Source organism: Zoogloea sp. (genome assembly GCF_041908905.1).
Taxonomy (GTDB): Bacteria; Pseudomonadota; Gammaproteobacteria; order Burkholderiales; family Rhodocyclaceae; genus Zoogloea.
In genome coordinates this window covers 1-111,925 of the sequence record NZ_JAYREK010000001.1, presented here as the reverse complement: position 1 = coordinate 111,925, position 111,925 = coordinate 1, and the positions used below count along the sequence as shown (strand labels likewise).

At 68.0% G+C, this 111,925-nt stretch carries 102 protein-coding genes, 1 tRNA gene, 1 other RNA gene, 3 pseudogenes and 1 riboswitch (1 of these 108 cut by a window edge); of the genes and pseudogenes, 63 read left to right on the top strand and 44 right to left on the bottom strand.

Going from position 1 to position 111,925, the window contains the following annotated elements:
* The 3 genes from ACE3OU_RS00535 to ACE3OU_RS00525 form a co-directional block, all read left to right on the top strand.
* A protein-coding gene (locus ACE3OU_RS00535) for an AzlC family ABC transporter permease (protein WP_374239576.1) crosses the window boundary here: on the top strand, positions 1-151 show its final stretch. 554 nt of this gene lie to the left of the window's left edge; 151 of the gene's 705 nt are visible here — the last part of the coding sequence; the start codon falls outside the window, past its left edge; the stop codon is at positions 149-151.
* On the top strand, positions 148-459 hold the full coding sequence (locus ACE3OU_RS00530; RefSeq protein WP_374239575.1) for an AzlD domain-containing protein: 312 nt from the start codon (positions 148-150) through the stop codon (positions 457-459). Before ACE3OU_RS00535 ends, ACE3OU_RS00530 begins: the two co-directional genes overlap by 4 nt.
* 458 nt (positions 460-917) lie before the next feature.
* Positions 918-1,099, top strand: a riboswitch (yybP-ykoY riboswitch).
* The gene (locus ACE3OU_RS00525; protein WP_374239574.1) at positions 1,092-1,667 is read left to right on the top strand and encodes a TMEM165/GDT1 family protein; all 576 of its coding nucleotides are present in this window, start codon (positions 1,092-1,094) and stop codon (positions 1,665-1,667) included. It overlaps the preceding riboswitch by 8 nt.
* Positions 1,668-1,674: 7 nt before the next feature.
* Here ACE3OU_RS00525 and ACE3OU_RS00520 read toward each other — a convergent pair whose 3' ends face one another.
* From ACE3OU_RS00520 to uvrA, 8 genes and pseudogenes are all read right to left on the bottom strand, one after another.
* Positions 1,675-1,863 carry a hypothetical protein gene (locus tag ACE3OU_RS00520; protein WP_374239573.1) on the bottom strand — a complete coding sequence of 63 codons (189 nt, stop codon included), beginning with the start codon at positions 1,861-1,863 and terminating at the stop codon, positions 1,675-1,677.
* A 128-nt stretch (positions 1,864-1,991) separates the two neighbouring features.
* A complete protein-coding gene (locus ACE3OU_RS00515; protein ID WP_374239572.1) occupies positions 1,992-2,600 on the bottom strand; it encodes a hypothetical protein in 609 nt (202 codons plus the stop codon).
* A 104-nt stretch (positions 2,601-2,704) separates the two neighbouring features.
* Positions 2,705-3,772, bottom strand: a complete 1,068-nt coding sequence (locus ACE3OU_RS00510; RefSeq protein WP_374239571.1) for an alkene reductase — start codon at positions 3,770-3,772, stop codon at positions 2,705-2,707.
* Between the two features lie 33 nt (positions 3,773-3,805).
* On the bottom strand, positions 3,806-4,588 hold the full coding sequence (gene lgt, locus ACE3OU_RS00505; protein ID WP_374239570.1) for a prolipoprotein diacylglyceryl transferase: 783 nt from the start codon (positions 4,586-4,588) through the stop codon (positions 3,806-3,808).
* Positions 4,589-4,656: 68 nt separating this feature from the next.
* Positions 4,657-5,343 (bottom strand): YceH family protein, encoded by a 687-nt coding sequence (locus ACE3OU_RS00500; RefSeq protein WP_374239569.1) that lies wholly within the window; start codon positions 5,341-5,343, stop codon positions 4,657-4,659.
* A 68-nt stretch (positions 5,344-5,411) separates the two neighbouring features.
* A pseudogene (locus ACE3OU_RS00495) lies at positions 5,412-5,510 on the bottom strand (SEC-C metal-binding domain-containing protein); the annotation flags it as partial.
* A 60-nt stretch (positions 5,511-5,570) separates the two neighbouring features.
* Positions 5,571-6,320, bottom strand: a pseudogene (locus ACE3OU_RS00490) (DUF1186 domain-containing protein); the annotation flags it as partial.
* A 21-nt stretch (positions 6,321-6,341) separates the two neighbouring features.
* Positions 6,342-9,164, bottom strand: a complete 2,823-nt coding sequence (gene uvrA / locus ACE3OU_RS00485; RefSeq protein WP_374239568.1) for an excinuclease ABC subunit UvrA — start codon at positions 9,162-9,164, stop codon at positions 6,342-6,344.
* A 92-nt stretch (positions 9,165-9,256) separates the two neighbouring features.
* Between uvrA and ACE3OU_RS00480 the strand changes: the two genes are divergently transcribed.
* From ACE3OU_RS00480 to gstA, 4 genes are all read left to right on the top strand, one after another.
* Positions 9,257-10,423: an MFS transporter gene (locus ACE3OU_RS00480; RefSeq protein WP_374239824.1), complete on the top strand. Its 1,167-nt coding sequence runs from the start codon at positions 9,257-9,259 to the stop codon at positions 10,421-10,423.
* Between the two features lie 30 nt (positions 10,424-10,453).
* Entirely contained in the window at positions 10,454-11,023 is a 570-nt protein-coding gene (gene ssb / locus ACE3OU_RS00475; protein WP_374239567.1) for a single-stranded DNA-binding protein, read from the top strand.
* Between the two features lie 215 nt (positions 11,024-11,238).
* Positions 11,239-11,538, top strand: coding sequence for a hypothetical protein (locus tag ACE3OU_RS00470; protein ID WP_374239823.1), 300 nt, complete (start codon positions 11,239-11,241; stop codon positions 11,536-11,538).
* A 47-nt stretch (positions 11,539-11,585) separates the two neighbouring features.
* Positions 11,586-12,191: a glutathione transferase GstA gene (gene gstA / locus ACE3OU_RS00465; RefSeq protein WP_374239566.1), complete on the top strand. Its 606-nt coding sequence runs from the start codon at positions 11,586-11,588 to the stop codon at positions 12,189-12,191.
* Positions 12,192-12,478: 287 nt separating this feature from the next.
* Here the strand turns inward: gstA and ACE3OU_RS00460 are convergent, their stop codons facing one another.
* The 4 genes from ACE3OU_RS00460 to ACE3OU_RS00445 all read right to left on the bottom strand — a co-directional run bounded on the left by ACE3OU_RS00460 (position 12,479) and on the right by ACE3OU_RS00445 (position 14,753).
* Positions 12,479-13,048: a hypothetical protein gene (locus tag ACE3OU_RS00460; protein WP_374239565.1), complete on the bottom strand. Its 570-nt coding sequence runs from the start codon at positions 13,046-13,048 to the stop codon at positions 12,479-12,481.
* Between the two features lie 167 nt (positions 13,049-13,215).
* Positions 13,216-14,163 carry an ankyrin repeat domain-containing protein gene (locus ACE3OU_RS00455; protein WP_374239564.1) on the bottom strand — a complete coding sequence of 316 codons (948 nt, stop codon included), beginning with the start codon at positions 14,161-14,163 and terminating at the stop codon, positions 13,216-13,218.
* Between the two features lie 32 nt (positions 14,164-14,195).
* The gene (locus ACE3OU_RS00450; protein WP_374239563.1) at positions 14,196-14,516 is read right to left on the bottom strand and encodes a hypothetical protein; all 321 of its coding nucleotides are present in this window, start codon (positions 14,514-14,516) and stop codon (positions 14,196-14,198) included.
* 18 nt (positions 14,517-14,534) lie between these two features.
* Positions 14,535-14,753 carry a hypothetical protein gene (locus ACE3OU_RS00445; RefSeq protein ID WP_374239562.1) on the bottom strand — a complete coding sequence of 73 codons (219 nt, stop codon included), beginning with the start codon at positions 14,751-14,753 and terminating at the stop codon, positions 14,535-14,537.
* A 167-nt stretch (positions 14,754-14,920) separates the two neighbouring features.
* On the opposite strand from ACE3OU_RS00445, the gene ACE3OU_RS00440 reads away from it, so the two are divergent.
* The 3 genes from ACE3OU_RS00440 (at position 14,921) to ACE3OU_RS00430 (ending at position 18,197) form a co-directional block, all read left to right on the top strand.
* The gene (locus ACE3OU_RS00440) at positions 14,921-16,090 is read left to right on the top strand and encodes a glycerate kinase (RefSeq protein WP_374239561.1); all 1,170 of its coding nucleotides are present in this window, start codon (positions 14,921-14,923) and stop codon (positions 16,088-16,090) included.
* 320 nt (positions 16,091-16,410) lie between these two features.
* Positions 16,411-17,037, top strand: coding sequence for a response regulator (locus ACE3OU_RS00435; protein WP_374239560.1), 627 nt, complete (start codon positions 16,411-16,413; stop codon positions 17,035-17,037).
* A gap of 665 nt (positions 17,038-17,702) precedes the next feature.
* Positions 17,703-18,197, top strand: coding sequence for a hypothetical protein (locus ACE3OU_RS00430; RefSeq protein ID WP_374239559.1), 495 nt, complete (start codon positions 17,703-17,705; stop codon positions 18,195-18,197).
* Here the strand turns inward: ACE3OU_RS00430 and ACE3OU_RS00425 are convergent.
* The 12 genes from ACE3OU_RS00425 to ACE3OU_RS00370 all read right to left on the bottom strand — a co-directional run bounded on the left by ACE3OU_RS00425 (position 18,187) and on the right by ACE3OU_RS00370 (position 31,082).
* Positions 18,187-18,678: a hydrogenase maturation protease gene (locus ACE3OU_RS00425; protein ID WP_374239558.1), complete on the bottom strand. Its 492-nt coding sequence runs from the start codon at positions 18,676-18,678 to the stop codon at positions 18,187-18,189. The two genes, ACE3OU_RS00430 and ACE3OU_RS00425, sit on opposite strands and share 11 nt — an antisense overlap.
* Positions 18,679-18,681: 3 nt before the next feature.
* Entirely contained in the window at positions 18,682-20,148 is a 1,467-nt protein-coding gene (locus ACE3OU_RS00420; protein WP_374239557.1) for a Ni/Fe hydrogenase subunit alpha, read from the bottom strand.
* A gap of 131 nt (positions 20,149-20,279) precedes the next feature.
* Positions 20,280-20,831 carry an NADP oxidoreductase gene (locus tag ACE3OU_RS00415; RefSeq protein WP_374239556.1) on the bottom strand — a complete coding sequence of 184 codons (552 nt, stop codon included), beginning with the start codon at positions 20,829-20,831 and terminating at the stop codon, positions 20,280-20,282.
* Positions 20,828-21,532, bottom strand: a complete 705-nt coding sequence (locus tag ACE3OU_RS00410) for a 2Fe-2S iron-sulfur cluster-binding protein (protein ID WP_374239555.1) — start codon at positions 21,530-21,532, stop codon at positions 20,828-20,830. The genes ACE3OU_RS00415 and ACE3OU_RS00410 overlap by 4 nt, the downstream gene beginning before the upstream one ends.
* 73 nt (positions 21,533-21,605) lie before the next feature.
* Positions 21,606-23,411 (bottom strand): NAD(P)H-dependent oxidoreductase subunit E, encoded by a 1,806-nt coding sequence (locus ACE3OU_RS00405; protein ID WP_374239822.1) that lies wholly within the window; start codon positions 23,409-23,411, stop codon positions 21,606-21,608.
* 94 nt (positions 23,412-23,505) lie between these two features.
* Entirely contained in the window at positions 23,506-24,915 is a 1,410-nt protein-coding gene (locus ACE3OU_RS00400; protein ID WP_374239554.1) for a DUF4832 domain-containing protein, read from the bottom strand.
* 33 nt (positions 24,916-24,948) lie between these two features.
* Positions 24,949-26,109 carry a MalY/PatB family protein gene (locus ACE3OU_RS00395; RefSeq protein ID WP_374239553.1) on the bottom strand — a complete coding sequence of 387 codons (1,161 nt, stop codon included), beginning with the start codon at positions 26,107-26,109 and terminating at the stop codon, positions 24,949-24,951.
* A gap of 1 nt (position 26,110) precedes the next feature.
* On the bottom strand, positions 26,111-27,043 hold the full coding sequence (cysK, locus tag ACE3OU_RS00390) for a cysteine synthase A (protein WP_374239552.1): 933 nt from the start codon (positions 27,041-27,043) through the stop codon (positions 26,111-26,113).
* Positions 27,044-27,153: 110 nt separating this feature from the next.
* Positions 27,154-27,639, bottom strand: a complete 486-nt coding sequence (gene rfaE2 / locus ACE3OU_RS00385) for a D-glycero-beta-D-manno-heptose 1-phosphate adenylyltransferase (RefSeq protein ID WP_374239551.1) — start codon at positions 27,637-27,639, stop codon at positions 27,154-27,156.
* 51 nt (positions 27,640-27,690) lie between these two features.
* On the bottom strand, positions 27,691-28,851 hold the full coding sequence (gene clsB / locus ACE3OU_RS00380; RefSeq protein ID WP_374239550.1) for a cardiolipin synthase ClsB: 1,161 nt from the start codon (positions 28,849-28,851) through the stop codon (positions 27,691-27,693).
* 4 nt (positions 28,852-28,855) lie between these two features.
* Positions 28,856-29,605 (bottom strand): endonuclease/exonuclease/phosphatase family protein, encoded by a 750-nt coding sequence (locus ACE3OU_RS00375; protein WP_374239549.1) that lies wholly within the window; start codon positions 29,603-29,605, stop codon positions 28,856-28,858.
* Between the two features lie 1,009 nt (positions 29,606-30,614).
* Complete coding sequence (locus ACE3OU_RS00370) at positions 30,615-31,082, bottom strand: hypothetical protein (protein WP_141353329.1); 468 nt, start codon at positions 31,080-31,082, stop codon at positions 30,615-30,617.
* A 529-nt stretch (positions 31,083-31,611) separates the two neighbouring features.
* Here ACE3OU_RS00370 and ACE3OU_RS00365 point away from each other — a divergent pair.
* Positions 31,612-34,455 carry an MIT C-terminal domain-containing protein gene (locus ACE3OU_RS00365; protein ID WP_374239548.1) on the top strand — a complete coding sequence of 948 codons (2,844 nt, stop codon included), beginning with the start codon at positions 31,612-31,614 and terminating at the stop codon, positions 34,453-34,455.
* A gap of 350 nt (positions 34,456-34,805) precedes the next feature.
* Here ACE3OU_RS00365 and nadA read toward each other — a convergent pair whose 3' ends face one another.
* Both nadA and ACE3OU_RS00355 read right to left on the bottom strand, forming a co-directional pair.
* Positions 34,806-35,906 carry a quinolinate synthase NadA gene (gene nadA / locus ACE3OU_RS00360; RefSeq protein ID WP_374239547.1) on the bottom strand — a complete coding sequence of 367 codons (1,101 nt, stop codon included), beginning with the start codon at positions 35,904-35,906 and terminating at the stop codon, positions 34,806-34,808.
* Positions 35,907-35,929: 23 nt separating this feature from the next.
* Complete coding sequence (locus ACE3OU_RS00355) at positions 35,930-36,382, bottom strand: rhodanese-like domain-containing protein (RefSeq protein ID WP_374239546.1); 453 nt, start codon at positions 36,380-36,382, stop codon at positions 35,930-35,932.
* Positions 36,383-36,445: 63 nt separating this feature from the next.
* Here ACE3OU_RS00355 and ACE3OU_RS00350 point away from each other — a divergent pair, with 63 nt between their 5' ends.
* From ACE3OU_RS00350 to ACE3OU_RS00300, 11 genes are all read left to right on the top strand, one after another.
* Positions 36,446-37,621 carry a cation diffusion facilitator family transporter gene (locus tag ACE3OU_RS00350; RefSeq protein WP_374239545.1) on the top strand — a complete coding sequence of 392 codons (1,176 nt, stop codon included), beginning with the start codon at positions 36,446-36,448 and terminating at the stop codon, positions 37,619-37,621.
* A 199-nt stretch (positions 37,622-37,820) separates the two neighbouring features.
* Positions 37,821-39,230 (top strand): type I glutamate--ammonia ligase, encoded by a 1,410-nt coding sequence (gene glnA, locus ACE3OU_RS00345; protein ID WP_374239544.1) that lies wholly within the window; start codon positions 37,821-37,823, stop codon positions 39,228-39,230.
* Between the two features lie 163 nt (positions 39,231-39,393).
* Complete coding sequence (locus ACE3OU_RS00340) at positions 39,394-39,882, top strand: DUF4124 domain-containing protein (RefSeq protein ID WP_374239543.1); 489 nt, start codon at positions 39,394-39,396, stop codon at positions 39,880-39,882.
* Positions 39,883-39,947: 65 nt separating this feature from the next.
* On the top strand, positions 39,948-41,021 hold the full coding sequence (glnL, locus tag ACE3OU_RS00335) for a nitrogen regulation protein NR(II) (RefSeq protein WP_374239542.1): 1,074 nt from the start codon (positions 39,948-39,950) through the stop codon (positions 41,019-41,021).
* A 78-nt stretch (positions 41,022-41,099) separates the two neighbouring features.
* The gene (gene ntrC / locus ACE3OU_RS00330; protein ID WP_374239541.1) at positions 41,100-42,503 is read left to right on the top strand and encodes a nitrogen regulation protein NR(I); all 1,404 of its coding nucleotides are present in this window, start codon (positions 41,100-41,102) and stop codon (positions 42,501-42,503) included.
* Between the two features lie 134 nt (positions 42,504-42,637).
* Positions 42,638-43,441, top strand: a complete 804-nt coding sequence (locus ACE3OU_RS00325) for a biotin--[acetyl-CoA-carboxylase] ligase (RefSeq protein WP_374239540.1) — start codon at positions 42,638-42,640, stop codon at positions 43,439-43,441.
* The gene (locus ACE3OU_RS00320) at positions 43,441-44,160 is read left to right on the top strand and encodes a type III pantothenate kinase (protein ID WP_374239539.1); all 720 of its coding nucleotides are present in this window, start codon (positions 43,441-43,443) and stop codon (positions 44,158-44,160) included. Before ACE3OU_RS00325 ends, ACE3OU_RS00320 begins: the two co-directional genes overlap by 1 nt.
* Before the next feature lie 74 nt (positions 44,161-44,234).
* Positions 44,235-44,960, top strand: coding sequence for an SPOR domain-containing protein (locus tag ACE3OU_RS00315; RefSeq protein ID WP_374239538.1), 726 nt, complete (start codon positions 44,235-44,237; stop codon positions 44,958-44,960).
* On the top strand, positions 44,957-45,580 hold the full coding sequence (coaE, locus tag ACE3OU_RS00310) for a dephospho-CoA kinase (RefSeq protein WP_374239537.1): 624 nt from the start codon (positions 44,957-44,959) through the stop codon (positions 45,578-45,580). Before ACE3OU_RS00315 ends, coaE begins: the two co-directional genes overlap by 4 nt.
* 66 nt (positions 45,581-45,646) lie before the next feature.
* Positions 45,647-46,402 (top strand): cell division protein ZapD, encoded by a 756-nt coding sequence (gene zapD, locus ACE3OU_RS00305; RefSeq protein ID WP_374239536.1) that lies wholly within the window; start codon positions 45,647-45,649, stop codon positions 46,400-46,402.
* A complete protein-coding gene (locus ACE3OU_RS00300; protein ID WP_374239535.1) occupies positions 46,399-46,608 on the top strand; it encodes a DNA gyrase inhibitor YacG in 210 nt (69 codons plus the stop codon). Before zapD ends, ACE3OU_RS00300 begins: the two co-directional genes overlap by 4 nt.
* Before the next feature lie 108 nt (positions 46,609-46,716).
* Here the strand turns inward: ACE3OU_RS00300 and ACE3OU_RS00295 are convergent, their stop codons facing one another.
* Positions 46,717-47,655, bottom strand: coding sequence for a Nudix family hydrolase (locus ACE3OU_RS00295; protein ID WP_374239534.1), 939 nt, complete (start codon positions 47,653-47,655; stop codon positions 46,717-46,719).
* Entirely contained in the window at positions 47,652-48,515 is an 864-nt protein-coding gene (locus ACE3OU_RS00290; RefSeq protein WP_374239533.1) for an ATP-binding protein, read from the bottom strand. Before ACE3OU_RS00290 ends, ACE3OU_RS00295 begins: the two co-directional genes overlap by 4 nt.
* Before the next feature lie 190 nt (positions 48,516-48,705).
* Between ACE3OU_RS00290 and ACE3OU_RS00285 the strand changes: the two genes are divergently transcribed.
* Positions 48,706-49,941, top strand: a complete 1,236-nt coding sequence (locus ACE3OU_RS00285; protein ID WP_374239532.1) for a murein transglycosylase A — start codon at positions 48,706-48,708, stop codon at positions 49,939-49,941.
* 131 nt (positions 49,942-50,072) lie between these two features.
* Positions 50,073-50,921: an EAL domain-containing protein gene (locus tag ACE3OU_RS00280; RefSeq protein ID WP_374239531.1), complete on the top strand. Its 849-nt coding sequence runs from the start codon at positions 50,073-50,075 to the stop codon at positions 50,919-50,921.
* A 251-nt stretch (positions 50,922-51,172) separates the two neighbouring features.
* Here the strand turns inward: ACE3OU_RS00280 and ACE3OU_RS00275 are convergent.
* The 5 genes and pseudogenes from ACE3OU_RS00275 to ACE3OU_RS00255 form a co-directional block, all read right to left on the bottom strand.
* Positions 51,173-51,417 (bottom strand): annotated as a pseudogene (locus tag ACE3OU_RS00275) (IS110 family transposase); the annotation flags it as partial.
* 119 nt (positions 51,418-51,536) lie between these two features.
* Positions 51,537-52,262 (bottom strand): DsbC family protein, encoded by a 726-nt coding sequence (locus ACE3OU_RS00270; protein WP_374239530.1) that lies wholly within the window; start codon positions 52,260-52,262, stop codon positions 51,537-51,539.
* 41 nt (positions 52,263-52,303) lie between these two features.
* Positions 52,304-53,467 carry a UbiH/UbiF family hydroxylase gene (locus ACE3OU_RS00265; RefSeq protein WP_374239529.1) on the bottom strand — a complete coding sequence of 388 codons (1,164 nt, stop codon included), beginning with the start codon at positions 53,465-53,467 and terminating at the stop codon, positions 52,304-52,306.
* 69 nt (positions 53,468-53,536) lie between these two features.
* Positions 53,537-54,037 carry a YMGG-like glycine zipper-containing protein gene (locus ACE3OU_RS00260; RefSeq protein ID WP_374239528.1) on the bottom strand — a complete coding sequence of 167 codons (501 nt, stop codon included), beginning with the start codon at positions 54,035-54,037 and terminating at the stop codon, positions 53,537-53,539.
* Positions 54,034-54,621, bottom strand: a complete 588-nt coding sequence (locus tag ACE3OU_RS00255) for a hypothetical protein (RefSeq protein ID WP_374239527.1) — start codon at positions 54,619-54,621, stop codon at positions 54,034-54,036. Before ACE3OU_RS00255 ends, ACE3OU_RS00260 begins: the two co-directional genes overlap by 4 nt.
* Before the next feature lie 207 nt (positions 54,622-54,828).
* Here ACE3OU_RS00255 and rnpB point away from each other — a divergent pair.
* The 18 genes from rnpB (at position 54,829) to ACE3OU_RS00165 (ending at position 73,759) form a co-directional block, all read left to right on the top strand.
* Positions 54,829-55,215: RNase P RNA component class A (gene rnpB, locus ACE3OU_RS00250), an RNA gene on the top strand.
* A gap of 360 nt (positions 55,216-55,575) precedes the next feature.
* Complete coding sequence (gene mraZ / locus ACE3OU_RS00245; protein ID WP_374239526.1) at positions 55,576-56,022, top strand: division/cell wall cluster transcriptional repressor MraZ; 447 nt, start codon at positions 55,576-55,578, stop codon at positions 56,020-56,022.
* 5 nt (positions 56,023-56,027) lie between these two features.
* Complete coding sequence (rsmH, locus tag ACE3OU_RS00240) at positions 56,028-56,948, top strand: 16S rRNA (cytosine(1402)-N(4))-methyltransferase RsmH (RefSeq protein WP_374239821.1); 921 nt, start codon at positions 56,028-56,030, stop codon at positions 56,946-56,948.
* A 1-nt stretch (position 56,949) separates the two neighbouring features.
* Entirely contained in the window at positions 56,950-57,216 is a 267-nt protein-coding gene (ftsL, locus tag ACE3OU_RS00235; RefSeq protein WP_374239525.1) for a cell division protein FtsL, read from the top strand.
* Positions 57,213-58,967 carry a peptidoglycan D,D-transpeptidase FtsI family protein gene (locus ACE3OU_RS00230; protein ID WP_374239524.1) on the top strand — a complete coding sequence of 585 codons (1,755 nt, stop codon included), beginning with the start codon at positions 57,213-57,215 and terminating at the stop codon, positions 58,965-58,967. The genes ftsL and ACE3OU_RS00230 overlap by 4 nt, the downstream gene beginning before the upstream one ends.
* The gene (locus ACE3OU_RS00225; protein WP_374239523.1) at positions 58,964-60,481 is read left to right on the top strand and encodes a UDP-N-acetylmuramoyl-L-alanyl-D-glutamate--2,6-diaminopimelate ligase; all 1,518 of its coding nucleotides are present in this window, start codon (positions 58,964-58,966) and stop codon (positions 60,479-60,481) included. The genes ACE3OU_RS00230 and ACE3OU_RS00225 overlap by 4 nt, the downstream gene beginning before the upstream one ends.
* A complete protein-coding gene (gene murF, locus ACE3OU_RS00220) occupies positions 60,478-61,854 on the top strand; it encodes a UDP-N-acetylmuramoyl-tripeptide--D-alanyl-D-alanine ligase (protein ID WP_374239522.1) in 1,377 nt (458 codons plus the stop codon). The genes ACE3OU_RS00225 and murF overlap by 4 nt, the downstream gene beginning before the upstream one ends.
* Before the next feature lie 60 nt (positions 61,855-61,914).
* Positions 61,915-63,003 carry a phospho-N-acetylmuramoyl-pentapeptide-transferase gene (gene mraY, locus ACE3OU_RS00215; RefSeq protein WP_374239521.1) on the top strand — a complete coding sequence of 363 codons (1,089 nt, stop codon included), beginning with the start codon at positions 61,915-61,917 and terminating at the stop codon, positions 63,001-63,003.
* A 6-nt stretch (positions 63,004-63,009) separates the two neighbouring features.
* Entirely contained in the window at positions 63,010-64,401 is a 1,392-nt protein-coding gene (gene murD, locus ACE3OU_RS00210; protein ID WP_374239520.1) for a UDP-N-acetylmuramoyl-L-alanine--D-glutamate ligase, read from the top strand.
* Complete coding sequence (gene ftsW / locus ACE3OU_RS00205; RefSeq protein ID WP_374239519.1) at positions 64,398-65,633, top strand: putative lipid II flippase FtsW; 1,236 nt, start codon at positions 64,398-64,400, stop codon at positions 65,631-65,633. Before murD ends, ftsW begins: the two co-directional genes overlap by 4 nt.
* 40 nt (positions 65,634-65,673) lie before the next feature.
* The gene (murG, locus tag ACE3OU_RS00200; RefSeq protein WP_374239518.1) at positions 65,674-66,732 is read left to right on the top strand and encodes an undecaprenyldiphospho-muramoylpentapeptide beta-N-acetylglucosaminyltransferase; all 1,059 of its coding nucleotides are present in this window, start codon (positions 65,674-65,676) and stop codon (positions 66,730-66,732) included.
* A 20-nt stretch (positions 66,733-66,752) separates the two neighbouring features.
* Positions 66,753-68,147, top strand: a complete 1,395-nt coding sequence (murC, locus tag ACE3OU_RS00195) for a UDP-N-acetylmuramate--L-alanine ligase (protein ID WP_374239517.1) — start codon at positions 66,753-66,755, stop codon at positions 68,145-68,147.
* A gap of 22 nt (positions 68,148-68,169) precedes the next feature.
* The gene (locus tag ACE3OU_RS00190) at positions 68,170-69,084 is read left to right on the top strand and encodes a D-alanine--D-alanine ligase (RefSeq protein WP_374239820.1); all 915 of its coding nucleotides are present in this window, start codon (positions 68,170-68,172) and stop codon (positions 69,082-69,084) included.
* On the top strand, positions 69,077-69,961 hold the full coding sequence (locus tag ACE3OU_RS00185; protein ID WP_374239516.1) for a cell division protein FtsQ/DivIB: 885 nt from the start codon (positions 69,077-69,079) through the stop codon (positions 69,959-69,961). Before ACE3OU_RS00190 ends, ACE3OU_RS00185 begins: the two co-directional genes overlap by 8 nt.
* Positions 69,958-71,187 (top strand): cell division protein FtsA, encoded by a 1,230-nt coding sequence (gene ftsA, locus ACE3OU_RS00180; protein ID WP_374239515.1) that lies wholly within the window; start codon positions 69,958-69,960, stop codon positions 71,185-71,187. The genes ACE3OU_RS00185 and ftsA overlap by 4 nt, the downstream gene beginning before the upstream one ends.
* A gap of 151 nt (positions 71,188-71,338) precedes the next feature.
* Positions 71,339-72,481, top strand: a complete 1,143-nt coding sequence (gene ftsZ, locus ACE3OU_RS00175) for a cell division protein FtsZ (protein WP_374239514.1) — start codon at positions 71,339-71,341, stop codon at positions 72,479-72,481.
* Positions 72,482-72,645: 164 nt separating this feature from the next.
* Positions 72,646-73,563, top strand: coding sequence for a UDP-3-O-acyl-N-acetylglucosamine deacetylase (gene lpxC, locus ACE3OU_RS00170; protein WP_374239513.1), 918 nt, complete (start codon positions 72,646-72,648; stop codon positions 73,561-73,563).
* 7 nt (positions 73,564-73,570) lie between these two features.
* Positions 73,571-73,759 carry a hypothetical protein gene (locus ACE3OU_RS00165; protein ID WP_374239512.1) on the top strand — a complete coding sequence of 63 codons (189 nt, stop codon included), beginning with the start codon at positions 73,571-73,573 and terminating at the stop codon, positions 73,757-73,759.
* A gap of 14 nt (positions 73,760-73,773) precedes the next feature.
* On the opposite strand, the gene ACE3OU_RS00160 is transcribed toward ACE3OU_RS00165, so the two are convergent.
* Positions 73,774-74,208 (bottom strand): DciA family protein, encoded by a 435-nt coding sequence (locus ACE3OU_RS00160; RefSeq protein ID WP_374239511.1) that lies wholly within the window; start codon positions 74,206-74,208, stop codon positions 73,774-73,776.
* Between the two features lie 146 nt (positions 74,209-74,354).
* Here ACE3OU_RS00160 and secA point away from each other — a divergent pair, with 146 nt between their 5' ends.
* The 7 genes from secA to ACE3OU_RS00125 all read left to right on the top strand — a co-directional run bounded on the left by secA (position 74,355) and on the right by ACE3OU_RS00125 (position 84,724).
* Entirely contained in the window at positions 74,355-77,081 is a 2,727-nt protein-coding gene (gene secA / locus ACE3OU_RS00155) for a preprotein translocase subunit SecA (RefSeq protein ID WP_374239510.1), read from the top strand.
* A gap of 223 nt (positions 77,082-77,304) precedes the next feature.
* Positions 77,305-78,768: an HDOD domain-containing protein gene (locus ACE3OU_RS00150; protein WP_374239509.1), complete on the top strand. Its 1,464-nt coding sequence runs from the start codon at positions 77,305-77,307 to the stop codon at positions 78,766-78,768.
* A 157-nt stretch (positions 78,769-78,925) separates the two neighbouring features.
* Complete coding sequence (gene argJ / locus ACE3OU_RS00145; RefSeq protein WP_374239508.1) at positions 78,926-80,164, top strand: bifunctional glutamate N-acetyltransferase/amino-acid acetyltransferase ArgJ; 1,239 nt, start codon at positions 78,926-78,928, stop codon at positions 80,162-80,164.
* 279 nt (positions 80,165-80,443) lie between these two features.
* On the top strand, positions 80,444-81,316 hold the full coding sequence (pepA, locus tag ACE3OU_RS00140) for a flocculation-associated PEP-CTERM protein PepA (protein ID WP_374239507.1): 873 nt from the start codon (positions 80,444-80,446) through the stop codon (positions 81,314-81,316).
* 663 nt (positions 81,317-81,979) lie between these two features.
* Complete coding sequence (locus ACE3OU_RS00135; RefSeq protein ID WP_374239506.1) at positions 81,980-82,669, top strand: DapH/DapD/GlmU-related protein; 690 nt, start codon at positions 81,980-81,982, stop codon at positions 82,667-82,669.
* A gap of 39 nt (positions 82,670-82,708) precedes the next feature.
* Positions 82,709-83,950 carry an ABC transporter permease gene (locus ACE3OU_RS00130; RefSeq protein WP_374239505.1) on the top strand — a complete coding sequence of 414 codons (1,242 nt, stop codon included), beginning with the start codon at positions 82,709-82,711 and terminating at the stop codon, positions 83,948-83,950.
* A gap of 84 nt (positions 83,951-84,034) precedes the next feature.
* Positions 84,035-84,724 (top strand): hypothetical protein, encoded by a 690-nt coding sequence (locus ACE3OU_RS00125; RefSeq protein ID WP_374239504.1) that lies wholly within the window; start codon positions 84,035-84,037, stop codon positions 84,722-84,724.
* Between the two features lie 106 nt (positions 84,725-84,830).
* On the opposite strand, the gene ACE3OU_RS00120 is transcribed toward ACE3OU_RS00125, so the two are convergent.
* From ACE3OU_RS00120 to mshL, 9 genes are all read right to left on the bottom strand, one after another.
* Positions 84,831-85,634: an SDR family NAD(P)-dependent oxidoreductase gene (locus ACE3OU_RS00120; protein WP_374239503.1), complete on the bottom strand. Its 804-nt coding sequence runs from the start codon at positions 85,632-85,634 to the stop codon at positions 84,831-84,833.
* Positions 85,631-87,247 carry a GMC oxidoreductase gene (locus ACE3OU_RS00115; RefSeq protein ID WP_374239502.1) on the bottom strand — a complete coding sequence of 539 codons (1,617 nt, stop codon included), beginning with the start codon at positions 87,245-87,247 and terminating at the stop codon, positions 85,631-85,633. Before ACE3OU_RS00115 ends, ACE3OU_RS00120 begins: the two co-directional genes overlap by 4 nt.
* Positions 87,248-87,329: 82 nt before the next feature.
* Positions 87,330-88,568, bottom strand: a complete 1,239-nt coding sequence (locus tag ACE3OU_RS00110; protein WP_374239501.1) for a glycosyltransferase — start codon at positions 88,566-88,568, stop codon at positions 87,330-87,332.
* Between the two features lie 20 nt (positions 88,569-88,588).
* Positions 88,589-89,233, bottom strand: a complete 645-nt coding sequence (locus ACE3OU_RS00105) for a hypothetical protein (RefSeq protein WP_374239500.1) — start codon at positions 89,231-89,233, stop codon at positions 88,589-88,591.
* Positions 89,230-90,690, bottom strand: coding sequence for a hypothetical protein (locus ACE3OU_RS00100; RefSeq protein WP_374239499.1), 1,461 nt, complete (start codon positions 90,688-90,690; stop codon positions 89,230-89,232). The genes ACE3OU_RS00105 and ACE3OU_RS00100 overlap by 4 nt, the downstream gene beginning before the upstream one ends.
* A 2-nt stretch (positions 90,691-90,692) precedes the next feature.
* Complete coding sequence (locus tag ACE3OU_RS00095; RefSeq protein WP_374239498.1) at positions 90,693-91,895, bottom strand: type II secretion system F family protein; 1,203 nt, start codon at positions 91,893-91,895, stop codon at positions 90,693-90,695.
* The gene (locus ACE3OU_RS00090; protein WP_374239497.1) at positions 91,892-93,595 is read right to left on the bottom strand and encodes a GspE/PulE family protein; all 1,704 of its coding nucleotides are present in this window, start codon (positions 93,593-93,595) and stop codon (positions 91,892-91,894) included. The genes ACE3OU_RS00095 and ACE3OU_RS00090 overlap by 4 nt, the downstream gene beginning before the upstream one ends.
* The gene (locus ACE3OU_RS00085) at positions 93,592-94,167 is read right to left on the bottom strand and encodes a tetratricopeptide repeat protein (RefSeq protein WP_374239496.1); all 576 of its coding nucleotides are present in this window, start codon (positions 94,165-94,167) and stop codon (positions 93,592-93,594) included. Before ACE3OU_RS00085 ends, ACE3OU_RS00090 begins: the two co-directional genes overlap by 4 nt.
* A 506-nt stretch (positions 94,168-94,673) precedes the next feature.
* Positions 94,674-96,497, bottom strand: coding sequence for a pilus (MSHA type) biogenesis protein MshL (mshL, locus tag ACE3OU_RS00080; RefSeq protein ID WP_374239495.1), 1,824 nt, complete (start codon positions 96,495-96,497; stop codon positions 94,674-94,676).
* A gap of 327 nt (positions 96,498-96,824) precedes the next feature.
* Here mshL and acs point away from each other — a divergent pair, with 327 nt between their 5' ends.
* The 14 genes from acs to dnaB all read left to right on the top strand — a co-directional run bounded on the left by acs (position 96,825) and on the right by dnaB (position 111,753).
* Entirely contained in the window at positions 96,825-98,783 is a 1,959-nt protein-coding gene (acs, locus tag ACE3OU_RS00075; protein WP_374239494.1) for an acetate--CoA ligase, read from the top strand.
* A gap of 302 nt (positions 98,784-99,085) precedes the next feature.
* On the top strand, positions 99,086-99,277 hold the full coding sequence (locus ACE3OU_RS00070) for a hypothetical protein (RefSeq protein ID WP_374239493.1): 192 nt from the start codon (positions 99,086-99,088) through the stop codon (positions 99,275-99,277).
* Positions 99,278-99,290: 13 nt separating this feature from the next.
* Complete coding sequence (locus tag ACE3OU_RS00065) at positions 99,291-102,041, top strand: ATP-binding protein (RefSeq protein WP_374239492.1); 2,751 nt, start codon at positions 99,291-99,293, stop codon at positions 102,039-102,041.
* A 73-nt stretch (positions 102,042-102,114) separates the two neighbouring features.
* Entirely contained in the window at positions 102,115-102,489 is a 375-nt protein-coding gene (locus ACE3OU_RS00060; RefSeq protein ID WP_374239491.1) for a response regulator transcription factor, read from the top strand.
* The gene (locus ACE3OU_RS00055) at positions 102,486-104,651 is read left to right on the top strand and encodes an exonuclease domain-containing protein (protein WP_374239490.1); all 2,166 of its coding nucleotides are present in this window, start codon (positions 102,486-102,488) and stop codon (positions 104,649-104,651) included. Before ACE3OU_RS00060 ends, ACE3OU_RS00055 begins: the two co-directional genes overlap by 4 nt.
* A gap of 9 nt (positions 104,652-104,660) precedes the next feature.
* Positions 104,661-106,082, top strand: a complete 1,422-nt coding sequence (locus ACE3OU_RS00050; protein ID WP_374239489.1) for a DUF294 nucleotidyltransferase-like domain-containing protein — start codon at positions 104,661-104,663, stop codon at positions 106,080-106,082.
* A 55-nt stretch (positions 106,083-106,137) separates the two neighbouring features.
* Complete coding sequence (locus ACE3OU_RS00045; protein ID WP_374239488.1) at positions 106,138-106,401, top strand: DUF4212 domain-containing protein; 264 nt, start codon at positions 106,138-106,140, stop codon at positions 106,399-106,401.
* A 12-nt stretch (positions 106,402-106,413) separates the two neighbouring features.
* Positions 106,414-108,450: a sodium:solute symporter family protein gene (locus ACE3OU_RS00040; protein WP_374239819.1), complete on the top strand. Its 2,037-nt coding sequence runs from the start codon at positions 106,414-106,416 to the stop codon at positions 108,448-108,450.
* 56 nt (positions 108,451-108,506) lie between these two features.
* Positions 108,507-108,597 (top strand) — tRNA-Ser (locus tag ACE3OU_RS00035).
* Between the two features lie 230 nt (positions 108,598-108,827).
* Positions 108,828-109,208 carry a 30S ribosomal protein S6 gene (gene rpsF / locus ACE3OU_RS00030; protein WP_141352736.1) on the top strand — a complete coding sequence of 127 codons (381 nt, stop codon included), beginning with the start codon at positions 108,828-108,830 and terminating at the stop codon, positions 109,206-109,208.
* Between the two features lies 1 nt (position 109,209).
* Positions 109,210-109,554: a primosomal replication protein N gene (gene priB / locus ACE3OU_RS00025; RefSeq protein ID WP_374239487.1), complete on the top strand. Its 345-nt coding sequence runs from the start codon at positions 109,210-109,212 to the stop codon at positions 109,552-109,554.
* A complete protein-coding gene (gene rpsR, locus ACE3OU_RS00020; RefSeq protein ID WP_334170127.1) occupies positions 109,526-109,795 on the top strand; it encodes a 30S ribosomal protein S18 in 270 nt (89 codons plus the stop codon). Before priB ends, rpsR begins: the two co-directional genes overlap by 29 nt.
* Before the next feature lie 15 nt (positions 109,796-109,810).
* Positions 109,811-110,260 carry a 50S ribosomal protein L9 gene (gene rplI, locus ACE3OU_RS00015; protein WP_374239486.1) on the top strand — a complete coding sequence of 150 codons (450 nt, stop codon included), beginning with the start codon at positions 109,811-109,813 and terminating at the stop codon, positions 110,258-110,260.
* Positions 110,261-110,349: 89 nt separating this feature from the next.
* Entirely contained in the window at positions 110,350-111,753 is a 1,404-nt protein-coding gene (gene dnaB, locus ACE3OU_RS00010; protein ID WP_374239485.1) for a replicative DNA helicase, read from the top strand.
* Here the strand turns inward: dnaB and ACE3OU_RS00005 are convergent.
* A partial coding sequence (locus ACE3OU_RS00005; RefSeq protein WP_374239484.1) for a hypothetical protein occupies positions 111,723-111,925 on the bottom strand: 203 nt, incomplete at its 5' end. The two genes, dnaB and ACE3OU_RS00005, sit on opposite strands and share 31 nt — an antisense overlap.

Below are 111,925 nucleotides of genomic sequence, written 5' to 3'. Positions count from 1 at the left end.
CCCGATGCTGGTCGCCATGCTCACCGGCGGTGCGCTGTCGGTGCTGCTGCGCGGCCTGCCCCTGCGTCTCGGCGTGATGGTGGCGATCGTGGGTGGCATCGCGGCCGGCTTCGCCACCGAACATCTCCAGAAAAAGCCGGAGGCGCGATGAACTACGACTGGACCCTGTGGCTCGTCTTCATCCTGATCGGCCTAGCCACGCTGCTGCCCCGCGCCAGCTTCATCGTGCTCGGCCAGCGCGCCAGCCTGCCCGACGGCGTGCAGAAGGCCCTCCGCTACGCCCCCGCCGCCGCACTGGCCGCCATCGTGGTGCCCGACGTGGTGCTGGTGAACGGCGCGCCGGAGCTGTTCAACCCCAAGCTCGGCGGCGCCATCGCCGCGGTGCTCGCCACCCAGCTCTCGCGCAACCCCTGGCTGCCCTTCGTTGCCGGCATGGCGGCGCTGTGGGGGCTGCGCTGACGCGGGCCCGCGCCGCCGTGATCGCATCCCATCGCCGTGCATCAAGAGCACACCGCCGCGTACCCGTCGTTCGCCCCCGCGTGATGCGGGCCCACCGCCGTGAATTGCCATCTCGCGCCCGTGTTTGCCGATCACATGGCGGCGTGATGCCAGAACAAGGCCGCGAACCCTTGATGCACGGCCGTGTGATACGAGAACGATAGCCAAAGCTCGAATCACGCGCTGGTGAGATTCGAGCTTTGGTTATAGTGATCGTGAAACGAGAGCGCTAACCACGATCACACGGCCGTGTATTGATGTCACAAGCCCTCAAGCTACGATCACACGGGCGTGTGATCGTGCAACACGGTGTCTTGGTGCAAGCTCGGCCGGCGAAAGGGGGCTCCGCCCACGATCTTCGGTTTCAGCTGGAGGTGCTGCGGCAAGGGTGGCCGGCGTGCGCGGTGTCTGGTACGATCCGCGGCATCATTGGGGAGTAGCCTCTCTTCGCCTCGAAGAGGCTTGCGTCAACACACTTGCCGGCCACGGCATGGCGCAAGCGGTTCCCATGCTTGGCAAGACCATTGACCACCCAACCTTCCGGGGCCGGAGAGGTTGCGTGGTCAATCGGAAATTCCGGCCAGGTGTGTGTAATGGAATCCTTCCTCGTCTCGACGGGCATCGTCGCCCTCGCCGAAATCGGCGACAAGACCCAGCTGCTCGCCTTCATCCTCGCGGCCAAGTTCCGCCGGCCCGTTCCCATCATCGTCGGCATCCTGCTTGCCACCATCGCCAACCATGGCTTTGCCGGCGCGCTCGGCGCCTGGATCACCTCCCTGGTCGCCCCCGGAACGCTGCGCTGGGTGCTCGGCCTCTCGTTCGTCGGCATGGCGGTGTGGACCCTTATCCCCGACAAGTTCGACGAAGAGGAGGCGAAGCTGGCCAGGTTCGGCGTCTTCGGCACGACCCTGGTCGCCTTCTTCCTGGCCGAGATGGGTGACAAGACCCAGGTGGCCACCGTGGCGCTGGCGGCCCAGTATCACGCCTTTGTGCCGGTCGTCCTGGGCACCACGCTCGGGATGATGATCGCCAACGTCCCCGCGGTGCTTTTGGGCGACCGGATCGCCGACAGGATGCCGGTTCGCCTGGTGCACATGATCGCCGCGGCGATCTTTGCGGTGCTGGGGGCTGCGACCTTGCTCGGCGCGGGGGAATCCCTCGGGCTGTAGGTGCCGCTCACAGACTGGCCGCGATCGCGAGCATCCCGCCCAGGTTGATCGCCACGCCGAGGGCCAGCCTGAGCGGGTTTTTCCCGAGTGAGTGGGCAAGTGCGCGTGTCATGATCGTCTCCCTGGTCGTTGAATCCCGTGCTTCCATTGTGACCAGGCGGCTGTCGGACGGCCAATTGGGAATGCCGATCTTCATGATGCGGCCGGGCTATTTCGCGGGGCCGCCGCCCGGGCGGGGGCTCGGGGAGGACTGGGCGCCAGCCGGCTGCCCGCTTCGGGGCAGGGCCCGCGCCGGTGGTGTCGGGGGGCGCGCCCGCCGCCGGCTCACGGCATTCCCCGCACCGACTCCCCCACCCCCTGCAGCGGCCCGAGGGGGTTGTGGCGGACTTCGGTCTCCTCGATCTTCGGGCGGCCGCTCCATTGCTTGTAGACGACCTTGTCGTGGATCACCACGATCAGCGCGCCGAACTTCCAGCCGGTGGTGAGGGTGTCGCGCTTGAAGTTGAGGAAGTCGAGCATGAAGTTGCCCACCCGCTTGCGGTCGATGTGGCTGGGCTCCATGAAGTAGCCGACGCAGGCCTCCTGGGCCTTCATGCAGTCGATGATGCCCTTGGGGATGGTGCCGAGCTCCTGCAGCGGTGAGGGCAGCACCGCACGCACCACCTGGGAGTGGTTGAGGATCTGCACGTTGGGGGTCCGGGCGGGGTCGAAGCCGAGTTCGCGCACCGTGTCCAGGGTGGTGCGGTAGGGGACGATCTGGTCGAAGCTCTGCTTGGCGGCGTCGAAGTCCTGCCACTGGTTGCTCACCGTCTGCCTGGAGGTGGGCAGCATGCCGGAGCAGGCGCCCAGCAGGCCGCAGGCGAGCAGGGCAGCGAGCCGGTACCGGCCTTGCGGCGCTGCGCCGTGGAGGGTGTGGTGGGGCGAACTGGGCATGGAAGCGGATTCCTCGGGCTTCCATTGCAGCCTAGTCGCCGCCCGGGCGGGCGGCAAGGCGGGCGTGGCGGCCGGGGCCGGCAAGGGCCGGCCCGCTGCCGGGCTTACTGCATGAAGGGGTAGTCGGTGTAGCCCGCCGCGCCGGGGGTGTAGAAGGTGCCGGGGTCGGCGGGGTTGAGCTGGGCGCCGGCCTTGATGCGGGCGGGGAGGTCGGGGTTGGCGATGAAGGGTACGCCGAAGGCCACGGCGTCGAGCAGGCCGCCCTCGACCGCGCTGGCGGCTTCGGCCGGGCTGTAGCCCATGTTGCCGACCAGCACGCCTTCGTACGCCTCGCGGGCGGGGGTGAGCACGTCGCCCTGCTGCTGGCCGAGGAAATCGGTGCGCATCACGTGCAGGTAGGCGAGCTGGTAGGTGTTGAGGCGCCGGGCGAGGCCGCGCACGAGGCCGACCGGGTCGCTGTCGATCATGCTGTTGAAGCTGTTGAGGGGCGAGATGCGCAGGCCGACGCGGTCGCCGCCCAGCTCGCCCACGACGGCGTCGAGCACTTCGAGGAGCAGGCGGGCGCGGTTCTCGAGGGGGCCGCCGTAGGGGCCGCTGCGGCGGTTGGCCCCGTCGCGCAGGAATTCGTCGAGCAGGTAGCCGTTGGCGCCGTGCACTTCGACACCGTCGAAGCCGGCGGCCCGGGCGTTGGCGGCAGCCTTGCCGAAGCCGGCGACGATGGCGGGGATCTCGTCGTCACGCAGCTCGCGGGGGGTGACGTAGGGTTGCTTGCCGTCGGGGGTGCGCAGCTCGTTGTTGGTGATGGCGAGGGCGCTCGGGCCGACGGGCTGGGCGCCGCCGTTGTAGTAGGGGTGGCAGGCGCGCCCGCCGTGCCAGATCTGCAGGAAGATGCGCCCGCCGGCGGCGTGCACCTCGTCGGTGACCTGCTTCCAGGCGGCGATCTGGGCGTCGGAGTAGATGCCCGGCTCGTTGCCGAAGGCGGCGTTGCCCGCGATGGCCATGGTGGCCTCGGCGATGAGCAGGCCGGCGCTGGCGCGCTGGGCGTAGTGGGTGGCCATCAGCGGGGTCGGGACGTGGTCGGCGGTGGCGCGGCAGCGGGTGAGCGGCGCCATCAGGATGCGGTTGGGCAGCAGCAGGGCGCCGGCTTGCAGGGGCTGGAACAGGGCGGACATCGTGCTCTCCGGGGTGGGTTGCGGGGGAAGGGGTCAGGCCTGGCGTTTGACGGCCCAGGCGGCCATCAGCAGGCCGGCCAGGATCATCGGCAGCGACAGCCACTGGCCCATCGACAGGCCGAAGGTGAGCAGGCCGAGGAAGTCGTCGGGCTCGCGGCCGAACTCGGCGATGAAGCGGAAGGCGCCGTAGCCGATCAGGAACACCGCCGACACCAGGCCGCGCGGCCGCGCCTTGGCCGAGAACCACCACAGGATGAGGAACAGGCTGAGCCCCTCGAGCCCGAACTGGTAGAGCTGGGACGGGTGGCGCGGGAGGCCGTCCACCTGCGGGAAGACCATCGCCCAGGGCACGTCGGTGACGCGGCCGACGAGTTCGCCGTTGATGAAGTTGCCCATCCGCCCGGCGGCGAGGCCGAGGGGCACCAGCGGGGCGATGAAGTCGGTGACAGCCAGCCAGGGGCGCCGGGTGCGCCGGCCGAACAGCCACATCGCCACCAGCACGCCGAGGAAGCCGCCGTGGAAGGCCATGCCGCCCTGCCATACGGCGAGGATCTCGGCCGGGTGGGCGAGGTAGTAGGCGGGCTTGTAGAACAGCACGTAGCCCAGGCGGCCGCCGAGGATCACGCCGAGCACGCCGTAGAAGAGCAGGTCGTCGATCTGCTGGGCGTCCCAGCCGAGCTCGGCGCGGCGGCGGGCGTGCACGCGGCCGAGCACGACGAAGAGGATGAAGGCGACGAGGTACATCAGCCCGTACCAGCGGATGGACAGCGGGCCGATGGCGAGGGCGACGGGGTCGAATTGGGGATGGACGAACATGGCTGAGGCGGGGGCGGCCTGCGTGGCCCGGCCCAGGAGGGCCCGGCCCGGCGGCGCCGTCGATGGGTTTACTGGAACTGTTTGCGGAAGGCTTCGAATTCGGCGGTGAGCCATTCGAGCTGCTGGCGCAGGCGGCGGACTTCTTCTTCGAGCTCGCCGACGCGGCTGCCGCGGGGGGCGGCGGCTTCGCCGGTGGTCTCGAAGGCGTGGGCCGCGGCTTCGCCGCTCATCAGGTGGGTGTAGCGGGCCTCCTTGGTGCCGGGGGCCTTGGGCAGCTGGGTGACCATCGGCGGGTATTTGTCGGACAGCTTTTCGAGGATCTCCTCGACCTCGGCCGGGCTGCCGAAGGCGTGCATGCGCTCGCAGCGGGCGCGGATCTCGCCGAGGGTCTGCGGGCCGCGCAGCATGAGGATGGCCAGCACGGCCTGCATCGGCTCGTTGAGGGAATGGCGCAGGCGGATCTGGTGCTCCCACTTGGCGACCCGGGCGCCGGCCTGGTGGCGCTGGCTGACGAGGCCGCGCTCGGCGAGGCGGTCGAGGGTGGCCAGCACGGTGGCCTCGGAGAGGCTCATCACCGGCTCGCGGCCGGTGAGCTGGTTGCAGCCGCTGACCAGGCTGTTCACCGACAGGGGGTAGCTGTCGGGGGTGACGAAGGCTTTCTCGATGAGCACCGCGAGGACGCGCACCTCGAAGTCGTCGAGGTCGAAACCCGGGCTGGTTTCGGGCGCGTCGGCGGGGGGCGTTGTGTCGGTCATGGCGGGCTTCCGGTTGCGTGCGAGGTGTTCATGATAGCCGAGGCCCCGTGACAGGGCCGCGGCCGGCCTCAATGGGCGCCGTGGCACTTCTTGTACTTGCGGCCGCTGCCGCAGGGGCAGGGGTCGTTGCGACCGACCTTGGCCTCGTCGCGCCGGACGGGCTCGCGCAGGCTGCCCAGCGGGATCGGTGGCAGCCGCACCGGCGGGAGCTCGTGGAAGGCGGGCCACAGGGCGGCCTCGTGGGCGACGTCGTCGATCAGGCCGCGGCCGTCCTCCCGCAGCGAGGCGAGGCATTCGGCGGGGCTGCGGCGGATGTCGGCCTCGACGTCGGCGAGGGTGACGTAGCTGTCGTCCACCAGCCCGGCGGCGAACCACTCGCGGATCGTCGGCAGCAGCTCGGCGGCGCCGAGGTCGGCAAGACAGACCACCAGCAGGTCGAGGAGTTCGAGCTCGGCGCCGGCGTCGGGCTTGTCCTTCAGCAGCAGGGCCTCGCGGGCACCGAAGTCGGCGAGGAAGTCCACCACCGGCCCGCGGGAGGCGCGCCCGGCGAGGGTCGCGAGGGTGAGGGCCTCGAGGGCCGCGGCGCGGGCCCACAGGCTGGCGCCGTCGTCGTCGGCGAGGCGGGTGAGGGGGGCGATGCCGCCGTTGCAGCAGGAGGCCAGCGCGCGGCCGTAGCTGTCATGGACGAGCTGGCCGAAGACCTGGTCGACGCTGGCGGGGTCGAGGTGGCCGAGCTCGGCGAGGGGCTCGTAGGCGTCGATGTTGCGCCAGCTGGCGAGGAGCAGCATGGCGTAGAGGTGCAGCACGTAGCCGTCGGCCTTGGCCGGCGCGGGGTCGGCGGCGAGGGCTTCGAGCAGCGCGACGAGCGGGGGGGCGACCTCGGCCCGGTGGGCGTCGGCGAGGGCGAGGGCCTCGCGGGGCAGGGTCGGGGCGAGGTGTTCGAGCTGGGGGCGGAGGGTGGTCCAGAGGTCGGTCATGGTGTCGGGCGGGGTGCGGGTTCAGGTGGGCAGCAGCCGGGCCAGGTAGCGGCCGGTGTGGCTGGCCGGATTGGCGGCGAGGGTTTCGGGCGTGCCGGTGCCGACGACGGTGCCGCCGCCGTTGCCACCTTCGGGGCCCATGTCGATCAGCCAGTCGGCGGTCTTGATGACGTCGAGGTTGTGCTCGATGACGACCACGGTGTTGCCGTGGTCGCGCAGGCGGTGCAGCACGCTGAGCAGCATCTCGATGTCGGCGAAGTGCAGGCCGGTGGTGGGTTCGTCGAGGATGTAGAGGGTGCGGCCGGTGTCGCGCTTGGACAGCTCGAGGGCCAGCTTGACCCGCTGGGCCTCGCCGCCGGAGAGGGTGGTGGCGCTCTGCCCGAGGCGGATGTAGCCGAGGCCGACCTGCATCAGGGTGTCGAGCTTGCGGGCCACCAGCGGCACGGCGCTGAAGAAGGCCAGGGCCTGCTCGACGGTCATCTCGAGCACCTCGAAGATGCTCTTGCCCTTGTAGCGGATCTCCAGCGTCTCGCGGTTGTAGCGCTTGCCGTGGCAGATGTCGCAGGGCACGTACATGTCGGGCAGGAAGTGCATCTCGACCTTGATCAGGCCGTCGCCCTGGCAGGCCTCGCAGCGCCCGCCCTTGACGTTGAAGCTGAAGCGCCCCGGCCCGTAGCCGCGGGCCTTGGCCTCGGGTACCCCGGCGAAGAGGTCGCGGATGGGGGTGAGCAGGCCGGTGTAGGTGGCCGGGTTGGAGCGCGGGGTGCGGCCGATCGGGCTCTGGTCGACGTTGATGACCTTGTCGAAGTGGTCGAGGCCGTGGATCGCGGTGCAGGGCGCGGCCTCGATGCTGCTGCCGTTGAGGTGGCGGGCGGCGAGGGCGTGCAGGGTGTCGTTGATGAGGGTGCTCTTGCCGCTGCCCGACACGCCGGTGACGCAGGTGAACAGGCCCACCGGCACGTCCACGTTGACCTGCTTGAGGTTGTTGCCGCTGGCGCCCTCGATGCGCAGCTGGCGCTCCGGGTCGGCGGCGGTGCGCCTGGCCGGCACGGCGATCTGGCGGCGGCCCGACAGGTAGGCACCGGTGAGGGAGTCGGGGTGGGCGGCGATCTCGTCGGGGCGGCCCTCGGCGATCACCCGGCCGCCGTGCTCGCCGGCGCCGGGGCCCATGTCGACCACGTAGTCGGCCATCCGGATGGCGTCCTCGTCGTGCTCGACGACGATCACTGTGTTGCCCATGTCGCGCAGGCGGCGCAGGGTGTCGAGCAGGCGGTCGTTGTCGCGCTGGTGGAGCCCGATGGAGGGCTCGTCGAGCACGTACATGACGCCGGTGAGGCCGGAGCCGATCTGGCTGGCGAGCCGGATGCGCTGGGATTCGCCGCCCGACAGGGTGTCGGCGGAGCGGTCGAGGGAGAGGTAGTCGAGCCCCACGTTGATCAGGAACTGCAGCCGCGCCGAGATCTCGGAGACCAGCTTGTCGGCCACCTGGCCGCGCTGGCCGGTGAGCCGGAGGCCGTCGAAGAAGTCGCGGCAGCGGGCCAGCGGCAGGCGGCTGACCTCGGACAGGTTGCGTCCGCCGATCAGCACGAAGCGCGCCTCGGTACGCAGGCGGGCGCCCTGGCAGGCCGGGCAGGCGCAGTTGGCGCGGTATTTGGCGAGCTCCTCGCGCACGGCCACCGAGTCGGTCTCGCGGTAGCGGCGTTCGAGGTTGGGGATGATGCCCTCGAAGGTGTGCTCCTTGAGCACCTGGCGGCCGCCGTCGGAGAGGTAGCGGAAGGCGATCTTGTCGCGCCCGGAGCCGTTCAGCACGATGTCGCGGACCTTCTCGGGCAGCGCCTCGAAGGGCGTCTCGATGTCGAACGCGTAGTGGTCGGCGAGGCTGGCGAGGAGCTGGAAGTAGAACTGGTTGCGGCGGTCCCAGCCGCGGATGGCGCCGGAGGCGAGCGACAGGTCGGGGTGGGCGACGACCCGCTCGGGGTCGAAGAAATCCACGTTGCCGAGGCCGTCGCACTTGGGGCAGGCGCCCACCGGGTTGTTGAACGAGAACAGCCGCGGCTCGAGCTCGGCCAGCGCGAAGCTGCACACCGGGCAGGCGAACTTGGCCGAGAAGAGGTGCTCGGCGCCGCTGTCCATCTCGACGGCGATGGCGCGGCCTTCGGCGTGGGTGAGGGCGGTCTCGAAGGATTCGGCGATGCGGCCGCGCAGGTCCTGGCGCACCTTGAAGCGGTCGACCACCACCTCGATGACGTGGCGGCGGTTCTTGTCGAGCACCGGCATGTTGTCGAGCTCATGCACCACGCCGTCGACGCGCACCCGCACGAAGCCCTGGGCGCGCAGTTCGGCGAGCAGGTCGGCCTGCTCGCCCTTGCGGCCCGACACCACCGGGGCGACGATCATCAGCCGGGTGTCCTCGGGCAGCGCCAGCACCGCGTCGACCATCTGCGAGACGCTCTGGGCCTCGAGGGCGTGCTCGGGGTGGTCGGGGCAGTGGGGCGTGCCGGCCCGGGCGTAGAGCAGGCGCAGGTAGTCGTGGATCTCGGTGACGGTGCCCACCGTGGAGCGCGGGTTGTGGCTGGTGGCCTTCTGCTCGATGGAGATTGCCGGCGACAGGCCCTCGATGAGGTCCACGTCGGGCTTCTCCATCAGCTGCAAAAACTGCCGGGCGTAGGCCGACAGGGACTCCACGTAGCGGCGCTGGCCCTCGGCGTAGAGGGTGTCGAAGGCCAGCGAGCTCTTGCCGGAGCCGGACAGGCCGGTGATCACCGTGAGCTGGTCGCGGGGGAGGTCGAGGGCGATGTTCTTGAGGTTGTGGGTGCGGGCACCGCGGATTCGTATCGCGTCCATGGAGCGTTCGGGGCTGAGAGGCAACCTGTTAATATACGCCCCTTGCCCCTCACCTCGCAGCACGTTTAATGGCTTCTTCCGACATCGACAAGATGAGCCCGGCCGAGCGCCGCGCCGGTGCCTCGCTGGCGGCGATCTTTGCCCTGCGCATGCTCGGGCTCTTCCTCATCCTGCCGGTCTTCGCGGTGCACGCCCACGGCATGCCCGGCGGCGACAACGTGGCCCTGGTCGGCATGGCGATCGGCGCCTACGGCCTCACCCAGGCCTTCCTGCAGATCCCCTTCGGCGCGGCCTCCGACCGCTTCGGCCGCAAGCCGGTGATCGTCTTCGGGCTGCTGCTGTTCATTATCGGCAGCGCCGTCGCGGCGATGGCCGCCGACGTGCAGACGGTGGTGATCGGCCGCGTGCTGCAGGGCGCCGGGGCGATCTCGGCGGCGGTCACCGCGCTGGCCGCCGACCTCACCCGCGACCAGCACCGCACCAAGGTGATGGCCATGATCGGCTCGTCGATCGGCCTGGTGTTCGCGCTGTCGATGGTGGCGGCGCCGCTGCTCTACGCGGCGATCGGCATGGGCGGGCTGTTCTGGCTCACCGCCGCGCTGGCGGCCGCGGCGGTGTTCGCCGTGATCTTCGTGGTGCCGGCCGCGCCGCCGGTGCCCCGCGCCACCGGGCGCTTCGCCGAGGTGCTCGGCAACGGCCAGCTGATGCGGCTCAACTTCGGCGTGTTCGCGCTGCACCTGATGCAGACCGCCATGTGGGTGCTGGTGCCGGCCGGTCTGGTCGCCGCCGGCCTGCCGATGGCCGAGCACTGGAAGGTGTATCTGCCGGCGGTGCTGCTGTCCTTCACGGTGATGGTGCCGGCGGTGATCGTGGCCGAGAAGAAGGGCGCCTTCAAGCAGGTCTTCAACGCCGCCATCGGGCTGCTGCTGGTCGTGCAGGCCGGCCTCTACGCCACCGGCAGCAGCGGGCTGTGGCCGCTGGCCGTGCTGCTCACGCTGTTCTTCGTGGCCTTCAACGTGCTGGAGGCCACCCAGCCGTCCTGGATTTCCAAGATCGCGCCGCCCCACGCCAAGGGCACGGCGCTCGGCATCTACAACACGCTGCAGTCCATCGGGCTGTTCCTCGGCGGCGCGCTGGGCGGCTGGCTGGCCCAGCACATGGGCCCCGGCTCGGTGTCGCTGCTGTGCGCCGGGCTGGCGCTGGCCTGGCTGGTCCTCGCGGCGGGCATGACGCCGCCGCCCCAGCGCCGCACGGCCTGACCCCGCCCCAGAATTTTTCAGGAGAGACATATGGCTTCGGTCAATAAAGTGATTCTTGTCGGCAACCTCGGCAAAGACCCGGAAACCCGCTACGCCCCCAGCGGTGACGCGATCTGCAACATCACCCTCGCCACCACCGACACCTGGCGCGACAAGGCCAGCGGCGAGAAGCGCGAAGCCACCGAGTGGCACCGGGTGGTGTTCTTCGGCAAGCTCGCCGAGATCGCCGGCCAGTACCTGCGCAAGGGCAGCCAGGTGTATGTGGAGGGCTCCCTGCGCACCCGCAAGTGGCAGGACAAGGACGGCCAGGACCGCTACACCACCGAGATCCGCGCCGACGAGATGAAGATGCTCGGCAGTCGTCAGGGCATGGGCGGCGGCGAAGGCGCGCCGGCCCGCAGCGAAGGCGGCTATGGCGGCGGTCGGGATGCCGGCGGCTACGGCGGTGGCAGCGGTGGTGGTGGTGGTGGCAACTACGGCGGCGGCGGTGGTGGTGGTTTCGGCGGCGGCGCCCCGGCCCCCAGCGCGCCCGCGGCCCCCAAGAAGCCGGCCGGTGGCGCTGGCGGCTTCGGCGACTTCGACGACGACATCCCGTTCTGAGCGCGACCCGCGGAGGCCCCGGCCTCCGGCGCTGCCCGGCTTTCCCGACCCCCGCTCCGCGGGGGTTTTCGTTGTGATGGCCGCCCGGTTCGACGGATCGTAAATGTACCGATTGATGCTTTTCTGCAGAGGGCAGGGCCAGGGGGTCGCCCGCCTCGCCTCACGTCCGAGGGGGGCATCCCACGAAGACCGAGACCGAAGCCCGGCGCCAGGCCATCCTGGCGAAGGCCGCCGAGGTGTTCCGCGAGCATGGCGTCGACAAAGCCTCGATGTCCCGGATCTGTGCCCGGGCCAGGGGCTCGAAGGCGACCCCGCGCCTCGTTGCGCGCTTGGAATCCGAGCGCATCGACCGCTTCCTCTTCAAGCTCGACGACCACAGTGAAGAGGCCGAGATCAAGGCCGTCACCGGCCGGGCCAGGGTCCAGCGCCCGCGTGCAGGCGGGCATCACCACCGGAAACATCCGCGCTATGCTTCCGCCGGGGCTCGCGTGCCATGCGCCCGCCCCCGCCAATAAAGAAACCCTCAACAACCCCGCCATCCCTGCGGATCGAAGGAGATTTCATGAAACTGTTCATCAAGCCCGGCGCCTGTTCCCTCTCTCCCCACATCGCCCTCGAAGAGGCCGGCCTCCGCTACGAGACCGAGAGCGTCGATCTCGCCACCAAGCAAACCGCGAGCGGCGGCAACTTCTTCGAGGTGAACCCCAAGGGCTACGTCCCGGCCCTCCTGCTCGACTCCGGCGAGCTCCTCACCGAAGGCCCGGCCATCGTCCAGTACATCGCCGACCAGGCCCCCGACAAGAAGCTCGCCCCGCCCAACGGCAGCATCGAACGCTATCGCCTGCAGAGCTGGCTCAACTTCATCGGCACCGAGATCCACAAGTCCTGCACACCGTTCTTCAGCCCCCTCGCCAAGGACGACTGGAAGGGCGCCGCGCGGATCAACCTCGACCGCCGCCTCGGCCTCGTCAACGAGCATCTCGCCGACAAGCCCTACCTGCTCGGCGACGCATTCAGCGTGGCCGACGGCTACCTGTTCACCACCCTCAGCTGGATGAAATACATCGGCATCGACCTCGCCACCCTCCCCAATCTCGCCGCCTTCCAGGCCCGCGTCGCCGCCCGCCCGGCGGTGCAGAAGGTGCTGAAGGACGAAGGCCTGGCCTGATCCGAGGCTTTGCCCGCCGGGGTTCCTGCGAAGGAATCCCGACACCGGAGCCGGCACGGGATGTGCCGGCTTTTTTTATGTTGGGTGTGGAGGGGCTGCGGGGGGAAGTGCTGCCGGAGCTGGCGGACGAGAGCAGGTTGATCAACGACAGCTCCTGACCCAATGTCACGGTTAAGCGTTGAGGAAGGCTGTCGTTCAACGTTCGAGCCGAGCGAGAGGTTAGGCGCTACATTGTCCTGTTCAAGCTGAGAGCGATCGTCGATGCTGAGTTTGCCCATATCGCTATCTCATAAGAACATGCGTATGACTCTCGCGACAAAATAGCCCGCGGTAGAAGAAATCCCAAAGTACGTAATTGCTATGAGAGTCAGCGGGTGTGGCCATGATTTCAGAATGTGAGATCCGGCTATATAGATGACGGCGACCACTAAGACGAGGCCCCAAAACGGTATGGCCGACAGGTTTAGGAGTTGCAGGCCAAGGGACGAGAGACATGCCGCGATGGCCCCGAATGTGTTCCAGCGACCTGAGCGCAGGGCTGCATCAGACTTGGCGTTGCGTTCGAGGCCCTCGCCAAGAAGTTTCCGTTTGTAGGCTGTTGCCGATCCTGCTGCAAGCATAACGTCCCGCCAGTCCTCATTTGCCATTCGGATAGCGTCGTGCAACTTGTCGATATTTCCGCCGGAGAGCTTCAAGACTTGGAACCTCCGGTCTTCGAGGCCATATTCGTCTTGGTCTTTGCAGTTGGGTAGGTTGTCGGCGCACTTCTCGGTGAGCAAGCGAACAACTTCTTGTCTTTGCTCCGCGAAAAAGAGCTTCTCAACCGCCTTTGCCGCATTTGGACTCAATGGCAACATGATGACATCTCCTCAGTTCCGCAGGTGGGGCAGTGCAGCGTGACAGCCATCCGGCAGGCGTTTCCGCCGGCATTGCTGTCCAGCGCTATCTGCACCAGAAACGACGGGTGCGCGCGCCTCGTGCCCTGCATCGGGTTGCGTGAGGCAGTTTGCGTGCGTCGAGCCCCTCAGTCCGGTTGTGATCTCGATTTTCTGCGAGAAGCCTGCACCGGCGGCGTGAGCAGCCGTTCCAGACGGCTGCAGGCGGCTTGCCGGGCGGGGGCGCGGCAGCTCGGTTCGATCGAGCGGGTCGTCTCGGGGGTGAGGCGAGGTTCAGCCAGCCGCGGCAGGATCTTTTCGAGGATGGCGAAGTGGGCTTCCTGGTCCCAGGGGGAGCCGTCGATGATCTGGCGGGCGCGATAGTCGAGCAGCCGGGGGGCTTTCCAGTCGGGTTCGGTCTGGTGGTTGATGACGTGCGAGGCGTCAGGGCTCCGGCGGATGAACAGTTCGACGACGGCCGGGTCGTTGCACAGGTGCAGGGCGGTGAGCCCGTGCTGGTTGCGCTGGGCGATCGAGGCGCCGTGGTCGAGCAGCAGCGCATGGATGGCGAGCGCCTTGTCGAGGGCGTCCGGGCTGCGCGACCGGGGCGCCGAATGGGTGAAGATCTGCGGGTTGCCGGGCTCCAGGTGCGGGCAGCGCATCAGCAGCGTGGTGCCCTGGGCGTCCGGGGCGTTGGGATCGACGCCCAGGGCCAGCAGATAGCGCACGTTGGCGAGGTTCTGCCCGGCGACGGCGGCGTCGAGCAGCCGGATGCCCCGGCAGCCGCTCCACCAGCGGGCAAAGGTCTGGCGCTTTGCTTCGCGGCCGCTGCGCCTCACTTCGCGGTTCAGCCACACGCGGGAGGTGTCGGGGTAGAGCCGGGCGATGTCGCCGCTCCATTGGTCCACCACCTTCTCGATGTTTTGCACGCCCTTGTCGAGGGCTTGCTCGAGTTCAAGCGGAGTGCCCCGTAGCGCGGCCGCCTCGAGGGCCGAGTTGCCGCATTCGCCGCCGGCCCCGCTGTAGGCCTGGGCCAGCAGCGGCAGCAGGCCCGCCACCAGGATGAGGGCCCGCAGGCCGGCATGCAGTCCTGTCATGGTGAGCCGTCCCGATGTCGTGGGGGCCGTTCTCAGTGGCCCGAACTCTGCCACCCCAGCAGCAGCCGGAACTCCGCGAGGCCGTAGATGAAGGGGAAGGGGATGGCCGGCAGCATGTAGCCGATGCAGGTGTCGCCGCTGCAGCGCTGCAGCAACTCGACGTTCACGAAGCCCCACACCAGCGCCAGCCAGAAGGGAAAGGCCCAGTAGAACAGGCGCCCGGCCTTGGCGACGGCGGGGCCGGTGATGCCGCGCCGGCGACCGAGGCTGCCGTTGAGGGTCTGGTAGACCCGCAGGGGCTCCATCGCCGAACCGACGATGAGCAGGAGCATGATGAGGAGCTTGAGGGTCATGGCGCTTGGCGGGTCGGGTCAGCCGCGTTTTTCGGGCAGCAGGGTGGCGGGCCAGCCGTCGGGCGGGAGGTCCTTGTAGCGCACGGGCCACTGCTCGATCAGCGCGGCCACGTCGGGGGCTTCGTCCATCAGGCCTTCCTGGGCCCACTGGCGCAGGGATTCGCGGCCCCACTGGTTGTCGTGGGCGTAGCGCTTGAGGCCTTCGACGCGCATTTTCCAGATCGGATCGTCGTTCATGGTGATGTTTTCCGTTGTGTCGGCGGGCCGCGCGTTGGCGGCACGCGGGCACAATGATAGCGGGCTGGCGGTGTGCTGGGGGAGGTGCCGCCCGCGATCCGGCGGCGGGGCGTTGCGAGGCGCCGGGAGCTGCCTACAATAGCGTTCCAGCCCCCGGAAGCGCCGCCATGAAGATCGTGATTGCCCCTGACTCCTACAAAGAGAGCCTGTCGGCCGCCGAGGTGGCGCTGGCCATCGAGGCCGGCTTCCGGGAGGTCTTTCCGGGGGCGCGCTTCTGCCGCCTGCCGGTGGCTGATGGGGGCGAGGGCACCGTCGATGCGATGGTCGCCGCCCTCGGCGGGCGCCGGGTGCCGGTGCGGGTGACGGGGCCCCTCGGTGAGCCGGTGGAGGCTTTCTATGGCCTCTGCGGCGACGGGGCGACAGCGGTCATCGAGATGGCGGCCGCCAGCGGCCTGGCCCTGGTGCCGCCGGCGCAGCGCAACCCCCTGCTCACCACCAGCTTCGGCACCGGCGAGCTGATCCGCGCGGCGCTGGATGAGGGGGCCCGGCATCTCATCATCGGCATCGGCGGCAGCGCCACCAACGATGCGGGGGCCGGCATGCTGCAGGCACTGGGGGCGGCCTTGCTCGACGGGGCGGGGCGAGCCCTGGCCCGGGGCGGCGGCGCGCTGGGCGACCTCGCGCGGATCGCCGTCGACGGGCTGGATCCGCGGCTCGCCGCCTGCCGCATCGAAGTGGCCTGCGACGTGGACAACCCGCTCACCGGCGCGCGGGGCGCCTCGGCGGTGTTCGGGCCGCAGAAGGGGGCCACGCCGGCGATGGTGCAGCGCCTTGATGCCAATCTCGCGCATTTTGCCGCGCTGCTGCAGCGCGACCTGGGCGTGGCGGTGGCCGACGTGCCGGGGGCTGGCGCGGCGGGCGGCATGGGGGCGGCCCTGCGCGGGCTGCTGGGGGCCCGGCTGCGCCCGGGCATCGAGATCGTCACCGCCGCGTTGGGCCTGGAGGCGGCGGTGGCCGACGCCGATCTGGTGATCACCGGTGAAGGGCGGCTCGACGCCCAGAGCCTGCGCGGCAAGGCGCCGCTGGGGGTGGCCCGCATCGCGCAGCGTCACGGCAAGCCGGTGATCGCCATCGCCGGCAGCCTGGGTGACGACCTGGACGCGCTGCACGCCGAGGGCTTCGACGCGGCCTTCAGCGTGCTCCGTCACCCCTGCCTGCTGCAAGAGGCGCTGGCTGAGGCGGCCCTCAACCTGCGCCTCGCCTCACGCAATATTGCTGCCGCGCTGCGCCTCGGGGGTACCCTGCCGGTGGCGGGGGCGCTCCGGTGTGTTGAGTAACCGTGTCACAAGTGGGGGAAATGTCAAAGTCCGTCGTGCGTCCAGCTGTTACACTCTCGACCGCAAAGCCGCGTGGGCACAGGCTTTCGGCCGATATCGGGGGCAATACTCCATGGGGTGCCGAAGGCTGTTTCGGGGCCTTTACGGGTTTTTCTATCCGGCTCACGGTGTTTTTGGTACTTTTGAATCTTTGTTGGGTTCAGGTGTTTATTGAATTTAACAAATTCAAGGCTATGCTAAAACAATGGTTTGACTTGGCGGTAACGCCGATGAAACTGTTACCATTATAAAAATCACGTTATTCAGCGTTCGAACGATCCATGGCCGTCCCGCACGAATCACCCGAGAAGGAATATTGCAGCACCTCCGAAGCGGCCCAGCGTCTGGGCCTGTCGCTGGGTACTGTCCAACAGATGGTCGAGAATGGCCAGTTGGACGGTTGGAAAACCGCCGGCGGCCACCGGCGCATCCGGGTCAGCTCCATCGAGGAGTTCCGTGCCCGTTCCATCGCGGGCAACGGCGCCCAGACCCAGTCCCGCGCGCCCTCCAGCACGCTCCAGGTGCTGGTGGCCGAGGATGACCGGATCCTCCAGAAGCTCTACGAACACACCTTTTCCTCGTGGGGGCTGCCGCTCCAGGTGCGCATGGTGTCCAGCGGCATCGACGGTCTCCTCGAGATCGGCCGCACCGCGCCCGACCTGCTGATCACCGACCTGCGCATGCCCGGCATCGACGGCTTCGAGATGATCCGCCGTCTGCGGGCCGACCCGCAGCTGCAGGAGCTCGACATCGTGGTGGTCAGCGGCCTCGCCGACGACGAGATCCTCGAGAACGGCGGGCTGCCGGCCGACGTGATCCTCTACAGCAAGCCGGTGCCGTTCCGGGAGCTGAAGGGGTACGTGCAGGCCAAGATCATGGCGATGCAGCGCCGCGGCCGGGCCCTCTGAGGTCAGGCGCCTCCAGGCGCTCCAGTCCCTTCCCCGTTACAGCCTTTCCCGAGACCCGGCAGCAACCCTGCCGGGTCTCTGCCGTTGACGACCCCCGTTCGGCCTCTGCCAACCTGCGCCACGGCTGGTTGCGGGCGTCTTTGCGCACACCTTTGTCATGATTCTGGGCGAATCTTGTCAGGCGGGGTGCTTGCAGGGGGCGATGGGGCGGTGGCGGTGGTGCGCATCCGCCGATTTCGCCGACCAGGGGTGGTGGTGGGAGCCGGGGGGGCTCTCCCTGTTGCCTCTTTATGCAGCGAAGTGTGATTTTTTTACCGTTGTCCTGTATCGCCAGGCGGTCTGACGATACTCTCCAAGTTGTCTTTTTCATAAAATTTCATCAAATTCGACAGGTGCGTAAACATTTTTTACCCGAGGGTAAATTGACGCTTTTATTTTTTTGTTGATTTTGATGTTGATGTGAAATATTTGGCTGCGCAGATCTTGCCGACGGCGCAGGTGGCAATTTTGACGATTGGAGTCATGCGGAGTGTGGAAGATGCAGGCAGAGCACCCGCGTGGCCGGCGCGAAGGGGAAAGGCGTGACGGTGCTGCACGAAAAGCAGGGGATGGATTGCCGGGGCGTGGGGCGCGGCTTCATGTTGCGTTGTGCGCCGGAGGCTGCGATGCGTGAGCTGGTTTCGGATGCCGCCCTCACCGGCGCGGCCCTCGTCCGGCATCTGGACGACGTGCGTTTCGCCTGCCTGCGGGCCCTGCGTCAGCTCCTGCGCGCCCTCGACGCGGAGCGGATCGTCATCGGCTTCATCAGCCCGGACGGCACGCTGCTGCACGAGGATCTGGTGTGGGCCCAGGGCCTGGCGCCGTGTGGCGAATCGGAGCGGGTGATGTCCTGTGCGCCTTTCCTGCAGGCCTTGCAGCGCTGGCTCGAGGGGAGCCTTCCTGCGGCCTGCATTCCCATCGACCCCGATTCGGCGGCCCGCCACGAAATGCCCTGCGATCACCTGCTGATCGTCAGGAGCGACAGCATCGAGGGGCCCCGCGGGAGGGCGGTGATCGCGGCCCAACTGCGTCACCCAGTTTCCCTGTCGCCCGCCGAGGCGCTGGCCATTTCGCTGCTGATCACCGCCTACTACCGGCGCAGCAGCCGGGTCAGCTGTTGAGCTTCTGCGCCGGAGCGGGGATCAGCTGACGCCAGCGGGCGGCGTCGGCATCATCGAGGCATTCCACTAGCCGGGCCCGGGCGGCGGCGAGGTTGCGTTCGGCCGCCGGGCTGAGGCCTTCGCCGAGGCGGAAGTCGTTGCCGCGAATGCACAGCACGAAGGCCGGCGGCGGAGGCCGGCGCTGGACGCTCGCATAGACCTGCAGCACTGCCTCCGGCGCGAGGGCGTGGCTGCTCACCGGCCGGGTGGCGGCCGGCCCGGTCTCGCGAAACTCGAACGGCGCCGGGGTGCCGGTGCCGGCATCGATGAAGAGGGCCAGCTGGTGGCCTTCGAGGTCGAGGGCGTGTTCGATCTGCAGCTGGAAGTCGCTCACCAGGTGGACGCCCGGCCGGGCCTGCTCCGCCAGCCAGTCCATCAGCAGGGGCCCGAGGGCGTCGTCGCCCCGGGATGGGTTACCCACCGCAAAAACCACCACCGACATGGCTCAGCCTCCGCTCGTGGCGCGGTCCATCAGATTGCCGCCGGCATCGACGAGCTCCACTGCCAGCGGCATCTTGCCGAGGGCGTGGGTGGCGCAGGAGAGGCAGGGGTCGAAGGCGCGGATGGCCACCTCGATGTGGTTGAGCAGGCCTTCGGTGAGCTGACGTCCGTCGAGGTAGCGGCGGGCCACCTGGCGCACGGCCTCGTTCATGGCCTGGTTGTTGTGGGTGGTGGAGACGATCAGGTTGCAGTAGCTCACCAGGTCGTCGTCGCCGACGCGGTAGTGGTGGATCAGGGTGCCGCGCGGGGCCTCGATGATGCCGACCCCTTCGCGCTGGCGCGGGCCCTCGGCGAGGCGGTTGTCGGAGAGCAGGTCGGGGTCGTCGAGCAGGCCACGGATCACCTCGGCCGCGTGGAGCATCTCGATCATGCGTGCCCAGTGGTAGGCCAGCGGGGCGTGGATGGGTTCGCCCTCGCCGTGGGAGACGAAGGCCTGGCGTTCGAGCTCGGCCAGGGGGCTGGGGATGAAGTCGCAGTTCTGCACCCGCGCCAGCGGGCCCACCTTGTACCAGCCCCTGGCGGCGCCGAGTTCGGTGATGAAGGGGAACTTCATGTAGCTCCAGGGCTTCACCTCTTCGGTGATGTGCGTGGCGTAGTCGGCGCAGGGGATGTGGTCGAGGACGATCTGGCCGCGGGCGTCGCGCAGGCGCAGGTTGCCGTCGTAGAGGTCGAGGGCGCCATCGGCGCGCACGATGCTGAACAGGTGGCTGCGGAACAGCCCGAACTCGTCGTACAGCGAGCCGTTGGTCTCGTGGAGGCGGCGGGCGAGGTGCACCGCGTCGCGGCTCCAGAGCACCATCTGGTCGGCGTCCCGCAGTAGCTCGTCGCGCTCGGCGGCGCTGAGGGACTTGTTGACGCCGCCGGGGATCGCCCCGGTGCCATGCACCCGCTTGCCTGCGGTGATGCGGATGACCTCCTGGCCGAACTTGCGCAGCAGCACGCCCTGCCGGGCAACCTCGGGGTAGGCGCCGGCGACGCCGACGATGTTGCGCTGCTGCACCGGCGACTCGAAGCCGAACAGCAGGTCGGGCGACGACAGGTGGAAGAAGTGCAGCGCGTGGGACTGGAGGACCTGCCCGTAGTGCATCAACCGGCGGATCTTCTCGGCGGTCGGGGTGATCGCCATGGCGCCGACCACCGGGTCGAGGGCCTTAGCGGCGGCCAGGTGGTGGCTCACCGGGCAGATGCCGCACAGGCGCTGCACCATCACCGGCACTTCCCAGTAGGGGCGGCCCTGGATGAATTTTTCGAAGCCGCGGAATTCGACGATGTGCAGCCGGGCCTCGCGCACGTGGCCGGCCTCGTCGAGGAGCAGCGTGACCTTGCCGTGTCCCTCGACGCGGGAGACGGGGTCGATGGCGACCCGGCGCAGGTTTTCGCGGTTGGCGGCGGTTTCCAGTTCGAAGCTCATGGGGGCTCCTTTGGCGCAGGGGAGTGAGTGAGGACTGAGGGGGCTTGTTCCAAACCGCTTGCGCCGAGGGGCGCGGGCGCAGTGTGTTTCAGCGGGGCCTCTGCGGTCCGGTCACCTTGCTCTTCCCCGCCTCAATCATAGTGCAGCAGGCTGCCCGACAGCCGGGGCGTGCGCCCGGCCAGCAGGTCGGTGAGGAATTTCCAGATCGCCGGCCCGGAGGGCGGGCAGCCGGGGATGAAGTAATCGACCCGCACCACCTCGTGGATCGGCCGCACCTTGTCGAGGGGCAGCGGCAGCTCGGGGTCGTTGGGGATCTGGCCGTTGGCGACGCCGTCGCGGAACTGATAGACCTCGCGCAGGCATTCGGCGAGCGGGATGTGGTTGCGCTGGGCCGGCAGGCCGCCATTGACGGCGCAGGCGCCCAGCGCGATGAGCGTCTTGCAGTTGCGCCGGAACTCGCGCAGCACATGCACGTTCTCGGCGTTGCACACGCCGCCTTCGATGAGGCCGATGTCGCAGGGGCCGACGTCCTTGATATCGGTGATCGGCGAGCGGTCGAACTCGACGAGATCGACCAGCTCGAAGAGGTGCTCGTCGATGTCGAGAAAGGACATGTGGCAGCCGAAGCAGCCGGCCAGCGATGCCGTGGCGACGCGCAGTTTGCGGGGCACGGGGCTGTTCATGACGACTCCTTGAGGGTCTTGCTGCGGATCGTCGCGACGTCGAAGGTGCGCTCGCCGATCGGCACCGCGAAGCCCTGGCCCTTGGGCAGGATCACCCCCACCGGGCAGATGCGGGCGGCGGCGTCGGTGGCGGAGAAATCGGTGTCGCCGAGCCGGCCGGATTCGGCATTGACCACCAGGTGCTTGCCGATGCCCCGGCCGGTGAGGGCGAACACCGCTTTGCCGTCGATCTCGCGGCTGGCCCGCACGCACAGTTCGCAGAAGATGCAGCGGTTGAAGTCGAGGAGCACATCGGGGTGGCTGGCGTCCACCGGGCGGTCGGGGAAGAAGTGGCGGAAGCGCGGGGTGAGCACTTCGTATTCGTAGGCCAGGGCCTGCAGCTCGCAGTTGCCGCTCTTTTCGCAGGAGGGGCAGAAGTGGTTGCCCTCGACGAACAGCATCTGCAGCAGGCCGCGGCGCTCGCCGTTGATCTCGGGGGTGTTGCTCTCGACCTCCCAGCCCTCCCTGGCGGGGGTCGCGCAGGCCGAGACGTGGCGCCCGGCCGCCTTCACGACGCACAGCTTGCAGCTGCCGTGGGGTGGGAAATCCTTGTGCCAGCACAGGCTGGGGATGTAGTGGCCGGCCTGGCGGGCGGCCTCGAGGATGGTCTGGCCGTCGTCGAAGGGGACGGGCTGGCCGTCGAGGAGAAACTGCTTGGTCATGATCGGGCACCTTTCGCGCAACTACCTGTTCCGCCGGGCGGAAGCCCTGGCCCCCGGGGGCAGCCCCGCGGGCTCATTTCTCTTCCTCCTCGTGGGTCTGGAGGTGGGCGCCCCGGTCGTCGCGGCCGGTGAGCTGGCGGGCTTCGGCCAGGGCCGCGTCGAGGTCGAAGGCGGGCTCGAAGTCCAGCGACACCAGGCGCCGCTCGTAGGCGGGGCGGAATTTTTGAAGGGTGTCGATCACCGGGTTCGGCGCGGCGCTGCCGAGGCCGCAGTGGCTGGCGTTCTTGAGCAGGCGGTCGAGCCAGTCGATGTCGGCCAGGTCGGCCTGGGCGCCGTGGCCGTCGGCGAGCTTGTCCATGAAGCCCTTGAGCAGCGCGGTGCCGACCCGGCACGGGGTGCAGAAGCCGCAGCTCTCGTGGGCGAAGAAATGCACGAAGGCGCGGGCCACCTCGAAGAGGTCGCGGGTGCCGTCGAAGATCATGAAGGCGCCGGCGGTGGGGACATCCTCGTAGGCGATGCGGCGGTGGAATTCGTAGCCGGCCAGGCAGATGCCCGCCGCGCCGCCCACCTGCACGGCCTGGGTGTCGCTGGCGCCGCAGTCTTCGAGGATGCGCGAGATCGGCACGCCGAAGGGGTATTCGTAGATGCCGGGGAAGGCACAGTCGCCGGAGATGGAGAGCAGCTTGGTGCCGGCCGACTGGGCGGTGCCGGTGGCGGCGAAGGCCTCGCCGCCACCGAGGGCGATCAGGCAGGTCTTGGCCAGGGTCTCGACGTTGTTTACTACCGTCGGCCGCTGCAGGTAGCCCCTGGTGACCGGGAAGGGCGGACGGATGCGCGGGGTGCCCCGCTTGCCCTCGAGGGATTCGATGAGGGCGGATTCTTCGCCGCACACGTAGGCGCCGGCGCCCAGGTGGATGGCGATGTCGAAGTCGAAGCCCGCCTGGCCGAGGATGGACTGGCCGAGCAGGCCGGCGGCGCGGCGGCGGGCGAGCACGGCTTCGAGCTGCGGCAGCAGGTAGCGGTATTCACCCCGCAGGTACAGGAAGCCCTGGGCGGCGCCCACGGCCCAGGCGGCGAGGCTCATGCCCTCGAAGACGAGGTCGGCGAAGCTGTTGAGGAGCACGCGGTCTTTGAAGGTGCCCGGCTCGCCCTCGTCGGCGTTGCAGACGATGACCTTGGCTTCGCCCGGGGCCGCTTTCGCGCTGGCCCACTTGACTGCGGTGGCGAAGCCGGCGCCGCCCCGGCCGCGCAGGTTGGAGGCCTGCATCTCGGCCAGCCAGCCGTCACGGCCGCGGGCCACGGCGGCCTGCAGCGCGGCGCCGGGGGGCATGTCGAGGTTGAGCAGGGCGTCGCGGCGGCGGATGTTGTCGTCGATCTGGAAGTATTCGGCGGGCCACAGGTCGAGGGCGCGCTGCTGGCGGATCAGCTCGGCGATCTCGTTGATGCGCCGGTGGCTGAGCTGGCCGATCGCCCGGCCGTTGACGAGCATCGCCGGGCCCTGGTCGCACAGGCCAGTGCATGAAGTGGTGGTGACGCTGACCAGGCCGTCCTCGGACACATGGCCCGGCTCGATCCACAGCTTGCGGCACAGGGCGTCGAGCAGCTCGGCGTTGCCGAGCATGCGGTCGGTGATGTTGTCGGAGAACAGCACCCGGTAGCGGCCGACCGGCTGCGTGTACAGGAAGCTGTAGAAGCCGGCGACGCCTTCGACCCGCGCCCGCGGCAGGCCGAGGGCCGCGGCGATGTGGGTGAGGGTGGTGGCGGGCAGCCAGCCTTCGATCTGCTGGGCCTGGATGAGGATCTGCAGCAGCTCGGTGGCCTGGTGGCGGTGACGCAGAAGGATGTCGTCCAGGGAGGCGACGACCGACGACGGGAGCACACTCACGACGACCTCCGGCGGAAGCTGGGGATGCGTCCATTATGCCCCCGGGGCAGGGGGAAATCTTGCGCTGGATCAGAGAATCAGGCGGGCTTCAGCGCAGGGTGATCCGGCTCCCCAGGGCGAAGGCGCCGAGCGCGGCGTCCCAGCCCTGGCCGCCCTGGTCGGCGTTGGCGGGGCGGATGGCGTAGCGGGGGTCGTCGGCCAGGCGCGGGTCTTCGTCGGGGAGGGCCAGCAGCAGGGCGTGGCGGCCGCTGGCCAGCCCGGCCGGCAGGGTGACCCGCAGCTTGATCAGGATGGCCTGGCCGGGTGTCCATTGGCGGGGATCCACGCCCGCCAGCGGAATCCGGACGATTTGCCCGCTTTCTTCGTGGCGGAGCAGCAGCTGGACGGGGCGGGCGTTGTGGAGCCGGGCCCAGCCCCGATTGACCAGCTCCAGGCGCAGCCCGATGGTCTCGCCGGGGGCGGCGCTCGCGGTGTGGGCCAGGCGGGTCAGCTCGAAGCGGTAGCCCAGCCGGGTGCGCACGGTGCCGAGGCAGCCCTGGGCCGCCCAGGTGTCGTGGAAGGTGGGGGTGTAGTAGTCCTCGCCGAGGTAGCTCACGTGGTATTCAGCCCCCTCGCGCAGGATGTCGGCGCAGCTGTTGCGGGCCCGGGCCGGGTCGGGCGGCGCGCAGGTCTCGCCGCCGAAGGGGGTGATCGCGGTCAGCTGGCGGATGTAGCTGCGCTGGGGCTCGCCGTCCGGGTAGGTGCCCACATCCGTGTCGTCGGCCAGGAAGCAGTCGTTGTGAAGGCCGATCCGGGCCTGGGCGCCGGTGGTCGAGGCGTCTGCCGGGGTGGGGTACCAGCGCTGCAGGTCGGCGGGCTGGCGGAACTGCAGGCTGCGCCCGGGCGGCAGCGCGGCGATCAGTGCGTCCCGCACGGCGAGGCGGGCGTCGGGGGCGTCCAGGCCGTTGGTGGAGTCGTGCCATTCGCCCCAGGCGCCGATGAAGCCGGCCTGCCAGTAGGCGATCACGTCGGCATTGCTGGCGAGGGTGGGGGCGAGGCGGGCGATGTGCTCGCGGATGCGGGCGAGGCTGGCGTCCCGGAGGTCGCCGCCCGGTACGGCGGGGTCGTTGTAGCTGACCCGCAGCACCAGCTTGAGGCCGGCCTGACGCACCCGCACGAAGGCGTCGTCGAGCTGGGTCAGCAGGTTGTCGGGCAGGCTGGCGTCGCGCCAGGGGTCGAGGCGCAGGGGGGCGTAGGCGAGGCGCACGCCGTCGGCCGAGAGGGCTGCCAGCTGGTTGTCGGAGACGCTGGCGAGGGGGCCCAGGCCGCGGGTCATGCCCCGTTCCGGGTTGGGAAAGTCCAGGTCGGTCGCCGCAAAGGCGACGCTGGCGTCGAGGGGCGGGGTGTCGGACGAGGCGCCCCCGCCGCCGCAGGCGGCCAGCAGCGCAGCACACAGGCTCAGGCTGCGGCGTAGCAGCAGGCAGCCGGGGAGGCGGGCGAGATGATGGTACTGGGGCATGGCGCTGGCGTAAGACTCCGGAGGTCCCGGAGTTTAGCCAGTTGCCATGACCGCGTGGCGGATTCGTTCGAGGGCTGCTTCGAGGCGCTGCGGCGGGCAGCCGAAGTTGAGCCGCACGAAGCCCGGCAGGCCGAAGTCCTTGCCGTCGGAGAGACCGACGCCGGCGGCTTCGAAGAACGCCGCGGCGTTGGTGATGCCCCGGGCGGCGAGGAGGCCGCGGCAGTCGATCCAGGCCAGGTAGGTGGCCTCGACCGGCGTGGTGACGAGGCCCGGCAGGCCGTTGATCACGCGGGCGACGCGGGCCGCGTTGCCGCGCAGGGTGTCGAGCAGCGCCTGCCGCCAGGGGTCGCAGTCCCGGTAGGCGACCTCGGTGGCGACGAGGCCGAGCACGTTGACGTGGGGCACGATGCCGGCCATCGCCCGTTTGTAGCGGGCCCGCAGCGCGGCGTCGGGGATGATCGCGAAGGCGCAGTAGAGGGCCGGGATGTTCCAGGTTTTGGAGGGCGCCATCAGTGTGATGGTGCGGCGGGCGACGGCGTCGCCCAGGGCGGCGATGGGCGTGTGGGGCGTGGCCGGGTCGAGGACCAGTCCGCAGTGGATCTCGTCGGAGCAGATGACGAGGTCGTGGCGCTCGGCGAGCGCCGCGATGCGGCCGAGCTCGTCGCGGTCGAAGACCCGCCCGACCGGGTTGTGCGGGTTGCACAGCATGAAGAGCCGCACGCCGTCGGCGAGGGCGGCCTCGGTGGCGGGCCAGTCCCAGCCCCAGCGCCGGCCGTCGTGGACCAGCGGGGCGGTGACCAGGCGTTGCCCGAAGTTGGCCGGCGCGTGCAGGAAGGGGGGATACACCGGGGTGGCGGTGAACACGCCGTCGCCGGGCTGGCCGACCGCCCGCACCGCCACGTTGAAGCCGGTGACGACCCCCGGCAGCCACACCAGCCAGTCGGGCTCGATGTGCCAGCCGTGGTCGCGGGCGATGCCGGCCTGCACCGACTCGACGAGGGGCGGCCAGGGGTCGGCGTAGCCGAACACCCCGTGGGCGACGCGCGCCTGCAGGGCTTCGAGCACCGGCGGCGGGGCGGCGAAATCCATGTCGGCCACCCACATCGGGATCACGTCGCGGCCGGCGTAGCGGCGCCACTTGATGCTGTCGCTGCCGGCGCGCTCGGGGCCGGTGCCGAAGTCGAAGGCGCTCAAATCAGACTTCCAGGTGCTGGAACAGCGCCGTGGACAGGTAGCGCTCGCCGAAGGACGGGATGATCACGACGATCAGCTTGCCGGCGTTCTCGGGGCGCTCGGCCACCTGCAGGGCCGACCACACGGCCGCGCCGGAGGAGATCCCGACCAGCAGGCCTTCCTCACGGGCCAGGCGGCGGGCGGTGTCGAGGGCCGCGTCGTTGGGCACCTGGACGATCTCGTCATAAACACCCGTGTTGAGGACGCCCGGCACGAAGCCCGCGCCGATGCCCTGGATCGGGTGGGGGCCGCGGTTGCCGCCGGACAGCACGGGGCTCGCGGCGGGCTCGACGGCGATCACCTTGACGCCCGGCTTCTTCGCCTTGAGGGCCTCGCCGACGCCGGTGACGGTGCCGCCGGTGCCCACGCCGGCCACGAAGATATCCACCTGGCCGTCGGTGTCGGCCCAGATCTCCTCGGCGGTGGTGGCCCGGTGGATGGCCGGGTTGGCGGGGTTCTCGAACTGCTGCGGGATGAAGTAGCGCGGGTCGTCGGCGGCGAGCTCCTCGGCCTTCCTGACCGCGCCGGGCATGCCCTCGGGGCCGGGGGTGAGGATGAGGTCGGCGCCGTAGGCCTTGAGCAGCAGCTTGCGTTCGCGGCTCATGGTTTCGGGCATCACGAAGGCGCACTTGTAGCCGCGGGCGGCGCACACCATCGCCAGGCCGATGCCGGTGTTGCCGGAGGTGGGCTCGAGCACGACGGTGTCGGGCGTGATCTTGCCGGCGGCCTCGGCGGCGTCGAGCATGGCCACCGCGATGCGGTCCTTGACGCTGTGGGCCGGGTTGAAGAACTCCAGCTTGAGGGCAACGGTGGCGCCGTTGGCCGGGGCCAGGCGGTTGAGCTTGACGAGGGGGGTGTTGCCGACGAGTTCGGCTACGTTGTTGGCGATGCGCATGGGGTCTCCTCTGTTATCGGGCGGCTCAAATATATTTTATTGCTAAAAAACCGCTGCCTTTAGTCAAAAACTGAATAACAAAATAACACCATATTGGGTTTGGAGGGCCTTCAGAGCCGGCGGATCTTGTCGAGCAGCGCCGTCGTCGAGCGCTGGTGCTCGAAGGGGATCGAATGCACCGCGCCGCCGCGGGCGAGGGTCTCGGGCGCGCCGACGATGCGCTCCACCGGCCAGTCGCCGCCCTTGACCAGCACGTCGGGCGTGCATTCGAGGATGCGGGCGATGGGGGTGTCCTCGTCGAACCAGGTGACGAGGTCGACGCAGCCGAGGGCGGCCATCACCGCCAGGCGGTCGGCCAGGGCGTTGATCGGGCGGTCGTCGCCCTTGCCCTGGCGGCGCACCGAGGCGTCGCTGTTGAGGGCCACCACCAGCGCGGCGCCGAGGGCGCGGGCCTGGCCGAGGTAGGTGACGTGGCCCCGGTGCAGGATGTCGAAACAGCCGTTGGTGAACACCAGCGGGCGGGGCAGGGTGGCCACGCGCTGGCGCAGCTGGTCGGGCGGGCAGATCTTGGCTTCGAAGGCGGGAGGTGGATACATGGGGCGGGACGTCGTTGGGGGCAGGGGTGAGGGCGGGATTGTCCCACTCCCTCAGTGGCGGTTGCCATAACCGGCGATGCCTATCATCAGGCGCACCAGGCCGTAGGCGGCCCAGTTGAGGAGGCGGCGCAGGGGCGAGCCGCGCTGCCAGGCGTCGGGGGAGATCTCGCGGGCGCCGGCCCGCATGGCGCGCGCCAGGTGCGCCTGCAGGTGGCCGGCGAAGCCCGCGTCGCGCACGAAGACGTTGGCCTCGCGGGCCAGCAGCAGGCTGAAGGGGTCGATGTTGGAGGAGCCCACGGTGGCCCAGTATCCATCGACGACGGCCACCTTGGCGTGCAGGTGGCTGCGGTGGTATTCGAAGATCCGCACGCCGCCGGCCAGGAACTGGCCGTAGAGGGCGCGGGTGGCGTACTGCTGCAGGGGGTGGTCGGTCCAGCCCTGGGTCAGCAGGGTGACCCGCACGCCGCGCCGGCCGGCCTCCAGCAGGGCCTGGCGGAAGCGCCGCCCGGGCAGGAAGTAGGCGTTGGCCAGCAGGATCTCGCTGCGCGCTCCGGCGATGGCGGCGAGGTAGGCGTCCTCGATGTCGCGGCGGTGACGCAGGTTGTCGCGGATCAGGAAGCCGGCCTCGATGCCGCCGGGCGCGCCCGGTGGCGGCAGCGGCGCGAAGGCCAGCGGCCAGCGGCGCCGGAAGGAGGCCCAGGCGACCAGCTGCCAGACGTGGGTCACGGTGCGGTGGATGGGTGCCAGCAGCGGCCCTTCGATGCGCACCGAATAGTCGAGGCGTGGGCCGGCGAAGCTCGGCTCGTCGAGGTCGCTGTGGATGTTGATGCCGCCGACGAAGGCGATCCGCCCGTCGACCAGCGCGATCTTGCGGTGCAGCCGGCGCAGCCGGTGGCGGCGCAGCGACAGGCGGGCCACCTCGCGGCGGTAGATCTGCACATGGACCCGGGCCGCCACGAGGGGATCGAGCAGGTGTTCGACGAAGTCGCGGCCGCCGAAGCCGTCCACCAGCAGGCGCACGTGGACGCCGCGGGCGGCGGCGCGGCGCAGGGCGGCGGCGATCCGGTGGCCGGCCTCGTCGTTGGCGAAGATGTAGGTCTCGACGAAGACCTCGCGGGTGGCGCCGTCGATGGCCGTCTCGAGGGCCGGGAAGAACTCGGTGCCGTTCTCGAGCAGCCGGAGGGCGTTGCCGGGCAGCCAGGTGATGCCCATCGGCTCAGGCGCTGCGCAGGTGGGCGGTGAGGGCGGCGTGGTCGGAGATGCGGCTCCACGGCGGGCCGTAGTGCACCTCGGCCTTGTCGATCGCAAAGCCGCGCACGTAGATGCGGTCGAGGCGCAGCACCGGCAGGGTGCTCGGGAAGCTCCGCGCGGGGCGGCCGCGCAGGGTGGTGAACACCTCGCTGAGGCTCAGCGGCCCGAGGAGGTGCTCGTCGGCGTGGTTGCGCCAGTCGTTGAAGTCGCCGGCGATGATCAGCGGCGCGCCGTCGGGGGCGAGCTGGTCGAGGCGGGCCACGATGGCGGCCATCTGGCGACGCCGGCTGCCGGCGGTGAGCCCCAGGTGCACGCATACGCAATGCACCGCGCGCTCGATGCCGGGGATGCGGACTTCGCAGTGCAGCAGGCCGCGGCTCTCGAAGCGGTGGTCGGAGACGTCCTGGTTGGCCTGGGACAGGATGGCGTGGCGCGACAGGATGGCGTTGCCGTGGTGGCCGTGGTCGTAGATGGCATTGCCGCCGTAGGCCGTCTGCTGCCACACGTCGCGGGCCAGGAACTCGTGCTGGGGCTGGCCCGGCCAGTCGGCGTGGCGCTGGGCATGGCGCAGGTGCATGCCCTGGACCTCCTGCAGGAACACCACGTCGGCCCCCAGCAGGCGCAGCCGGTCGCGCAGGTCGTGGATGGCGAGCCGCCGGTTGAACTGGGAGAAGCCCTTGTGGATGTTGTAGGTGCAGATGCGCAGGGTGGTCATGGGGGGCTCCTTCTTCTACGTGCGTCATTCTGCACGTTTCGGCACGGGCGGGGACAGGCTGAAGCTTTCCGGAGGCGTTCCTGCTTATCGGCGCTGGCGCATGCAGGGCCGGCCCGGCGGTGGTCTACACCACCCCGCCCGATCCCGGTGGCGGCAGGCGGGGCGGGCGCTGGGGGCGTCGTGGCGGTCCCGATGCGTGTCCTGACGCCGGCGGGGATGTTCGCGCCGGTCTTTGCGGGGCTCGCGGCCATCGCCGGGCGTGTCGCGCCATGCCCGGAAGTGCTCCGCCGGGCTGGGCGGAGTGGTGCCTCCTGTCGGCGAAGTGCTCGCGAGCAGCGCGCGGACAGGGGCTGCCTATCCGGTGGTCAGGAAGGGCCTATCGGTTGGACAGGACGGCTCTATTGGAGAGACAGGGCTGGCCTATCCGTGGGACAGGGCAGCGCTATCGGCGAGACAGGATGAGCCTGTCCGTTGGATAGGGCCGTCCTATACGAGATATAGGCCCGTCCTGTCGCAGGGATAGGCTGGAGCATCATTTTTGTGCTCGCGAGGGCTTCGCGGCATGGGGCATACCCCGCCGATGCCGCTCCACAGGATCGCCGGCAGGGGCGGCCGGGCAAAGGGGGGCATCGGCTGCACTTCCGGTAGAGCCGGTTGGGTGTATGGGGTGGTCGGCTGAGCCTCCGAGGGCGACGGCCGGGTGACACGGCGAGGTGCGTCGGCCGCGCTGCGGGTCGGGCGGGCTTCCGGCCAGGGGCTGAGGACGGCGGCGACTGGCGGAGGTGCCGCTCGGAAGGTAGGTCGGGTTAGCGCAGCGTAACCCGACAGTCCGGGCGGGAATGGCCTCCCGCCCGGGGGGTATGGTGTTGCGGCGTCTGGACTCGCCCTGTACCCGGTAAAGGCGTGGGCTTGGTGGCAAAGCTTGTTGTCGCTGGCGGCTTGCCCGGCCGGGCAAGCCCGCCCACGTGAACCGCCCGGCCCCCTTGCGGGGCGGGCCGTGGGCGGACGCTCAGGCGGCGGGATCGGCGGGTTTGCGTGACTTGCGGGCGAGGCGGGTCTTCATCGCCGCCTTGAGGGTGTCCAGGCCGGTGCCCTGGCCGATCACCTTGGTCAGCGCATAACCGTCGAGGGACGCGCTCAGGATGTCGCTGCCCAGGGCCAGCTCGGTGTCGTCAGCGCGGTCGGTGAGGGAACGCAGGCGCTGCAGGCGCGGCCGCAGCGTATCGAGGGTAGCGATGTCCTGCTGCAGCTCGGCCAGCTCGAAGTCCGGCGGCACCAGGCCGGCATTCTGGCGCAACACCAGCTCGGTCTGCCGGCAGAACACCTCGGAGCCGTCCCCCATCTTCAGCGCCTTGCGCCGCTGCACGGCGGTCAACGTGACCAGCTCGGCCAGGTTCTCCTCCAGCACCGCCAGCGCAGCATCCACAGCCTCGAGCTGGGCCGCACTGAATTCGAGAGAGACGAGATTCTGTTTCATGGGAAGGCTCCTGAGTGGTTTGGGGAAGGTCGAGGCATGCCGACAGGCTGTTCGGTTGATGACGATGGCGACTGGGGGATGGTACAGGAGATGGGATGCTGTGCAAATAAAATGTGGTGGGGTGGGAGGCTGGGGAGCTCAAGTTGGTTGGTTGTGGTGTGTTGCCAGTTGTTGGAAGCGTGTCGTGGGTGCTCTTCGTGCCCAGGCCAGCGCGGGTGGATCCCGACGTGATTTTTATGATTTAAGACATATTTTCAACTTAATCACATAGAGATAAACTCATAGCGTCCAAGCCGTCGTGTCGTCTCGAAAACCTACGACTTTGCCAATCGAGGTATCTGGCGCACGCAATCGGCTGGCTCGCTGCGGTCCGGGGCAAAACCAGGAAAAAACGGAGCGACTCCACCGCGAAAAGTGGTGTATTGCTGAAAAAATTGAATCGAATTCGGTCGCGATTATCGCTGTGCGGCAGGGTTCAGTGGAAACCTCGGGTTGTTCGAGGTGCCCCGAACAACATCAAGGAATGTCAATGAAGTCGCCGAAGAGATTACGTTCCGATATTCAAACGCTCACGATGCATCTTGGTCAGGTCCGAGATGCATTGGTGCGACGTTCCGGCGAGCCGCTGGCTCAGATTGGCAAGGAGTGCCAGCGAGCGTCCGAGGCGCTCGGCGAAATTCTGAAGACACAGGACCTCCCTGAGGACTACAGGGTTGCGGTTGTTGGGCGGTTCAAAGCTGGCAAGTCGTCATTCGTGAATGAGTTGCTCGGTGCGCGTTTGGCAGGCGAGGACACCAGCCCTGAAACGGCGGCAATCACAACCTTCAAGCATGGGGAGCGGGTCAAGGCCACCGTTAACTTCGTGCCCAAGGAGTCCTGGGTTGGACTACAGAAGCTCTATGACGACGACCCCAAGCATATCGATGCGCACCGGGTGAAGATGTGGAAGAACTTTGCCAAACCTCGCAAGACTGCTGATAGCCAGGCTGCTGAGCCGTTCGACCTCAAACTCCTGGAAGCCCAATTCGTCAAGCCGGGTGGGTTCAGTCTTACGGTCGAGATGGCTGCAGAGGGGGGAAAGAAGGCAGAGTCCGAGTTTCGGAAGCGACTGAAGGAGTTCACCTCTGGTTCAAGGCCGCACCACTGCTTGGTCGAGAGAATCGAAATCACCTCACCCGCGGAAATCCTCGACCAAGGCGTGCTGCTCATCGATACCCCGGGACTAGATGACACCGAGCGGTTCCGTGTTTCCCTCACCGAAAAGGCAGTCGAAGACGTCGACGCGGTTCTATTTCTGACTAAATCCGGGGCTGCCTATGGTCAGTCCGAGAAGGACTTTTTGCTGACCCTGCTGCGCAAAGGCACTGTCAAGCAACTCATCGTGGTCATTACGCAGGTCGACCACACCTACGACCAGTACGTGAAGGCTTGCCTCGACGAAGATGAGGATCCCGATTCGATTTCCCTGCGAATCGAGAAGGAGCGGGCCCGGATTACCACCGAGATTGCGGCAACTCTTAACGACCTCAGCACCGACGATTCACCGGCTATGCGCCGCTATCGAGAGCAGTTGGGTGAGGTGGGCCTAGCATTTACATCAGCCCAGATGCACCGTGATTGGAAGGCGGGACGTCAGGTGCAATGTGCAATAGATGATGATGACCCCGGTGGCGTCGAGCGTCTGAAGCACCAGTTATTGCATCTGCTGTCGACGGAATCGCGTCTGGCGCTGGCGGCCCAAAGCATCAGTGTGAGCGCAAAGGGGGTATTGCTCGACCTTCAGGAAGTTCTGCACAAAAAGCTACTTGCCATTCGGGGTATCAAGGACAAGGAGGTAGCTGAGAAAAAGCTCAATACCTTTCGTGTTCAATTTGGGGAAGGCTGCGACAGGTTTAAGGGGGCTGTTGAGCAGCAGGTAGAACTGCTCCGTGACCGCTTGGGATACAAGGCGAAGCAGCAGGAACTGTTCATCGAGAACATCGGTTTGCTGGCTGAGCAGCAGCTTGGCAGCTTCGAGCTGGACGATGTGGGCCGGCACTGGCGCACTCGTCGTTCGGGCTACTGGGGTTACATGAGTGGGCTGCAAAAGCGCGTAGCAAACCGCATTTTTCCCAAAGTTCAGGAACTCTTGGCAGATCAGACCGAGTCGTTCGCTATATTCACCAGGGACTTCGAGGTCTTCCTGAATCGCCTCTCTGCAGACGGTGCATCTATTTCGGCAGAGCTCGAACTCGGCGCTGCCATGCCTTTCGATGTCACCGCCAAGCTCAAGGATTCGCTGAGGCGTTCGATTGAGCGTGCTGCCGAGCTTATCGCTAACGAAGAATTGCAGGTTATGTCGCTATTAGACAACTTCGTGACCGATGAGGTGTCCGAAAAAATCAGCGAACGTCGCGAGCGTGTCAGCAGTATCTTTGGCCAAGGTACCACGGTCGCTCAGTCGCAAGAAATCCGTGCGTTCTATCGGGATGTAAAGACATTGCTTCAAGAAGCACTGGCCAATCACCTACGTGCCCGGTGTAAGGCCTTTGGAGATTTCTTGATGAATGAGGCCGCGGACGCCCCACGCGATGCATTGAACGAAGTTCATATCCTGCTTGAACAAGCGGCCGACAACATTCGGGCAGCCGCAGCGGCGGTCGTTGTGGGGCAGAAGGATGCTGCAGAATCGCTAACGCATAGTATAGACGACGAGCTGAAGCCGGTGCTGCTGGCTTGCGACACGCTGTTTGAAGCCACCCAGGACGCTGAGTTCAGCGCAGTCTCTGATGCGTCACAACCACAAAGTCAGCCTACGCAAACCACGCAGGTCCGACGGATCGAATTGCCTGAAGAACTCGATTCGAGTTCTTGGTTTGTTGAACTGCAGCAATCCGCGACCCAAGTTGTTCGGCGCCACCGCCTGCGTGATGGTGAAACCGGCTGGCCCTTCGAGCGCATTTTTGAGGCAGCTCTGCTGAAGGGATGTACCAAGGTCGTCATCATCGACCCCTATCTCGCAGCTCATCACCAGCTTCGAAATCTCAATGAACTTCTGCTTCTGATTGCCGAGGTCGCCAGGCCCAAGGAAATCAGCGTTCTTACTGCCTTCGCGCCGCCGGAGTCTGCGGGATATCAGGAACGTGCGTTCGACAATAGTGCGACCGACATTTTCAAGAGTTTCGGCGTAATGCTCACGGTTGAACGGAAAACCGGTCTTCACGACCGCTACGTCATGTTCGACCACGGGGTACTTTTCAAACTCGGGCGAGGTTTAGACATCTACAAGCCGGCAACCGGTCTGGCTGCTCACCGCCCTGCGAGTCGCCGAGTTCGCCAAACCGAGGTTGACGTTTTCGTGCCTGACCAGCACGTTGTGCTGGAAGACTCATAGAGCGCATAACGCACTTTTATCTGATAGTGCGCTTGAACAAGCTCACCGTGTCATCGGTTTCGTGGATTGTCGTAGGTTTTTTGTCTTGGCGAGCACGTCGTTGGATCTGGACGATTCGGTGCTCGCTCACTCCGCTTGGCTCCGCGGCACGAATGCTGTCGCATCTTCACTGGCCTTCGCCATCGAGGCCAGTGTCTCGGCGATAAAGCTCGGTTTGGCCGGCGATAGTCCGATGGTTGGACTCAGCGTCGGCCTTCGCCTGCTCGTGGATGGGGGCAATTCAGCTCAAGGTGCTGCGCATCGCAGGCACTCGCAAGCTTCCGACCGATCGTAATTGGAGTCGATGCCGCTCACGACACCGCCAGCATCCGCTCCAGCGCCACCTTGGCCAGCGCGGCTTCGTGTTCGGGCACGCTGATGCGGTTGACGACCTTGCCGTCGGCGAGGTTTTCGAGGGTCCAGGCGAGGTGTTGCGGGTCGATGCGCTGCATCGTCGAGCACATGCACACGGTGGGGGCCATGAACTGGACGATCTTGCCTTCGTGCTTCACCTCTTCGGCGAGGCGGTTCACCAGGTTGAGCTCGGTGCCCACCAGCCAGCGGGTGTTGGGGGCGGCCTTCTTGATGATGTTGATGATGTACTCGGTGGAGCCCACGTAGTCGGACTGGCGGCACACCTCGAGGGCGCTCTCGGGGTGGGAGATCACGAAGCCGTCGGGGTACTGGTTGCGGAACTTGATGATGTGCGCCGGCTGGAACATCTGGTGCACCGAGCAGTGGCCCTTCCACAGCAGGATCTTGGCCTTTTTGATTTGCTCGGGGGTGAGGCCGCCGTATTCGAGGTCCGGGTCCCATACCACCATCTCGTCGAGCGGAATGCCCTTGTTGAAGCCGGTCCAGCGGCCCAGGTGCTGGTCGGGGAAGAACAGCACCTTCTCGCGCTGGGCGAAGGCCCAGTCGAGGATGGTGGGGGCGTTGGTGGAGGTGCACACGATGCCGCCGTGCTCGCCGCAGAAGGCCTTGAGATCAGCGGCGGAGTTGATGTAGGTGACCGGCGTGATCAGCGCGTCGGGGGTTTCGAGCACTTCGGTGAGCTCGCGCCAGCAGCGCTCGACCTTGGCGAGGTTGGCCATGTCCGCCATGGAGCAGCCGGCGGCGAGGTCGGGCAGGATGGCCTGCTGGTGGGGCTTGGACATGATGTCCGCCACTTCGGCCATGAAATGCACGCCGCAGAACACGATGTATTCGGCGTCGGTCTCGGCGGCGAGGCGGGACAGCTTCAGGGAGTCGCCGGTGAGATCGGCGTACTGGTACACGTCGGCGCGCTGGTAGTGGTGGCACAGCAGCACGGCCTTGTCGCCGAGGCGGGCGCGGGCGGCGCGGATGCGCTCGTGGGCGTCGCCGTCGGAGAGGGTGTTGAAGCGGTCGAAACTGATGGGTACGGCTTGCATCGCTGGGGGGTGTCCTGTTGTTGTCAGCCCTGGATCCACGGCAGGCCGGCATGGCGCCAGCCGCCGACCTTGTTGCGGTGCCCGTTGGCGTCCTTGTCGCCCTCGAAGCCTTCCAGGATGTTGTAGGCGTTGGTGTAGCCGGACGCGGCGGCCAGGTTGGCGGCCGAATTGGAGCGGGCGCCACTGCGGCACAGGAACATCACCAGCACCTCGGGATCGACCTGGCGCTTGAGCTGGGCCAGGAAGTGGGCGTTGGGTTCGTTGCCGGGGTAGAGCATCCATTCGATCTCGACGGCGTCGGGCACGCGGCCGACCCAGTCCCATTCGGCGCGGGTGCGCACGTCCACGAGCCGGGCTCCCGGGGCGAGCTGCAGCACGTCCCAGGCTTCGCGGGGCGTCAGGGCGCCGGCGTAGGGGAGATTCAGGCTCCGCGCACGCTCCTGCGCGAGGGCTAGGGTTTCGCTCAATTTTCCCATGGCGGACATCCGGCTAAAATGGCGGGCCTGCGAGTATACCGCCGCCCCCGAGGGCCGCAAGTCATGTCTTTCGAAGCTTCCTCCGCCTCTTCCGGGGCCCCCCTCGACGCCGATCGGGCGCGCCAGGCCCAGCGGGCCACCTGGGTCAGCATCGCGATCAACGTGGTGCTCACCATCTTCCAGATCGCGGTGGGCCTGTTCGCCCATGCCCAGAGTCTGGTGGCCGACGGCATGCATACCCTGTCCGACCTGCTGGGCGATTTCATGGTCATGTTCGCCAGCCGCCACGGCGCCAACCCGGCCGACGAGAAGCACCCCTACGGCCATGGCCGCTACGAGACGGCGGCCTCGATGGCCCTCGGGCTGATCCTGGCCGGGGTCGGGGCCGGTTTCCTGCTCACCGCCGCCGCACGGCTGCAGAGCCTGGAGGCGCTGCCCGAGCTGCATCCGGCGGCGTTCTGGATGGCGCTCGTCACCCTGGCCGGCAAGGAGGGCCTGTTCCGCTACATGCTCGCCGTGGCCCAGCGCCTGCGTTCGCCGATGCTGGTGGCCAATGCCTGGCACGCCCGCGCCGACGCGGCCTCGTCGCTGGTGGTGGCGGTGGGTATCGGCGGGAGCCTGCTCGGTTATCGCTTCCTCGAGCCGCTGGCGGCGGCCCTGGTGGGCTTCATGATCCTGCGGATGGGCGTGATGCTGGCCTACGAGGCGCTGCGCGAGCTGGTCGATACCGGCGTCGATGCCGAGGAGGTGGGGCGCATCCGCGAGACCATCGTCGGCACCTGCGGGGTGCTCGACGTGCACGAGCTGCGCACCCGCCGCATGGCCCACCGGGTGCTGGTCGATGCCCACGTGCGGGTCGACGCGCGGATCAGCGTCTCCGAGGGGCACCGCATCGCCGAGCTCGTCCGCCAGCGGGTGCGGAAGGGGCACCCGGAGGTGCTGGAGGTGCTGGTCCATGTGGACACCGAGGAGGATGAGAGCGCGGTCGCCGACCACCGCCTGCCCGGGCGTGCCGCGCTGCAGGCCGAGCTCGACGACATCCTCGGCGCCGGCGTGCCCCAGGTGGCGCCGGCGGTGTTCCATTACGTGGGGGGCAAGGTCGAGGCGGAGGTCTTCCTGCCCTTCGACTGGTGTGCCGACCGGGCCCGGCTCGAGGTCTTGAGCGCCCGGATCTCCGCCGGGGCGTCGTCGTCGTCCCATTGGGGGCGGATCGCCCTGTTGTGCCGCGTTGCACCGTAATGGTGCGGCATCTGGGGTTTTGCACGGTTTTGGTGCGGAGTATTTTCCAGACCGCCTCGCAAGCGCCTTGTGGCACAATGAATCGTTTGCTTTTGCGCGCTGGCATGGTATGTGCTTGCTGGTTGCGCAGGCTTTGTTGTAATCGGCTTTTAAATTTTTTCCACTGCGCAGCAGCTTCAACCCGTTAGGAGTGAGTTATATGACCCCGCAAGACGTCATGAAGATCGTCCAGGAAAACGAAGTCAAGTTCATCGACTTCCGTTTTACCGACACCAAGGGCAAGGAACACCACGTCGGCGTGCCGGTCTCGGCGTTTGACGAAGACAAGTTCGAAAGCGGTCATGCCTTCGACGGCTCCTCCATCGCTGGCTGGAAGGGTATCCAGGCCTCCGACATGCTGCTGATGCCGGACCCCAACACCGCCTACATCGACCCGTTCTTCGACGAGACCACCCTGGTCCTGTCCTGCGACGTGATCGACCCGGCCGACGGCAAGGGCTACGACCGTGACCCGCGTTCCATCGCCAACCGCGCCGAGGCCTACCTGAAGTCCTCCGGCATCGGCGACACCGCCTTCTTCGGCCCCGAGCCCGAATTCTTCATCTTCGACTCCGTCGAGTGGAAGGTGAACATGTCCGGCGCCTACCACAAGATCTTCTCCGAAGAAGGCGCCTGGGCCTCCGACGAGAAGTTCGAAGGCGGCAACACCGGCTACCGTCCGGCCGTCAAGGGTGGCTACTTCCCGGTTCCGCCGGTCGATTCCTTCAACGACATGCGTGCCGCCATGTGTCTGGCCCTCGAGGCCTGCGGCGTGCCGGTTGAAGTGCATCACCACGAAGTGGCGACCGCCGGCCAGAACGAGATCGGCACCAAGTTCGACACCCTGGTGCGTCGCGCCGACCAGACCCAGATCACCAAGTACATCGTCCAGAACGTCGCCCACCAGTACGGCAAGACCGCGACCTTCATGCCGAAGCCCATCGTCGGCGACAACGGTTCCGGCATGCACGTGCACCAGTCGATCTGGAAGGACGGCAAGAACCTGTTCGCCGGCAACGGCTACGCCGGCCTGTCCGAGACCGCCCTGTACTACATCGGCGGCATCATCAAGCACGCCCGCGCCCTGAACGCCATCACCAACCCGCTGACCAACTCCTACAAGCGTCTGGTGCCGCACTACGAAGCTCCGGTCAAGCTGGCCTACTCCGCCAAGAACCGCTCCGCTTCCATCCGCATCCCGTTTGTGAACAGCGAGAAGGCCCGCCGCATCGAGACCCGCTTCCCGGATCCGGGCGCGAACCCCTACCTGTGCTTCGCCGCGCTGATGATGGCCGGCCTCGACGGCATCCAGAACAAGATCCACCCGGGCGACCCGGCCGACAAGAACCTCTACGACCTGCCGCCGGAAGAAGACGCGCTCATCCCGACCGTCTGCTCCAGCCTCGAGCAGGCCCTCGAGGCCCTCGACAAGGATCGCGAGTTCCTGACCCGCGGCGGTGTGTTCAGCAACGACTTCATCGACTCCTTCATCGCCCTGAAGCAGGAAGAAGTGAACCGTCTGCGCATCGAGGTACACCCGGTCGAGTTCGAGATGTACTACGCCATCTGATCTCCCGATCAGGCGCCGGTCAGCCTGCTGGCCGGTGCGCGCGTTACGGAAGGACGGGCTTTGGCCCGTCCTTTTTTATTTCACGAACGGTGTGCCGAACGGCCTTGGCCATCCTGGGCTGCAGCCCCTAAACTAATCGCGCCCCTGATCATCCGTGCCGACAATGAATTCACGACTTCTGCTGCTGCTGGCCGCCCTGTCCTGCTCCCCTGTCGCGAGGGCGGACATCTTCAAGTGTGTCGACGAGGCCGGTCATGTCACCTACACCAACAGCCGGGCCCCCGGAAAGGGCTGCACCACCCTGTCCCGCGACCAGGCCGTGTCGTCGGTGCCCGGTGGCAGCGGGCTGCCGCGCCCGGCTGCGGCGCCGTCTCCAATGCACCAAGGTGGTGCATCGGCCGGGGCGGCGGGTTTTCCGCGCATCGATTCGGGCACCCAGCGGGCGCGCGACACCGATCGCCGGCGTATCCTCGAGCAGGAGCTGACCACCGAGCAGCAGGGGCTCGACGCGGCCCGGCGCGAACTGGACGAGCAGGCCGCGCGCAATGGCGGCGACCGCAATTCCGTGCGCGCCCAGCCCCTGCGCGACAAGGTGCAGCTCCACGAGCGCAACGTCGAGGCCCTGCGGCGCGAGATCTCGAACCTCCGCTGACGGCCGCGGCGGGGCCGTTCCGGGCCCGGGGTTGAAGTGGCCTGCTTCTTGCAACGGCCTGCATCATGCAAAACCACCCGCCCGCCATCGCGCCCTCCGCTTTCTCCGGCCTTGAGCTGCTGTCCTCGGCTGTGGTGCTGATCGACGAGCAGCTCGCGGTGCGTTACCTCAATCCGGGGGCCGAGAACCTGTTTGCGACGAGCAGCCGCAAGATCGTCGGCCAGCCCCTGCGCCGCCTGCTCGGCGAGCCGGTCGGGCTCGAAAGTGCGCTGGACCGTGTGCTGCGGGACAACTGGAGCTACACCGGGCACAACCTCAACGTGCTGCGCCCCGGCATGGAGGCCCTGCACCTCGATTGCACGGTGACGCCGGTGGAAGTGGCGGGGGCGCGCCTGTTGCTGGAGTTCCGCCCCATGGACGCCCAGCTCAAGGTGGCGCGGGAGGAGCAGCTCGCCCACCAGCAGCAGGCCAACCGCGAACTGGTGCGCAACCTGGCCCACGAGATCAAGAACCCCCTCGGCGGCATCCGCGGCTCGGCGCAACTGCTCGAGCGGGAGCTGGACGACCCCCAGCTGCGCGAATACACCCAGGTCATCATCGCCGAGGCCGACCGCCTGCAGGACCTGATGATCCGGCTGCTCACCTCCCACCGGATGATGCAGCCCACCCAGCTCAACCTGCACGACGTGGTGGAGCGGGTGCGTCGCCTGATCCTGGCCGAGTTTCCCGGCGTCGCGGTGCGGCGCGACTACGACACCAGCCTGCCCCTGGTCACCGGCGATCGCGAGCAGCTGATCCAGGCCATCCTCAACATCGCCCGCAATGCCGCCCAGGCCATGCAGAGCAGCGGTGAGATCGTGATGCGGACCCGCGCCGCGCGCCAGGTCACCCTGGCCAAGCGCCGCTTCAAGCTGGCTGTCCAGCTGCAGGTGATCGACAACGGCCCGGGCATCCCCGATGACATCCGCGACCGGATCTTCTACCCGCTGGTCTCCGGCCGCGAAAACGGCAGCGGGCTGGGGCTGTCCCTGGCGCAGAGCTTCGTCGAGCAGCACCATGGCGCGATCGAGGTGGAGTCCCGCCCCGGCCGTACCTGCTTCACGATTTTTCTTCCGATCTCGAGGGACGCGGATGCCTGAGCGGCCCGGAGGTGGCACCATGATGGTGCATTCGAGCCGCCCGCTCCGATCGTCCCCTTTTACTTTGGCGCAACCGACATGAACGCAGTCTGGATAGTTGACGATGATCGCTCGATCCGCTGGGTCCTCGAAAAGGCCCTGACCCGGGAGGAGATCCCCTGCCGCAGCTTCAGCTCCGCCGCCGACGTGCTCGCGGCGCTGGAAGAGGCCGGCCCGCCGCCCCGGGTGCTGGTGTCCGACATCCGCATGCCCGGCGAGTCGGGGCTGTCGCTGCTCTCGAAGATCAAGGCCCGTTTTCCGCACATCCCGGTCATCATCATGACCGCCTACTCGGATCTCGACAGCGCGGTGGCGGCCTTCCAGGGCGGCGCCTTCGAATACCTGCCCAAGCCCTTCGACGTCGATCAGGCCGTGGAGCTGGTGCGCCGGGCCATCGAGGAGAGCGCCCACCAGGCGGGCGCCGTCGAGGTGCTGAGCCCGGTGCCCGAGATCCTCGGCCAGGCGCCGGCGATGCAGGAAGTCTTCCGGGCCATCGGGCGGCTGTCCCAGTCCCACGCCACGGTGCTCATCAACGGCGAGTCCGGCTCCGGCAAGGAGCTCGTGGCGCGGGCGCTGCACCGGCACAGCCCGCGGCGGGACGCCCCCTTCATCGCCATCAATACCGCGGCGATCCCCCGCGACCTGCTCGAATCCGAGCTGTTCGGCCACGAGCGTGGCGCCTTCACCGGCGCCCAGGCCATGCGCCGGGGGCGCTTCGAGCAGGCCGAGGGCGGCACCCTGTTCCTCGACGAGATCGGCGACATGCCGGCCGAGCTGCAGACCCGCCTGCTGCGCGTGCTGTCCGACAACAACTTCTACCGGGTCGGGGGACACCAGCCGATCCGGGCCAACGTGCGGGTCATCGCGGCCACCCACCAGAACCTGGAGGAGCGGGTGCGCCAGGGGCTGTTCCGGGAAGACCTCTTCCATCGCCTCAACGTGATCCGGCTGCGCCTGCCGCCGCTCCGGGAGCGCCGCGAGGACATCCCGGCGCTGGCCCGGCACTTCATCTCGCGGTCGGCCCAGGAGCTCGGCGTCGAGGCCAAGCGCCTCTCCGACGCGACCCTCAAGTACCTGCAGAGCCTGGATTTTCCGGGCAACGTGCGGCAGCTCGAGAACCTCTGCCACTGGCTCACGGTGATGGCGCCGGGGCAGACCGTCGAGGTGGCCGACCTGCCCCCCGAGCTCAAGGACCAGCCGCCGCGCGACCAGGCCGCCAGCTGGGGCGAGGCCCTGGCGGCCGAGGCCGACCGGGCGCTGGCCCAGCACCCCGGCGAGGTCTTCGACCTGCTCAACCGTGACTTCGAGCGCATCCTGATCCGCCGCGCCCTCAACGTCACCGGCGGGCGGCGCATCGAGGCGGCCCAGCTGCTCGGCATCGGGCGCAACACCATCACCCGCAAGATCCAGGAACTCGGCCTCGAGGATCCCGAGGCGGCCTGAGCTGGGGGGGCTGCGCGCGTCCGCCAGGCGACGGCGGGGCGGGCCGGCTCGTGGTTTTGGGCACACGCCGCTCCCCAGGCTGGCCGCCATCCTCCATAATCAGCCCCTCGTTTGACTGTGCCGGGTCGTGAACCTTGGATCATCCCAACTTTGAACCCCTGAGCCGGGCCGAAGTGGCCGCCGCGCTGGGCAGCCTGGCGGATGCGTTTTCCGTCGAGCTGCTGCCGGAGTGCGACTCCACCAACAGTTGCCTGCTGGCCGACCCGCCCCCCGACGACGGCCGGATCCCCGTCCTCGCCGCCGACCGTCAGACCGCCGGGCGCGGGCGCCGTGGCCGGGTGTGGCAATCCTGGCCGGGGGCCGGGCTGACCTTCTCGCTGCAGTGGCGCTTCGCGCCCGGCGGGACGGTGCCGCCCGGCCTGTCGCTGGTCGTCGGGCTGGCGGTGGCGCGGACCCTCGAAGCGCTCGGCGTCGAGGGCGTCCAGCTCAAGTGGCCCAACGACGTGCTCGTCCATGGCCACAAGATCGCCGGCATCCTGATCGAGCTCGTCTCGGGCCGCGGCCGGCCGTCGGCGGCGGTGATCGGGGTGGGCATCAACCTGCGCCTGCCCCCGGAGGCGGCCATCGAGTCGGCCCTCGGGGTCACCGATCTCGCCCGCTGTCTCGATGCGCCGCCGGCCGGCAGCCGGCTTCTGGGCCTGGTGCTGGCCCAGCTGCACCGGCTGCTCGGGATCTGCGCCGAGGCCGGCTTCGAGCCGCTCCGTGGCGCCTGGCAGCAGCGCAACGCCTTTGCCGAGCTGCCGGTGCAGATCCTTGGCGAGGCGGAGCCCCTCGCCGGCACCTGCGTCGGCGTGGATTCGGACGGCGCGCTGCTCCTGCAGACCTCCGAGGGCCTGCGCCGCGTGCTCTCTGGCGACGTGTCCCTGAGGCTGGCCTGATGGATCTGCTGCTCGACGCGGGCAACACGCGGCTCAAGTGGGGTCTTTGGGGGGCGGCCGGCTGGCATGGCCAGGGTGCCATCGCCCTGGCGGCGCTCGATGAGCTGGCCGGGGTGCTCGCCGCCGCCGGGCCGGTCCGGCGGGTGCTGGGCGCCAACGTGGCCGGCGCTGAGGTGGCAGCGCGGCTGGCCGGGCTGCTGGCGGCCCGCTCCCTGGAGCCGGAGTGGATCCGGCCGGTGGAGTCGGCCTTCGGGGTGCATAACCGTTATCTCGACCCGTCCCGCCTCGGTGCGGACCGCTGGGCGGCGCTGATCGGTGCCCGTGCCCTGCACGGCGCGGCGGCGCTGGTGGTCACCTCCGGCACCGCCACCACCGCCGATGTGCTCGACGGGGCGGGCGTCTTCCAAGGGGGCGTGATCCTCCCGGGGCTCGACCTGATGCGCAGCTCGCTGGCCCGCGACACGGCCCAGCTGCCCCTCGCCGACGGGCGCTTCGAGCCCCTGCCGCGGCGCACCGTCGATGCCATCGTGAGCGGCTGTCTGCACGCCCAGCTCGGCGCCATCGAACGCATGTTCCGCCTGGTCGAGGCCGAAACCGGCGCGGTGTGCCTGCTCAACGGCGGGGCGGCGGGCAGCCTGGCGCCGCTGCTCGACATCCCGCTGCGGCAGGTGGATAACCTCGTCCTCGAGGGCCTGGCGCGCATGCTGCCTGAATTGTGATTCCGTGTAACGGCCTGCCTGCAGGCCTTTGGGGTGCCTTTTCGAGCTGACCGTGATGGGTTAGTCTTGCGTTCATGGCTCAATTACGTGTAGTCGTCATCGCCCTGGCATTTGCCAACCTGCTGGCCCTGGCCGTCTGGAAGGGCTGGCTGGGTGGCGGGTCTTATCCCGGCGAGCCGGAGCGCCTGAGCAACCAGCTCAATCCCGAACGGATGCGCCTCGTTGCCGAGGCGCCCCTGGCCGTCCCGACGCCGGCGCCTGCCCCGGTGGCTGCCGCGCCGGCACCGGCCGAGGCTCCTCCGCCGCAGCCGGCGGAGCCGCCCGCCGTGCCCGAGCGGCCCGCCCCGCCGGGCTGCGTGGCCTTCAGTGGCCTCACCACCCCGCAGCGCGACGAGCTGGGGGCCCGCATCGCCAGCGCCGGCCCCGGCTTCAAGCTCACCGAGAGCCGCACCGGCGCCGTGACCTCGTGGTGGGTGCATGTCCCGCCCCAGGGCAGCAAGGAGGCCGCCGAGCGCAAGGCGGCCGAGCTTCGCAAGCTCGGCGTGAACGATCTCTTCATCGTCAATGATCCGGGCCCCGCCCAGTTCGCGATCTCCCTGGGCTTGTACAAGAACGAAACCCAGGCCAACCGGCTCCTCGAGAGCCTGCGCGAGAAGGGTGTCCGCTCCGCCCAGGTGGCCGGCCGCGGGGCGACCGCCCTGCGGGTCGAGGTGCGCGGGCCGAGCGACGGCCTGGCCACGCTGGCCAGCGATCTCTCCGAGCGCCTGCGGGGCGCGAACCGACTCGAGTGCAATCCATGAGCGAGACCCCTTTCGTCGTCGGCCTGACCGGCGGCATCGGCAGCGGCAAGAGCGCCGCCGCCGATCTCTTTGCCGCCCGCGGTGCCGAGGTGGTGGACACCGACCAGATCGCCCACCGGCTCACCGCCCCCGGCGGCGCGGCGATGGAGGCCATCCGGGAGGCCTTCGGCGCCGGTGTGGTGGCGGCCGACGGTGCCCTCAACCGTCCGGCGATGCGTGCCCTGGCCTTTGAAGACCCCGAGGCCCGCAAACGCCTGGAGGCCATCCTGCACCCCATGATCCGCGCCGAGAGCGACCGGCTGTGCCGCGCCGCCCGCGCGCCCTACGTGATGCTGGTGGTGCCGCTGCTGATCGAGTCGGGCACCTACCGGCAGCGGGTGCGGCGCCTGTGTGTGGTCGATTGCCCCGAGGCCGTCCAGATCGCCCGGGTAATGCAGCGCAGCGGGCTCGAAGAGAGCCAGGTGCGGGCCATCATGGCCGCCCAGGCGAGCCGCGCCGAACGCCTGGCGGCGGCCGACGACGTGGTCGACAATGGCGGCACTCCTGCGCAGCTCGTCGAGCAGGTGGAGCGCCTGCATGGCGTCTATCTGCGGCTCGCGGCGAGGGGCGGAGCCGTATGATATGATCTGCGCCGATCGGGCGGCATTGGCCGTCCAAATCCACTCAATCCTCATTCAGGCGCGCGCGTGATCACCTACGAATATCCGCTCAACGAGAGGATCCGCACGCTCCTCCGCCTGGAGGATCTGTTCGAGAAGGTTGCCCACTTCGTCCGCGCGGAAGGCTCCCTCGAACACCATGTAGCCCTCATCACGCTGTTCGAGGTGCTCGAAGTGGCCAGTCGTGCCGATCTCAAGGTCGACCTGGTTCAGGAGCTCGAACGCCAGCGCCAGATCCTGCTGTCGTTCCGCAACAACCCCGAGATCTCCGAAGAGGCCCTCTCCGGCGCCCTCTACGAGATCGAGCAGGCCTCCGCGTCCCTGCTGGCGATGGCCGGCAAGACCGGGCAGTACCTGCGCGAAAACGAGTGGCTGATGAACATCCGCAGCCGGGCGGCGATCCCCGGCGGCGCCTGCGAGTTCGACCTGCCGTCCTACCACCACTGGCTCAACCGCAACGTCGAAGCCCGCCGCCACGACCTGACGGCCTGGATCCAGCCGCTGCTGCCGATCCGCGACGGCCTGGTCATCGTGCTGCGCCTGCTGCGCGCCAGCGGCAGCCCCGAGGCCCTGGTGGCACGGCGGGGCGCGTTCCAGCAGACCATGGGGGGGCGCACGGTGCAGATGATCCGCATCCGCCTGCGCGGCAGCGCCATGTGTGTGCCCGAGACCAGCGCCAACAAGTACGCCCTCAACGTCCGCTTCATGCACGCCGAAACCGTGACCCGGCCCGGCCAGGTGGACGTGGACGTGCCCTTCGAGCTCACGTTCTGCAATCTATGACCGACCAGCCCGCCAAGCCGCGCAAGGTGCGCTGCCCGACCTGCGGCGCCGATGTGGTGTGGGGCCCCGACAGCCCCTACCGCCCGTTCTGTTCCGAACGCTGCCGCCTGATCGACCTGGGCGCCTGGGCGTCCGACAAATACCGCGTCGAAGGCGAGACGACGCCCCTCGACGACGAAGCCGATCCGCTGCGCCGGCCCCACTGAGGCTTCCGCCGCGGCAGTGCCAAGATAAAAACGCCTCGCAGGTTTCGCGAGGCGTTTTTCATGTGGGCCGGCCGTGGATCCTTGCCCCGTCGGCCCGGGCCGCGTCCTTTACGCCTGCCAGATGCCCCGGATGCCTGCGACGCCGTGGGCGCCGGCCGCCTTGGCCGTCTCCAGGTCGCCGGCGGAGAGGCCGCCCAGGGCGAATACCGGCAGCGGAAGCCGGGCGATCAGCTCGCCGAAGGCCGGCCAGCCGAGGGGCGCGCGTTCCGGATGGCTCTGGGTCGGCCGGACGGCGCCGAGGAGGGCGTAGTCGAGTTCGAGGGCCGCCGCCTGTTCGAGCTCGGCCCGGCTGTGACAGGACGCGCCGACCCACTCGAAGTCCGGCCGGCGGTCGGCGGCCATCAGGCTGCGGGCCGGCAGGTGCAGGCCGTCGGCGCCGATGCGCCGGGCCAGCGCCGCGTCGCCGTTCACCACCGCCAGGGCGCCGGCCGCGTGGCAGCGCTCCACGACGGCGCGGGCGAAGCGCTCGCAGTCGGCGTCGGGCAGGGCCGGTTCGCGGATCTGCACGAGGCGCAGGCCGCCGGCGAGGGCCGCCTCGAGGCGGGCCAGCTGGGTGTCGATGCCGATCTCGCCGGCGTGGGTGATGCCGCAGACGCGCGGCAGGCGCAGGGCCTTCAGGATGGGGCCGTTGGCCGGCAGCATCGGGCCGACGTCCATTGCGCCGGCCTGCTGCCAGCTGAGAGCGGAATGCACCCGGTCGTGGATCTCGCCGCGCCAGGCGGTGACCTCGAAAAAGTGCAGGCTGACGTGGGCGTGTTCATACACGTGCTCGCGGGTGATCCACGGGTAGGCCGCGTCCACCCGCATGCCGAGCTCCTCGTCGAGTTCGCGGATCAGGGCGTCCCGCGGGGTCTCGCCGGGTTCGACCTTGCCGCCGGGGAACTCCCAGTAGCCGGGGTAGAAGGTGTCGGGGGCGCGCTGGCCGAGGAGGACGCTGCCGTCGGGGCGGGTGATCACCGCGGCGGCCACATGGACGATCTTCTTCATGCCGCGTGGTGCCCCGCGTAGTCCCGGGCGAACTGCCAGGCCACCCGGCCGCTGCGCGAGCCGCGCAGCAGGGCCCACTGCAGGGCCTCGCCGCGGGCGCCGGCGATGGCCTCGGCCGGCACGCCGAACTCGCCGAGCCAGTGGTTCACGACCTTCAGGTACTCGTCCTGGCTGAAGGGGTAGAACGAGATCCACAGCCCGAAGCGTTCGGACAGGGAGATCTTCTCCTCGACCGCCTCGGCCGGATGGACTTCGTCGCCGACGTGTTTGGTGGCGGCATTTTCGGCGAAGTATTCCGGCATCAGGTGGCGCCGGTTGGAGGTGGCGTAGATCAGCACGTTGTCGGGCACCGCCGCCAGCGAGCCGTCGAGGACGCTCTTGAGGGCCTTGTAGGCGGGCTCGCCGTCCTCGAAGGAGAGGTCGTCGGTGAACAGGATGAAGCGCTCCGGCCGGCCGTGGAGGAGCTCGACGATGTCGGGCAGGTCGATGAGATCGTCCTTGTCCACCTCGATCAGGCGCAGCCCTTCGGCGGCGAACTCGGTGAGCAGGGCCTTCACCAGCGAGGACTTGCCGGTGCCGCGGGCGCCGGTGAGGAGCACATTGTTGGCGCGCTTGCCGGCCAGGAACTGGCGGGTGTTGGCGACGATGCGGGCCTTCTTGTCGTCGATGTCCTGCAGGTCGTCCAGGCGGATCTGATGGGGGCGGGGCACCGGCAGCAGGGCCGCCGAGTTGTGCCGGCGGCGCCAGCGGAAGGCGGTGGAGGCGTTCCAGTCGGGGGCGGCCGGCTCGGCCGGCAGCAGGCCTTCGAGGCGTTCGAGCAGGCGCTCGGCGCGGGCCAGGAATTGGTTGAGGTCAGTCATGGGGCGGGGCGTCCGTGTCCTTGTTCTTGGGCGCGCGCAGGGCCAGGGCCACGATGGCGAGCAGCAGGGCGGCGATGCCGAGTTCGAGGCCGATCAACCACATGGTGCACTCCTTTGGTGGGCCCGGGCCGGGGTGGCGCTGGGTATACTCGGGCGGCTAACGATTGCAAGCCGCGAGTGTACCCCATCCATGTTTTCCGCTTCTCGTCCTGCCCGCGCCCTGGGCCTGATTCCCCTGCTTGCCGCGCTGCTGCTTGCCGCCTGTGGCACGGCGCCGCGTCCACCCGTCGAGCATCGCCCGTCCCCCGCGCCGGCTCCGGCACCGTCGGCTCCGCCCGCCTCGCCGGCCGGCGGGGCTCCGGCGCCCCAGGCCCTGGCCCGTCCGCTGCAGGCGGCGAGCTGGGCCGAGCTGCCCGGCTGGAGCGCCGACCGCCACGACGAGGCCTGGCCGGCCTTCCTGGCCTCGTGCCGGGCCCTGGCGCGTCAGCCGGTGTGGCAGCCTACCTGCGAGGCGGCCCGCGGGCTGGGCGAGCGGCCGGGCGCCGCGGCGGCGCGGGGCTTCTTCGAGGCGCGCCTCACGCCGTGGCGGGTGAGCAACCCGGACGGCAGTCGCGAGGGCCTCATCACCGGCTACTACGAGCCCCTCATCAAGGGCAGCCGCAGCCGCTCCAAAACCTACGCCTGGCCGGTGCTGGGGGTGCCCGACGACCTGCTCAACCTCGACATCTCCGAGGTCTACCCGGAACTGAAGGGGCTGCGGGTGCGCGGCCGGCTGGTCGGCAACAAGGTGCTGCCCTATTATTCCCGCGCCGACATCGACCGGCTGAAGGAGCGCTTCGCCGGCAAGACCCTGCTGTACGCCGAGGACGCGGTGGAGCTGTTCTTCCTGCAGGTGCAGGGCTCCGGCCGGGTGCAGCTGCCCGACGGCAGCATCGTGCGCCTGGCCTACGCCGACACCAACGGCCACCCCTACCAGTCGATTGGCCGCTGGCTGGCCGACAAGGGCGAGCTGCGCGTCGAGCAGGCGTCGATGGAGGGCATCAAGAACTGGGCGCGGGCCAACCCGGGGCGTCTGCAGGAGATGCTCAACGCCAACCCGAGCTACATCTTTTTCCGCGAGGCGCCGGCCGGCAACGGCGGGCCGGTCGGGGCGCTCGGCCAGCCGCTCACCGAGGGGCGCAGCATGGCGGTGGACCCGCGCAGCATCCCCCTCGGGGCGCCGGTGTTCCTGGCCACCACCCACCCGCGCAGCACCCAGCCGCTGCAGCGCCTGATGCTGGCCCAGGACACCGGCAGTGCGATCAAGGGCGGCGTGCGGGGCGATTTCTACTGGGGCTTCGGTGCCGAGGCCGGGGCCCTGGCCGGCAGGATGCGCCAGAAGGGCGAGATGTGGGTGCTGTGGCCGCGGGACCAGGTGCCGCGCTAGCCAGGGCGCGCTAAATCGTAGTTTTGTAATAAGTTTTTCGTAAATTCATGGTTTGCCGGTGCGCCCCCGGGGCGTACCGTGCGAAGCTGGTGTCATTGCTGTTGGCATCATTCAATTTACGGAGAACCATCGTGCCGCTCACCGAACTCGTCCATTACTTCAACAAGCGCAGGCGTCTGGCCCGACCGGGCGCCGGCGGGGAAGGCTTCGAGATCGTCGATGGGCGGGTGCGGCTGCGTTTTGCCGGCCGTGTGCTGGGGACCCTGTTCCAGCCGGTCGTGGGGCAGGGCGAGGCAGGGGTGATCGGCCACGAGGCGCATCTGCAGGTCGTCGCCGGAGACGCCGGGGGCGTGCCGGCCCAGGCGGTCTTTCTCGAGGCCCGCGACGACGACGAGCTGGTGCACCTCGACCGCTCGGTGCGCACGCTCCACGCCCTCAACTTCCTCCTCGAGCGGGAGCAGCGCGGGGGTTTCCTGTCCCTCAACGTGCATCCCCAGCTGATCCGTTCGGTGTCCGATCACCACGGGCATGTGTTCGAGGGCGTGCTGGCCCGCTGCGGGCTGACGCCGGACCGCATCGTGCTGGAACTCGCCGACGACGGCTTCGGTGATCCGGCGCGGCTGGCGGTGGCGATCGCCGAATACCGGGAGCGGGGCTACCGCATCGCGATCGACAATTTCGGGCGCCACTCGGCCGACCTGGAGCGTCTCGAGCGCCTGGCGCCGGACGTCGTCAAGCTGGACCGCTGCCTGATCGGCCACTTCGGGCACCTCAGCCTGGCCAAGCGGGTGATGACCGAGCTGGCGGCGGAGGCGCGCCGGCTGGGCCTGCAGCTGGCCATCCAGTGCATCGAGAACCCGCTGCAGCTGCAGGTGGCCCGGGAGGCTGGGGCGGACTGGCTGCAGGGCCATCTGCTGGGCCGTCCGGCGGTCGGCTGCCTGCCCGTCGTCCGGCCCCGCCGGCCGCGTCGGGCGGCCTGAGCCTGCGGCACCATGCAATCTATGGTCAGCCCGATTTTTGCAAGGCAGATTTGCGTAACCTAGGGTGGGCTTGCTTGAATCTATCCGGGGTCGTGGCAGGCAGGCGTCTGCCCGCCCCATGATGAGAGCCGCGCCTGGCAAACCTCAAAAAGCCTCGGCGTTGTCCGCTGTCTTGCATGTCAGGTCTCTTGCCGGGTCGTTGAGCCGTTCAGGTCATCACACTTTCTACCGTCGCAAAACCAGATGGGCTACTTCACGAACTGCGGCGAGATCAGCCGCGGAGTGTGATCGAGCGCCGCAAGCCGACGCGCGACCCCGTGGGCGCCGGCGCAGGCTTCCATCGCCACCGTGCAGGCGGGGACGTTCGCCAGTTGGGCCCGCAACTGGCTGCGTGTGAGTTTCTTGTGAAACACCATTCTGCCCGCCGCATTCTGCGCATGAAGCTGGAAGCGGTGTGTTTGCCCGGATCGATCCCGATCCGCGTCACGACATTCATGATGGCCTCCCAGAAAAGCAAAATCCCTACTCGGCGTAGTCCGCTGGGCAGGGATCGGGCTGACCATCTCATGAACGCCCGCACGGGGCGGGCGTTCGAGGTGTGGCGTGGGGCCGGGCTTACTTGCCGGCCTGGTTCATCGCCTGTTCGAGCTGGGCCAGCGGCACGGCGCCGGGCAGGCGGTTGCCGTCGGCGGTGAAGATCGTCGGGGTGCCGGTGACCTTCAGCTTCTGGCCGAGGGCCACGTTCTTGTCGATCGCGCCGGTGTCGCAGCCGGCGGCCGCGGCGGCCGGGGCCTTGGCGTTGATCATCCAGTCGTTCCAGGCGGCGGCCTTGTCCTTGGCGCACCAGATGTTCTTGGACTTCTCGGTCGAGTCGGGGCTCAGGATCGGGTACAGGAAGGTATAAACCGTGGCGTCCTTGAGGTTCTGCAGGTCTTTGGCGAGCCGCTTGCAGTAGCCGCAGTTGGGGTCTTCGAAGCTGGCGATCACCCGCTTGCCGTTGCCGCGCACCTGCTTGATGGCCTGGTCGAGGGGCAGGGTGGCGAAGTCGATCTTCATCAGCTGGGCCATGCGCGCCTGGGTGATGTTCTTGCGGCTCTTCGCGTCGATGATGCTGCCGTCGATGATGAAGCTCACGTTGCCGTCGGTGTACAGCAGTTCGCCGGACTTTAGCACGACCTCGAACAGGCCGCCGTAGGGGGTCTTCTTGACGCTCTCGACGGCGGGGGCATTGATGAAAGCCTCAAGGTTCTTCTTGACCTTGGCCTCGTCGTCGGCGGCGTGGGCGACGCCCGCTGCGAGGAGGAGGGTGGCGAGCAGCGAGCGCACGAAGGGAAATTTCATCCGGTTCTCCAGGGAACTACAGGGTTCAAAAACGGCGGGGCTCAGAAGCGCCCCGCGATCGCGTAGCGGATCAGCGCGTTGCGTAGGACCGGCAGGCGGTTGGTGAGGTTCAGCCCGAGGTTGCGGAGGCCCGACAGCAGCGGGTCGGCGGGCTTGAACAGACGGTTGAGACCGTGGGTGGTGTATTGCAGCAGCGCGGTTTCCTCGGCGCGGGCGCGGGCGTAGCCGCGCAGCACCGCCAGTTCGCCCGGGTCGCGCCAGGCGGGCAGCGCCGCCAGCTGGCCGGCCAGCACGCGGGCGTCCTGATAGCCGAGGTTGATGCCGTGGCCGGAGAGTGGGTGGATGGCGTGGGCAGCATCGCCGATCAGCGCAAGGCGGGGCCGGACGACGGCCTCGACGCGCATCAGGCGCAGCGCGAAGGCCGCCGCCGGGGTGACGAGCTCGAGCTGGCCCAGGCGGTGCCCGCCAGCTTCGGCAACCCGGGCGCAGAGGGCTTCGGGCGGCAGGGCGACCAGCTCGTCGGCGAGGGCGTCAGGGGCTGACCAGACCATCGACATCTGCTGGTCGGGCAGCGGCAGGTAGGCCAGCACGCCGTCGTTGCGGAACCACTGGAAGGCGGTGTTGCGGTGGGGCTTCTCGCAGCGGAAGTTGGCGACCACGCCCTTCTCGCCGTAGGGCGTGTTGCGGGCGCCGATGCCGGCGGCCTGGCGCACCCAGGAGTCGCGCCCGTCGGCGGCCACCACCAGGCGCGCTTCGAGGCGGCGGCCGTCGGTGAGGGTGAGCCGGGCGGCGTGGTCGTCGATGGCGAGGGCGGCGGGGCTGGCCGGGCAGACCAGGGTCACGTTGTGCTGGCGCTTCACCGTCTCCCACAGCTCGTGCTGCATCAGGCTGGATTCGACGATCCAGGCCAGCTCGCGCAGGCCGCTGTCGTAGGCCGAGAAATCCAGCCGGCCGCCGGCGTCGCCGTGAATCTCCATGTCGTGGACCGGCGCCATGCGGGCCGGGTCGAGGTGCTGCCAGATGCCGATGCCGTCGAGGAATTCGACGTTGGCCGGGCTGATGGCGTAGATGCGCGCGTCCCAGCCGGCAGGCCGGGCGGGGGGGCGGGCTTCCACGATGCCGACCTTCAGGTTGCTGCCGCGCAAGGCCGCAGCCAGCGCCGCGCCGGCGAGCCCGGCGCCGACGACGAGTACATCGAATTTCATGGCTTGATCTCCTGCGTCCGGATTGTGCCCCAGGGCGCAGGGGAAGTCACCCGCAATGCCCAGCGGGGCTCAGCGCCGGGGCGGCGGAGGCGGTGGCGGATAGTAATAGGGGCTGGCGGGCGGCGCCGGCTGCCGGTAGCCGCCGTAGGGGCTGCCCGGGAGCTGGTTGCCCTTGGCGTACATGCACTGCTGGTAGGCGATGTCGTAGCGGCGCTGGGCCTCGGCGCCGGCGTAGGCGGCGTTGGAGGTGCCCGTGGCGGTGCCGGCGACCATGCCCACCGCCGCGCCGGTCGCCGCGCCCCGGTTGCCGCCGGCGAGGGCCCCGGCTGCCGCACCGATGGCGGTGCCGACCGCGGCGCTGCCGACGACGTTCTCGGCACCGCGGTCGGTCGGGTTCATGCCGATGGATTGCTCGGCGAAGGCGCGGCACTGGCGGTCTTCCTGCATGAAGACTTCGAAGGGCTTGCCCGGGGTGGGCATCACGGCCACCCGCGGCCCGCTCGGCAGGCTGGCGCAGCCGGCGAGCAGGGCGAGGGGGAGGAGCAGTCTGGCTTTGCGGAGCGTTTTCATGGCTGCCGCGCTCCGGGGGGAGTCGGGCTGGCTTCCGGCGGGCTGGCCGGCACGGCCTTCCAGCCTTCTGGGCAGCTCTGCACGTAGGGATAGTAGCCCCCCGCGCTGTCGCAGTAGTGCCAGCCCGGCTGCCCGGAGTCGTCGTTGCGGAGCTTGCCCGGCGGCTGGGCGGGAACCTGGCGCCAGCCTTCGGGGCAGCTTGGCGCGTAGGGATAGTAGGCGCGGGCGCTGTCGCAGTAATACCAGTTGTCGGTGCCGGTCTGCGGGGCCGGCTGGACGATCACGGGTTCGGGGGGCGCCGGCTGCACGACGACCGGCTGGGGGTAGAACAGCCAGCTGGTGCCCGCCACCCACCACCAGCCCCACATCCCGTCGTGGTGGCCGTGGTACCAGTAGCCCGGGCCCGCGCCGGGGCCGCGAAAGCGCACGGCGGGGCCCGGAGCGTGGACCAGCGGGCCGCGGTAGGGCTGTACATGATAGCCGCGGGGCGGGCCCGGGCGGTCGGCCCGGGCCGGTAGGGCCGCGAGGGTGCTGACCGCCGCCAGCGCGGCCAGCAGGGCAGGGCGGGCAGATGGGAGGTCCATGGTTGGCTCCTTTGGATGATGCTTCGATTGCAGCACTCCGCCGCCCGGGGTGCATGGCGCGGCGCCTTGCACACGTAAGCGGATGTGTCCGAGCGGGGGCCTTGAAGGATTTGCTTACCACTTTGCGCCCGCCGGGCCGGCTCCGCAATCGCGGCGCCGCGCGATGGTCAGGCGCGCCGTCGCTCAAGCCGCTATACTGCGCGCCGGGAAGTTCGCCAGGCAATCGCGTTGCGTCCGCGCAGCGAGGAAAGTCCGGGCCCCATAGAGCAGGATGCCGGCTAACGGCCGGGCGCCATAGCCTTCGGGTGAAAGCGACGGAAAGTGCAACAGAGAGCAGACCGCCGATGGCTCTTCGGAGATCAGGCAAGGGTGAAACGGTGGGGTAAGAGCCCACCGCGGCACTGGTGACAGTGACGGCACGGTAAACCCCATCCGGGGCAAGGCCAAATAGGGGGACGTCGACGCTGCTCGCGGAGTCCCCGGGTAGGCTGCTTGAGCGGCGTGGCAACACGTCGTCCAGAGGAATGATTGCCCGGCGGGCCGGTCTTCGACCGGTCCGCTCGACAGAACCCGGCTTATCGGCGAGCTTCCCTTCTCCATTCCCCCTCCCTTCAGTTATGCCAGCGCCCCTCGCCGGGGCTGGGTGGCCCCCTTTTGAACTGTAAAAAATACCTTTTTTGACATTTTCATGCCTTGCAAGGTAATGCGCTCTTTTTGTGCGGTGCGGGAGGGTTGCGAATTGAGCCTCAACTTTCGCAATCTTCTGTATCGCCATTGATTTATAAGCGGATTTCCGCTGCCGCCCTGTTCGCCCCTAAGTGCTTGTGCGTAAAAGAGATTTGGCTCTGGGCCAGCTTGACCGGCTATTCCTTTTGTTCTAAAGTGGGACGAAGTGGACGAAAGTGGGAAAAAGTGAGTTTTTCTGGCTCGTTCGGGTGATGAAGTGGGGGACGCATGTTTCAAGGCGCAGCTGCGCTCAGTCTCGACGCGAAGGGGCGCCTGGCGATACCCGCGCGGCACCGGGACGCGCTCGCGAAGCTGGCCGGCAACGCGCTGGTTCTGACCGCCCATCCTCATCGCTGCCTCCTCCTCTACCCTGCCCCGGCCTGGGGACCGATCCGTGACAAGGTGCTCGCCGGCTCCAGCCTCGAGCAGCACTCGGCGCTGCTGAAGCGTCTTCTCGTGGGCTTCGCCCGCGATGAAGAGATGGACGCCGCCGGTCGTGTGCTGATCGCGCCCGAGCTGCGCAGCTTTGCCCAGCTCGAGAAGCAGGTGCATCTGGTGGGGCAGGGGGATCACTTCGAGCTCTGGTCGGATGCCGGCTGGCAGAAACAGCAGGAGGCGATCTTTGCCCTGGGTTCCGAACTTCTGCCTGCAGGCTGGGAAAACCTTCCGCTTTGAACACGATGTCGCATATCACGGTGCTGCTCAACGAAGCCGTCGAGGCGCTGGCCATCAAGCCGGCGGGTATTTACGTGGACGGCACCTTCGGGCGCGGCGGCCATAGCCGGGCGGTCCTGGCGCAGCTGGGGCCGGAGGGCCGGCTGATCGCCTTCGACCGCGATCCGGTGGCCATCGCGGCCGGCAGCAGGATCGAAGATCCGCGCTTCGAGCTGGTGCATGCGCCGTTCTCGGCGTTTGCCGAGGCGCTGGCCGAGCGCGGGGTGGACAAGGTCGACGGCGTCCTGCTGGACCTGGGGGTTTCTTCCCCCCAGCTGGACGAGGCGGAGCGGGGCATGAGCTTCCGCTTCGACGCGCCGCTCGACATGAGAATGGATACGACCCGCGGTCTGACTGCGGCGGAGTGGCTGGCGGAAGCGCCAGTCGCAGAGATAACCCGGGTGTTGAGGGAATACGGTGAAGAACGGTTTGCTTATGAGATTGCAAAGGCGATTGCTGCTGCTCGGACAGGGGGGCATGTTGCAACCACTGGACAGCTTGCCGCACTCGTGGAAAAGACGGTCCGCACACGCGAGCCGGGGCAGCACCCAGCGACGCGCACCTTCCAGGCTCTACGGATTTGCGTCAATCAAGAGCTTGAGGAGCTGTCGCTAGTCCTGCCGCAGGTCGTGGCAGCGCTGGCGCCGGGAGGCCGTCTGGTGGTGATCAGCTTTCATTCCCTCGAAGACCGCATCGTCAAGCGCTTCATGCGCGACGCGTCGCGGCCGCCGCAGCTGCCGGCGCGCCTGCCGGTGCGCGCGGCCGACCTGCCAAAGCCCAAGCTGGCCCTGGTGGGCAAGCCGGTGTGGCCGTCGGACGACGAGGTGGCGGCCAACCCGCGCTCCCGCAGCGCGGTGATGCGGGTCGCCGAGCGGGCGGCTGACTGACATGGCGCGACTGACCGGATTCCTCGTGATGCTGGTGGTGGCGAGCAGCCTCGGCGTCGTCGCGTCCCAGCACCAGGCCCGCAAGCTGTATGCGGCCGTCGAGCGCGAGCAGCAGCGTTCCCGCCAGCTCGAGGTCGAGTGGGGCCAGCTGCAGCTCGAACAAAGTACCTGGGCGGCCCACGCCCGCATCGAAAAACTCGCTCGCGAGAAACTCGCGATGCGCCCACCTCTGCCAGGGCAGATCATCGCCATCGAGGAGCGGCCATGACCAAGGCCAAGAAGGGCGTCACCTTCAACCACAATCCCCTGCTGCGCTCCGAGCTGCCGGCCTGGCGGCCGCGCTTCGTGCTGCTGTGCCTGCTCGGCGGCTCCCTTGCGCTGGTGGGCCGGGCGGCCTATCTGCAGGGCGTCAATGATCAGTTCCTGCAGGCCAAGGGCGAATCGCGCTACGCCCGCGTGCTCGAGGTGCCCGCCACCCGCGGCAAGATCACCGATCGTCAGGGCGACGTGCTGGCCGTGTCTTCGCCGGTCAAGTCGGTGTGGGCGATCCCCGACGACGCCAGGAAGCTGAACCCCGGCCAGATCCGCCAGCTGGCGGCCCTGCTCGAGATGCCGGTCCTGGAGGTCAATCAGAAGCTGTCCGTCGACAAGGATTTCGTCTTCCTCAAGCGGCAGGTTTCGCCCGAGCTGGCCGACCGCATCGCGGCGCTCAAGCTCCCCGGCATCCATGATCAGCGGGAGTATCGCCGCTTCTACCCGGGGGGCGACGTGATGGCCCACGTGGTCGGCTTCACCGGCGTCGACGACAAGGGGCAGGAGGGCATCGAGCTCGCCTTCGAGTCGGCCCTGGCCGGCAAGCCCGGCTCCCGGCGGGTCGTCAAGGACCGGCGCGGCAACGTGGTCGAGGATGTGCAGTCCATCCGCCTGCCCCAGGATGGCCGTGAGGTCGCCCTCGCCATCGACAACAAGATCCAGTACCTGGCCCACGCCGCCCTCAAGCAGGCGATGATCGACCACAAGGCCAAGGCCGGCGGGGTGGTGGTGATCGACGCCAAGACCGGCGAGATCCTCGCCCTCGCCAACGCGCCCACCTACAACCCCAACAACCGGGTCAAGCTCACCGGCGACCAGCTGCGCAACCGGGCCCTGACCGACACCTTCGAGCCCGGCTCGACGATGAAGCCCTTCACTGCCGCTCTGGCGCTCGAGAAGGGCAAGGTCACCGCCAACACCATCATCAACTGCGCGCCGGGCCGCATGACCATCGGCAGCGCGACGATCTCCGACGCGCACCCCCACGGCGCCCTGTCCGTCGCCCAGGTGATCCAGAAATCGTCCAACATCGGCGCCGCCAAGATGGCGCTGAGCTTCCCGCCGGAAACCATGTGGAAGATGCTCGACGATCTCGGTTTCGGCTCTCCCCTGAAGCTCGGCTTCCCCGGCGAGGTGGGCGGTCGCCTGCGGCCGGCCAAGAACTGGCGGCCCATCGAGCAGGCCACCATGTCCTACGGCCACGGCATGTCGGTCAACCTCATGCAGATGGCCAACGCCTATCAGGTCTTCGCCCGCGACGGCGACATCGTGCCCCTGTCCCTGTCCCGCGTGGATACGCCGCCGGTGCATGGCACGCGGGTGTTCTCGCCGCAGACCGCCCGGGAGGTCCGCCAGATGCTCGAGATGGTCGTGCAGCCGGGTGGCACCGCCCAGCAGGCCAACGTGCCGGGCTACCGCGTCGGCGGCAAGACGGGCACCGCGATGAAGCTGGTCGGCGGGCACTACGCCAACCGCTACGTGGCGTCCTTCGTGGGCATCGCGCCGATCTCCGATCCGCGCCTGATCGTCGCCGTGATGATCGACGAGCCGAGCAACGGCAAGCATTACGGCGGCGACGTGGCGGCGCCGATCTTCGCCCAGGTCACGGGCGGGGCCCTGCGTACCCTCGGGGTGCCGCCGGACGCACCGCTCAAGCCGCTCCAGGTGGCCCGCGGCGCCGCCGCACCGGTTCGGGAGGCCATGTGAGCGCCACGCCACCGCAGCAAGTCCAGGAGATCCTGGCGCACCTCGCCGCCGAAGGCGTGGAAGTCCGTCGTCTGTGCGTCGATTCCCGCCAGGTGCTGGCGGGCGACGTGTTTCTGGCCTGCCCCGGCCATCGGGTCGACGGGCGGCGCTTCATCGTCGATGCCGTCCATGCCGGCGCCGCCGCCGTGCTGTGGGAGCGCTCCGGGCACGTCTGGGACGACAGCCTGCAGGTGCCCAACATCCCCATCGACGGCCTCGCGTCCCTGGCGGGCTACCTGGCCCACGAGGTTTACGGGCGCCCCTCCGAGGCCCTCTGGCTGGTGGGCGTGACGGGCACCAACGGCAAGACCTCGGTCACCCAGTGGCTGTCCCGCGCCTTCATGGCCCTGGGGCGCAAGTGTGGCGTCATCGGCACCCTCGGCAACGGGTTCCCGGGCGCCCTGTCGTCCAGCCTCAACACCACCCCCGACAGCCTCACCCTGCACCGCACGCTGGCCGAGTTCCGCGCGGCGAAGGCCGACGTGGCGGCGATGGAGGTCTCGTCCATCGGCCTCGACCAGGAGCGCCTCAACGGCGCCCACTTCGACGTGGCGGTGCTGACCAACCTCACCCGCGACCACCTCGACTACCACGGCAGCATGGAGCTCTACGGGGCGGCCAAGGCCCGCCTCTTCGACATGCCCGGCCTGCGCGCCGCGGTGCTCAACCTCGACGACCACTTCGGCGTCGAGCAGGCCCGCCGCCTCGCCGGCCGGGGCCTGCAGGTGATCGGCTACACGCTCAACCCCACCAACGCCGAGGTGGCGCCGGTCAATCGCCTGATCGTCGCCGAGCGCCTCACCACGACGGCCGCCGGCATCCGCTTCACGGCCCGCAGCGGCAACGAGTCGGCCGATCTCTATCCCAACCTCGTCGGGCAGTTCAACGTCTCCAACCTGCTGGCGGTGATCGGCACCCTGCTGGCCTCCGGCTTCTCCCTCGAGGACGCGGCCACCGTGGCCGAAGACCTGACCCCGCCCCAGGGCCGCATGCAGACCCTCGGCGGCGTCGGCGACCCGCTGGTGGTGGTCGACTATGCTCACTCGCCCGACGCCCTCGAGCAGGTGCTCACCGCCGTCCGCCCGACCGCCAGGGCCCGCAACGGGCGCCTGGTCTGCGTGTTCGGCTGCGGCGGCGACCGCGACCCGGGCAAGCGCCCGCTGATGGGCGAGGTGGCCCGCCGTCTGGCCGACAAGGTCGTGCTCACCAGCGACAACCCGCGGGGCGAAGACCCGGGCCTGATCCTGCAGGCCATCGCCGCCGGGGTGGGGGAGGGCGCCGAGATCATCCCCGACCGGGCCGAGGCCATCCGCAGCGCGATCCTGGCGGCTGCCGCCGACGACGTGATCGTGATCGCCGGCAAGGGCCACGAGGCCTACCAGGAGATCCAGGGCATCCGCCACCCCTTCTCCGATGTGGACCAGACCCGCGCGGCGCTCGAAACCTGGAACGAAGCCCAGGGGGAACTCTCATGATGGATCTCCAGGACGCTGCCCTGGCCACCGGCGGTACCGCCGTCGGCGGGCAGGTGCTCTTTTCGTCGGTGAGCACCGACTCCCGGGCGATCAGACCCGGCCAGCTGTTCGTGGCGCTGCGGGGCGACCGCTTCGACGGCCACGACTACGTCGCCGCGGTGGCCGCCCAGGGCGCGGTGGCCGCGATGGTGGACAAGGCGTGGGCCGCCGCCAACCCGGTGCCGCTGCCGCTGCTGATCGTCGACGACACCCGCCTCGGCCTGGGCCGGCTGGCGGCCGGCTGGCGCAACCGCTTCGAGCTGCCGCTGATCGGCGTCACCGGCAGCAATGGCAAGACCTCGGTCAAGGAGATGTGCGCCGCGATCCTGCGCGCCCAGGCCCGCTTCGACGGGCTCGACCCCGACCTCGCGGTGCTGGCCACCCAGGGTAACCTCAACAACGACATCGGCCTGCCGCTGATGTTGCTGCGCCTGTCGGGCAACCACCGGGCGGCGGTCATCGAGATGGGCATGAACCACCCGGGCGAGATCGGCTACCTCACCCGCCTCGCCGCGCCCACCGTGGCGCTCGTCAACAATGCCCAGCGGGCCCACTTGCAGGGCATGGGCAGCGTCAACGAGGTGGCCCGCGAGAAGGGCGCGATCTACGAGGGCCTGTCCGCCGACGGCGTGGCGGTGATCAACGCCGACGACGCCTTTGCCGGTTACTGGAAGGCACTCAACGCCGGCCGCGAGATCCTGACCTTCGGCCTGTCCGCCGGCGCCGACGTGACCGCCCGCTGCACCTCCCACGGTTTTGCCAGCGACCTGGTGCTCACCACGCCCCAGGGCGAGGCCCGCTTCCGCCTGCAGGTGCCCGGCCTGCACAACGTCCGCAACGCCCTCGCCGCGTCGGCGGCCTGCCTGGCCGCGGGGGCGAGCCTGGACGCCGTCGCGGACGGCCTCGGCACCTACACGGGCACGCCGGGCCGCCTGCACCTGCGCAAGGGCGCCCATGGCGCGGTCGTCATCGACGACAGCTACAACGCCAACCCCGATTCGATGCGCGCCGGCATCGCAGTGCTCGCTGCCACGCCGGGCCGCAAGATCCTCGTGATCGGCGACATGGGCGAGATCGGCGAGCAGAGTTTCCAGTACCACGACGAGATCGGCGGCTACGCCAAGAGCGAAGGCGTCGACTTCCTGTTCGGTCTGGGTGAGATGAGCGAGGTTGCGGCGCGCAACTTCGGCGAAGGCGGGTTCCACTTCAGCAAGGTCGACGACCTCGTCGCGGCGCTGAAGGCGGAGCTCAATGAAGATACGGTGGTGCTCGTCAAGGGCTCGCGTTTCATGAAGATGGAACGGGTCGTCGACGCCATCGCGGAGAAGGTTTGATGAGTTTTTGTTGTACGGCTGTTGCCACGGTGTCCTGCCCAATGATTTCGGGAGGCCGCCATGCTGCTTGAACTGGCCCTGTGGCTCGGCAAGGATGCGCGTTTTTTCAACGTCTTCGGCTACATCACGCTGCGGACCATGCTGGCCGCGGGCACCGCGTTGCTGCTCTCGCTGGTCTTCGGGCCGCCGGTCATCCGCTGGCTGGCCGCCAAGAAGATCGGCCAGGCGGTGCGCGACGACGGCCCCAAGTCGCACCTCACCAAGGCCGGCACGCCGACCATGGGGGGCGCGCTGATCCTCATCGCGATCGCCCTCACGACCCTGCTGTGGGGTGACCTCAGCAACAAGTACGTGTGGGTGGTGCTGCTGGTGACCCTCGGCTTCGGCGCCGTGGGCTGGGTCGACGACTGGCGCAAGGTGGTCTACCGCGACCCGAAGGGCCTGGCGAGCCGCTGGAAGTACTTCTGGACCTCGGCCATCGCCCTCGGCGCGGCGAGCTTCCTCGGCCTCACCGCCACGCTGCCGGCCCAGCTCGAGCTGATCGTGCCCTTCTTCAAGGCGGTGAGCTACCCGCTGGGGGTGATCGGCTTCATCGTCCTCACCTATTTCGTGATCAACGGCACCAGCCATTCGGTGAACCTCACCGACGGCCTCGACGGGCTGGCGATCATGCCCACCGTGATGGTCAGCGCCGCGCTGGCGATCTTCGCCTACGTGGCCGGCCACATGGGCTTCTCCAAGTACCTCGGGGTGCCCTACATCCCCGGCGCGGGCGAGCTGGCCGTGATCTGCGGCGCGATCGCCGGCGCCGGTCTCGGCTTCCTGTGGTTCAACGCCTACCCGGCCGAGGTCTTCATGGGCGACGTGGGCGCGCTGGCGCTGGGCGCCGCGATGGGCACCATCGCCGTGATCGTGCGCCAGGAGATCGTGCTCTTCATCATGGGCGGCCTCTTCGTGGCCGAGGCCCTGTCGGTGATGGTGCAGGTGCTCTACTTCAAGTACACCGGCGGCAAACGCATCTTCCGGATGGCGCCGCTGCATCACCACTACGAGCTGGGCGGCTGGAAGGAGACCCAGGTCGTCGTGCGCTTCTGGATCATCACCATCATGCTCGTGCTGTTCGGGCTGTCCACCCTCAAACTGCGGTAAGCAGCCATGGCCCGTTCTGAGCTCACTCTCGTCCTCGGCCTCGGCGAATCCGGCCTGGCGATGGCCCGCTGGCTGGCCCGGCAGGGTGTCGCCCTGCGGGTCGCCGATTCCCGTGACACGCCCCCCGGCGTCGAGCGCCTGCGCGCCGAGGCTCCGGCCGCCGAGATCGTCACCGGCCCGTTTGCCGAGACGCTGCTCGACGGCGTCGGCCGCCTCGCCATCAGCCCCGGCCTCGACCCGCGCCAGCCGCTGGTGCAGGCCGCCCGCGCCCGGGGCATCCCGGTGGTCGGCGAGATGGATCTCTTCGTGCAGGCCCTGACCGACCTCGGGGTGCGCGACACCACCCGCCTCATCGCGATCACCGGCACCAACGGCAAGACCACCACCACCACCCTGGTCGGCGAGATGCTGCGCGGCGTCGGGCTGGACGGCGTGGTGGCCGGCAACATCAGCCCGGCCGCCCTCGACGTGATCATGGAGCGCCAGGACGCAGGCCGCCCGCTGCCCCAGGCCTGGGCGCTGGAGCTCTCCAGCTTCCAGCTCGAGACCGGGCCGGCCCTCGATGCCGCGTCGGCCACCGTGCTCAACGTCACCGACGACCACCTCGACCGCTACGCCGGCCTCGACGACTACGCCGCCACCAAGGCCGCGGTGTTCGCCGGTGGCGGCGTGCAGGTGCTCAACCGCGACGATGCGCGGGTCAAGGCGATGGCCCTGGCCGGGCGCCGGGTGTTCACCTTCGGCCTCGACGCGCCCGCCGGGCCCGACGACTTCGGCGTCGGCGTCGAAGCCGGCACCGAATGGCTGGCCCGTGGCGGCGAGCGGCTGCTGCAGCGTTCCGAACTACAGTTGACCGGCAACCACAACGTCGCCAACGCCCTCGCGGCGCTGGCCCTCTGCGAGGCCGCCGGCCTGCCCCGGGACGGGCTGGTTGCCACCCTCAAGGCCTTCCGCGGCCTGCCGCACCGGGTCGAGAAGGTGGCCGAGCGGGCCGACGGCGTCAGCTATTACGACGACTCCAAGGGCACTAACGTGGGCGCCACCGTCGCCGCCCTCGAGGGGCTGCGCTGCAAGGTCGTGCTGATCGCCGGCGGCGACGGCAAGGGCCAGGATTTCTCGCCTCTCAAGGATGCCTTCGCCCGCTATGCCCGCGCCGTGGTGCTGATCGGCCGCGACGCCGGGGCCATCGAGGCGGCCGTTGCCGGCTGCGGCGTCGAGCTGCTGCATGCGGCCGACATGGACGCCGCCGTGCTGCTCGCCGACGCCCGCGCCCAGGCCGGCGACGTGGTGCTGCTGTCACCGGCCTGCGCCAGCCTCGACATGTTCCGCAACTACGCCCATCGCGCCCAGGTGTTCATCGATGCGGTGCTGCGTCTGCCCGGAGTCCGCCCCGCATGAAGCTCGCCGACAACCTCTCCGGCCTGTTCTCCCGCTCCGCCCCGGACGCCGCCGGGCCGGTGACCAGCCGCGCGGTCAATCGCCTGCTGCAGCCCGTCGGCCAGCCGCGGGAGCTCGACCCCTGGCTGATCTGGTCCGCCGCGGCGCTGCTGCTGCTGGGGCTGATCATGGTCTTCTCGGCCTCCATCGCTACCGCCGAGGGCAGCCGCATGTTCGGCCACCAGCCGGCCTACTTCCTGGTGCGCCACGCGGTGTTCCTGGCCGTCGGGGTGATCGCCGGGGTGGTGGTGTTCCAGATCCCGATGCGGGCGTGGCAGGAGATGGCGCCATGGCTGTTCATCGCCGGGGTCGTGCTGCTGCTGGTGGTGCTGATCCCCGGCATCGGCCGCGATGTCAACGGCGCCCGCCGCTGGCTGCCGCTGGGGGTCGTCAACCTGCAGCCGTCCGAGCTGATGAAGCTCTTTGCAGCCCTCTACGCCGCCGACTACACCACCCGCAAGCTGCCGCTGATGGGCAGCTTCAAGCAGGGCTTCGCGCCGATGGCCGGGGTGATCCTGTTCGTCGGCTTCCTGCTGCTCAAGGAGCCCGACTTCGGCGCCTTCGTGGTGATCACCGCGATCGCCTTCGGCGTGCTCTTCCTGGGCGGCATCAACGTGCGCCTGTTCGTGCTGCTGGCGGTCGTCGCGACCATCGGCTTCGTGCTGCTGATCACCTTCTCGGAATACCGTCGCCAGCGCATCCTGGGCTTCATGGACCCGTGGCAGGACGCCTACGGCAAGGGCTACCAGCTTTCCCACGCGCTCATCGCCTTCGGCCGCGGCGAATGGTTCGGCGTCGGGCTGGGGGGCAGCATCGAGAAGCTCTTCTACCTGCCCGAGGCCCACACCGACTTCCTGCTCGCCGTGATCGCCGAGGAGCTCGGCTTTGCCGGGGTGTTCATGGTCGTGCTGCTTTTCGCGGTGCTGATCCAGCGCGCCTTCGCGATCGGCAAGCAGGCCGTCACCCTCGAGCGCACTTACGCGGCGCTGGTGGCCCAGGGCATCGGCATCTGGATCGGCGTGCAGTCCTTCATCAACATGGGTGTGAACATGGGCCTGCTGCCCACCAAGGGCCTGACCCTGCCGCTGATGAGCTTCGGCGGCTCCGGCATCCTCGCCAACTGCGTGGCCCTGGCGATCCTGCTGCGCATCGACTGGGAGAATCGCCAGATCATGAGGGGAGCCGGCGCATGACCCGCCTCCCCGACGCCTTCTCGTTCCGGGAGTCCGTCTGATGCCTACGCTGATGGTCATGGCCGGGGGCACCGGCGGTCACATCTATCCCGGCCTCGCGGTCGCCGACGCGCTGCGCGAGCGGGGCTGGAAGGTGGTCTGGATGGGCAACCCCGACGGCATGGAAGCGCGCATCGTGCCCGCCAGCGGCTACGAAGTGGCCTGGGTCCGCTTCACCGCGCTGCGGGGCAAGGGGCTGCTGCGCAAGCTGCTGCTGCCGTTCAACCTGCTGCGCGGCTTCGCCCAGGCCCTCGCCCAGATCCGCCGCGTCCGTCCCGACGTGGTGCTCGGCATGGGCGGCTACGTCACCTTCCCGGGCGGCATGATGGCGGCCTTGCTCGGGCGGCCGGTGGTCGTGCATGAACAGAACTCCGTGGCCGGCCTCGCCAACCGGGTGCTGGCCGGTGTGGCCGACAAGGTCGTCACCGGCTTCCCCGACGTCCTCAAGAAGGGCGAATGGCTGGGCAACCCGGTGCGCGCCGACATCGCCGCGGTGGCGCCGCCCGCCGAGCGCTTCGCCGGCCGAACCGGCCCGCTGAAGGTGCTGGTGGTCGGCGGCAGCCTGGGCGCTGCGGCCCTCAACGACGCAATGCCGAAGGCCCTCGCGCTGCTCGCACCGGAGGCCCGCCCGCAGGTCACCCACCAGGCCGGCACCCGGCAGATCGAGGCGCTGAGGGCCGGCTATCAGGCCGCCGGGGTCACCGGTGAGCTGCTGCCCTTCATCGATGACATGGCCGCCCGCTACGCTGGCGCCGACCTGGTGATCTGCCGGGCGGGCGCCCTCACGGTGGCCGAGCTCGCCGCGGCGGGTGTCGCCAGCGTGCTGGTGCCCTTTCCCCATGCGGTGGACGATCACCAGACCGGCAACGCCCGCTTCCTCGCCGATGCCGGCGCGGCAGTCCTGCTGCCCCAGACCGAACTGACGCCGCAGCGCCTCGCCGCGCTGCTGCAGGAAATGACCCGCGAGCGCCTGCTGGCGATGGCCGAGAAGGCCCGCCACTGCGCCCGGCCGGATGCCACCCGCCGTGTCGCCGAGCTGTGCGCGGGCCTCGCCCGCTGATTGAAGAAACGGAAATCGACGTGAAACACAAAGTCAAAAGCATTCACTTCGTCGGCATCGGCGGCGCCGGCATGAGCGGCATCGCCGAGGTGCTGCTCAACCTCGGCTACGAGGTCAGCGGCTCCGACCTGGGCGACAACGCCGCCACCCGCCGCCTGAAGGCCCTCGGGGCCCGGGTGATCCAGGGCCACGCAGCCGACAACGTGCTCGACGCCGACGCGGTGGTCACCTCCACCGCCGTCAAGGGCGACAACCCGGAAGTCCTCGCCGCCCGCGCCCGCCACATCCCGGTGGTGCCCCGCGCCCAGATGCTCGCCGAGCTGATGCGCCTCAAGCAGGGCATCGCCATCGCCGGCACCCACGGCAAGACCACCACCACCTCGCTGGTGGCGAGCATCCTCGCCGAGGGCGGCCTCGACCCGACCTTCGTGATCGGCGGCAAGCTCAACGCGGCCGGCGCCAACGCGCGCCTGGGCAAGGGCGATTTCCTGGTCGCCGAGGCGGACGAATCCGACGCCTCCTTCCTGCTGCTGACGCCGGTGATCTCGGTGGTCACCAACATCGACGCCGACCACATGGAGACCTACGGGCACGATTTCGCCCGGCTCAAGCAATCCTTTGTCGATTTCCTGCAGCACCTGCCCTTTTATGGTGTGGCGGTGCTGTGCGAGGACGACCGGCACGTGGGCTCGATCATGCCGCTGGTCTCCAAGCAGATCGTCCGCTACGGTTTCTCCGAGTCGGCCAACGTGCGCGCCGAGAACGTCCGCGCCGAGGAGGGCCGGATGTGCTTCGACGTGGTGCGCGTCAATGGCACCACCAGCCGCCTGTCCGTCACCCTCAACCTGCCGGGCCGCCACAACGTGCTCAACGCCCTGGCGGCGATCGCCGTGGCCACCGAGGTCGGCGTCTCCGACGAGGCCATCGTCAAGGCGCTGGCCGAGTTCAAGGGCGTCGGCCGGCGCTTCCAGCGCTACGGCGAGGTGGCCCTGCCCGGTGGCGGCAGCGCGACGGTGATCGACGACTACGGCCACCACCCGGTCGAGATGGCGGCCACCATCGCCGCGGCCCGCGGGGCCTTCCCCGACAAGCGTCTGGTGCTGGCCTTCCAGCCCCACCGCTACACGCGCACCCGGGATTGTTTCGAGGATTTCGTGAAGGTCCTGTCCACCGTCGACGCGCTGCTCCTCGGCGAGGTGTACGCCGCCGGCGAGACGCCCATCGTGGCCGCCGACGGCCGTTCGCTGGCGCGGGCGCTGCGGGTGGCGGGCAAGATCGAGCCGGTGTTCGTGGAGAGCATCGAAGACATGCCGGGGGCGATCCTGTCCGCGGCGCAGGATGGCGACGTGGTGATCACCATGGGTGCCGGCAGTATCGGCGGTGTGCCGGGCAAATTGGTGAATGGCGAGGCGTGACGTGACGGAAGTGAAGACGGCGGTGGCCGGAAAATTCGGAAAGGTGGCGGTGCTGCTGGGCGGCAATTCGGCCGAGCGCGAGATCTCGCTGATGTCGGGCGCCGCGGTGCTGGCGGCCCTGCAGGCGGCAGGCGTGGATGCCCACGCCTTCGACCCCGCCGAGCGGGACCTGCACATCCTCAAGGAAGAGGGCTTCGACCGGGCCTTCATCGCGCTGCATGGCCGCGGTGGCGAGGACGGCACGGTGCAGGGCGCCCTCGAGCTGATGCAGATCCCCTACACCGGCAGCGGCGTGATGGCTTCGGCGATCGCCATGGACAAGTGGCGCACCAAGCTGGTGTGGCTGGCCGCCGGCCTGCCGACGCCGCGCTTCGCGATCCTCGACGCCGACACCGACTGGGACGCCGTGGTGGCCGACCTGGGCCTGCCGATCTTCGTGAAGCCGGTGCATGAAGGCTCCAGCATGGGCGCCACCAAGGTCACCGAGGCCGGCCAGCTCAAGGCCGCCTGGGAACTCGCCGCCCGCTTCGATTCGCTGGTGCTGGCCGAGGAGTTCGTCACCGGCCAGGAGCTCACCGCGCCCTTCCTGGGTGAGCGGGCGCTGCCGCTGGTGCGCATCGTCGCGCCGGGGGGCAACTACGACTACCAGAACAAGTACTTCACCGACGACACCCAGTATTACTGCCCGAGCGGCCTGCCGGAAGCCGTCGAGACCGCGATCCAGGCCGCCATCGTGCGCTGCGCCAAGGTGCTCGGCTGCCGCGGCTGGGGGCGCGCCGACCTGATCCTGCGGGACGACGGCAGCTTCACCCTGCTCGAGATCAACACCGCGCCGGGCATGACCAACCACTCGCTGGTGCCCATGTCGGCGCGGGTGGCCGGGCTGTCGTTCGAGGCCCTGTGCCTCGAGATCCTCTCCGGAGCGCGCCTTGGCTGACGAGCGCAGCACCTCCAACGTCCCGCCCGAGCCCGGCGCCAAGCCCGGCCTGGCCAAGCGCGTCCGTGCCGCCCGACCGGCGCGGCCCGCGCGGGCGGTGGAGGGCAACCGCCTGTGGGACAGGCCGCAGCTGCTCAACCTGATCTCCGACGTGCTGATCGTCGTCGGCGCCGCCGGCCTGGGCTACGCGGCGGTGACGGCCCTGTCGCGTCTGCCGGCCTTCCCGCTGCGGGAGGTGGTGGTGATGACGCCGCTGGCCCAGGTCACCACGGCCCAGCTCGAATACGTGGCGCGCTCGTCGCTGCGCGGCAACTTCTTCACCGTCGACCTCGACGACGTCCGCGGCGCCTTCGAGAAGCTGCCGTGGGTGCGCCGGGCCGACGTGCGCCGACGCTGGCCGGGCGGGGTCGAGGTGCGCCTCGAGGAGCACGTGGCGTCCGCCTACTGGCGGGTCGGCGAAACCGGCGACATGCGCCTGGTAAACCGCTACGGCGAGGTCTTCAGCGCCGCCAGCAACGCCAGGATGCCGGTCTTCAGCGGGCCCGAAGGTTCGTCCGGCATGCTGCTCGCCAAGTTCGACGAGTTCGCCGGCAAGCTCGGCCCGCTGGGCAAGCAGCTGGTGGGGGTCTCGCTGTCGGCGCGGGAGGCGTGGCAGCTCAAGCTGGAAGACGGCCTCACCATCGAGCTGGGCCACGACCAGGTCAAGGCGCCGATCGACGAGCGGCTGGCCCGCTTCGTGCGCAACTACCCGAAGGCCCGGACCGAACTGAACATGAACGTGGCGGTGGTGGACCTCCGCTACCCCAGTGGATTTGCCCTCCGTCCCATCGTCCCCGAGGCGCCGGCGGGCAAGCAAGACAAAAAAGGTAAGCGATGAGTAAAGAATACAAAGAGCTGATCGTCGGCCTCGATATCGGCACCTCCAAGATCACCTGCGTGGTCGCCGAGCTCAAGCCGGACGGGCGCATGGAGGTGGTCGGCCTGAGCTCGCAGCCCTCGTCGGGCCTCAAGAAGGGGGTCGTCGTCAACATCGAGGCCACCGTGGATGCGATCAGCCGGGTCATCCAGGAGGTCGAGCAGATGGCCGACTGCAAGATCCGCGACGTCTACACCGGCATCGCCGGCAGCCACATCCGCAGCTTCAACTCCAACGGGATGGTGGCGATCAAGGACAAGGAAGTCTCGCCCCTCGACGTGGAGCGGGTCATCGAGACCGCCCGGGCGATGCCCCTGCCGGCCGACCAGCAGATCCTGCACATCCTGACCCAGGAGTTCGTCATCGACGGCCAGGATGGCGTGCGCGAGCCGATCGGCATGAGTGGTGTGCGCCTCGAGGTCAAGGTGCACATCGTCACCGGCGCTGTGTCGGCGGCCCAGAACATCGTCAAGTGCGTGCGCCGCTGCGGTCTCGAGGTGCTCGACCTGGTTCTCCAGCCGCTCGCCTCCAGCTACGCCACCCTCTCCGAAGACGAGAAGGAGCTGGGCGTCTGCCTGGTGGAAGTCGGCGGCGGCACCACCGACCTCGCCGTCTTCACCCAGGGCGCGATCCGCCACACCGCGGTGATCCCCATCGCCGGCGACCAGGTCACCAACGACATCGCCGTCGCGCTGCGCACCCCCACCGCCGACGCCGAGCAGATCAAGATCCGCCACGGCGTGGCGATGCATACCCTGGCCGACGCCTCCGAGATGATCGAGGTGCCCGGCGTGGGCGACCGTCCGCCGCGCAAGCTGTCCCGCCAGGCCCTGGCCGACGTGATCGAGCCGCGGGTGTGCGAACTCTACGAGCTGGTCCAGGCCGAGCTGCGTCGCAGCGGCTACGAGGAGCTGCTGTCGTCGGGCATCGTGCTGTCCGGCGGCGCGGCGGTGATGCAGGGCATGGTCGAGCTCGGCGAAGAGGTGTTCCACATGCCGGTGCGCATCGGCTACCCGCGCTACGACGGCCCGCTCTCCGAGGTGGTCTGTGAGCCGCGCTATGCCAATGCAATGGGATTGGTGATGGAAGGGGCCGCCCAGAAGCGCCGTGGCATGCAGGCCCGCCAGACGCGCAACGTGGGGCAGGTGTTCTCGAGGATGCGCTCCTGGTTCGAGCGCAATTTCTGACCGGGGTTTCGCCCACCATTTTGGGGTGAACCCCCAAGAATCACGCTCTGTGCAGGCTTTATTTAGTTGTAAAATATTGGGCCCGATACTAAATAACCCAGCCTTGTGCGGATCGGCAGTGTAATGGCAGTCAATTTTGGAGGCGCGTTAAATGTTTGAAATTGTTGAAAAGGCATCGGGCGGCACCAGCATCAAGGTGATCGGTGTCGGTGGCGCCGGCGGCAACGCCGTCGACCACATGATCCGCGAAGGTGTGCAGGGCGTCGATTTCATCACCGCCAACACGGACGCTCAGGCGCTGTCCCGCTGCCTGGCTCCGACCAAGGTCCAGCTCGGCAAGACCGGCCTGGGCGCCGGCTCCAAGCCGGAGGCCGGCCGTGCCGCGGCGCAGGAATCCCGCGACGCCATCGCGGCGGCCCTCGAGGGCGCCCACATGTGCTTCATCACCGCCGGCATGGGCGGCGGCACCGGTACCGGCGCCGCTCCCGTGGTGGCCGAGATCGCCAAGGAGATGGGCATCCTCACCGTTGCGGTGGTGACCAAGCCCTTCGACTTCGAAAACCGCATCCGCGTCGCCGAGAGCGGTGTCGAGGAGCTCTCCAAGCAGGTCGACTCGCTGATCGTCGTCCTCAACGACAAGCTGCTCGAAGTCTACGGCGACGACGCCGGCTTCGAGGATTGCTTCCGTTCCGCCGACAACGTGCTGACCAGCGCCGTCGGTGGCATCGCCGAGATCATCAACGTGCCGGGCCTGGTGAACGTCGACTTCCAGGACGTGCGCACCGCGATGGCCGAGATGGGCCGCGCGATGATGGGTTCCGCCCAGGCGTCCGGCCTCGACCGCGCCCGCATCGCCGCCGAGCAGGCCGCCGTGTCGCCGCTGCTCGAAGGCACCGAGCTGTCCGGCGCCCGCTGCGTGCTGATCAACATCACCGCCAGCCGCTCGCTGAAGATGTCCGAGGTGCGTGACGCCGTGAAGACCGTCCAGGCCTTCGCCGCCTCCGAAGCCTTCGTCAAGTACGGCACCGTCTTCGACGAGAACATGGAAGACCGCATCCGCGTCACCGTGGTCGCCACCGGCCTCGGCGCCGTGCGTGCCGCGAGCGTCGCCCGCAAGCCCGAGATGCAGGTCATCCGGACGGGTACCGACAACGTGAGCATGGAAGTCGACTACGGCAACCTCGAACTGCCGGCGGTGATCCGCCGCACCTCGCGCACCACGGTCGAGGCGATGAGCGCCAACGGCATGTCCACCCTGGACATCCCGGCCTTCCTGCGCAAGCAGGCGGACTGAGCCGCCTCCGAGGCCGCTCCGGCGGCCCCGGGCCCGCGCGCAGCGTGACGTCGCCTCCGTCCGCTGCGCGTTTGCTTTTGTGGGCCCTGGAGGCCGGCGTTGTCTGCTGCAGTGCAGCAAGGGCGCTGTGTTAAAATTGGATTACCAGAACGTGGGGCTCCATCATGCTCAAGCAACGCACCCTGAAGACGATCGTCAGCGCCACCGGTGTGGGGCTCCACAGCGGTAACAAGGTCACCCTCACGTTGCGTCCGGCGGCGCCGGACACCGGCATCGTGTTCCATCGGGTCGATCTCGACCCGGTCGTCGACCTGCCGGCCGACCCGTACGCCGTCTGCGACACGCGCATGTGCTCGGGCCTGCAGCAGGGCGGGGCGAAGGTCAATACCGTCGAGCACCTGATGTCGGCCCTCGCCGGGCTCGGCGTCGACAACGTGCACATCGACGTGGACGCGGCCGAGATTCCCATCCTCGACGGCAGCGCCGGGCCCTTCGTGTTCCTGATCCAGTCGGCCGGCATCGAGGAGCAGAAGGCGCCGAAACGCTTCCTGCGGGTGCTGAAGCCGGTCGAGTACGTCGAAGGCGACAAGTGGGTGCGCCTCGAGCCTTACGACGGCTTCAAGCTCAGCTTTTCCATCCTGTTCAACCATCCGGCCATCGACAGCACGGGCACCTCGGTGACCATCGATTTCGCCCAGAATTCCTACGTGCGCGAGGTGTCGCGGGCGCGCACCTTCGGCTTCATGCAGGACGTCGAGTTCATGCGCGCCAACGGCCTCGGTCTCGGCGGCAGCCTCGACAACGCCATCGTGATGGACGAATACCGGGTGCTCAACGCCGACGGCCTGCGCTACGCCGACGAATTCGTGAAGCACAAGGTGCTCGATGCCATCGGCGATCTCTATCTTGCGGGTCACCCGCTGCTGGCCGCCTACAGCGCCTACAAGTCGGGCCACGCCCTCAACAACCAGATCCTGCGCGTGCTCCTTGAAGACCGCACGGCGTGGGACATCGTCACCTTCGAGGAAGACGCGCGGACGCCGCCGGCGGTCGCCCGGCTCTTCGAGCTGGCCCCGGCCTGAGTCGGTCATGCTGCTGCTGCGTCTCCTGGCGGTGCTGGCCGGGATCGGCATCTGCGGCTCGGTGTTTGCCTACTTTTTCACCCGCGACGCGCGCTATTTGGCGCTGGCGTGGCGGCTGTTCCGCTGGGTGCTGATCGTCGCGCTGGTGTTCTTTGCGCTGTTGATCGTCGAGCGGGTTTTCGTGACGGTGGCCTGAGCGCGCCGGCGCGCTCAGCCCGCGCTCTTCACGAAACGCTTGAGGGCCCGCGCCAGCGGCGAGTCGGCCGGCAGGCTCGCCGCCAGGTCGCCGAGGCCGCTGCGGGTCGATTCGCTCACGTGGCGCTGGGGCACCGGCGGCGCCGGTGGGCGGTATTCGCGCACCGCCACCTTCACCTTGATGTCCCGCAGGATCACCCCCGCCCGGGCGAAGTCGGCGAGCAGGCTGGGCACCGCCTGGCGCAGCTTGACGGCGAGGCCGGCGCTGTCCACGTGGATGACCAGATCCTCGCCCTTCAGGTTGGCCACCTTGCAGGCGGCGGCCATGTAGTCGGGGAGCAGCGCCTCCAGCTGCCGCTGCAGGCGCATCAGGCGGCCGGCGTGGGCCTGCAGGCGGGCGAGGGTGTCGCCGCTGCCGAGGAAGTTGTCGATCGGGCTGGTGGAGGACATCGGGGCTTGGAATCGGGAAAAGCGCCCCCATCGTATGGGGATCGTCTTCGGCGGGCAAGAGTGGGCGGCGACTTGTCCTGCGTCACGGCCGTGTCCGGACGGCATGATAGAATCCGACCTTTGCCGCGTTTTCCCTTCCAAATCAAATGATCGCAGGCCTTCTCAAGAAAATTTTCGGCAGCCGCAACGACCGGCTGATTCGCCAGTACAGTCAGAAAGTGCGTGCAATCAACGCACTGGAGCCGAAAATCCAGGGCCTCAGCGATGTGGAACTGCGCGGCAAGACCGACGAATTCCGTCGCCGCGTGGCGGAGGGCGAGAGCCTCGATGCGCTGCTGCCGGAAGCCTTTGCGGTGGTCCGCGAGGCCGGCAAGCGGGTGCACGGCATGCGCCACTTCGACATGCAGCTGGTCGGCGGCATGGTGCTCCACGACGGCAAGATCGCCGAGATGCGCACCGGCGAAGGCAAGACCCTCACCGCCACGCTGCCGGTGTACCTCAACGCGCTGTCCGGCAAGGGCGTGCATGTCATCACCGTCAACGACTACCTCGCCAGCCGCGACTCCGACTGGATGGGCCGCATCTACCGCTTCCTGGGCCTCAGCGTGGGCTGCAACCTGTCGCAGATGCCCCACGACCAGAAAAAGGCTGCCTACGCGGCGGACATCACCTACGGCACCAACAACGAGTTCGGCTTCGATTACCTGCGCGACAACATGGTGTACGAGCTGGGCGAGCGGGTGCAGCGCGGCCTCAACTACGCCATCGTCGACGAAGTCGACTCCATCCTCATCGACGAGGCCCGCACCCCGCTGATCATCTCGGGCCAGGCCGAGGACCACACCGAGCTCTACCTGCGCATGAACGCGGTGCCGCCGATGCTGACCCGCCAGGAAGGCGAGGGCGACAACATCACCCAGCCCGGTGACTACACCGTCGACCTCAAGGCCCACTCGGTGCTGCTCACCGAGCAGGGCCATGAGCACGCCGAGGAGATCCTCGCACGGCTGGGCCTGCTGGCCGAGGGCGCCAGCCTCTACGACCCGGGCAACATCCTGCTGATCCACCACCTCTACGCCGCCCTGCGTGCCCACGCGCTGTACCACAAGGATCAGCACTACGTGGTGCAGAATGGCGAGGTGGTGATCGTCGACGAATTCACCGGTCGCCTGATGGCCGGCCGCCGCTGGTCCGAGGGCCTGCACCAGGCCGTCGAGGCCAAGGAGGGCGTGAAGATCCAGGCCGAGAACCAGACCCTCGCCTCGATCACCTTCCAGAACTACTTCCGCATGTACGGCAAGCTGTCGGGCATGACCGGCACCGCGGACACCGAAGCCTACGAGTTCCACCAGATCTACGGCCTCGAGACCGTCGTCGTGCCGACCTCCCGTCCGATGATCCGCAAGGACCAGAACGACAAGGTCTACCGCACGATGAAGGAGAAGCACGACGCCATCGTCGCCGACATCAAGGACTGCGTCTCGCGCGGCCAGCCGGTGCTGGTGGGCACCACCTCCATCGAGAACTCCGAGCTGCTCTCCGATCTGCTCAACCGTGCCAAGCTGCCCCACAACGTGCTCAACGCCAAGCAGCACGCCCGCGAGGCCGAGATCGTCGCCGAGGCCGGGCGGCCGGGCGTCATCACTATCGCCACCAACATGGCCGGCCGCGGCACCGACATCGTGCTGGGCGGCAACGTCGAGAAGCCGATTGCGCTGATCCGCGAGGACGAAACCCTCTCCGACGCCGACAAGGAAGCCCGCATCACCGCGCTGCGCGAGGAGTGGAAGGTTCGCCACGAGCAGGTGCTGCAGGCCGGCGGCCTCAAGATCATCGGCACCGAGCGCCACGAATCCCGCCGCATCGACAACCAGCTGCGCGGCCGTGCCGGCCGGCAGGGTGACCCGGGTGAGAGCCGTTTTTATCTCTCCCTCGAAGATCCGCTGATGAAGATCTTCGCCGGCGAGCGCCTCAACGCGATCATGGTCCGCCTCAAGATGCCCGAGGGTGAGGCCATCGAGGCCGGCATGGTGACCCGCTCCCTCGAAACCGCCCAGCGCAAGGTCGAGCAGCGCAACTTCGACATCCGCAAGCAGCTCCTCGAATACGACGACGTCTCCAACGACCAGCGCAAGGTGATCTACCAGCAGCGCAACGAGCTGCTCGAGACCGCCGACATCACCGAGACCATCACCGCGATGCGCGAGGGCGTGCTCCACGACCTGTTCCGCGTCTATGTGCCGGTCGACTCCGTCGAGGAGCAATGGGACATCCCGGCCCTCGAACTCGCCCTCGAGGCCGAGTTCCAGCTCAAGCTCCCGGTGGGCGAGTGGATCAAGGCCGAGCCGAGCATCGGCGACGACGACATCCTGCAACGCGTCCTCGAGGCCGGCGCCCGCGCCTACGCCGACAAGGTCGCGCTGGTCGATACCGCTGCCTGGCAGGGCTTCGAGCGCAACGTGATGCTGCAGAGCCTCGACACCCACTGGCGTGAGCATCTGGCGGCTCTCGACCACCTGCGCCAGGGCATTCACCTGCGCGGCTACGCCCAGAAGAACCCCAAGCAGGAGTACAAGCGCGAGGCCTTCGAACTCTTCGAGAACCTCCTCAGCGTCGTCCGCACCGAGGTCACCAAGCTGTTGATGACCGTGCAGGTCCGCTCCGAAGCCCAGCTGGAAGAGGCCGAGGCCCCGCCCGAGCTCGAAAACGTCCAGTACCACCACGCCGACTACGACGAGGCCCTGGCCGCGGCCAACCCCGATCGCGACGCGGCCCAGCCGGATCAGCGGCTGGCGCCCAAGGTCGGCCGCAACGACCCCTGCCCCTGCGGCTCGGGCAAGAAGTACAAGCACTGCCACGGCAAGCTGTCGTAAAAGGCCGCGACAGGGCCGTCGCGCCCGTTGAACTCGCGATGCCGGTGCCCGGCGTACTCACGTACGCTCCCGCTCCGCATCGCGACCCCGGCGGCGGCGCGGCGTTTTGTCCTGCCCCCCGCACAGGCAGTGTGGATCATCGAAGCCCGCCCAGCGGGCTTCGTTGCGTCTGGGGGGCCTCAAGCTGCAAGGCCGGGTGCCGTTATGGGGCAGAGGCGAGCCGATGAGTCATTCCCCCAATTCCCCCGACCTGGCGGTCTGGATCGAACGTATCCGCGGGCGCGAGATGCCGGTCTTCGCGCGCACGGTGGCAGCCCTGCGGCACATCATCGGTGACGACCGGGCCTCGGCCTCGGCGTTGGCCCAGGTGATCCTGAAGGACGCCCCGATGACCGCCAAGGTGCTGCGTCTGGCCAACAGCGCCTATTTCAACCACTCCAACCAGGCCGTCAGCACCGTCTCACGGGCCATCGTGGTGCTGGGGTTCGACCCGGTTGCCGAACTGGCGCTGTCGGTGGCGCTGATCGACTCCCTGCTGGCCGGTGGTTTGCGGGGGCGCATCCACGTGGAGATGGCGCGCAGCTTCCATGCCGCGGTGCAGGCCCGCTGGGCCGTCCGCCGACGCGGGGAGTCGCAGGCCGAAGAGGTGTTCATCGCGGCGCTGCTGTCGCGGGTGGGCGAGATGGCCTTCTGGTGCTTTGGCGGCGAGCAGGCGCGGGTGCTGGAGCGCTGCATGAGCCAGGCGCACCTGAGCGAAGAAGAGGCCCAGCAGGTCGTGCTCGGCTTTTCCCTGCGCCATCTGTCGGCAGGGCTGGTGCGGGAGTGGCGGCTGGGGGCCCTTGCCGCCGCGGCCCTCGACGGCGACACCCGCAGCCGGGGGCCGGAGCGGGCGGTGCGCCTCGGCCAGCGCCTGGCCCTGGCCGCCGAGGGGGGCTGGAGCGCTCCGGTGGCCCGTCAGGTGTTGCGGGAAACGTCAGATTACGTCGGTGTCCCCATCGACACCGTGCGCGAAGAGGTGGTCGCCAACGCGGCCCAGGCGGCCCGCATCGCCGCTTCGTTCGGGGCCGCCGAAGCGGGGCAGATCATCGCCCGGAGCAGCCAGGAGGCGCCGAGCCCGCCGGAGGTCGGGCCGGTTGCCCCTGCCGCGGTCCGGGAGGCGCCCGACGCCGAACTCCAGTTGCGCATCCTGCATGATCTGGCGGCCATGACGCTGGCCCGTGCGCCGCTGCCGGAGATCCTGCTGCGGGTGGCCGACGGCGTGTTGCGAGGCGTCGCCTGCGAGCGCGTCGTGCTGGCGCTGCTGACCCGCGACCGGGCCCGGCTGCAGGGGCGGGTCGCCCTGGGGCAGGGGGCCGAGGCCCTGTGCAGCCGCTTCGATTTTTCGATGGAAGGCGACCCGGACGACGTGCTGGATGCGGCCATCGACAGCGCGCAGGCGTGCCGGATCGACGCGGCAGGCCTCGAGCGCTCCGCCGCCGCCCGGCTGCGCCAGGTGACCGGCTGCGACGAGGCGGTGCTGGTGCCCTTTGGCCCGGTGGGGCGGCAGATCGGCGTGTTGTACGCCGATCGCCAGGGCCGGCCCTTCGATGACGAGGCCTGGCGCGCCGTCCAGCATTTTGCGCTGCAGGCGGGGCTCGCCGCGGCGCTCGGGGCGCTGGAGCCCGTGGGGAGCCGGGCGGGGTCGTGAGGCCGGTTGGGGTGGCATGACCCGCATCCGGCCGGAGATGCCGGCATCTTGCCGGGTTCCAGGGCAGGGGCGTCCCGGTGACCCGGGACGGCCGATGGCACATTCTGGGATTATCATTCCCGACTTTGCCATCCGGCGTCTGTCCCAGGAGTCACTCATGCCCGTTCTGCTTTCTCCCCCTGAGGCCGCAGCCCTGCTGCCCGTTCCCGGTGTCCGTCTTGGTGTTGCCGAAGCCGGCATCCGCAAGGCCAACCGCAAGGATCTCACGCTGATCGAGCTCGCGCCGGGCGCCCGCGTAGCCGGCGTGTTCACCCAGAACCGCTTCTGCGCGGCGCCGGTGCAGGTCTGCAAGGCCCATCTGCCGGCCGGCGGCATCCGCGCGCTGGTGATCAACACCGGCGTCGCCAACGCGGGCACCGGCGAGCCGGGCCTCGCCGCGGCCAGGGCCACCTGCGAGGCGGTGGCGGCCCAGCTCGGCCTCGACGCCGCCCAGGTGCTGCCGTTCTCGACCGGGGTGATCCTCGAGCCGCTGCCGGTGGATCGCCTGGTGGCCGGCCTGCCGGCGGCGAAGGCTGCGCTGAAGGCCGACGGCTGGTTCGACGCCGCCCACGGCATCATGACCACCGACACGGTGCCCAAGGCCAGCTCCCGCCAGGTGCTGGTCGGCGGCAAGACCGTCACCCTGACCGGCATCTCGAAGGGCGCCGGCATGATCAAACCCAACATGGCCACCATGCTCGGCTTTCTGGCCACCGACGCCGACGTCGCTCAGCCGGTGCTCGATGCGCTGCTCAAGGAGGTGGCCGACCTCTCCTTCAACAGCATCACCGTCGATGGCGACACCTCGACCAACGACAGCTTCATGCTGATCGCCACCGGCCGGGCCGGCAACGCCACCATCACGGATACCGCCTCGGCCGACTACGCGGCTTTCCGCGCCGCGGTGCTGGAGCTGGCGATCTGGCTGGCCCAGGCCATCGTGCGCGACGGCGAAGGCGCCACCAAGTTCATGACCCTGCAGATCGAAGGGGGCCAGGACCGCGCCGAGTGCCGCAAGGTGGGCTACGCGATCGGCCACTCGCCGCTGGTCAAGACCGCCTTCTTCGCGTCCGACCCCAACCTGGGGCGCATCCTGGCGGCCATCGGCTACGCGGGCATCGACGACCTGGACGTGGCCGGGATCAAGGTCTGGCTGGGCAGCCGGGGCGAGGAGGTGCTGGTTGCCGAGCTGGGCGGGCGGGCCGCGGAATACCGCGAGGAAGCCGGTGCGCGGATCATGGAGGCGGCGGAAATCACCATCCGGGTCGACCTCGGGCGCGGTCAGGCGGCCGCCACCCTGTGGACCTGCGATTTTTCGTATGACTACGTAAAGATCAACGCCGATTACCGTTCCTGAGGCTGCCGCCCGTGTCCTGCCGTGCACCTTCCTAGACCAGTCGCGATGTTTTGTCCGTGATATTCATAACGGGCAAAAATTTTTTTGAGCAGTAGGCTTTTGGCAAGTTTTGACGAGGCTTGTCGGTTTTTTTTACACAAGAAACAAAGCGTGTCCTCGCCGAGCTTGAATGCTTGAAAAAAGATGTTGATTTATAAAGAAGATTTAAATCTGGCACGCTAGGTGCTTATGTTTGGCAGGCAGTACTCCTGAAATAATCGAACACCCGAAAGGAACAACATGCGCAAAAACCTCCTGAAAACCCTGGTTGCCGCGGCCGCCGTGATGGCTGCCAGCAGCGCTGCTCAGGCCTATCAGATCTCCCTCGATGGTCACACCTACACCTTCGACTCGATCGACTGGTCTTCCGGTGGTTCCGCCTGGATTTACAACTACAGCGGCGTCCAGGACTCCCAGTTTGACCTGGCCTTCATGTCCAAGGCCGTTGCCCTGCAGCTCGGCAATACCAAGGTCTACGAGTTCACCGGCAACACCGAAATGACGGTTTATGCCCAGCTCAACGAGACCATCGTTAGCGATGACGGGTTTGGCGGGCAGCGTTTTTCGCTGAACAACGGCTCCTGGTCCATCTACGTCGATGCTGCCAACAACGGTGACCTCACCACCGGCTACGGCATCACCGATGGCACCAAGATCCTCTCCGGCAGCTTCAAGCAGGGTGCGAGCGGCACCTTCGCGATCGACGGCCTGCCCGGTCAGAACAACATGTTCAACGAGCCGTCCGGTGGTACCGGCAGCCAGTCCCTGCCCGGCAATGTGCTGTTCGCCGCGGGCTGGGTCCTCCCGCAGCCGACGGGTGCCAGCACCTCCAGCCAGCTCAACGTTGGCGGCGCTGTGAGCGGCTGGGTCAAGCCGACCGGCTTTGCGGCTGCTAGCGGCGGTGGCATCGACCCCAACTACAAGGTCTGTGGCGACTGGAACGACCCGGCCGCTGATCTGGCTTGTGGTATCTATCTGAGCAATGGCCAGCAGGTCATGCAGGCCGACGGCAGCTCCTTCTTCCGCGGTGCCGTGCCGGAACCCGCTTCCATGGCTCTGGTTGGTCTGGGCCTGGGTCTGGCCGCGCTGCGTCGTCGCACCGCCAAAGCCTGATTTGGAGTTTTTTGGGGTTTGGCAGCCTGATCGCAGGTTGCTGGATCTCTGAAAATTTCACGAGCCACAACTGCCTGCGGGTGGTTGTGGCTTTTTTGTCTGGCGGTCTGTCTGCCTTGACCCCCGGAAAGTCGCCCGATAGTCCGTGCGCCTGGCCCTGGTGCCGGTTGCATGATTGACGGACCGGGCATAGCTCGTGATTTTTGGGGGCAACCAGCGGTGGTGCAGTACGTTGGGGGCTGCGAGGCGGTCCGGGGGGTAGCCTGCCCACGACTCGCCGATTGGCAGATGTTCTCCGTCGGAGCCCGGTGGCGGACGTCTTCAAAATGGTGGGCCGCTATTGCTGTGGCAGCGGACGGTATCGGGATGCTACGCGTCATGCTCGCGCTGGATACCTGCAGGCCTCGTAATGGCCGTCAATACGAAACGCGCCTGGGGAGTCGGGGTGCGCTCGCCAGCGGCGGTCGAGACGAATAATGTGCGGAGGCTTCTACCGGACTGCAGACAGGATGTGGTAACTTCCTTGGCATGGACAGGTGGCCTTTTTGCCAGGTTTTCTGGTGAGGAAGCTTGATCCGGCGCCCCGGGCGCTTCGGATTCTTGCCGCGGGCTCTACCTCAGTACCCGCAAAAAAACACCTTCGGGCCCCGTGGAAGGAACCCCATGAAACAAGTTACTGCGCTTCCCATTTTCTTGTTTCTGCTGCTGATGTCAATTCCGACAGCTGCCGCGGTGGCTTTCGCCATGGCGTTGTATTCGTTCTTTGCGGGGTTTCCATTCGGAGAGGTCGTCCTTTTCCTGCTGACGATATTTGTTTTTCTGGCCGTGTGCACCGTGGTTTATCGGATATTCATAGGTGCTTTTCCCCTTCCCCATGGGGAGCTGACTGCCAGCCGGCGAGACGAGGTGGTCTACACCACATACGTGCTTTTCTGGTTGATGATTTACACGCCCCTGACCCGGCTTCAGCTCGCACCCACGCCGCTATCCCCCCTGGTGTTGCGGGCGTTGGGTGCCAGGGTCGGGCGGGGGTCGTATTCTGCCGGTCTGGTCTTCGATCCGCAGCTGTTCAGCATTGGTGACAACTCGCAGCTCGGCTTCGATTGCATGATCGTGCCGCACGCTTCGGAAGGTGCGCGTCTGTCTCATTGGCCTGTCCGCATCGGGAACAATGTGACAATCGGCGGGCGGGCCGTGCTTCTGGCCGGTGTCACGGTCGACGATGGCGCTGTCGTGGCGATCGGCGCCGTCGTATCGAAGGGAACGCACATCGGGCCCGGTGAAGTGTGGGGAGGGATCCCTGCCAAGCGGCTCCTGCCCAAGGGGAGCAATGCTCTCCCCGAAAGGGGCTGATATGTACCGTACCGTCAGTTTGCCGGATACCTTGTTGCCATGAGAGCCTTGCTTTTTTCGCTGTACGGCGAATTCGTGCTGGCGATGCGCAATGTTCTGCGTCAGCGTCGTCGTGCGGCGTTCGCCCTGACGATCATTGTTGGCGGGGTCATCTCCCTTCTTCTTGCTGGGGGCTTCATAAAGTGGGTCCTGGATACGATGCGGGACTCGACGATTTACTCCCAACTCGGACACATTCAGGTTGTCCGGCCTGATTATTTCAGACTCGGCCTGTCCGACCCTTACCGTTACCTCTTGCCGAAGGCTGGAGCCGAGCAGGAAAGTATCAGGAAGAACCCTTCTGTGGTTGCCTTGACTCCGCGGCTGTCTTTTGCCGGCCTGATAAGTCTGGGTGACGCGACGCTCTCTTTTGCCGGGGACGGCGTCGACCCCAAGGGGGAGGAGCAATTCGCGGAGTATTTTTATATTGAAAAGGGAGAGCGCCTCTCTTCGGACGATCCTACTGGGATTGTAATAGGGCAGGGGCTCGCATCCAACCTGGGCGCCAAGGTTGGCGACCGGTTGGTGCTGATGACCTCGACCGCCAAGGGGGGAATGAATGCCCATGATGTCCATATTCGTGGGATATTTTTTACCGCTGAAAAGAGTTATGACGATTCGGCGATACAGGTGCCCATCGATCTCGCGCGAAAACTGGTGCGTGTCGAGGGTGCCACGTCATGGCTCGTTGTTCTGGACGATACCTCCAAGACCGACAAGGTCAGGCAGGAACTCGCCAGGCTCGTTGATCCGGCAAAGTTCGAGCTCGTACCGTGGTATGACTTGGCCGATTTCTACATGAAAACCGTGACGCTCTTTGTCAGGCAGGTTGCGATGGTGAAGCTCTTGATCGGTGTCGTCATCGTATTGAGCATTTTCAATACGCTCTCGATGGCCGTCGTTGAAAGAACCAGCGAGATCGGCACGGTGATGGCTTTGGGGGTCAGACGAAAGGGCGTGCTGCGCATGTTCCTGTTTGAGGGCCTGGCGCTCGGTCTGATCGGCGGCACGATCGGCGCGGTGGTGGGTTGGGTGCTGTCCGTGGTGATTTCCGCAATCGGGATCCCCATGCCTCCGCCGCCGGGCATGGAGAGCGACTTTACCGGCCAGATTACCGTGACCTTCGGGATGGCTGTCGAGGCGGTGTCGATCGCGTTGATCACGACCCTGATCGCTGGAATCATCCCGGCTTGGCAGGCATCGAGATTGAACATTGTCGACGCCCTGCGGCACCAGCGCTGAGCCCCTTGGCGCTCCGCTCGGGTGTCATGGGGCACAGGGGGCGGCGGTGGGGCAATAAACTGATTGGGTGGGAGGAGGTGTGGAATGAAGGCGAAGCTGTCGGATTTTTTCTATTCTGCGGTGGCCCTCGCGGTGATTTTCCTTACTGCCCTGGCAGTGGTGGGGTGGGGACTGTCTCCTTGGGTGAAGGTGTTGGTGGGGGATTATTTTGTAGTCGTCAATCCATTGCTCTTTCTGCTCGTATATGGAGTGGTTTCCGGGGTCATGATGCAGATCCTGCTGAAGTTCAAGCCCCTTGAGCTTGGCGAGTTCTCCATGGACTCCCCCGTTTTTTCATACTGGATGCTCCTGACGGTCATCCATAAGCTTGCCCAGGGCGCTTTGCGGCCCTTCACCTCCGTATTCACGGAGCCGCTCTTCATCCGTCTGTTCGGCGCCAGGGTAGGGGGTAATGTCGCCTTGGGGGGGGTCATCGGCGAACCTTTTCTTGTTCAGATCGATGATGACGTGGTGCTCGGTTACGGCTCTCTGATTGCCGGCAGCATCATCGCCGACGGAAAGATCATTCTTGGTCGGGTCCATGTGCGCAAGGGGGCGACCGTCGGTGTGTATGCGGTGGCGATGGGGAGCATCGATATCGGCGAGAACGCCAAACTGGTTGGCGGAGCTACGTTGCTGCCCGGCTCGAAGATCCCGGCGGGCGAGGTGTGGCGTGGCAGCCCCGCGCGCAAGTGGATCAGTCCGGCCGCTGCCACGCCCAAGCCGGAAAGCTGATCCATCCGGGGGGCCTTGGGCGTTTTGTGAGAGTGTTCGAACGCCCCAATAGCCGGAGGCAGCAGGCGGGCGCCAAAATCTCCTGTTGATGGCGCCCCACGCTGGATCAGCCCGGCTTTGGTCTGAACATCTCGGCAACCTTTTTGACGACAAAGGCCGGGGGAAACAGGGCTCCGAAGATACGCTGCCCCATGGTTCCCTTCGCGACGCAAACCATGATTTTTCCGCTGGGTATGGCATTGATCGATGCCCGCACCACATCGGCGGGTTTGTCGCGTCGCGTACCCAGCCCGCTTTCATAGGCGCCTGCCCGTGCATCGAATTCGCTTTCCGTGGGGCCAGGGACCAGGGTTTGCAACTGCACGCCGAATTGTTTCCATTCTTCGCTCAAGGCCAGGCTGAAACTGTGGAGGGCGGCCTTGGAGGCGGCATACCCGGCCATGAAGGGAACCGGCTGGAACACCGCCGGTGAGCTGACATTGATGACCAGCGATGACGGAAAGCTCGACAGGTCATTGAAGAAAGCGTGCGCCAGCGCCATCGGCGCGGCGACGTTCAGGGTCACCATCGATTCATAGAAGCCCTCGGGCGCTTTCTCAAAGGTACCCCAGTGACCCGATCCGGCGTTATTGACGAGGATCCGGATCTTGATGTTTTGGATTGCGAGTTGTTTTGCGATGTCACCGCTGGCGCCCTTGTTGCTGAGGTCGATCGGGAGGGCAAGGCAGTGAATGCCATGACGGTTGATCAGTTCCGTTGCCAGCGTCTGCAGCCGTTGTTCGCGGCGGGCAACGAGAACGATATTGATGCCTTCTGCGGCGAGTTGTTGGGCAAACTCCCTGCCTATTCCGGACGATGCGCCAGTCACCAGGGCCCAGGTGCCTTTGAAATCAGAGATCTTGAGCTTCATCGGGATGTCTTGCCTCCTGTGAGATGGTCCGCCACCCGGAGGGCGTTCGCGATGATGGTTAGCGCGGGGTTGGTTCCGCCGCTGGACGGAAAGAACGAGGCGTCGATGACGTAAAGGTTCTCTAGTTCGTGGGCCCGATTGTTCCGGTTCAGGACGCTTGTGCCGGGATCGTCGCCAAAACGACAGGTGCCGCAGGCGTGGGCGATCCGCTGATTGTTTTCGGCCTGCTTGATTAGAAGCATCCGGTACGGCGAGAAGGTTTCTTTGAGAAGTTTCCTGAAGGCCTTGATTCTCGCTTTTTCGTATGGAGAAAGCGTGTAATGGATGCGCAGCGGATCCTGGGGCGTTTCGACGACAATTCGGTTGCTCCGGTAAGGGAGGTCTTCCATCATCGACGCCAGCACCGTTGTCTGGCCGAACAGCATGCCCAGTGCCCGTGTCATGATGGGGCGCTGGAGTTCAAGGAGCGGGGCAAGAGGGGAGAAGGGCGTGTGCTGCAGGTCGTCCTTGATGCTGTCCACCAGGACGCTAGGCGGTGGGAGGTCGCCAAAGGATTGCACCGTGCCGAATTTGTCGCCGTCCCGGTTGTAAAAATTGTTGAACGCTAGCTGTTTGAGTCCATTGCTGGCGCGCGAAGACTTGACGAAGATTGCGTACAGGTCGACATAGTGGCGCATCAGGTAGCGCCCGACGAGCCCCGATCCGTTTGCAACGCCTTGTGGCCAATCGTGGTTTCGGGAGCGGAGAAGCAGATGTGGGCTGGAAAGCGCACCGGCAGCCAGGATGAATGTTTCCGCTTCGATCTGGACACTTTCACCCTTGTGAATGCAGCGGATTCTTCTGACCGAATTCGGCCCGGCGTCGATGGAGACGACTTCGCAATCGTCCCATAGCGTTGCCCCGTGCTGGGTCAGGGCGACGGACAGACAGACTTTTGCGCTGTCGTTCTTGCAGCCCTTGGCGCAAATGTAGCTTTGACACCCATTGCAGCCGGGGATTTGGTCGCAGGCGAGTGGCAGTCGGTAGGGATCAAGGCCCTTGCCGGCCAGGAAGGTGTGGAGTTCCTGGTTGGGTGGGGAGAGCGCGGTGCCCTGTGCGGCATAAGACGGCGGATTGAGGCTCTTCAGCGGATCGGGTGTGCCCTGGACGCCGTAAAGTGCTTCGGCTTCCCGATAGTATGGTTGCAGTTCATCGAAGGTGACCGGCCAGGCTTCCGGCAAGTCGGCGCCATGAGCGCCGGAGAAGTTTTCGGCCGGCCGGAAGTCTTCGGGGAACAGACGCTCCAGGGCCGCGCCATAAATTGCGGTGGAGCCGCCGGTGCCTGAGCCGATGAAGGGGACGAAAGCCCGTGCCTTGTCTGCGGACTCGTCGTTCAGCGTGTTCCACCAGCGCCCCGCCTTTTCAAACACAACCCGGTCTTCGGGGGCCGGAGCGCCAACGCGTGAGCGGAAGGTTTCGGCGTATTGCCCGGTGAGAGACTTGCCTGCGACGGCTGCTCGCCCTTTTTCGCAGAACAGGACGCGTTTTCCTGCCTTGGCCAGGGCGTAGCCGATTGTTGCGCCGCCTGCGCCGGTGCCAACAATGACGACATCCCATTTTTTAGTGAGGCTCATTTTCTTCGACTCGAAGGAGAGGAAACCAGGGGGCGGATTGGTCGGAGGAGGATTGCCCGCAGCGCCGGGGTTGAAGGCTACGTCACCCGGTGCCGGCTGTACCGGGTGCATGGCTGATGATCCCGAATCGGCGAAGGGCGTCCCGGAGACGGCTTGCGTTGTCGTAGCCTTCAATCACCTTGGCGAATCCGAGGGCGGACTGTCGGAATGCTGTTTCGTGGAGCACACGTGCCGCCTTGGCGGCAACCTGCTTGGCCGTGGGTGGCGTACCGCGCAGGCTCAGGCCCAGACGGTTTTTTTCAAGATAATACATATTGAGAAACTGGTCCAGATTCCCGGGGAGCCCCAGAACGGGCACCCCTTTTGCCAGTGCCTGATAGGACGTTGGGCTGCCTCCGTTGCAGACGACCATGTCGGTGATGGCGGCCGCCGCAGCTCCGGGAAGGTATTCGGCGCAGAAAACCCTGCTGTCGGAGAGCGCCGGCAGCGGGGCGCCGGCGGTCGAGACGATCAATTGCGCATCGAGCCGGCCGAGGCCCTCGAGCAGCGGGGGTAGCAGCTCGCTGGCGCCGGAGCTGCCGAGGGTTACGTAGATGGTCGGCCGTTGCGCGTCGAGCTCGCTCCACCAGCCGGGCAGTGGTATGTCGGGCGACCAGTCGATGGGGCCCAGGAAAACCCCGCCCTGTTCGCTGTCCGGCGGTAGGCCGTAGATTTCCGGTATGTCGCTGAACAGCGCCAGGTCGGCGTCGGTGTAGATGCGCCGCAGGTCCGAGCCCAGGCTGGGGAGGCCGTAATGGCGGCGCAGCCGGTTCATCGGGCGGGCATGGACGGCGAAGGCAAGGGGGCGGACCAGATCGAAGATGGCCTGGGAGACGCCGACGCCGAGGATGGGCACCATCGGCAGGTTGGGCACCACGAAGCGCGGCGTGAAGGCCGGGCTCCAGTAGGCGTTGGTGATGGTCGCATACGGAACGCCGGCCCGTCGGGCCGACACCGACAGGGTGATCCGGAAATCGCCGATCACCAGGTCGGGGCGCAGGGTGGCGAGCAGGGCTTCGTCTTCTTCGCAGAAGCGCCTGAGGGTCTCGAAATCGAACACCGGCCGGCCCTTGGCCAGGTTGTCGATGAAGCGCGCCTTGCCGGTGGGGGCCAGGGTGCGCACCTCGCCGGGGAAGTCTTTCAGGAAGCGGGCCGACTCGGCCGAGGCGGCGAGGGTCACGGCGTGGCCGTCGGCGATCAGGCCTTCGGCGAGGCGGAGCGGGCGGCCCAGGTGCGCCAGGGTGACGTCGTGGGCCATCAGCAGGATTTTCTTGGGCGTCATCGCCACACTCCCTAGGGGACTCAGCCTGGATTCTGCAGAGCCTGGCGCGGCCTGTCCATGCCGGTGGCGTCTTCGGTGGCCGCCGGTAGCTGCAGGAAGAGCCAGTCGATCTCGCAATCGATGCTGAGGGCCGGCCCCTCGGTGGCGGGGGTGCGGCGGGCGAGCCGGCAGTGGCGTGGCAGGAACAGCCCTCCGCCGAGACCGGCGGGCCGGTCGAGCAGTGGGAGCAGCCGCCCCTCGTGGGCGAGCTCTCCCTGCAGGTGCAGGCTGGCGACGCGCAGGGCCGAAGGGGAGGCAGGCGTTTCAGGCTCGCCACCGCTGACGGGCTGAACGGGGCTCAGCATCCATTCGAGCCCGTCCAGCTGGAGCCGTCCTTGCAGCCCGAGCAGATGCCGTTGCCAGGCCTGGCGATCGGGCGTTTCGAGCAAACCGGCGCCGTGCAGCGCCTCGAGCTGACGGAGGCCGAGGCGGGTTGCGGCATCGGCGTCGCGGGCGGCCTGATGCGCGGCCCGGGCCTGGGCGAGGCGGTTGTCGTTCAGCCGGAGCGTGGCTGCAGCGTCGTCCCGTTCGGCCTTGCTCCAGAACAGGAGGGTGCCGCTGACGAGCAGGACGAGGGCTCCGGCGATCAGCGGGCGCCCCAGCCCGGATGACATCGCGCGCATCATGGGAGGCTTGCCGGCAGCGTGAGGTCGAGGGTCAGCCGGCCGCCGCTGTCGAGCGTGCTGTCGGGCGAGCGGAGAGGGCCTTCGGCGTCGGGTGCCGCGACGCCCAGGTGGCGATGGATCGTAGCCGTCACCTGTTTGACGAGATCGTGGCGGCGCGGGGCGGCCGGAAGCTGCAGCGCGATCTGGACGTTGACGGCTGGGGCGGGGTCTTCGATGTTCAGGGACCATTCGAGGCTCGCCAGCTCGACGCCGGGCAGCGCATCCAGGGCCCTGGCCAGCTGGAACAGGAAGGTCGTGGGCGCCTTCTCGAAGGGCTGCAGTGCGACCAGCCGGGAGAAGTCTGCCCCGAGCGTGTCGGCGGGCAGCGGCAGGGCAGGGGTGGCGTCGCGCAGACGGCGGGCCTGGGCTTCTTCGGCCAGGCTTTCGGCGAGCCTGCGGGCTGCTTGCTGGCGCAGGTCGCGGGCGTCGACCCAGTAGCCGGCGGCGATCACCAGGCTGGCGGCAAGCACCGCTGCAGCGATGACGCCGATCGTCGTGGCGGGCGCGGGCAGGTGGCGTGGCCGCTGCCCGGGCGGGGTGAGCCGGGGCTGCGGCCGGCTGCGGCTGGCCAGGTGCAGGAGGAGCGGCAGGCTGTCGGAGTCTTCGAGCGCGCCCCGCAGGCCGCAGCGGGTGGCGAGCTCCGGGAGGCCCACGGCCTGGAGCTGCAGTTCGCCGGTGTCGGGCAAGGCGCTGGCCAGGGGGGCGTGGTCCTGGGGATGGGCGAGCACGAACACGGGCGTGGGCTGGCCGCGTTCGATGGCGCGCTGCCCGATGAGGTATTGGTGGGTACGCCGGATTTCGTCTCCCCAGGCTTGCCAGCCCCCGGCACCGCCTGGTGTGAGGCGGCTGAAGCGTAGCCGTCCGCCTTCCAGGCAGGAGACCCGCAGCCCGGCAGGGGTTTTCCAGACGAGCAGCGCCGTGGGCGGCAGGCCGGTGGGCTGTGTGGTGGCGAGCCGCGTCGCGACTTCGGCGGCGAGATGGGCAATGAGGCCCACGCCGTCGAGGGCCCGCCCGGCCTGCTCGAAGATGGCCAGCCAGGGCTGCAGGGTGGCCGGGCGGTGGAGGGCGGCGAAGAGGATCTTTTCGCCGGGCTTGTCGCCCGCGGGGGCCGAGGCGCTGGGGCCAAGGGACTGGTGGGTGATGTAGGGGGTGTCGAGCCTGAGTTGGGCCCGGCGGCGGGCGATGAGCTGGCGCCGGTCGCGACGGCCGACGGCGGGCAGGGTTTCGAGGTGGTAGCTCTCGTCCGGCAGGTCGGCCAGCAGGGTGATGCGGCCGCGCGGGTGCTGCTGCAGCCAGCCGGTGAGGGCCGACGGGCCGTCGATGGGGTCGAGCCGCCCGGCAAGGCTGACCTGCCCCCGATGGGCCTGGGCGATGTGCAGGCCGCCCGCGGTGAGGTAGAGGAGGTGGTGCCCGGCCATGGTCAGAGCTTCATGCGGCTGACGATGTCGTAGATGGGCAGCATCACGGCGCTCATCACGGCCAGCAGGAGCAGGCCGAGGATCACGGTGAGCGCCGGTTCGATGCTGGCCTGGAGGCGCTCGATGGCCTCGCGGACGTCCCGCTCGTAGAAGTAGCTGACGTTGGCGAGGGCCCGGTCGAGGGCTCCGGTGCTCTCGCCGACCCGCAGCATCCGGGTGACGAGGGGCGGGAAGAGGGCGACGCCGGCGAAGGCTTCGGAGAGACGGGTGCCGTGTTCGATGCGCCGCCCGGCCTGGTGCAGGCCTTCCCTGAGGGCGGTGTTGCCGACCACGCCCTCGGCGGCCTGCAGGGCGTCGACAATGGTGATGCCAGCGGCGTACATCATGGCGAACAGGCCGGTGAAGCGGGCCAGGATGAGCTTGCGGCGAACCTCGCCGACGAGGGGCAGGCGCAGCTTGAAGGCGTCCACGTCGCGCCGGAAGCGCGGCCGGGTGGCGAGGGCGTGGCGGAATGCGAGGGTGCCCACCGCGGCGGCCAGGATCAGCAGCCAGCCCTGGTGCCGCACGAAATCGGAGAGGGCGATGAGGAGGCGGGTCTGCAGCGGGAGGGCCTGGCCGACGGTGTGGAACAGGCGGGCGAGCTCGGGCACCACGTAGACCAGCGCGACGCCGACGGCAGCGAGGATCACGACGCCCACGATGAGCGGGTAGATGGCGATGCGCCGGGTGAAGGCGGCGAGCTCGTCGTCACGCTTGAGGGCAGTGGCGAGGGCCTGCAGTACCCGCGGCAGTTCGCCGGCCTGCTCACCGGCGCGCACCAGGCTGCAGAAGACGCCGTCGAAGACCCGCGGGTGCTGGGCGAGGGCCTCGGAGAGGCTCCGCCCGCCTTCGATGGCGGTGATCAGGCTGGCCACGACGGCCCGGAAGCGCGGGTGGTCGAGGGAGTCGCGCAGGTCGGCGAGGCTGTCGAGGATGGGCACGCCGGCCTGCAGGAACTGCTCGAGGTGGAAGCAGAAGTTGATCAGCTCGCGCCGCGGAACGGGCTGGCGGCCCGGCCAGTGCAGCGCGGGCACCGGCCGGCCCTGGAGCAGTTCGAGGCCGAGCCGGGCGAGGCGATGTTCGAGGTCGGGGAGGTCGTGGGCATCGAGCCGGCCGCGGACGATCTGCCCGGCGGGGCTGACGGCGCGGTAGGCGTAGGGGGTCATGGCGACATGCGGTCGGTGAGGTTCACGACCCGGCACAGCTCGTCGAGGGTGGTGGCGCCCTCGAGGACGCGCCGGGCGCCGTCGTCGGCGAGGGGGCGGAAGCCCTTGCGGCTGGCGGCGTCGCGGAGCTCGCGGGCGGTGGCCCGGCGGGCGACGAGTTCGTCGAGTTCCGGGTCGAGGCGCAGGAGCTCCATGATCGCCATGCGGCCCCGGTAGCCCTGGAAGTCGCATTGAGGGCAACCGCGGGCTTCGTGCAGCAGCGGGCGCTCGGCGACCGTGTCGAGGCCGAGCAGGCGCAGCTCGTAGTCATGGGCCGGGCGGGCTTCGCGGCAGGCCGGGCAGAGGCGGCGGACGAGGCGCTGGGCGACGATCCCGATCACGTTGCCGGCCAGGATGTCGGGCTGGATGCCGATGTCGAGCAGGCGCGGGATGGCGCCGATGGCCGAGCTGGTGTGCAGGGTGGAGTAGACCTGGTGGCCGGTCATGGCGGCCTGGAGGGCCATCCGCGCGGTGTCCGCGTCGCGGATCTCGCCGACCAGGATGACGTCCGGGTCCTGGCGCAGCATCGCGCGCACGCCGTTGGCGAAGTCGAGGCGGGCGGCGTCGGCGACGGCGGTCTGGCGGATCATCGGCATCGGGTATTCGACCGGATCCTCGAGGGTCATGATGTTGATGCCCTCGGCGTTGATGTGGCCGAGGATGGAGTAGAGGGTGGTGGTCTTGCCGCTGCCGGTGGGGCCGGTGACGAGGATCAGGCCCTCGGGGCGGGCGATCATCAGCTTGAGCAGGTCGAGCTGCGGGTCGGTGAGGCCGAGGGCGTCGAGGTCGACGATGCCCCGCTGGCGGTCGAGGATGCGCAGGACGATGTTCTCGCCGTGGAGGGTGGGCTGGGTGGAGATCCGGAAATCCACCGGCCGGCCGCTGACCTGCAGGGAGATCCGGCCGTCCTGGGGGGCGCGGGTCTCGGCGATGTTGAGGCCGGCCATGACCTTGAGGCGCACCGCCATCGCCGGCCAGCAGGACTTGTGCAGCGCGCGGATCTGGCGCAGCAGGCCGTCGATGCGGTAGCGGATGCGCAGGAAGCCGGCCTCGGGCTCGAAATGCAGGTCGGAGGCGCTGCGCTTGACCGCGTCGGTGAGGAGGGCGTCGATCAGGCGGACCACCGGCTGGGCGTATTCGCCGCCGCGCCCGGGCTGGCCGAAGGGGTCGGATTCGCCGCTCTCGATCTCGTTGAGGATGCCGTCGATGGACAGCTCGTGGCCATAGAGCTGGTCGCTGGCCTGGGCGATCTCGGCCTCGCCGGCCAGCAGGGTCTCGATCTGGGTGCCGGGCGGCAGGCTGTTGCGGAGCTGGTCGAGGGCGACGATGTCGTCCACGTTGCTCGAGGCGATGACCAGATGGCGCCGGCCCGCGTCGTAGCTGAGGGGGATGAGGTGCAGGCGCCGGGCGAGCTGGCGGGGCACGAGGGCGAGCGCCTCGGCGTCGGGCAGCAGCCGGGAGAGGTCGGCGGAGGGGCGGCCGAGGCTGCGGGCGAGGGCGTCGCGCAGGGTGGTCTCGGACAGGAAACCGAGGCGCACCAGCTGGCGGCCGAGGATCTCGCCGCTGCGGCCTTGCTCGCGGAGGGCGATGTGGAGCTGGTCCTTGCTGATCAGCCCCAGCTGGAGGAGGGTCTGTCCGATGGGCGTGGCGGTGGGCGTCATGGGGGCGGGTCCTGGGCCTGCAAGGCGTGCAGGCGGGTTTCACAGAGGTGGCGGGGAAAGCGCGCCGGCTGCCGTTCGGCCAGCCGGAGGGCCTGCCGGTAGAAGCTGGCGGCGGGCCGGCGCTGGCCCAGGTGGTCGAGGGCGACGGCGAGGTTGTAGGCGATGTCGGGGTTGTCGGGGGCGAGCCCGTGCGCCTGGAAGTAGGCCTGCTGCGCTTCGGCCCAGCGCTGCTGGGTGGCGAAGGTGTCGCCGAGGGCGAGCTGCGTGCCGGCGGCCTCGGGCTGGGCGGCGAGGCTGTCCTTCAGCCGGCTCTCGGCCTGGATGGGGTCGGGGCGTTCGGCGCGGCTGAGGCCGGCCACGGCGACCGGGTCGAGGGGGCGGGCGAGGAGGGCTCGCTGGAAGAACTGCCGGGCGGGCGTGCGCCGGCCTTCCTGCAGCGCGATCGCGCCGAGGCCCGTCAGCGCGTCGGGGTTGTCGGGTTCGCTGGCCAGCACTTCGAGGTAGCGGGCCCGGGCGTGGGCCAGATCGCCGGTGCCGTAGGCCGTGTGGGCCGAGTCGAGCAGGGCGGCCACCGGCGACACTCCGGCAGGGGCGCGGCTGAAGTGGACCGGCGCTTCGGCCGGCGGCTGGCTGCGCCGGGGGGCAGCGGCGCGGGGCGTCCGGGCCCCGGGCGGCGGGGGCGCGGCGGCCGGCTGGGCGTCCGCAGGGCGTCGCGCGGGTAACGGGGTAATGGGGGGCGTGTCAGGAGCCTTCGCCGGTGGCGGTGCCGCATTGGCCGGAGGGACGACAGCCGGGGCGGGGGCAAGCCACAGCCAGCAGGCGGCGGCCAGGGCCGATGCGCCGCCCGAGGTGACGACGGAGGGCCAGTGAGGCGCGGAGCGTGTGGCCACGGTTGCGACGGGGGAGCATGCCGGTGGGGCCGAGAGGGAGGCTGCGCCGGTCGGCGCCGGTGTGCTCGGCGTGGGGCGCTCTGGCGCGGGGGGCGCGGCGTCGATGGGCTCGAACTCCAGCTCCAGCGGCTCCGCCGGATTGCGCGCTGTGGCCGTCCCGGCCCGGCGCATGACGTCGAGCAGCAGGCTCATCGGAAGGCGTCCCCGGCGCTGGCCCCGGGCAGGCCCGGGGGCGGGAAGTTGCGGCTGCCCGGCACGGGCTTGTCGGTGAAGAAATCGGCTTGCGGCAGGTGCTCGCGCAGGTGGGGCGTGTTGGCGACAAGGTTGGGCTCGCGCACGACCACCGGGCGCAGGAAGATCACCAGCTCGGTTTTCTGGACGGCGTTGTCCCGGCTGGTGAAGACCTCGCCGAGCAGGGGCAGGGCGCCGATGAGGGGTACGCGGCCGGTCTTGTAGTCGATGCGGTCTTCCATCAGGCCGCCGAGGATGGCGGTCTCGCCGCTGGCGACGCGAAGGATGGATTCGATCTCGCGGGTGCGGATCTGCGGCACGAGGTTGGGGATGCCGGCGGGGATGTTGGGGTTCGGGTCGCGCCGGAAGTCGGCGATGCTCGAAATGGTGGGGCGGACGTTGAGGATGATCTCGTCGGTGGGGCTGACCTGGGGCGTGACGGTCATCACGAGGCCCACGGAGACGGCCTGGGGCGTGGTGGTGACGGTGGTCAGCGCGCCGGCGTTGGTGGTCTGGGTGGTGTCGGCCTTGACGCTGAAATAGACGTACTCCTCGACCACCTTGATGACCGCCGTCTGGTTGTTGAGCACCGACAGCTTGGGGCTGGAGAGCACCTTGACGGTGCCGAAGCCCTCGAGCAGGCGCACCGTGGAGTCGATGCCGCCGGCGCTGCTGTAGGCGATGCTGAACGGCGAGGCGGTGTTGCCGGCGCTCGTGCCCAGGCCGGGGCCGGTGAGGCCGAAGCGGGTGCCGCTGGGGAGCAGCCGGCTCCATTCGATGCCCTGCCGGTAGGTGTCGGACAGGCCGACCTCGAGGATGGTGGCCTCGATGAGCACCTGGCGGCGGGCTGCGGCCATCACCTGGTCGATGAATTCGCGCACCTTCTCGTGCTGGCGGCCGGTGGCCCGGACGGTGACGACGCCGGTCTCGCGGTTGGCGATCACCGAGGCGGCCTCGCGGAAGGTGGCCTTATGGACGGTGGTGGTCGTGCTGTTCTGGCTGGCGGCGGGCTGGGGGGAGGCGCCGAAGCCGCCCGGCACCGTTGCACGATTGCCGCTCCGGTTGCGGTGCGTGGGGGCGGGCATGACGCCGGTGCCGGTGCTGCTGGTGGCCTCGACGCTCTCGATGACGGTCTCGCTGGAGCCCTCGGGCAGGATCTTGTCGGTCTCGCGGAGGAGGTCGCGGATGTTCTTTTCGACGGACTCCCAGAACTGGTTGCGCGCGCTGTTCTCGATGCGCGTCGCCGAGACGTTGCCGCCGCTGGGGAGTGGCAGCGTGTTCGTGACCTGCAGGCCGGCGCCGCCGGGCTGGCCGGCCCCGGTGGTGGCGATCTGGGTGTTGGTCGACACGGTGCCGGAAACCTGGCGGCTGAGGTTCACGTAGTCGATCCGGTAAGTGCGCAGGAAGGGCGAGTCGGGCATCACGGCGAGGTTGCGGCCGTCGAGCTCGAAGCGCATGTCCACCTGCCGGGCGATGCGGGTGAGGATCTGCGGCAGGGTCTGGTCGATCGCGTTGAGGGTGACGTTGCCGCGGAGGCCGGGGTGGATGTCCACGTTGATCTTCGCGTCCCGGGCGAGGGCGAACAGGAGATCCTGGACGCCCACGTTGCTCACGACGACCGAGTAGGTTTCGGCCCGGGGGGCCGGCGTCGGGCGGGGCAGGGGGAGCAGGTCGGGCACCAGCGGCGGAATGTCACCCGGGACGGCCGCCGTGTCGTCCGCCCGGATGTGGCTGGCCGAAGGCGGCGTCCGGGGCTGGGAAGCGCATGCGGCAACGAGCATTGCCAGCAGGGCCGGAAGGAGCCGGTGTCTGACCTTCGGCATATTCCTTGTGATTTTTTTGACGGATTGTGATTGTATGCCGAAAGGATTGGTGCGTGGGCGGGCTTCGTGAAAGTTCGTCGTCTCCCGAAAAAAGCTGGAGGTGCTGCACGAAGGTGTAAGTCATGTGTAAGATTGATCGACTCTAATCCTGCCCGGACACAGGGCCAGCGCACCTCCAACAAGAACAGCATGGTGCGGCAGGCCGGCCAGGTGCTCCTGGCCCCCGCCAGTCAGGTTTCAAGATTCAAACGTTGCACACTCATAAAACACGAGGAGAGGTGAAAAATGACGAACGAAACCACCCAGAAGTTCTACTATCCGTCTGAAGAGGTGGTAAAAAACGCTGCCGTGTCGGGCATGGAAGCGTACAAGGCCCTGTGTGCCGAAGCTGAGCAGGATTACGAAGGTTTCTGGGGCAAGCGGGCGAAGGAGCTGATCGATTGGCAGACGCCCTTCACCCAGGTTCTCGACGAGAGCAATGCGCCGTTCTTCAAGTGGTTTGCCGACGGCAAGCTGAACGTCTCCTACAACTGCCTCGACCGTCAGGTCAATAACGGTCTCGGCGACAAGGTCGCGCTGATCTTCGAAGGCGACAAGGGCGACGTCGCCAAGGTTACCTACAAGGATCTGCTCGGCCGTGTGTGCAAGTTCGCCAACGCGCTGAAGAGCCAGGGCGTCAAGAAGGGCGACCGCGTCGTCATCTACCTGCCGATGTCCATCGAGGGCGTCGTCGCGATGCAGGCCTGTGCCCGTATCGGTGCCACCCACTCCATCGTGTTCGGCGGTTTCTCCGCCCAGTCCCTCGCCGACCGCATCAACGATGCCGGCGCCGTGCTGCTGATCACCTCCGACGGCCAGAACCGCGGCGGCAAGGCCCTGCCTCTCAAGTCGATCGCCGACGAGGCCCTGGCCAGCGGCTGCCCGACCATCAAGAGCGTCCTCGTCGTCAAGCGCACCGGCCAGGAGACCGCCATGGTCGCCGGTCGCGACATCTGGGTGGACGAACTCCTCGCCAGCCAGGCCGACACCTGCGAGCCGGAATGGGTCGAAGCCGAGCACCCGCTGTTCCTGCTCTACACCTCCGGCTCCACCGGCAAGCCGAAGGGCGTCCAGCACTCCACCGGCGGCTACCTGCTGCACGCCATCCTCACCATGAAGTACACCTTCGACATCAAGCCTGACGATGTCTTCTGGTGTACCGCCGACATCGGCTGGGTGACCGGCCACACCTACATCACCTACGGCCCGCTGGCCTGCGGCGCCACCGAGATCGTCTTCGAAGGCGTGCCGACCTACCCGGATGCCGGCCGCTTCTGGAAGATGATTCAGGACCACAAGGTCAACATCTTCTACACCGCGCCGACGGCCATCCGTTCGCTGATCAAGGCCGCCGACAACACCCCGGCCGTGCATCCCAAGAACTACGACCTGTCCAGCCTGCGCATCCTGGGCTCGGTCGGCGAGCCGATCAACCCGGCGGCCTGGGAGTGGTACTACGAGAACGTCGGTGGCAGCCGCTGCCCGATCGTCGACACCTTCTGGCAGACCGAAACCGGCGGCCACATGATCACCCCGCTGCCCGGCGCTACCCCGCTGGTCCCCGGCTCCTGCACGCTGCCCTTCCCGGGCATCCAGGCCGCCGTGGTCGACGAGACCGGCACCGACGTGCCCTGGGGCCAGGGCGGCATCCTGGTCGTCAAGCGTCCGTGGCCGTCGATGATCCGCACCATCTGGGGTGATCCCGACCGCTTCGTGAAGTCCTACTACCCGGCCGACTTCCAGGGCAAGCTGTACCTGGCGGGCGACGGCGCGATCCGCGACAAGGACACCGGCTACTTCACCATCACCGGCCGCATCGACGACGTGCTGAACGTCTCCGGTCACCGCATGGGCACGATGGAAATCGAATCCGCCCTGGTGGCCCACGAGAAGGTGGCCGAGGCCGCCGTGGTCGGCCGTCCGGACGACCTCACCGGCGAGGCGATCGTGGCCTTCGTGGTCCTCAAGGGGCCGCGCCCGACCGGCGACGAAGCCGCCGCGGTGCTCAAGGAACTGCAGAACTGGGTCGGCCAGGAGATCGGCCCGATCGCCAAGCCGAAGGACATCCGCTTCGGTGAGAACCTGCCGAAGACCCGCTCCGGCAAGATCATGCGCCGTCTGCTCCGTCAGCTGGCCAAGGGCGAGGAGATCACCCAGGACACCTCGACGCTGGAAAACCCGGCGATCCTGGAACAGCTCAAGTAAGCAACATTCCGGATTCCCGGCCTCACGGCCGGGCCCGCAGCCACCGCCGCAACCGGCCCCCGGGCCGGATAATAGATGGCGGGGCGTGCGAGAAGACAAAAAGGGGAGGACCCCGGTGCAGCTTGGCCGGGGAGTTTGAGGGGGAGAAAAAGGCGCGTCATTCGCGCCTTTTTCTCTTGTGCCGGGCCTTTGACTCATCGACCGGCGCTGCGGGGTGCTGCGGCCGGTGCGTGAGGCCCGAGGTTCCGGCCGACACGTCGGGGGCGCGGGCCCCGGAGGGCCTCCGTCACGGGGGAGGGTGCATGATCAAAGCGACGCTTACCGGGCAGCGCCTCGCGGCCCTGTTCCTGTTCGGCTGGGTGCTGGTCAGCGCCCCGGTGCTGTCCCTGTTCGACGTGGGGCACAGCTGGGGCGGCGTTCCGGTGCTCTACCTGTATGTGTTCGGGGTGTGGGCCGCGCTCATCGGCCTGATGGCCTGGATCATCGAGCGTTGAGGGGAGGCGCGTCGTGTTGAGCGGTCCGGTGATCGTCGCGGCATCCGCCCTCTACCTCCTGCTGCTGTTCGCCGTGGCTTACTTCGGCGACAAGCGCGCCGATGCCGGGCGTTCGGTGATCGCCAATCCGAGCATCTACGCCCTGTCGCTGGCGGTGTATTGCACCACCTGGACGTATTACGGCAGCGTCGGCAGGGCCGCCTCGTCGGGGATCGGCTTTGTGCCGATCTTCCTCGGGCCGACCCTGGCCGTCACCCTGTGGTGGTTCGTGATGCTCAAGATGGTGCGCATCGCCAAGACCAACCGCATCACCTCCATCGCCGATTTCATCGCCTCCCGCTACGGCAAGAGCCACCTGCTCGGTGGCCTCGTCACGGTGATCGCGGTGCTCGGGGTGGTGCCCTACATCGCGCTGCAGCTGAAGGCGCTGGCGGGCAGTTTCGCCATCCTCGTGCCGCCGGAAGGGGGGCTGGCGGGCCGCGGCGCGGCCTTGCCCTGGCTGGCCGACACCACTTTCTACGTGGCCCTGCTGATGGCCGCCTTCACGATTCTCTTCGGCACCCGCCATCTCGATGCGACCGAGCGCCACGAGGGCCTGGTGGCGGCGGTCGCCCTCGAGTCGCTGGTGAAGCTGCTGGCCTTCGTCGCCGTGGGGGTGTTCGTCACCTTCGGGTTGTTCGACGGTTTCGGCGACCTGTTCTCGCGGGCGGCCGGGGTGCCGGAGCTGCAGGCCCTGATGCGCATGGGGGCGGGGGGCAACGATTACATCAACTGGTTTGCCCTGACCCTGCTGGCGATGCTGGCGGTGATGTTCCTGCCCCGCCAGTTCCAGGTGGCGGTGGTCGAGAACGTGGACGAGAACCACCTGCGGCGGGCGATCTGGCTGTTTCCGCTGTACCTGCTGCTGATCAACGTGTTCGTGCTGCCGATCGCGCTGGGCGGGCTGATGCTGTTTGCCGGCCAGCCGGTGGATGCGGACACCTTCGTGCTCCGCCTGCCGATGGTGTTCGGGGTCGACTGGCTGGCGCTGCTGGTGTTCATCGGCGGGCTGTCGGCGGCCACCGGGATGATCGTGGTCGAAACCATCGCGCTGTCCACGATGGTCTGCAACGACCTGGTGATGCCGCTGCTGCTGCGCTATCGCTGGCTGCCGGTGCATGGGCAGGAGGACGTCTCCGGCGTGCTGCTGGGCATCCGGCGCGGGGCGATCGTGGTGATCCTGCTGCTGGCCTACCTGTATTTCCGCCTGGCGGGCGAGGCCCACGCGCTGGTGAGCATCGGCCTGATCAGCTTCGCCGCGGTGGCGCAGTTCGCGCCGGCGATGCTTGGTGGCATGTACTGGCGCGGCGGGACGCGGGCCGGGGCGGTGGCAGGCTTGTCGGGCGGCTTTGTGGTGTGGTTGTACACCCTGCTGCTGCCGTCCTTTGCCAAGTCGGGCTGGTTGCCGGGCGATTTTCTCCAGAACGGGTTGTTCGGTTTCGATCTGCTGCGGCCGCAGCAGCTGTTCGGGATGCAGGGCCTCGACCCGCTGGCCCACAGCCTGTTCTGGAGCCTGCTGGTCAATGGGAGCGCATATGTGTGGGTGTCGCTGCTGCGCCAGCCGACCGCCATCGAGGCCGGGCAGGCCACCCTGTTCGTCGATGTATTCAAGCATGGCCGGCCTTCGGAGGGGGCCTTCTGGCGCGGCAGTGCCCGGGTCAGCGACCTGCTGCCGCTGCTCGGCCGTTTTCTGGGTCGCGAGAGGGCGGCGGCTGCCTTCGACGAGTATGCCCGCTCGCGGGGCATGAGCCCCGACGCGCTGCAGGCGGACGCCGGGCTGGTGCATTTTGCCGAAACCACCCTCGCCGGGGTGATCGGCAGCGCGTCGGCGCGGGTGATCGTGGCCTCGGTGGTGCAGGAAGAGCCCCTCGGGCTCGACGAGGTCATGAACATCCTCGACGAGGCCTCCCAGGTGCGGGCGTATTCCCGGCGGCTGGAGCAGAAGTCCCGCGAGCTGGAGGCGGCCACCCGCGAGTTGCGCACGGCCAACGAGCGGCTCAAGGAACTCGACCACCTGAAGGACGACTTCATGTCGTCGGTGACCCACGAGCTGCGCACGCCGCTGACCTCGATCCGGGCCTTCTCGGAGATGCTGCTCGAAGACCCGGACATTGATGTGGAGGATCGCCAGCGCTTCCTGGGCATCATCGTCAGCGAGGCCGAACGCCTCACCCGGCTGGTCAATCAGGTGCTCGACATGGCCAAGATCGAGTCGGGCCATGCCGACTGGCAGGACGGCGAGGTGAGCCTGCTCGAGGTGGTCGAGCAGGGCGCGGCGGCCACCAGCCAGCTGTTCCGCGACAAGGGCGTGACGCTGGAGATGGCGCTGCCCGCGAGCGTGCCAACCCTGTTCGCCGATCGGGACCGGCTGGTGCAGGTGGTGTTGAACCTCCTGTCGAACGCGGTGAAGTTCGTCGCCCGTGAGCGTGGTCGGGTCCGGCTTGCCCTCCGTGAAGCCGGCGACGGCCTGCAGGTGGATGTGAGCGACAACGGCCCCGGCCTGACGCCGGCGGAGCAGGGGCTGGTGTTCGAGAAGTTCCGCCAGGGCGGCAACACGATGACCGACAAGCCCCAGGGCACCGGCCTGGGCCTGCCCATCAGCCGCCAGATCGTCGAGCACTACGGCGGCCGCCTGTGGGTGGACAGCGTGCCGGGCGAGGGAGCAACCTTCTCTTTTTTTATGCCTTGCGGGAAAACCGCTGTAAGGTCGGAAGACGCAGGATAAACTTATGGTTTGTCGTGCCTGAAATGGGCTGCGTTGGCGCGGGCCGTTTCAGGGGCGCAGGGGGAGGAGACCAATGGCCAAAAAAATACTCATCGCCGATGACGAACAGAATATCGTCATTTCTCTGGAGTTCCTGATGAAGCGCGAGGGCTTCACCGTCTGCATCGCCGCGGACGGCCAGGAAGCCATCGACAAGGTCCGCAGCGAAGCACCCGACCTGGTCCTGCTCGACATCATGATGCCGCGCAAGAACGGCTACGAGGTGTGCCAGGAGATCCGCTCAGACCCGCAGCTGCAGGGCACCCGCATCCTGATGCTCACCGCCAAGGGGCGCGAAATGGAGGTCACCAAGGGGCTGGCAATGGGGGCCGACGCCTACATGACCAAGCCGTTCTCGACCCGGGAGCTGGTGACCAGGGTGAAGTCGCTGCTGGACCTGCCGGCATGAGCCCGAAGGCCCGGCAGGCACTGGCCATCGTCGCCGTCGCGGCGCTCGTCGTCGGGGTGCTCGCGGGGACTTCCGTCGCCCTGTGGCAGGATCTGAGCCCCGAGGAGCGGGCCGTGCTGGTGCCCATCCTCAATCCGCGCCTGGGCCTGCTGATCATGATCGGCCTGGTCGGCGCCGGTGCGGCGGCCGTCTTCATGAAGTCCTTCGCCCAGCAGAGCATCGAAGCGCCGGCGCTGCTGGCCGACGAGATCGGCCTGCTGGTCGGCACCGATCCGTCGCGCCGCCTCAAGCCCGCCGGCTCGCCGGAGCTGCAGCGCATCGCCGAAGCCGTCAACGGCCTGGCCGACCAGCGCCAGAGCCTCCAGGAAGACGTGGAGTCGCGGATTCGCGAGGCGCGGCTGTCGGTCGAGGAGGAGCGCAACCGGCTCGCGGCGCTGATGTCGGAGCTCAACCAGAGCGTCGTCGTCTGCAACCTCGACGGCCGCATCCTGCTTTACAACAGCCGGGCCCGGCTGCAGTTCAAGGCCCTGTCCGATGCCCCGAGCGCGGCCGGCGGCGGCGAGATCATCGGCCTGGGTCGCTCGATCTACCTGGTCTTCGAGCGCAACCTGATCGTCCATGCCCTGGAGAGCATCCAGGAGCGCATCCGCCGCCAGAGCTCGCGTCCGCTGGCCAACTTCGTCACCACCACCCGCGCCGGCCAGCTGCTGCGGGTGCAGATGGCGCCGGTGATGAGCACCGTCGAGGGCGATGCGGAGGGCACGGTGTCGGGCTTCGTGCTGATGCTGGACAACATCACCCGCAATTTCGAAAGCGAGACCCGCCGCGACCAGCTGCTCCATTCGGTCACCGAGGGCAGCCGCTCGTCGCTGGCCAATCTGCGCGCCGCGGCCGAGATGCTCGAATACCCCGACCTGGAGCCCGAGCTGAAAGACCGCTTCCTGAAGGTGATCCGCGACGAGGTGCAGGCCATGAGCGGCCGGCTGGAGGAGACCGCCAACGCCTTCGCCGACTCCCTCAAGACGCGCTGGCCCCTCGACGACATGCACGGCGCCGACCTGATCGCCGCGGCCCAGCGTCGGGTCGAGAACAAGGTGGGCCTGCCCACCAAGCTCGAGGACGTGGACCCGGCGGTGTGGGTCAAGGTCGACAGCTTCTCGCTGCTGCAGGCCATCGGCTACCTGGCCAGCCGGCTGTCGGACGAGTTCGAGGTCCGCGAGGTGCGCTTCCGTCTCAGCAGCGCCGGCCGCCTGGCGCACCTCGACCTCATCTGGTCGGGGCAGGCGATGAGCACCGAGACCGTGATGTCCTGGGAGCTCGAGCCCATGAGCTTCGCCGGCGAGAGTTCGCCCCTCACGGTGCGCGACGTCATCGCCCGCCACGACGGCGAGATCTGGCTGCAGCGGGAGAAGGCCCAGCATCGGGCGTTCTTCCGCTTCCTGCTGCCCTCCGCGCTGCCCCAGGAGGAGGTCGAGCCGGCCGCCTACCTGAAGGGCGACAGCCGTCCCGAGTACTACGACTTCGACCTCTTCAAGCAGACCGAGGTCAGCCACGAGCTCGACGACCGGCTGCTGTCCGAGCTCGCCTTCACGGTCTTCGATACCGAGACCACCGGCCTCAACCCGTCGGAAGGCGACGAGATCATCCAGATCGGCGCGACCCGCATCGTCAATGGCAAGCTGCTCCGCTCGGAGTCCTTCGACCAGCTGGTCGACCCGCTGCGGGAGCTGCCCGAGGCGTCCACCAAGATCCACGGCATCACGCCGGAGATGCTGGTCGGGCAGCCGACGATGGCCAAGGTGCTGCCGGCCTTCCACGCCTTTGCGGCCGACACGGTGCTGGTGGCCCACAACGCGGCCTTCGACATGCGCTTCCTGCAGATGAAGGAGCAGGGCACCGGCATCCGCTTCGAGCAGCCGGTGCTCGACACGCTGCTGCTGTCGGCGGTGATCCATCCGTCGCAGGAGTCCCACCGGCTCGAGGCGATCAGCGAACGCATGGGGGTGAACATCATGGGCCGGCATACCGCCATCGGCGACGCCATCGTGACCGGCGAGGTCTTCCTGCGCATGATCCCGCTGCTCGCCGAGATGGGCATCCGGACCCTCGGCGAGGCGCGCCGGGCGTCCGAGAAGACCTACTACGCCCGCGTCAAGTACTGAGTAACCGCCATGGACGCTCAGGCCGGGACCGGGCTGGCCGGCACGCTGGGCGCGCTCGTGCGGCGTGAGCCGCTGGCGGTCCTGCCGGAGGCGAGCCTGCGCGAGGTGCTGCGCCGCATGTGCGCGGAGGGGGCTGCCGAAGCGGTGGTGGTGGCGCCGTGCACCGGCCAGCCCCTCGGCATCCTCACCGGGCGCGACGTGATCGCGCGGGTCGTGCTGCCCGGCGACAGCCTCGACGGGCCGGTGGTCGGCGTGATGACCGCCGGGGTCGTGTCCTTGTCGCGGGCGGCCGGGGCCCATGAGGCGCGTCGCCTGCTCGCCCGCCGCCGCCTGCGCCGCCTGGTGGTGGTAAACGAGAGCGGGCGGTTGGCGGGCGTGGTGCATCGCGACGATCTGTATGCGCTGCGTCGTCCGCCGCTCGACGATCTCATCGAGTGCATCCAGTCGATCCGCGACGAGGCGGGCTTGGTTGCCGCCGCGCAGCAGGTGGCGGCCCGCGCGGCCGCGCTGGTCGACGGCGGCGAGCCGGCGGGGCGGGCGGGGGAGTGGATCGCCCTGCTCAACGATCTGCTCGTGCAGGCGGCCATCGACATCGCCGAGGCCGAGTTCTACCTGCCGTTGGTGCCCTGGTGCTGGCTGGCCTTCGGGTCGGAAGGTCGCCTGGAGCAGACCCTGCACACCGACCAGGACAACGGCCTGATCTTCGTGGCCGCCGACGATGCGGAGGCCGCTCGCCTGCGGGCGCGTTTCCTGCCCTTCGCCGGGCGTGTCAATGCCTTGCTCGATGCTTGCGGCTTTCCCCTGTGCCGGGGCGGGATCATGGCGGGCAACCCGGAATGGTGCCTGTCGCTGGCCGAGTGGCGTAGCCGCTTTGCCGGCTGGATGCACGCAGCCAGCCCCCAGGATCTGCTCCATGCGACGATCTTCTTCGACATCCGGGCCCTGGCCGGCGATGCCTCGCTGGCCGACGCGCTGCGCGACTGGCTGCTCGGCGCGGCGGCCGACAACGCCCTGTTCCTGCGCTTCATGGCCGAGAACGCGCTGCGCAGCGGCCCGCCCCTGGGGCGCATCCGCGATTTCGTGGTCGATCGGCAGAGCGGCCGGCTCGATCTGAAGCGCGACGGCACGCGCCCCTTCGTCGATGCGGCGCGTATCTACGCGCTGGCCCTCGGCCTCGCCGAGACCTCCACGGTGGGTCGCCTGCGGGCCGCGGGGGCCGTCCTGCGGTGGGACGAGCGGGAGATCGGCGCCTTGCAGGAGGCCTTCGAGTTCATATTGCAGCTGCGCCTGCAGCGTCAGCGGGTGCCCGGCGCGCCGCCCAACCAGGTGGCGCCCGACGAGCTCAACGAACTGGAAAGGGCGTTCCTCAAGGAGTCCCTGCGCCAGGCCCGCCGCCTGCAGGACAGGCTGCGCAGCCGCTATCAGTTGTAGCGAGGCTATACTGCGGCGGATATCAACGTCGGCATGGCCGGATCCAGGAGTTTGTGTGGACGACACCGAGGCAAGACAGCGGGCTTACTGGCGCTCGGCTTTGCGCCTGACCGGCGTGCTGCTGGGGGTGTGGGCCGCCGTCAGCTTCCTGCCCGGCTGGTTTGCCGAGGAACTCAACGAGTTCGTCTTCTTTGGCTGGCCCTTCGGTTTTTACATGGCCGGGCAGGGCGCCCTGATCATCTTTCTGTTGATCGTCTGGATCTACGACCGCGGGATGACCCGCATCGAACGGCGCCATGGTCTCGATGGCGAGGAGTGAGGCCGGCTCATGATGCGTGCCACCCCCGCCCTGCTGCGGCGCCTCTGGCGGTATTACCTCCTGTACGCGGCCGGTTTTGTCGGGTTGGTCCTGCTGCTCGCGGTGGCCGAGCGTTTCGGCCTCGCACCGCGCTGGATCGGCCAGATCTTCCTCTTCTCGACCATCGCGATCTACGCGCTGATCGGCGTGATGAGCCGGACCTCCGATGTGTCGGAATACTACGTCGCCGGGCGGCGCGTGCCGGCGCTCTTCAACGGCATGGCCACCGCCGCCGACTGGATGAGCGCGGCGTCCTTCATAGGGCTGGCGGGCACCCTCTACTACGCTGGCTTCGAGGGCCTGGCCTTCGTGACCGGGTGGACCGGCGGCTACGTGCTGGTGGCCCTGCTGCTGGCGCCCTTTTTGCGCAAGTTCGGCGAATTCACGATTCCGGATTTCCTCGGCGCCCGCTACGAGGGGCATTTCGCCCGCCTGGTCGGCGCCCTGGCGGGAGTGCTGGCGAGCTTCGTGTATGTGGTGGCGCAGATCTACGGTGTCGGCCTCATCACCAGCCGTTTCATCGGGATCGAGTTCGAGATCGGCGTGTTCGTCGGGCTGGCGGGCATCCTGGTGTGCTCCTTCCTCGGTGGCATGCGGGCGGTGACGTGGACCCAGGTTGCCCAGTACCTGATCCTGATCATGGCCTACATGGTGCCGGTGGTGATCCTCTCCTACCAGGTGACCGGGGTTCCGATTCCCCAGGCGGTGTACGGCAAGGTGCTGCACGAGCTGGGGGTTAAGGAGATCGAGCTGTTCACCGAGCCCCGCGAGAACGAGGTTCGGGCGCTCTATCGCCAGCGTGCCGACGAGCTTGCCCGCAAGATTGCCGAATTGCCGGCGTCCCTCGCCGCGGAGCGCCAGGCCCAGATGCAGCGGGTCAACGAGCTGCGCACCCAGGGTGCGCCGGCGCGGGAGCTGGGTACGGCCGAGCGAACTCTGCGGGACCTGCCCCACACCCCGGACGAGGCGCGACTCAAGTGGGAGCGTGAGCGCCAGGACAGCCTGCAGCGCTCGGTTCCGCCGTCGCCCCATGCCGAGGCGCACCCCGGCCCCGACGAGGCAGCCCGCGACAGTGCGCGTTTGAACTTCATCGCGCTCAGCTTCGTGTTGATGGTCGGCACCGCCGGCCTGCCGCACATCCTGATGCGCTACTACACCACTCCCGGCGTGCGTGAGGCACGCCGCTCGGTGTTCTGGACCCTGTTCTTCATCTTCCTGCTGTACGTCACGGCGCCGGCCTATGCGGTGTTCGCCAAGTGGGAGGTGTACAGCACGCTGATCGGGTCCCATATCGCCTCGCTGCCGTCGTGGGTGGTCTCCTGGGGCAAGGTGGGGCTGGTGAAGATCGAGGACATCAACGCTGACGGCATCCTCCAGCTCGCGGAGCTGAGCCTCAACAGCGACGCGATCCTGCTGCTCACCCCCGAGATCGCCGGCCTGCCCTATGTCGTGTCGGGCCTGGTTGCCGCGGGCGGGCTCGCTGCGGCGCTCTCCACGGCCGACGGGCTGCTGCTGACGATTTCCCACGCCCTGTCCCACGACGTGTATTACCGGATGATCAACCCGGAGGCGTCCACCCAGCGCCGGCTGGTGATCACCAAGTCGCAGCTGCTGGTGGTGGCGGTGATTGCGGCCTGGGTCGCCTCGCTGCGCCCCGACAGCATCCTGTTCATGGTCGGGCTGGCGTTCTCGATCGCCGCCTCGGCCTTCTTTCCGGCGCTGGTGCTGGGGATCTTCTGGAAGCGGGCCAACAAGTGGGGCGCCATCTGCGGCATGCTCGCCGGCCTGGGCATCACGCTCTTCTACATCGTCCGCACCCATCCGTTCTTCGGCGGCAGCCTCGGCAACGCGTGGTTCGGCATCCACCCGATCTCCTGCGGCGTCTTCGGCGTCCCTGCCGGTTTTCTGGTGATCGTCCTCGTCAGCCTGCTCACTCCGCCGCCCAGCGCCGCCGTGATGGCGCTGGTGGACCGCGTGAGGCTTCCGGACGCCGGCAAGGTGCGCGCGTGATTTTGAAAATAGGCTTTGACTTTTTAAAAATCCGGTGTATAGTGCCGCCTCTGCTTGGAGAGGTGGATGAGCGGTTTAAGTCGCACGCCTGGAAAGCGTGTTCAGGGTAATACCCTGACGCGGGTTCGAATCCCGCCCTCTCCGCCAAGTTTCGAAAACGCCCCGCAAGGGGCGTTTTCACATTCATGCGCCGCTGCCCGTGTTGTTGAATCCCGTATGGTTCGCTCGGGTGGGGTGTGCGGCTAAGCGCTTGATTTAAATCTGCGCCTGTGTGACGATGCGCGGCTAACCTGTTCGGGCGTGCCCACGGGTATTCCGAATTTTACCTTGCCCTACCGTTTCGCATGACGGAGGGTTTTCATCCAGAAGGAGATCTCATGCGGCATTACGAAGTCGTATTCATCGTCCATCCCGATCAGAGCGAGCAGGTGCCCGCCATGATCGAGCGCTATCGTTCCCTCGTCACCTCCCAGGGCGGCCAGATCCATCGTCTGGAAGACTGGGGCCGTCGTCAGCTGGCCTACCCGATCCAGAAGATCCACAAGGCCCACTATGTGCTGATGAACATCGAGTGCGATCAGCCGACCATCGCCGAGCTGGAGCATGGCTTCAAGTTCAACGACGCCGTCCTGCGTCACCTGTCCATCCGCATGAAGAAGGCTGTGACCACCCCGTCCCCGATGATGAAGGAAGAGAAGGCCCGCTCCCTGACTTCCGCGGACGAGGCCAAGCCGGCCGAGCAGCAGCCCGCCGCCTGAGTTGCAGGAACAGGTTCGCAACAGTTTTGAGATTGATGGTGTCCTGACTGAAGTCGGGGCTCTGCGTTACTCCCCCGGCGGTGTGCCGGTGCTGGCAGGGCGCATCGAGCACCGGTCCAGGCAGATGGAAGCAGGGCTCGCCCGGGAAGTCGGAGTCGAGCTGCAGGTGGTGGCGTTGGGCGACAAGGCTAGATTGCTTGCCGCCGCCCAGCTGGGGTCAATGACCCGCATCACCGGCTTTCTCGCAGCAAAAAGCTTGCGCAGCAGGACGCCTGTATTGCACATCGATACGATCGAATTTTTGGAAGGAACGAATCATGGCATTCAAGCCAGCACAGAAGCGTAAGGACGACCGCGGTGGTCGCAGCCTCTTCAAGCGTCGCAAGTTCTGCCGCTTCAGCGCAGAGAAGATCGAAGAGATCGACTACAAGGATGTGGACATCCTGAAGGACTTCATCACCGAAAACGCCAAGATCATGCCTGCCCGCATCACCGGCACCAAGTCTGGCTACCAGCGTCAGCTGTCCACCGCGATCAAGCGTGCCCGCTTCCTCGCGCTGCTGCCCTACACCGATCTGCACCAGTAATCCCGGAGCCATAGCATGCAAATCATTCTTTTGGACAAGGTTGTTAACCTGGGTGGTCTGGGCGATGTGGTCAAGGTCAAGGATGGTTACGCTCGTAACTACCTGATCCCGCAGGGCAAGGCCAAGCGTGCCAACGCTGCCAACCTCGCCGAGTTCGAGGCCCGTCGCGCCGAGCTCGAGCGCCTGGCTGCCGAGCAACTGGCTGCTGCACAAGCCGAGGGCGAGAAGCTCGAAGGCCAGACCGTCTCCATCAGCCGCAAGGCTGGTGTCGATGGCCGTCTGTTCGGCTCCGTGACCAACGCCGACATCGCCGAGGCGCTGAAGGCCAAGGGCTTCTCGGTCGAGAAGTCCTCCGTCCGCATGCCCGAGGGTCCGCTGAAGGTCGTCGGCGAGTCCCAGCTCGTTGTCGCGCTGCACACCGACGTTACCGCCACCATCAACGTTACGGTTGTCGGCGAGAACTGATCACTCCGTCGGGCCACTGGCTCGCGAGCAAGGAAGGGCTGCCTCGGGCAGCCCTTTTTCGTTTGGTTTCATTCTTTGGTTGATGGGTCATGCGTAAATCTCAGAATCAAGTGGAAGATCCGGTCATGTCCGCGTTGCGTCTGCCCCCCCATTCCATTGAGGCGGAGCAGTCCTTGCTGGGCGGCTTGCTGATCGACAATACCGTGTGGGAGCGTGTCGGCGACATTGTCAATGAGGCGGATTTCTATCGGGACGACCACCGTCGGATTTTCCGTCAGATCGCGCGGCTGATCGAGCTGGGCAAGCCGGCGGATGTTGTGACGGTTTACGAGGCGCTGGAGAAGAACGGCGAGGCGGAGCACGTGGGGGGGCTCGCCTACCTGGGCGAGATCGCCAACAGCACGCCGTCGGCAGCCAACGTGCGGCGTTACGGCGAGATCATTCGTGAGCGCGCCATCCTTCGCAAGCTGGTCTCCGTCGGCGACCAGATCGCTGCGAGCGCGCTGACCCCGTCGGGCAAGGATGCAAAGACGCTGCTGGACGAGGCTGAGGCCAAGGTGTTCGAGATTGCGGAGGCCGGGGCACGGACCGTCAGTGGCTTCGTGCCGATTCAGCCCATTCTGGGGCAGGTGGTGGACCGGATTCAGGAGCTGTATGACCGGGACTCGCCCGCCGGTATCACCGGAGTGCCGACGGGCCTCGCCGATCTCGATGAGAAGACGTCCGGCCTGCAGCCTTCCGACATGATCGTCCTGGCGGCGCGCCCGGGCATGGGCAAGACCTCCTTGGCGCTCAATATTGCCGAGACGGTGGCCGTCGAGGCCGGCCTGCCGGTGGCAGTGTTCTCGATGGAAATGCCGGGCACTCAGCTCGCAACCCGTTTCCTGTCGTCGGTGGGGCGGATCGACCAGCACAAGATCCGTACCGGGAAGCTCAACGACGAAGAGTGGCAGCGCCTGACCTATGCGCTGGGCAAGCTGCACGAGGCGCCCATCTATATCGACGAGACGCCCGGCCTCAACCCGACCGACCTGCGGGCGCGCTGCAGGCGTCTGCATCGCCAGTGCGGCCGTCTGGGCTTGATCGTCATCGATTACCTGCAACTGATGACCTCGCTCAAGGAGAGCGACAACCGCTCGGCCGAGTTGTCGGAGATCTCGCGCTCGGTGAAGTCGCTCGCCAAGGAGCTGAACGTGCCGATCATCGCGCTGTCGCAGTTGAACCGCAGTCTGGAGCAGCGTCCTAATAAACGGCCGGTTGCGTCCGACCTGCGAGAATCCGGCGCTATCGAGCAGGATGCGGACATCATCATGTTCATCTATCGGGATGAGATCTACAACCCTGATTCTCCGGACAAGGGGATGGCGGAACTCATCATTTCCAAGCATCGAAACGGCTCTACTGGCACGATCCGCATGACCTTCCTCGGCGAGTTCACCCGATTCGAGAATTTTGCGGGTACCTACATGGGGTCGGCGCCTCCTGAGTACTGATCGGGTTGTTTGAAATTTATTTTCCCAAACGTGTTGACGGGTTCCGATAGTTCTTTATAATGCGCGCTCTCTTGCTGCAGCGCACTGATGTCTGGGGCGCGGTGGTGGGGAGGTAGCAGCAGGGCCGGTTGGTTGTAGCGTTCTGGCCTCAGGTTTTGCGAGATGCTGAAAT

Bases quoted from the DNA above. Each gene is read 5' to 3' on its own strand.
- ACE3OU_RS00135 (WP_374239506.1), top strand. From the start codon at position 81,980: ATGAAACAAGTTACTGCGCTTCCCATTTTCTTGTTTCTGCTGCTGATG.
- ACE3OU_RS00450 (WP_374239563.1), bottom strand. From the start codon at position 14,516: ATGACCCTCAAGCTCCTCATCATGCTCCTGCTCATCGTCGGTTCGGCG.
- ACE3OU_RS00500 (WP_374239569.1), bottom strand. From the start codon at position 5,343: ATGACCGACACAACGCCCCCCGCCGACGCGCCCGAAACCAGCCCGGGT.
- rpsF (WP_141352736.1), top strand. From the start codon at position 108,828: ATGCGGCATTACGAAGTCGTATTCATCGTCCATCCCGATCAGAGCGAG.
- ACE3OU_RS00260 (WP_374239528.1), bottom strand. From the start codon at position 54,037: ATGAAAACGCTCCGCAAAGCCAGACTGCTCCTCCCCCTCGCCCTGCTC.
- ACE3OU_RS00285 (WP_374239532.1), top strand. From the start codon at position 48,706: ATGTTTTCCGCTTCTCGTCCTGCCCGCGCCCTGGGCCTGATTCCCCTG.
- ACE3OU_RS00110 (WP_374239501.1), bottom strand. From the start codon at position 88,568: ATGACGCCCAAGAAAATCCTGCTGATGGCCCACGACGTCACCCTGGCG.
- ACE3OU_RS00430 (WP_374239559.1), top strand. From the start codon at position 17,703: ATGCGTGAGCTGGTTTCGGATGCCGCCCTCACCGGCGCGGCCCTCGTC.
- lpxC (WP_374239513.1), top strand. From the start codon at position 72,646: ATGCTCAAGCAACGCACCCTGAAGACGATCGTCAGCGCCACCGGTGTG.
- ACE3OU_RS00440 (WP_374239561.1), top strand. From the start codon at position 14,921: ATGAAGATCGTGATTGCCCCTGACTCCTACAAAGAGAGCCTGTCGGCC.
- uvrA (WP_374239568.1), bottom strand. From the start codon at position 9,164: ATGGACGCGATACGAATCCGCGGTGCCCGCACCCACAACCTCAAGAAC.
- glnA (WP_374239544.1), top strand. From the start codon at position 37,821: ATGACCCCGCAAGACGTCATGAAGATCGTCCAGGAAAACGAAGTCAAG.
- ACE3OU_RS00525 (WP_374239574.1), top strand. From the start codon at position 1,092: ATGGAATCCTTCCTCGTCTCGACGGGCATCGTCGCCCTCGCCGAAATC.
- ACE3OU_RS00445 (WP_374239562.1), bottom strand. From the start codon at position 14,753: ATGAACGACGATCCGATCTGGAAAATGCGCGTCGAAGGCCTCAAGCGC.
- lgt (WP_374239570.1), bottom strand. From the start codon at position 4,588: ATGTTCGTCCATCCCCAATTCGACCCCGTCGCCCTCGCCATCGGCCCG.
- ftsZ (WP_374239514.1), top strand. From the start codon at position 71,339: ATGTTTGAAATTGTTGAAAAGGCATCGGGCGGCACCAGCATCAAGGTG.
- ACE3OU_RS00295 (WP_374239534.1), bottom strand. From the start codon at position 47,655: ATGAAGAAGATCGTCCATGTGGCCGCCGCGGTGATCACCCGCCCCGAC.
- ACE3OU_RS00370 (WP_141353329.1), bottom strand. From the start codon at position 31,082: ATGAAACAGAATCTCGTCTCTCTCGAATTCAGTGCGGCCCAGCTCGAG.
- mshL (WP_374239495.1), bottom strand. From the start codon at position 96,497: ATGCTCGTTGCCGCATGCGCTTCCCAGCCCCGGACGCCGCCTTCGGCC.
- mraZ (WP_374239526.1), top strand. From the start codon at position 55,576: ATGTTTCAAGGCGCAGCTGCGCTCAGTCTCGACGCGAAGGGGCGCCTG.
- ACE3OU_RS00480 (WP_374239824.1), top strand. From the start codon at position 9,257: ATGAGCCCGGCCGAGCGCCGCGCCGGTGCCTCGCTGGCGGCGATCTTT.
- dnaB (WP_374239485.1), top strand. From the start codon at position 110,350: ATGCGTAAATCTCAGAATCAAGTGGAAGATCCGGTCATGTCCGCGTTG.
- ACE3OU_RS00515 (WP_374239572.1), bottom strand. From the start codon at position 2,600: ATGCCCAGTTCGCCCCACCACACCCTCCACGGCGCAGCGCCGCAAGGC.
- rsmH (WP_374239821.1), top strand. From the start codon at position 56,028: ATGTCGCATATCACGGTGCTGCTCAACGAAGCCGTCGAGGCGCTGGCC.
- ACE3OU_RS00095 (WP_374239498.1), bottom strand. From the start codon at position 91,895: ATGACCCCCTACGCCTACCGCGCCGTCAGCCCCGCCGGGCAGATCGTC.
- argJ (WP_374239508.1), top strand. From the start codon at position 78,926: ATGCCCGTTCTGCTTTCTCCCCCTGAGGCCGCAGCCCTGCTGCCCGTT.
- ACE3OU_RS00320 (WP_374239539.1), top strand. From the start codon at position 43,441: ATGGATCTGCTGCTCGACGCGGGCAACACGCGGCTCAAGTGGGGTCTT.
- ACE3OU_RS00050 (WP_374239489.1), top strand. From the start codon at position 104,661: ATGGACGCTCAGGCCGGGACCGGGCTGGCCGGCACGCTGGGCGCGCTC.
- glnL (WP_374239542.1), top strand. From the start codon at position 39,948: ATGCAAAACCACCCGCCCGCCATCGCGCCCTCCGCTTTCTCCGGCCTT.
- rpsR (WP_334170127.1), top strand. From the start codon at position 109,526: ATGGCATTCAAGCCAGCACAGAAGCGTAAGGACGACCGCGGTGGTCGC.
- ACE3OU_RS00400 (WP_374239554.1), bottom strand. From the start codon at position 24,915: ATGCCCCAGTACCATCATCTCGCCCGCCTCCCCGGCTGCCTGCTGCTA.
- clsB (WP_374239550.1), bottom strand. From the start codon at position 28,851: ATGGGCATCACCTGGCTGCCCGGCAACGCCCTCCGGCTGCTCGAGAAC.
- ftsA (WP_374239515.1), top strand. From the start codon at position 69,958: ATGAGTAAAGAATACAAAGAGCTGATCGTCGGCCTCGATATCGGCACC.
- ACE3OU_RS00070 (WP_374239493.1), top strand. From the start codon at position 99,086: ATGATCAAAGCGACGCTTACCGGGCAGCGCCTCGCGGCCCTGTTCCTG.
- ACE3OU_RS00425 (WP_374239558.1), bottom strand. From the start codon at position 18,678: ATGTCGGTGGTGGTTTTTGCGGTGGGTAACCCATCCCGGGGCGACGAC.
- ACE3OU_RS00165 (WP_374239512.1), top strand. From the start codon at position 73,571: ATGCTGCTGCTGCGTCTCCTGGCGGTGCTGGCCGGGATCGGCATCTGC.
- ACE3OU_RS00455 (WP_374239564.1), bottom strand. From the start codon at position 14,163: ATGACAGGACTGCATGCCGGCCTGCGGGCCCTCATCCTGGTGGCGGGC.
- mraY (WP_374239521.1), top strand. From the start codon at position 61,915: ATGCTGCTTGAACTGGCCCTGTGGCTCGGCAAGGATGCGCGTTTTTTC.
- secA (WP_374239510.1), top strand. From the start codon at position 74,355: ATGATCGCAGGCCTTCTCAAGAAAATTTTCGGCAGCCGCAACGACCGG.
- ACE3OU_RS00040 (WP_374239819.1), top strand. From the start codon at position 106,414: ATGCGTGCCACCCCCGCCCTGCTGCGGCGCCTCTGGCGGTATTACCTC.
- ACE3OU_RS00300 (WP_374239535.1), top strand. From the start codon at position 46,399: ATGACCGACCAGCCCGCCAAGCCGCGCAAGGTGCGCTGCCCGACCTGC.
- ACE3OU_RS00520 (WP_374239573.1), bottom strand. From the start codon at position 1,863: ATGAAGATCGGCATTCCCAATTGGCCGTCCGACAGCCGCCTGGTCACA.
- gstA (WP_374239566.1), top strand. From the start codon at position 11,586: ATGAAACTGTTCATCAAGCCCGGCGCCTGTTCCCTCTCTCCCCACATC.
- ftsL (WP_374239525.1), top strand. From the start codon at position 56,950: ATGGCGCGACTGACCGGATTCCTCGTGATGCTGGTGGTGGCGAGCAGC.
- nadA (WP_374239547.1), bottom strand. From the start codon at position 35,906: ATGCAAGCCGTACCCATCAGTTTCGACCGCTTCAACACCCTCTCCGAC.
- murG (WP_374239518.1), top strand. From the start codon at position 65,674: ATGCCTACGCTGATGGTCATGGCCGGGGGCACCGGCGGTCACATCTAT.
- ACE3OU_RS00090 (WP_374239497.1), bottom strand. From the start codon at position 93,595: ATGACGCCCACCGCCACGCCCATCGGACAGACCCTCCTCCAGCTGGGG.
- ACE3OU_RS00530 (WP_374239575.1), top strand. From the start codon at position 148: ATGAACTACGACTGGACCCTGTGGCTCGTCTTCATCCTGATCGGCCTA.
- ACE3OU_RS00060 (WP_374239491.1), top strand. From the start codon at position 102,115: ATGGCCAAAAAAATACTCATCGCCGATGACGAACAGAATATCGTCATT.
- coaE (WP_374239537.1), top strand. From the start codon at position 44,957: ATGAGCGAGACCCCTTTCGTCGTCGGCCTGACCGGCGGCATCGGCAGC.
- ACE3OU_RS00340 (WP_374239543.1), top strand. From the start codon at position 39,394: ATGAATTCACGACTTCTGCTGCTGCTGGCCGCCCTGTCCTGCTCCCCT.
- ACE3OU_RS00510 (WP_374239571.1), bottom strand. From the start codon at position 3,772: ATGTCCGCCCTGTTCCAGCCCCTGCAAGCCGGCGCCCTGCTGCTGCCC.
- acs (WP_374239494.1), top strand. From the start codon at position 96,825: ATGACGAACGAAACCACCCAGAAGTTCTACTATCCGTCTGAAGAGGTG.
- ACE3OU_RS00315 (WP_374239538.1), top strand. From the start codon at position 44,235: ATGGCTCAATTACGTGTAGTCGTCATCGCCCTGGCATTTGCCAACCTG.
- murD (WP_374239520.1), top strand. From the start codon at position 63,010: ATGGCCCGTTCTGAGCTCACTCTCGTCCTCGGCCTCGGCGAATCCGGC.
- ACE3OU_RS00115 (WP_374239502.1), bottom strand. From the start codon at position 87,247: ATGAGCCTCACTAAAAAATGGGATGTCGTCATTGTTGGCACCGGCGCA.
- pepA (WP_374239507.1), top strand. From the start codon at position 80,444: ATGCGCAAAAACCTCCTGAAAACCCTGGTTGCCGCGGCCGCCGTGATG.
- ACE3OU_RS00120 (WP_374239503.1), bottom strand. From the start codon at position 85,634: ATGAAGCTCAAGATCTCTGATTTCAAAGGCACCTGGGCCCTGGTGACT.
- ftsW (WP_374239519.1), top strand. From the start codon at position 64,398: ATGAAGCTCGCCGACAACCTCTCCGGCCTGTTCTCCCGCTCCGCCCCG.
- ACE3OU_RS00415 (WP_374239556.1), bottom strand. From the start codon at position 20,831: ATGAACAGCCCCGTGCCCCGCAAACTGCGCGTCGCCACGGCATCGCTG.
- ACE3OU_RS00435 (WP_374239560.1), top strand. From the start codon at position 16,411: ATGGCCGTCCCGCACGAATCACCCGAGAAGGAATATTGCAGCACCTCC.
- ACE3OU_RS00105 (WP_374239500.1), bottom strand. From the start codon at position 89,233: ATGATGCGCGCGATGTCATCCGGGCTGGGGCGCCCGCTGATCGCCGGA.
- ACE3OU_RS00150 (WP_374239509.1), top strand. From the start codon at position 77,305: ATGAGTCATTCCCCCAATTCCCCCGACCTGGCGGTCTGGATCGAACGT.
- murF (WP_374239522.1), top strand. From the start codon at position 60,478: ATGATGGATCTCCAGGACGCTGCCCTGGCCACCGGCGGTACCGCCGTC.
- ACE3OU_RS00420 (WP_374239557.1), bottom strand. From the start codon at position 20,148: ATGAGCTTCGAACTGGAAACCGCCGCCAACCGCGAAAACCTGCGCCGG.
- ACE3OU_RS00375 (WP_374239549.1), bottom strand. From the start codon at position 29,605: ATGACCACCCTGCGCATCTGCACCTACAACATCCACAAGGGCTTCTCC.
- rplI (WP_374239486.1), top strand. From the start codon at position 109,811: ATGCAAATCATTCTTTTGGACAAGGTTGTTAACCTGGGTGGTCTGGGC.
- ACE3OU_RS00410 (WP_374239555.1), bottom strand. From the start codon at position 21,532: ATGACCAAGCAGTTTCTCCTCGACGGCCAGCCCGTCCCCTTCGACGAC.
- ACE3OU_RS00130 (WP_374239505.1), top strand. From the start codon at position 82,709: ATGAGAGCCTTGCTTTTTTCGCTGTACGGCGAATTCGTGCTGGCGATG.
- rfaE2 (WP_374239551.1), bottom strand. From the start codon at position 27,639: ATGTATCCACCTCCCGCCTTCGAAGCCAAGATCTGCCCGCCCGACCAG.
- ACE3OU_RS00265 (WP_374239529.1), bottom strand. From the start codon at position 53,467: ATGAAATTCGATGTACTCGTCGTCGGCGCCGGGCTCGCCGGCGCGGCG.
- ACE3OU_RS00255 (WP_374239527.1), bottom strand. From the start codon at position 54,621: ATGGACCTCCCATCTGCCCGCCCTGCCCTGCTGGCCGCGCTGGCGGCG.
- ACE3OU_RS00125 (WP_374239504.1), top strand. From the start codon at position 84,035: ATGAAGGCGAAGCTGTCGGATTTTTTCTATTCTGCGGTGGCCCTCGCG.
- ssb (WP_374239567.1), top strand. From the start codon at position 10,454: ATGGCTTCGGTCAATAAAGTGATTCTTGTCGGCAACCTCGGCAAAGAC.
- ACE3OU_RS00230 (WP_374239524.1), top strand. From the start codon at position 57,213: ATGACCAAGGCCAAGAAGGGCGTCACCTTCAACCACAATCCCCTGCTG.
- ACE3OU_RS00270 (WP_374239530.1), bottom strand. From the start codon at position 52,262: ATGAAATTTCCCTTCGTGCGCTCGCTGCTCGCCACCCTCCTCCTCGCA.
- ACE3OU_RS00100 (WP_374239499.1), bottom strand. From the start codon at position 90,690: ATGGCCGGGCACCACCTCCTCTACCTCACCGCGGGCGGCCTGCACATC.
- ACE3OU_RS00460 (WP_374239565.1), bottom strand. From the start codon at position 13,048: ATGTTGCCATTGAGTCCAAATGCGGCAAAGGCGGTTGAGAAGCTCTTT.
- ACE3OU_RS00160 (WP_374239511.1), bottom strand. From the start codon at position 74,208: ATGTCCTCCACCAGCCCGATCGACAACTTCCTCGGCAGCGGCGACACC.
- ACE3OU_RS00350 (WP_374239545.1), top strand. From the start codon at position 36,446: ATGTCTTTCGAAGCTTCCTCCGCCTCTTCCGGGGCCCCCCTCGACGCC.
- ACE3OU_RS00290 (WP_374239533.1), bottom strand. From the start codon at position 48,515: ATGACTGACCTCAACCAATTCCTGGCCCGCGCCGAGCGCCTGCTCGAA.
- ACE3OU_RS00365 (WP_374239548.1), top strand. From the start codon at position 31,612: ATGAAGTCGCCGAAGAGATTACGTTCCGATATTCAAACGCTCACGATG.
- cysK (WP_374239552.1), bottom strand. From the start codon at position 27,043: ATGCGCATCGCCAACAACGTAGCCGAACTCGTCGGCAACACCCCCCTC.
- ntrC (WP_374239541.1), top strand. From the start codon at position 41,100: ATGAACGCAGTCTGGATAGTTGACGATGATCGCTCGATCCGCTGGGTC.
- ACE3OU_RS00055 (WP_374239490.1), top strand. From the start codon at position 102,486: ATGAGCCCGAAGGCCCGGCAGGCACTGGCCATCGTCGCCGTCGCGGCG.
- ACE3OU_RS00355 (WP_374239546.1), bottom strand. From the start codon at position 36,382: ATGGGAAAATTGAGCGAAACCCTAGCCCTCGCGCAGGAGCGTGCGCGG.